At 43.6% G+C, this 115,343-nt stretch carries 102 protein-coding genes and 1 tRNA gene (1 of these 103 running past the window's edge); 56 read left to right on the top strand and 47 right to left on the bottom strand.

Translation table 11 applies throughout. The features are described from left to right. Positions 1 to 2,038 carry the 5' portion of a glycoside hydrolase family 2 protein gene (locus AC1DV1_RS15985; protein WP_477360920.1) on the bottom strand. 638 nt of this gene lie to the left of the window's left edge, so 2,038 of the gene's 2,676 nt are visible here — the first part of the coding sequence; its start codon is at positions 2,036 to 2,038; its stop codon lies off the left edge, out of view. Positions 2,039 to 2,070: 32 nt separating this feature from the next. Beyond that, the gene (locus AC1DV1_RS15980; RefSeq protein ID WP_477360918.1) at positions 2,071 to 3,510 is read right to left on the bottom strand and encodes an alpha-L-fucosidase; all 1,440 of its coding nucleotides are present in this window, start codon (positions 3,508 to 3,510) and stop codon (positions 2,071 to 2,073) included. Between the two features lie 461 nt (positions 3,511 to 3,971). Between AC1DV1_RS15980 and AC1DV1_RS15975 the strand changes: the two genes are divergently transcribed. From AC1DV1_RS15975 to AC1DV1_RS15940, 8 genes are all read left to right on the top strand, one after another. Further along, positions 3,972 to 4,592 (top strand): RNA polymerase sigma-70 factor, encoded by a 621-nt coding sequence (locus tag AC1DV1_RS15975; protein WP_477360916.1) that lies wholly within the window; start codon positions 3,972 to 3,974, stop codon positions 4,590 to 4,592. 92 nt (positions 4,593 to 4,684) lie between these two features. Beyond that, positions 4,685 to 5,779: a FecR family protein gene (locus AC1DV1_RS15970; RefSeq protein ID WP_477360913.1), complete on the top strand. Its 1,095-nt coding sequence runs from the start codon at positions 4,685 to 4,687 to the stop codon at positions 5,777 to 5,779. Positions 5,780 to 6,021: 242 nt separating this feature from the next. Further along, positions 6,022 to 9,339, top strand: a complete 3,318-nt coding sequence (locus AC1DV1_RS15965; protein ID WP_477360911.1) for a SusC/RagA family TonB-linked outer membrane protein — start codon at positions 6,022 to 6,024, stop codon at positions 9,337 to 9,339. Positions 9,340 to 9,344: 5 nt separating this feature from the next. Further along, positions 9,345 to 10,934, top strand: coding sequence for a SusD/RagB family nutrient-binding outer membrane lipoprotein (locus tag AC1DV1_RS15960; RefSeq protein WP_477360909.1), 1,590 nt, complete (start codon positions 9,345 to 9,347; stop codon positions 10,932 to 10,934). A 118-nt stretch (positions 10,935 to 11,052) separates the two neighbouring features. Continuing rightward, positions 11,053 to 14,367: a VCBS repeat-containing protein gene (locus AC1DV1_RS15955; RefSeq protein ID WP_477360907.1), complete on the top strand. Its 3,315-nt coding sequence runs from the start codon at positions 11,053 to 11,055 to the stop codon at positions 14,365 to 14,367. After that, positions 14,367 to 15,710 carry a vanadium-dependent haloperoxidase gene (locus AC1DV1_RS15950; protein ID WP_477360905.1) on the top strand — a complete coding sequence of 448 codons (1,344 nt, stop codon included), beginning with the start codon at positions 14,367 to 14,369 and terminating at the stop codon, positions 15,708 to 15,710. Before AC1DV1_RS15955 ends, AC1DV1_RS15950 begins: the two co-directional genes overlap by 1 nt. Before the next feature lie 45 nt (positions 15,711 to 15,755). After that, entirely contained in the window at positions 15,756 to 17,921 is a 2,166-nt protein-coding gene (locus AC1DV1_RS15945; protein ID WP_477360903.1) for a glycoside hydrolase family 3 N-terminal domain-containing protein, read from the top strand. A 60-nt stretch (positions 17,922 to 17,981) separates the two neighbouring features. Next, a complete protein-coding gene (locus tag AC1DV1_RS15940) occupies positions 17,982 to 18,767 on the top strand; it encodes a mechanosensitive ion channel family protein (protein ID WP_477360901.1) in 786 nt (261 codons plus the stop codon). A gap of 1 nt (position 18,768) precedes the next feature. On the opposite strand, the gene AC1DV1_RS15935 is transcribed toward AC1DV1_RS15940, so the two are convergent. The 10 genes from AC1DV1_RS15935 to AC1DV1_RS15890 all read right to left on the bottom strand — a co-directional run bounded on the left by AC1DV1_RS15935 (position 18,769) and on the right by AC1DV1_RS15890 (position 37,437). Beyond that, complete coding sequence (locus tag AC1DV1_RS15935) at positions 18,769 to 19,131, bottom strand: hypothetical protein (RefSeq protein ID WP_477360899.1); 363 nt, start codon at positions 19,129 to 19,131, stop codon at positions 18,769 to 18,771. 106 nt (positions 19,132 to 19,237) lie between these two features. Then, a complete protein-coding gene (locus AC1DV1_RS15930; RefSeq protein ID WP_477360897.1) occupies positions 19,238 to 22,339 on the bottom strand; it encodes a DUF5107 domain-containing protein in 3,102 nt (1,033 codons plus the stop codon). Positions 22,340 to 22,349: 10 nt separating this feature from the next. Continuing rightward, a complete protein-coding gene (locus AC1DV1_RS15925; RefSeq protein ID WP_477360895.1) occupies positions 22,350 to 25,340 on the bottom strand; it encodes a glycoside hydrolase domain-containing protein in 2,991 nt (996 codons plus the stop codon). Positions 25,341 to 25,818: 478 nt separating this feature from the next. Then, complete coding sequence (locus AC1DV1_RS15920; RefSeq protein ID WP_477360893.1) at positions 25,819 to 26,862, bottom strand: c-type cytochrome; 1,044 nt, start codon at positions 26,860 to 26,862, stop codon at positions 25,819 to 25,821. Then, on the bottom strand, positions 26,862 to 28,298 hold the full coding sequence (locus AC1DV1_RS15915) for an aryl-sulfate sulfotransferase (protein WP_477360891.1): 1,437 nt from the start codon (positions 28,296 to 28,298) through the stop codon (positions 26,862 to 26,864). The genes AC1DV1_RS15920 and AC1DV1_RS15915 overlap by 1 nt, the downstream gene beginning before the upstream one ends. A 72-nt stretch (positions 28,299 to 28,370) precedes the next feature. Continuing rightward, positions 28,371 to 29,888 carry a RagB/SusD family nutrient uptake outer membrane protein gene (locus tag AC1DV1_RS15910; RefSeq protein WP_477360888.1) on the bottom strand — a complete coding sequence of 506 codons (1,518 nt, stop codon included), beginning with the start codon at positions 29,886 to 29,888 and terminating at the stop codon, positions 28,371 to 28,373. Positions 29,889 to 29,933: 45 nt separating this feature from the next. Further along, positions 29,934 to 32,981 (bottom strand): SusC/RagA family TonB-linked outer membrane protein, encoded by a 3,048-nt coding sequence (locus tag AC1DV1_RS15905; protein WP_477360886.1) that lies wholly within the window; start codon positions 32,979 to 32,981, stop codon positions 29,934 to 29,936. Positions 32,982 to 33,389: 408 nt separating this feature from the next. Next, a complete protein-coding gene (locus tag AC1DV1_RS15900) occupies positions 33,390 to 34,742 on the bottom strand; it encodes a Gfo/Idh/MocA family protein (protein WP_477360884.1) in 1,353 nt (450 codons plus the stop codon). A 188-nt stretch (positions 34,743 to 34,930) separates the two neighbouring features. Continuing rightward, positions 34,931 to 36,241, bottom strand: coding sequence for a DUF3472 domain-containing protein (locus tag AC1DV1_RS15895; RefSeq protein ID WP_477360882.1), 1,311 nt, complete (start codon positions 36,239 to 36,241; stop codon positions 34,931 to 34,933). Positions 36,242 to 36,363: 122 nt separating this feature from the next. Continuing rightward, on the bottom strand, positions 36,364 to 37,437 hold the full coding sequence (locus AC1DV1_RS15890; RefSeq protein WP_477360880.1) for an aldose epimerase family protein: 1,074 nt from the start codon (positions 37,435 to 37,437) through the stop codon (positions 36,364 to 36,366). A 199-nt stretch (positions 37,438 to 37,636) separates the two neighbouring features. Here AC1DV1_RS15890 and AC1DV1_RS15885 point away from each other — a divergent pair, with 199 nt between their 5' ends. Continuing rightward, complete coding sequence (locus tag AC1DV1_RS15885) at positions 37,637 to 38,662, top strand: LacI family DNA-binding transcriptional regulator (RefSeq protein ID WP_477360878.1); 1,026 nt, start codon at positions 37,637 to 37,639, stop codon at positions 38,660 to 38,662. A 76-nt stretch (positions 38,663 to 38,738) separates the two neighbouring features. Continuing rightward, positions 38,739 to 39,827 carry a phosphotransferase enzyme family protein gene (locus AC1DV1_RS15880; protein ID WP_477360876.1) on the top strand — a complete coding sequence of 363 codons (1,089 nt, stop codon included), beginning with the start codon at positions 38,739 to 38,741 and terminating at the stop codon, positions 39,825 to 39,827. Between the two features lie 365 nt (positions 39,828 to 40,192). Here the strand turns inward: AC1DV1_RS15880 and AC1DV1_RS15875 are convergent, their stop codons facing one another. The 7 genes from AC1DV1_RS15875 to AC1DV1_RS15845 form a co-directional block, all read right to left on the bottom strand. Then, positions 40,193 to 41,731 carry a beta-N-acetylhexosaminidase gene (locus AC1DV1_RS15875; RefSeq protein WP_477360874.1) on the bottom strand — a complete coding sequence of 513 codons (1,539 nt, stop codon included), beginning with the start codon at positions 41,729 to 41,731 and terminating at the stop codon, positions 40,193 to 40,195. Positions 41,732 to 42,226: 495 nt separating this feature from the next. Beyond that, positions 42,227 to 42,982 (bottom strand): glucosamine-6-phosphate deaminase, encoded by a 756-nt coding sequence (locus AC1DV1_RS15870; protein WP_477360872.1) that lies wholly within the window; start codon positions 42,980 to 42,982, stop codon positions 42,227 to 42,229. A 115-nt stretch (positions 42,983 to 43,097) separates the two neighbouring features. Continuing rightward, entirely contained in the window at positions 43,098 to 45,392 is a 2,295-nt protein-coding gene (locus tag AC1DV1_RS15865) for a GH92 family glycosyl hydrolase (RefSeq protein ID WP_477360870.1), read from the bottom strand. 495 nt (positions 45,393 to 45,887) lie between these two features. Beyond that, complete coding sequence (locus tag AC1DV1_RS15860; RefSeq protein WP_477360868.1) at positions 45,888 to 46,946, bottom strand: proline iminopeptidase-family hydrolase; 1,059 nt, start codon at positions 46,944 to 46,946, stop codon at positions 45,888 to 45,890. Positions 46,947 to 47,379: 433 nt separating this feature from the next. Continuing rightward, on the bottom strand, positions 47,380 to 48,198 hold the full coding sequence (locus AC1DV1_RS15855; RefSeq protein ID WP_477360866.1) for a tyrosine-protein phosphatase: 819 nt from the start codon (positions 48,196 to 48,198) through the stop codon (positions 47,380 to 47,382). A 74-nt stretch (positions 48,199 to 48,272) separates the two neighbouring features. Beyond that, positions 48,273 to 49,850 carry a SusD/RagB family nutrient-binding outer membrane lipoprotein gene (locus AC1DV1_RS15850; RefSeq protein WP_477360864.1) on the bottom strand — a complete coding sequence of 526 codons (1,578 nt, stop codon included), beginning with the start codon at positions 49,848 to 49,850 and terminating at the stop codon, positions 48,273 to 48,275. 24 nt (positions 49,851 to 49,874) lie between these two features. After that, a complete protein-coding gene (locus AC1DV1_RS15845) occupies positions 49,875 to 53,252 on the bottom strand; it encodes a SusC/RagA family TonB-linked outer membrane protein (protein WP_477360862.1) in 3,378 nt (1,125 codons plus the stop codon). Between the two features lie 306 nt (positions 53,253 to 53,558). Between AC1DV1_RS15845 and AC1DV1_RS15840 the strand changes: the two genes are divergently transcribed. The 11 genes from AC1DV1_RS15840 (at position 53,559) to AC1DV1_RS15790 (ending at position 64,107) form a co-directional block, all read left to right on the top strand. Further along, positions 53,559 to 54,041 carry a VOC family protein gene (locus AC1DV1_RS15840; protein ID WP_477360860.1) on the top strand — a complete coding sequence of 161 codons (483 nt, stop codon included), beginning with the start codon at positions 53,559 to 53,561 and terminating at the stop codon, positions 54,039 to 54,041. Between the two features lie 151 nt (positions 54,042 to 54,192). Further along, the gene (locus tag AC1DV1_RS15835; protein WP_477360858.1) at positions 54,193 to 56,076 is read left to right on the top strand and encodes a CocE/NonD family hydrolase; all 1,884 of its coding nucleotides are present in this window, start codon (positions 54,193 to 54,195) and stop codon (positions 56,074 to 56,076) included. Positions 56,077 to 56,334: 258 nt separating this feature from the next. Further along, positions 56,335 to 57,168 (top strand): ABC transporter ATP-binding protein, encoded by an 834-nt coding sequence (locus AC1DV1_RS15830; protein ID WP_477360856.1) that lies wholly within the window; start codon positions 56,335 to 56,337, stop codon positions 57,166 to 57,168. Between the two features lie 8 nt (positions 57,169 to 57,176). Beyond that, positions 57,177 to 58,073: a hypothetical protein gene (locus tag AC1DV1_RS15825; RefSeq protein ID WP_477360854.1), complete on the top strand. Its 897-nt coding sequence runs from the start codon at positions 57,177 to 57,179 to the stop codon at positions 58,071 to 58,073. A gap of 18 nt (positions 58,074 to 58,091) precedes the next feature. Beyond that, a complete protein-coding gene (locus AC1DV1_RS15820; protein ID WP_477360852.1) occupies positions 58,092 to 58,463 on the top strand; it encodes a GntR family transcriptional regulator in 372 nt (123 codons plus the stop codon). A 16-nt stretch (positions 58,464 to 58,479) separates the two neighbouring features. Beyond that, a complete protein-coding gene (locus AC1DV1_RS15815) occupies positions 58,480 to 59,244 on the top strand; it encodes a GIN domain-containing protein (RefSeq protein ID WP_477360850.1) in 765 nt (254 codons plus the stop codon). 27 nt (positions 59,245 to 59,271) lie between these two features. Further along, positions 59,272 to 59,445 carry a hypothetical protein gene (locus tag AC1DV1_RS15810; RefSeq protein WP_477360848.1) on the top strand — a complete coding sequence of 58 codons (174 nt, stop codon included), beginning with the start codon at positions 59,272 to 59,274 and terminating at the stop codon, positions 59,443 to 59,445. Positions 59,446 to 59,534: 89 nt separating this feature from the next. Then, complete coding sequence (locus AC1DV1_RS15805; protein WP_477360846.1) at positions 59,535 to 60,107, top strand: TlpA family protein disulfide reductase; 573 nt, start codon at positions 59,535 to 59,537, stop codon at positions 60,105 to 60,107. Positions 60,108 to 61,105: 998 nt separating this feature from the next. Then, positions 61,106 to 61,609 (top strand): RICIN domain-containing protein, encoded by a 504-nt coding sequence (locus AC1DV1_RS15800; RefSeq protein WP_477360844.1) that lies wholly within the window; start codon positions 61,106 to 61,108, stop codon positions 61,607 to 61,609. Between the two features lie 23 nt (positions 61,610 to 61,632). Continuing rightward, complete coding sequence (locus tag AC1DV1_RS15795) at positions 61,633 to 63,021, top strand: PQQ-dependent sugar dehydrogenase (RefSeq protein ID WP_477360842.1); 1,389 nt, start codon at positions 61,633 to 61,635, stop codon at positions 63,019 to 63,021. A 108-nt stretch (positions 63,022 to 63,129) separates the two neighbouring features. Beyond that, a complete protein-coding gene (locus AC1DV1_RS15790; protein WP_477360840.1) occupies positions 63,130 to 64,107 on the top strand; it encodes a GlxA family transcriptional regulator in 978 nt (325 codons plus the stop codon). Positions 64,108 to 64,170: 63 nt separating this feature from the next. Here the strand turns inward: AC1DV1_RS15790 and AC1DV1_RS15785 are convergent, their stop codons facing one another. Continuing rightward, positions 64,171 to 64,800 carry an HAD family hydrolase gene (locus tag AC1DV1_RS15785; RefSeq protein ID WP_477360838.1) on the bottom strand — a complete coding sequence of 210 codons (630 nt, stop codon included), beginning with the start codon at positions 64,798 to 64,800 and terminating at the stop codon, positions 64,171 to 64,173. A 64-nt stretch (positions 64,801 to 64,864) separates the two neighbouring features. On the opposite strand from AC1DV1_RS15785, the gene AC1DV1_RS15780 reads away from it, so the two are divergent. The 16 genes from AC1DV1_RS15780 to AC1DV1_RS15705 all read left to right on the top strand — a co-directional run bounded on the left by AC1DV1_RS15780 (position 64,865) and on the right by AC1DV1_RS15705 (position 77,503). Next, positions 64,865 to 64,938: transfer RNA gene (locus tag AC1DV1_RS15780), tRNA-Ile, on the top strand. Positions 64,939 to 65,253: 315 nt separating this feature from the next. Next, entirely contained in the window at positions 65,254 to 66,546 is a 1,293-nt protein-coding gene (locus tag AC1DV1_RS15775) for a site-specific integrase (RefSeq protein WP_477360836.1), read from the top strand. Then, on the top strand, positions 66,543 to 67,589 hold the full coding sequence (locus AC1DV1_RS15770; RefSeq protein ID WP_477360834.1) for a PDDEXK nuclease domain-containing protein: 1,047 nt from the start codon (positions 66,543 to 66,545) through the stop codon (positions 67,587 to 67,589). Before AC1DV1_RS15775 ends, AC1DV1_RS15770 begins: the two co-directional genes overlap by 4 nt. Further along, positions 67,586 to 67,975 (top strand): helix-turn-helix domain-containing protein, encoded by a 390-nt coding sequence (locus AC1DV1_RS15765; RefSeq protein WP_477360832.1) that lies wholly within the window; start codon positions 67,586 to 67,588, stop codon positions 67,973 to 67,975. The genes AC1DV1_RS15770 and AC1DV1_RS15765 overlap by 4 nt, the downstream gene beginning before the upstream one ends. A 566-nt stretch (positions 67,976 to 68,541) precedes the next feature. Next, positions 68,542 to 68,928 (top strand): helix-turn-helix domain-containing protein, encoded by a 387-nt coding sequence (locus AC1DV1_RS15760; RefSeq protein WP_477360830.1) that lies wholly within the window; start codon positions 68,542 to 68,544, stop codon positions 68,926 to 68,928. A gap of 10 nt (positions 68,929 to 68,938) precedes the next feature. Then, positions 68,939 to 69,814 (top strand): aldo/keto reductase, encoded by an 876-nt coding sequence (locus AC1DV1_RS15755; RefSeq protein WP_477360828.1) that lies wholly within the window; start codon positions 68,939 to 68,941, stop codon positions 69,812 to 69,814. Positions 69,815 to 70,124: 310 nt separating this feature from the next. After that, positions 70,125 to 70,442, top strand: coding sequence for a helix-turn-helix domain-containing protein (locus AC1DV1_RS15750; protein ID WP_477360826.1), 318 nt, complete (start codon positions 70,125 to 70,127; stop codon positions 70,440 to 70,442). 50 nt (positions 70,443 to 70,492) lie between these two features. Next, on the top strand, positions 70,493 to 70,810 hold the full coding sequence (locus tag AC1DV1_RS15745) for a hypothetical protein (RefSeq protein ID WP_477360824.1): 318 nt from the start codon (positions 70,493 to 70,495) through the stop codon (positions 70,808 to 70,810). 49 nt (positions 70,811 to 70,859) lie between these two features. Then, the gene (locus AC1DV1_RS15740) at positions 70,860 to 71,276 is read left to right on the top strand and encodes an AAA family ATPase (RefSeq protein WP_477360822.1); all 417 of its coding nucleotides are present in this window, start codon (positions 70,860 to 70,862) and stop codon (positions 71,274 to 71,276) included. Next, a complete protein-coding gene (locus AC1DV1_RS15735; protein ID WP_477360820.1) occupies positions 71,240 to 71,539 on the top strand; it encodes a ParA family protein in 300 nt (99 codons plus the stop codon). Before AC1DV1_RS15740 ends, AC1DV1_RS15735 begins: the two co-directional genes overlap by 37 nt. A 171-nt stretch (positions 71,540 to 71,710) precedes the next feature. Further along, complete coding sequence (locus tag AC1DV1_RS15730) at positions 71,711 to 71,989, top strand: hypothetical protein (RefSeq protein ID WP_477360818.1); 279 nt, start codon at positions 71,711 to 71,713, stop codon at positions 71,987 to 71,989. A gap of 146 nt (positions 71,990 to 72,135) precedes the next feature. Next, the gene (locus AC1DV1_RS15725; protein ID WP_477360816.1) at positions 72,136 to 72,546 is read left to right on the top strand and encodes a plasmid mobilization protein; all 411 of its coding nucleotides are present in this window, start codon (positions 72,136 to 72,138) and stop codon (positions 72,544 to 72,546) included. Beyond that, complete coding sequence (locus AC1DV1_RS15720; RefSeq protein ID WP_477360814.1) at positions 72,513 to 73,727, top strand: relaxase/mobilization nuclease domain-containing protein; 1,215 nt, start codon at positions 72,513 to 72,515, stop codon at positions 73,725 to 73,727. The genes AC1DV1_RS15725 and AC1DV1_RS15720 overlap by 34 nt, the downstream gene beginning before the upstream one ends. A gap of 4 nt (positions 73,728 to 73,731) precedes the next feature. After that, entirely contained in the window at positions 73,732 to 75,660 is a 1,929-nt protein-coding gene (gene mobC, locus AC1DV1_RS15715) for a conjugal transfer protein MobC (protein WP_477360812.1), read from the top strand. Positions 75,661 to 75,763: 103 nt separating this feature from the next. Further along, positions 75,764 to 76,570 (top strand): hypothetical protein, encoded by an 807-nt coding sequence (locus AC1DV1_RS15710; protein WP_477360810.1) that lies wholly within the window; start codon positions 75,764 to 75,766, stop codon positions 76,568 to 76,570. 27 nt (positions 76,571 to 76,597) lie between these two features. Beyond that, a complete protein-coding gene (locus tag AC1DV1_RS15705) occupies positions 76,598 to 77,503 on the top strand; it encodes a hypothetical protein (RefSeq protein ID WP_477360808.1) in 906 nt (301 codons plus the stop codon). Positions 77,504 to 77,561: 58 nt separating this feature from the next. Here AC1DV1_RS15705 and AC1DV1_RS15700 read toward each other — a convergent pair whose 3' ends face one another. Further along, positions 77,562 to 77,801, bottom strand: coding sequence for a hypothetical protein (locus tag AC1DV1_RS15700; RefSeq protein ID WP_477360806.1), 240 nt, complete (start codon positions 77,799 to 77,801; stop codon positions 77,562 to 77,564). Beyond that, positions 77,798 to 78,130: a hypothetical protein gene (locus AC1DV1_RS15695; RefSeq protein ID WP_477360804.1), complete on the bottom strand. Its 333-nt coding sequence runs from the start codon at positions 78,128 to 78,130 to the stop codon at positions 77,798 to 77,800. Before AC1DV1_RS15695 ends, AC1DV1_RS15700 begins: the two co-directional genes overlap by 4 nt. Before the next feature lie 102 nt (positions 78,131 to 78,232). Between AC1DV1_RS15695 and AC1DV1_RS15690 the strand changes: the two genes are divergently transcribed. Both AC1DV1_RS15690 and AC1DV1_RS15685 read left to right on the top strand, forming a co-directional pair. Next, positions 78,233 to 78,634, top strand: a complete 402-nt coding sequence (locus AC1DV1_RS15690; protein ID WP_477360802.1) for a hypothetical protein — start codon at positions 78,233 to 78,235, stop codon at positions 78,632 to 78,634. A gap of 4 nt (positions 78,635 to 78,638) precedes the next feature. Continuing rightward, positions 78,639 to 78,863: a hypothetical protein gene (locus AC1DV1_RS15685; protein WP_477360800.1), complete on the top strand. Its 225-nt coding sequence runs from the start codon at positions 78,639 to 78,641 to the stop codon at positions 78,861 to 78,863. On the opposite strand, the gene AC1DV1_RS15680 is transcribed toward AC1DV1_RS15685, so the two are convergent. Together AC1DV1_RS15680 and AC1DV1_RS15675 are read right to left on the bottom strand one after the other, a co-directional pair. Continuing rightward, positions 78,860 to 80,245 carry a hypothetical protein gene (locus tag AC1DV1_RS15680; protein WP_477360798.1) on the bottom strand — a complete coding sequence of 462 codons (1,386 nt, stop codon included), beginning with the start codon at positions 80,243 to 80,245 and terminating at the stop codon, positions 78,860 to 78,862. The two genes, AC1DV1_RS15685 and AC1DV1_RS15680, sit on opposite strands and share 4 nt — an antisense overlap. Before the next feature lie 20 nt (positions 80,246 to 80,265). After that, positions 80,266 to 81,768, bottom strand: coding sequence for a CehA/McbA family metallohydrolase domain-containing protein (locus tag AC1DV1_RS15675; RefSeq protein ID WP_477360796.1), 1,503 nt, complete (start codon positions 81,766 to 81,768; stop codon positions 80,266 to 80,268). A gap of 87 nt (positions 81,769 to 81,855) precedes the next feature. Here AC1DV1_RS15675 and AC1DV1_RS15670 point away from each other — a divergent pair, with 87 nt between their 5' ends. Next, entirely contained in the window at positions 81,856 to 81,999 is a 144-nt protein-coding gene (locus AC1DV1_RS15670; protein WP_477360794.1) for a hypothetical protein, read from the top strand. A 143-nt stretch (positions 82,000 to 82,142) separates the two neighbouring features. On the opposite strand, the gene AC1DV1_RS15665 is transcribed toward AC1DV1_RS15670, so the two are convergent. The 15 genes from AC1DV1_RS15665 to AC1DV1_RS15595 form a co-directional block, all read right to left on the bottom strand. Beyond that, positions 82,143 to 82,901, bottom strand: a complete 759-nt coding sequence (locus AC1DV1_RS15665; protein WP_477360792.1) for a hypothetical protein — start codon at positions 82,899 to 82,901, stop codon at positions 82,143 to 82,145. 15 nt (positions 82,902 to 82,916) lie between these two features. Beyond that, positions 82,917 to 83,942, bottom strand: coding sequence for a conjugative transposon protein TraM (gene traM, locus AC1DV1_RS15660; RefSeq protein ID WP_477360790.1), 1,026 nt, complete (start codon positions 83,940 to 83,942; stop codon positions 82,917 to 82,919). Between the two features lies 1 nt (position 83,943). After that, entirely contained in the window at positions 83,944 to 84,171 is a 228-nt protein-coding gene (locus AC1DV1_RS15655; RefSeq protein ID WP_477360788.1) for a hypothetical protein, read from the bottom strand. Then, the gene (gene traK / locus AC1DV1_RS15650) at positions 84,168 to 84,785 is read right to left on the bottom strand and encodes a conjugative transposon protein TraK (protein WP_477360786.1); all 618 of its coding nucleotides are present in this window, start codon (positions 84,783 to 84,785) and stop codon (positions 84,168 to 84,170) included. The genes AC1DV1_RS15655 and traK overlap by 4 nt, the downstream gene beginning before the upstream one ends. 5 nt (positions 84,786 to 84,790) lie before the next feature. Next, a complete protein-coding gene (gene traJ, locus AC1DV1_RS15645; RefSeq protein WP_477360784.1) occupies positions 84,791 to 85,984 on the bottom strand; it encodes a conjugative transposon protein TraJ in 1,194 nt (397 codons plus the stop codon). Between the two features lie 60 nt (positions 85,985 to 86,044). Then, positions 86,045 to 86,692, bottom strand: a complete 648-nt coding sequence (locus AC1DV1_RS15640; protein ID WP_477360782.1) for a TerB family tellurite resistance protein — start codon at positions 86,690 to 86,692, stop codon at positions 86,045 to 86,047. Continuing rightward, entirely contained in the window at positions 86,679 to 87,362 is a 684-nt protein-coding gene (locus AC1DV1_RS15635; RefSeq protein WP_477360780.1) for a hypothetical protein, read from the bottom strand. The genes AC1DV1_RS15640 and AC1DV1_RS15635 overlap by 14 nt, the downstream gene beginning before the upstream one ends. Next, entirely contained in the window at positions 87,349 to 88,047 is a 699-nt protein-coding gene (locus AC1DV1_RS15630; RefSeq protein ID WP_477360778.1) for a conjugal transfer protein TraI, read from the bottom strand. The genes AC1DV1_RS15635 and AC1DV1_RS15630 overlap by 14 nt, the downstream gene beginning before the upstream one ends. Continuing rightward, complete coding sequence (locus tag AC1DV1_RS15625; RefSeq protein WP_477360776.1) at positions 88,019 to 88,330, bottom strand: hypothetical protein; 312 nt, start codon at positions 88,328 to 88,330, stop codon at positions 88,019 to 88,021. The genes AC1DV1_RS15630 and AC1DV1_RS15625 overlap by 29 nt, the downstream gene beginning before the upstream one ends. Further along, the gene (locus AC1DV1_RS15620) at positions 88,327 to 90,786 is read right to left on the bottom strand and encodes a TraG family conjugative transposon ATPase (RefSeq protein WP_477360774.1); all 2,460 of its coding nucleotides are present in this window, start codon (positions 90,784 to 90,786) and stop codon (positions 88,327 to 88,329) included. Before AC1DV1_RS15620 ends, AC1DV1_RS15625 begins: the two co-directional genes overlap by 4 nt. Continuing rightward, complete coding sequence (locus AC1DV1_RS15615; protein ID WP_477360772.1) at positions 90,773 to 91,081, bottom strand: DUF4133 domain-containing protein; 309 nt, start codon at positions 91,079 to 91,081, stop codon at positions 90,773 to 90,775. Before AC1DV1_RS15615 ends, AC1DV1_RS15620 begins: the two co-directional genes overlap by 14 nt. Beyond that, on the bottom strand, positions 91,078 to 91,371 hold the full coding sequence (locus tag AC1DV1_RS15610; protein ID WP_477360770.1) for a DUF4134 domain-containing protein: 294 nt from the start codon (positions 91,369 to 91,371) through the stop codon (positions 91,078 to 91,080). Before AC1DV1_RS15610 ends, AC1DV1_RS15615 begins: the two co-directional genes overlap by 4 nt. Continuing rightward, positions 91,368 to 91,877, bottom strand: coding sequence for a hypothetical protein (locus AC1DV1_RS15605; protein WP_477360768.1), 510 nt, complete (start codon positions 91,875 to 91,877; stop codon positions 91,368 to 91,370). The genes AC1DV1_RS15610 and AC1DV1_RS15605 overlap by 4 nt, the downstream gene beginning before the upstream one ends. A gap of 230 nt (positions 91,878 to 92,107) precedes the next feature. Further along, a complete protein-coding gene (locus AC1DV1_RS15600) occupies positions 92,108 to 93,040 on the bottom strand; it encodes an RteC domain-containing protein (protein ID WP_477360766.1) in 933 nt (310 codons plus the stop codon). Continuing rightward, on the bottom strand, positions 93,037 to 94,296 hold the full coding sequence (locus AC1DV1_RS15595; protein WP_477360764.1) for an aminotransferase class I/II-fold pyridoxal phosphate-dependent enzyme: 1,260 nt from the start codon (positions 94,294 to 94,296) through the stop codon (positions 93,037 to 93,039). Before AC1DV1_RS15595 ends, AC1DV1_RS15600 begins: the two co-directional genes overlap by 4 nt. Positions 94,297 to 94,514: 218 nt before the next feature. On the opposite strand from AC1DV1_RS15595, the gene AC1DV1_RS15590 reads away from it, so the two are divergent. The 3 genes from AC1DV1_RS15590 (at position 94,515) to AC1DV1_RS15580 (ending at position 96,104) form a co-directional block, all read left to right on the top strand. Beyond that, the gene (locus tag AC1DV1_RS15590) at positions 94,515 to 95,087 is read left to right on the top strand and encodes a Crp/Fnr family transcriptional regulator (protein WP_477360762.1); all 573 of its coding nucleotides are present in this window, start codon (positions 94,515 to 94,517) and stop codon (positions 95,085 to 95,087) included. Positions 95,088 to 95,212: 125 nt separating this feature from the next. After that, positions 95,213 to 95,644, top strand: coding sequence for a MauE/DoxX family redox-associated membrane protein (locus AC1DV1_RS15585; protein ID WP_477360760.1), 432 nt, complete (start codon positions 95,213 to 95,215; stop codon positions 95,642 to 95,644). 136 nt (positions 95,645 to 95,780) lie between these two features. Further along, positions 95,781 to 96,104, top strand: coding sequence for a hypothetical protein (locus AC1DV1_RS15580; protein WP_477360758.1), 324 nt, complete (start codon positions 95,781 to 95,783; stop codon positions 96,102 to 96,104). Positions 96,105 to 96,164: 60 nt separating this feature from the next. Here AC1DV1_RS15580 and AC1DV1_RS15575 read toward each other — a convergent pair whose 3' ends face one another. From AC1DV1_RS15575 to AC1DV1_RS15560, 4 genes are all read right to left on the bottom strand, one after another. Then, positions 96,165 to 97,544, bottom strand: coding sequence for a RagB/SusD family nutrient uptake outer membrane protein (locus tag AC1DV1_RS15575; protein WP_477360756.1), 1,380 nt, complete (start codon positions 97,542 to 97,544; stop codon positions 96,165 to 96,167). A gap of 17 nt (positions 97,545 to 97,561) precedes the next feature. Then, on the bottom strand, positions 97,562 to 100,705 hold the full coding sequence (locus AC1DV1_RS15570) for a SusC/RagA family TonB-linked outer membrane protein (protein WP_477360753.1): 3,144 nt from the start codon (positions 100,703 to 100,705) through the stop codon (positions 97,562 to 97,564). Positions 100,706 to 100,790: 85 nt separating this feature from the next. Continuing rightward, positions 100,791 to 101,348 carry a TlpA family protein disulfide reductase gene (locus AC1DV1_RS15565; RefSeq protein WP_477360751.1) on the bottom strand — a complete coding sequence of 186 codons (558 nt, stop codon included), beginning with the start codon at positions 101,346 to 101,348 and terminating at the stop codon, positions 100,791 to 100,793. Between the two features lie 144 nt (positions 101,349 to 101,492). Further along, positions 101,493 to 101,765, bottom strand: a complete 273-nt coding sequence (locus AC1DV1_RS15560) for a hypothetical protein (protein WP_477360749.1) — start codon at positions 101,763 to 101,765, stop codon at positions 101,493 to 101,495. Between the two features lie 375 nt (positions 101,766 to 102,140). On the opposite strand from AC1DV1_RS15560, the gene AC1DV1_RS15555 reads away from it, so the two are divergent. Further along, positions 102,141 to 102,380: a helix-turn-helix domain-containing protein gene (locus tag AC1DV1_RS15555; RefSeq protein ID WP_121199538.1), complete on the top strand. Its 240-nt coding sequence runs from the start codon at positions 102,141 to 102,143 to the stop codon at positions 102,378 to 102,380. Between the two features lie 48 nt (positions 102,381 to 102,428). Here AC1DV1_RS15555 and AC1DV1_RS15550 read toward each other — a convergent pair whose 3' ends face one another. Further along, positions 102,429 to 103,037 (bottom strand): TetR/AcrR family transcriptional regulator, encoded by a 609-nt coding sequence (locus tag AC1DV1_RS15550; RefSeq protein WP_477360747.1) that lies wholly within the window; start codon positions 103,035 to 103,037, stop codon positions 102,429 to 102,431. A gap of 620 nt (positions 103,038 to 103,657) precedes the next feature. On the opposite strand from AC1DV1_RS15550, the gene AC1DV1_RS15545 reads away from it, so the two are divergent. The 10 genes from AC1DV1_RS15545 (at position 103,658) to AC1DV1_RS15500 (ending at position 111,823) form a co-directional block, all read left to right on the top strand. Further along, positions 103,658 to 104,728: a DUF932 domain-containing protein gene (locus AC1DV1_RS15545; protein WP_477360745.1), complete on the top strand. Its 1,071-nt coding sequence runs from the start codon at positions 103,658 to 103,660 to the stop codon at positions 104,726 to 104,728. A 5-nt stretch (positions 104,729 to 104,733) separates the two neighbouring features. Beyond that, entirely contained in the window at positions 104,734 to 105,108 is a 375-nt protein-coding gene (locus AC1DV1_RS15540) for a hypothetical protein (protein WP_477360743.1), read from the top strand. A gap of 2 nt (positions 105,109 to 105,110) precedes the next feature. Then, entirely contained in the window at positions 105,111 to 105,350 is a 240-nt protein-coding gene (locus tag AC1DV1_RS15535; protein WP_477360741.1) for a hypothetical protein, read from the top strand. A 10-nt stretch (positions 105,351 to 105,360) separates the two neighbouring features. Further along, positions 105,361 to 105,630 carry a hypothetical protein gene (locus AC1DV1_RS15530; protein WP_477360739.1) on the top strand — a complete coding sequence of 90 codons (270 nt, stop codon included), beginning with the start codon at positions 105,361 to 105,363 and terminating at the stop codon, positions 105,628 to 105,630. Positions 105,631 to 105,642: 12 nt separating this feature from the next. After that, the gene (locus AC1DV1_RS15525) at positions 105,643 to 105,885 is read left to right on the top strand and encodes a hypothetical protein (RefSeq protein WP_477360737.1); all 243 of its coding nucleotides are present in this window, start codon (positions 105,643 to 105,645) and stop codon (positions 105,883 to 105,885) included. A gap of 5 nt (positions 105,886 to 105,890) precedes the next feature. Next, positions 105,891 to 106,148 (top strand): hypothetical protein, encoded by a 258-nt coding sequence (locus AC1DV1_RS15520; RefSeq protein WP_477360735.1) that lies wholly within the window; start codon positions 105,891 to 105,893, stop codon positions 106,146 to 106,148. A gap of 97 nt (positions 106,149 to 106,245) precedes the next feature. Continuing rightward, complete coding sequence (locus AC1DV1_RS15515) at positions 106,246 to 106,710, top strand: very short patch repair endonuclease (RefSeq protein WP_477360733.1); 465 nt, start codon at positions 106,246 to 106,248, stop codon at positions 106,708 to 106,710. Between the two features lie 68 nt (positions 106,711 to 106,778). Next, a complete protein-coding gene (locus AC1DV1_RS15510; RefSeq protein ID WP_477360731.1) occupies positions 106,779 to 108,296 on the top strand; it encodes an AAA family ATPase in 1,518 nt (505 codons plus the stop codon). Positions 108,297 to 108,304: 8 nt separating this feature from the next. Continuing rightward, on the top strand, positions 108,305 to 109,741 hold the full coding sequence (locus AC1DV1_RS15505; RefSeq protein WP_477360729.1) for an LlaJI family restriction endonuclease: 1,437 nt from the start codon (positions 108,305 to 108,307) through the stop codon (positions 109,739 to 109,741). A 111-nt stretch (positions 109,742 to 109,852) separates the two neighbouring features. Next, positions 109,853 to 111,823 (top strand): ATP-binding protein, encoded by a 1,971-nt coding sequence (locus tag AC1DV1_RS15500; RefSeq protein WP_477360727.1) that lies wholly within the window; start codon positions 109,853 to 109,855, stop codon positions 111,821 to 111,823. A 70-nt stretch (positions 111,824 to 111,893) separates the two neighbouring features. Here the strand turns inward: AC1DV1_RS15500 and AC1DV1_RS15495 are convergent, their stop codons facing one another. From AC1DV1_RS15495 to AC1DV1_RS15485, 3 genes are read right to left on the bottom strand one after another with little or no spacing between them, the layout of a single operon-like run. After that, entirely contained in the window at positions 111,894 to 113,141 is a 1,248-nt protein-coding gene (locus AC1DV1_RS15495) for a DNA cytosine methyltransferase (protein WP_477360725.1), read from the bottom strand. Then, positions 113,131 to 114,204, bottom strand: a complete 1,074-nt coding sequence (locus tag AC1DV1_RS15490; RefSeq protein WP_477360723.1) for a DNA cytosine methyltransferase — start codon at positions 114,202 to 114,204, stop codon at positions 113,131 to 113,133. Before AC1DV1_RS15490 ends, AC1DV1_RS15495 begins: the two co-directional genes overlap by 11 nt. Beyond that, positions 114,197 to 114,529, bottom strand: coding sequence for a helix-turn-helix domain-containing protein (locus AC1DV1_RS15485; protein WP_477360721.1), 333 nt, complete (start codon positions 114,527 to 114,529; stop codon positions 114,197 to 114,199). The genes AC1DV1_RS15490 and AC1DV1_RS15485 overlap by 8 nt, the downstream gene beginning before the upstream one ends. A 155-nt stretch (positions 114,530 to 114,684) precedes the next feature. Here AC1DV1_RS15485 and AC1DV1_RS15480 point away from each other — a divergent pair, with 155 nt between their 5' ends. Next, the gene (locus AC1DV1_RS15480) at positions 114,685 to 115,119 is read left to right on the top strand and encodes a hypothetical protein (RefSeq protein ID WP_477360719.1); all 435 of its coding nucleotides are present in this window, start codon (positions 114,685 to 114,687) and stop codon (positions 115,117 to 115,119) included. Between the two features lie 2 nt (positions 115,120 to 115,121). Further along, positions 115,122 to 115,343, top strand: a 222-nt coding sequence (locus tag AC1DV1_RS15475) for a hypothetical protein (RefSeq protein WP_477360717.1), incomplete at its 3' end; no start/stop codon positions are given.

Below are 115,343 nucleotides of genomic sequence, written 5' to 3'. Positions count from 1 at the left end.
AGCCATATAAACAGGCATTGGGGTCAAGGTAATAGTCATACATCTGGCCACGCATGGCTGTCCATGGATTTTGGGTTTTCCAGATGATGAAACCTGTATACCAGTCCCACATGTGCGATGTAAAACCTTCGGCAAGGCCGCGATACTGGTCGTAGTTTACCAGTTGGGCTTTCATGGCAAAATCGGCAGCATTTTTGGCTTTACCATATTTATTAATGGCGGTATCATAGCCAATATATTTATGATAATCCCAAACGCTGTCTGTTTTTGTTTTGTGGGTTTCTTCGTCATATACGGGCGGTATCATGTTGGCTGTGGGTATAAAACGCTTCAACGATTCATAATCGCCAACGCCAACCGAGCCAACTTCGGAATTGAAAGGAAATGTTTTAAACTCCCAGAATACCGACAACGGCTGAATTCCGTATGGCCCATCCCCGTTACCACCCAACACATTGTGCGACATGCTATCGGAGTTGGAGTAATCAACAAACCAGCGGGTATTATCCAATTTTGGCAAAATGGTATCGCGCAAAGCAGTAAGGATATCTTCAGGCGGGGTTATCTCGTTCCCCCCACACCAAATGGCCAGTGACGCATAATTACGTACCATTTTTATCTGGTCAATTGCCGAGCGTAAGAACAACCCGTGATCATCAGGGTATTGGCGGCGTGTCCATTGGTCGTCCAGTTTTTGTGGATCCTGCCAGCGGCCATTACAGTCGCCAGATCCCCACAAATCCTGGAAAACCAGCATACCGTATCTATCACAGGCCTCAAAAAACTCAGGACGTTCAATCATGGCGCCACCCCATATCCTGATCAGGTTCAGGTTCATATCGCGATGATAACGCACTTCGGCATCATAACGCATATCCGAAAGGCGCAGCATGGCATCAGATATTACCCAGTTACCTCCTTTGATAAAAATTTTCTGGCCATTAACCATAATCTGGCGGCTGCCGGTATGTTCGTTATATTCACTCGTCAGTTGGCGTACCCCTATATTAAGCTGATGCTGATCTGAAACAGCCTTACCCGCCGCGGTAAACTTTAACTTGAAATTATAAAGATGTTGGTCGCCGTAACCATTAGGCCACCAGAGTTTAGGATTGGTAAGGTTGTAATCGGCAAAACTAACATTGGTAGTAGAGTTTGGTTTCAGGCTAACTGCTTTTGAGATAGTTTTACCATCCAGTTCAAAACTTAACGAGCCATTTACCGCTGCCGGCGTTGGGTTGCTTAATTCGGCCGCTACTTTAATAACAGCGGGTTGTTGCGCCCCTTCCGGAAGCCTTACCCCGGGTACCAGTGTTACAATGTGTTCGTCTGCAATGCGTACCGCTCCTGTTTTTTGGATGGTTACTTTGTCCCATATACCGGTGTTCCTGTCGCGCATGGGCTGTATCCAATCCCAGCCTGCTGTGTACTGTAAACCAACGTTACGCGCAATTGTACCGTCGCCGCCCTGGCCGCCATTTGGGTTGCCAACAACATCTGGCGGGTGCACCAATACAGCCAGGCGGTTATCTCCATTTTTTGCAAGATAAGGCGTTATATTGTAGTTAAACCGCAAAAACATCCCTTTTTGAATTGTTTTGTTCAGCTTATGTCCGTTCAAATAAATATCGCAGCTATAGTTAATTCCCCTAAAATTAAGGTAAACCTGGTTACTGCCCGTTGCCGGTGTTTCTTTAAAATCTTTGGTAAACCAATAGGTGTAATAATCGGCACCGGTTTTATAAATATCGGCTATGTGCTCGTTGTTCATGCCCCAAAATGGGTCGGGCACTTTTTGGTTATTTAATAACGTGGTCAGCACTGTTCCTGGTACCGTAGCGGGCATCCAGGCTGTAGTGTTAAATGCTGCAGTCGATAGTACTGTTCCGCTTTCTTTTACACTGCCGATAGGCGCACACTTCCAGCCGGAATTTAGTTCGTAACTACTTTGGGCGTATATATTAACAAAGGGCAGTATCAGAGCCAGCGTAACAAGCAGTTTTAGCTTTGCCGGCCTGTAAGTTAAAGTTGGGGGCATTTTTTATAGTTTAGTATATGATGTAGTAAACGTTAATATTGAATTTTAAATACCGCTGCTTGTTTTAAACCAGATTGCGTTTGCAACGATGAAGGTATAGTTATATTTACCACGCCTTCGCCCAGGGTGTATTTAACTTTTGCTTTAACACCCAGCAAACTAATTTTTTTCACTTTGTTTTTACCTGTCAGGTGCAAAGCAATTTTTTCAGGCAAAACCACATCATCCTGGTCTTTGGGCGCCAGCACAAAAGCGTATACGCTATTACCTGCTTTGGTATAGTAGGTATTTCCCTCAGAGTACGGCGCTATAGCATCCGAACTATAAATACCATCCCCGTTAATTTTCATCCAGTCGCCAATTTGTTTGAGGCGACTGTAAGCAACCGGATCCCAATCGCCATCAGGGCCGGGGCCAATGTTCATGAGCAGGTTACCGCCGCGTGAAACAATTTTTACCAACAGGGTTACTATTTCATTAGCTGATTTATAATGGTCGCCGGGCACATAACTCCAGGAATTGCCCATGGTAATACAGCTTTCCCAGGGATGATCAAGCGGCGCATCGGGCACCTGTTGTTCAGGCGTGGTATAATTTTCATATTGGCCGGCTACCGTACGATCAACAACGATAAGACCCGGTTGCTTAATCCTGGCTGCTTTGGCTATTTTTGCCATATCAATATCCTGGTCATACGGAATGGTACGTTGCCAGTCAACAGCGGTGTCTATTGTATTTTTGGGCCGTACCCAACCGCCATCCAGCCACAAAATATCAACTTTGCCGTAATCGGTCATCAATTCCTGTATCTGGTTAAAGGTAAAATCCTTAAACTTTTGCCAGCGATCTGGATGTTTGGCCGGATCGTAGTTTACATTTCTGTCCTTGGGCGGAAAATATGGCCACCAATAATATTCGGTATGCCAGTCGGGCTTTGAAAAATAAGCCCCGATCATAAAATTCTCTTTGCTAAAGGCGCTGAAAACTTCCTTGGCCACATTACTGCGCGGGTTACTTGAAAACGGCGTTTTGGTGCTGGTTACTTTATAATCTGTTTGTTTTGTGTCAAACATGCTAAAGCCATCATGGTGTTTAGTAGTAAATACCACATATTTCATCCCGGCATATTTGGCCGCTGCCACCCACTTTTCGGGGTTAAATTTGGTTGGATTAAAAGTAGTTTGTAAATTTTCATAGGCCTTTTTGTATCCGTTATAATCGGCACCGTAAGGCCCGCGACGCTGGGTCCAGCCTTCATCTTCGGGGCAAATACTCCAGCTTTCAACTACCCCCCATTGGCTGTAAGTACCCCAATGCATAAACAGCCCAAACTTAAGGCCCTGCCATTTATGAAGATTTTTTTGCACCAGCGAATCATCAGGTACCACATAATCTTTTGACATATTATGTTGTTGTGACATCGCTTTACCCATGGGTAAAAGGAGTGCTATAATAAAAAGGAGTTTTTTCATTTATATATTTATTTTTTGTTTCTTTATTAAAATAACCAATTAAAACATCTCAAAAGCAAATTCTGATAAAATCCAATAAATACAGGATAAAATTCGGGTATTTTTACCAACTTTTTTTGAGTATTAAATTATAAAAAAGCGCACTTAGTGTAACAAGTACAAGATGAACTAAAAGGCAAAAATGTTAAAAAAGCATCAATACCCTACTATATTTATATACATTTCAATCAAAATAGCCACATAAAATGTCAGTTAAACATTTTAAAACCGCCTAAAATGGCCCTAAAACACACTATTGACAACTTTTACAGCCAATTTGCCTACACACTAAGTAAATTTATTTTGAGTTAAGTTGGTTTACAGTAAAAAAGTTGTTAAAATTAAAATAAATACTTGTTTTTGTTATCAAATTGTTACATTGCATCATTATATTGTTTTGGTGAACACTAACTATTAAACTATTGAAAATTTCTAAAACAGATACTTCGGGGTTATGGCAACGGCTTTGTTTTAATGATGATATTAAAGCATTTGAGTTATTGTTTCATAATTTAAATACCCGACTTATTAAGTTCTGTATTTTTTATATTCGCCAGAAAGAAGCCGCCGAAGACATTGTATCCGATGTATTTATTAAGTGTTGGGAATCCCGTAAAAGCCTTACCGAAGTTACCAACCCCGAAACATATTTGTTTGTGGCCGTTAAAAATCAATCATTCAATTATCTAAAAAAATTCTCCAATATTCACCTTGTACAGATAGAGGCTTCGGACGAAGTTGAGTTTGTAAATACTTTTGATCCCGAAAAAGAATTGGAACGCAAAGAACTCCATTTCTTATTAGATAAAGCTATCGCTTCGCTCCCTCAACAGGCATGTATTATTTTTAAGTTAATTAAAGAGGATGGCATGAAATATAAAGAGGTTGCCGAAATTTTAAACATATCTCCCCGCACTGTACAAACCCAGTTATTTAGAGCAATGAAAAAATTAAGCATCATTCTTGCTGCACATCAACTTGCATCTAAATCATCAGAGAGGGCATCTTCTGACCATGACATCATGGGGCTTTCGTTGTTATAGGAATTCTTTTTAAATTTTTTTTCAAAGCTTGTAGGCAATTTTAAAAAAACTATTGTCCTATCTAAAAACAAGCCCGTTTAAGGCGAGAAAAGATGGTTAACGAACGATTTATTGAACTGCTCACAAAAAAGCTCTCGGATGAGATGAATGCCGCAGAATTGGAGGAATTCAATTTTCTGGTAGCAAACGACGATGCTTGCAGGCAACAAAGCGCTTTCTTTAAAACCTATTGGGTAAAAAACGAAGAACAGTATTCAAATACCGACCTGATGTTTCAGCATATCTTATCTAAAATAGATATACCCGCAACTGAAGATCAACCGGCTAATGAAATTCCTGCTGAAGGCGCTAAAACCCGGCGCATGATTATCTTTTTACGCAGCGTGGCGGCATTGTTAATAATCGGTATTGGCTTATCTGTTACCTATTATTTAAAGAGATACGATAAGACAAGCCTGGACCTGGCCAGCCTTCAGCAGAAAAAAACGCCGAGCCGTGTAAAATCTAAAATTTACTTAAGCGACGGATCTGTTGTAACATTAAATTCTGAAACTACTTTAAAATACCCGCCATCATTTAAAGGCCCTACCCGCGAGGTTTACCTCAATGGCGAAGCTTTTTTTGATGTGGCCAAAGACCATCAGCACCCCTTTATAGTACATGCGGGTAAAATGAGCATCAGGGTTGTGGGCACGGCTTTTAATGTAAAATCTTACAAAAACGATATTGCAAGTGAAACAACACTTATCCGGGGATCGATAGAAGTTACCCTGGCCGACAGGCCTTCAGACAGGATCATCCTTAAACCAAACGAAAAGCTTATTTTAAAGAGCACCACTTTTAAAAGGCATACCATTAACCGCAACTTAGTAGCCCAAACTCCTGATACTGCAAAAACAAGTTACGCGCTTACCAACCTTACTTACTTAAGATCAAATGATACCACCGTGGTTGAAACCTCGTGGGTAAATAACCGACTGATTTTTAAGGACGAAGACTTTGCCGAAATTGCCAATAAAATGGAGCGCTGGTACGGCATCAAGATAAATTTTAAAAATACAGATGTAAAAGACTACCGTTTCACGGGAGTTTTTGAAAAAGAAAACATTTTGCAGGCATTAAAAGCCCTGCAGATTATCGAGCCATTTTCATATAAGTACAAAAATGAAACCATATACATTTATTAACCCAATGCAGCCATTAAATAAGCCTATGACATAAAGAAAGCTTTACATACCACAAAAAAAAACGGGAATTACCAGAGGCAACTCCCGCGAAGATGAAGATCTGTTAGTTAATCATGCAATGCTCTCTCGAACAGAACATTGCCATTTAATCAAGTCACCTTTAATTAAGTAAAAGTATGAAATATTTTAAACACCCCAAGGGTGTAAGAGATAACTATTGGCTATTTAAGTCCATATTAATAATGAAATTGACATTTATTTTAGTAGTAGCCTTTAGTCTGCAATCCATTGCAAATGTCTACTCGCAACAAAAAGTCACCTTTAACATAAAATCGGCAGATTTTAGTAAGGTTATCTCTGCTATTCAAAAGCAGACTAACTACCACTTCGTTTTCAGCGAGCGTAAAATCCCTTCAACCAAAAAGATAACGCTTAATGTACAAAACGAAGAAGTTACGTCGGTTTTGAATAAGCTTTTGGCAAATTCCGACTTTACCTACACCCAACTTGAAAACAACCTGATCGTTATCTCTCAAAAAAATGAGGTTGTAAATGCTGCGGTAGTAAAAGGTAAAGTTGTTGACGAAAACGGCACACCGGCACCAGGCGTTTCGGTAAGGATAAAAGGAACAACTACAGGCACCATAACTGATGCCAATGGTAACTTCTCTATCAGTGCTCCGGATAACGCTGTACTTATCTTCTCGTTTTTAGGTTATGAAAACCAGGAGGTACCTGTTGGCGGCAAAAGCGAATTATCTGTAAAGCTTACCGTATCTGCAAAAAGCCTGAACGAAGTTGTAGTAACAGCTTTGGGTATCAAAAAAGATTCTAAAAAATTAGGTTATTCGGTATCAACTGTTAATGGTGGCGTTTTAGACAAAGCTAAAGAATCAAACGTTGCGTACTCATTAGAAGGTCGCGTGGCTGGTTTAAGTGTTAGCGGTACCAATGGTGGCGCGGGTTCATCTGCACGTATTTTATTACGTGGCGTTACAAGTACAAGTGGCACACAGGGCCCTTTATTTGTAATTAACGGCGTGCCTATGGATAACACCCAAAGAGGTCAATCTGGCGAATGGGGTGGTGCTGATTATGGTGACGGTATATCTAACATCAACCCTGACGATATCGAAAGCATGACAGTATTAAAAGGTCAATCGGCATCTGCACTTTACGGCACACGTGCATCTGGCGGTGTTATTTTAATCACTACTAAATCCGGCAAAAAGAATTCAGGTTTTGGTGTTGAGTACAATACCAACTACCAGGCGGATAAAGTTTATGACAACACTGATTTTCAAACTCAGTACGGACAAGGCGAAGGCGGCATTAAACCTGCCAACGTTGCGAGTGCATTGTCTTCAGGAAACTTAGCATGGGGAGCAAAATTAGATGGTTCCCAGGTAATTCAGTTTGACGGTAAAAGTTATGCTTATTCAAAAACAAGCGATGACTATACTAAGTTTTACAAAACTGGTGGTACTTTCACTAACACGGTATCGTTAACCGGCGGTGGTGAAACAGGCGCTTTCCGTTTGTCATTATCTGATATGAACAACCATGCTATCACCCCTAATAGCGGTTTAAATAGAAAATCATTCAACTTTAACGGATCACAAACCGTAATTAAAAACCTTGATATAAACCTGGTTGCCAATTATGTTATTGATAATGCTAAAAACCGTTCTGGTTTAAGTGATGGCCCGGGTAATCCTAACAACGTGCAATTTTTAGCACCGAATGAGGCCCAGAGCATATTATCGCCAGGTACTGTAGCTGGTGGTGGTGAGCAAAAATGGAATAACGACATTTATGTAACAAACCCCTATTTTGCAGCTTACAATTTTGTAACCAACACAAAAAGAGAGCGTTTAATATCATCCATCTCTGCCAGGTACGCTATTACACCTTGGGCTTATGCACAAGGCCGTGTAGGTTATGATAAAATTAACGATGCTCGTTTAGGTATCACTCCTACCGGTACAGCTTATATAGGCGGTAATGGATCTATTCAAACCCAAACAACTCAAATCACAGAGTTTAACGCGGACGCTTTAATTGGTGCTAAGCATGATATCATTAAAGATTTCTTAAATCTTGATTTGTCTGTAGGTGGTAACATTCGTAAAGCAAACTCTTCAGGCACGTTTATAAACGGCGATAACTTTATTATCCCTTACTTTTACGATCTGTCTAATGTACCCAGCAGAAATAGTGGCAATCAAAACGTTTCTGCATTGCAAGTTAACTCAGCATATTACACAGCTGACTTCGCCATCAAAAACTTCCTGGTGTTAAGCACTACAGGCCGTTATGATGCCTATAGCAGTATATCAAGCGCTGTTGGCCGTGGCATATTTTCGCCCTCGGTTTCAGCCAGCTTTATATTCTCTGATCTTGCACACATTGATGGTCTTGACTTTGGAAAACTACGTGTAGCATATTCACAAACAAGCGCTGGAGCACCAACCTATGGCAACCAGGTTTATTATTCGGTAAACAATGCTGTCAATGGTGTTAATGCAGGTGGCTTTAGCTCACAATTACCAAACCTATTATTGCCTCCAAATACATTGAAGGAGTTGGAGATTGGTACCGAAATGAAGTTTTTCAATGATCGTTTAGGCCTTGACGTTGCTTATTTCCAAAGAAAAACAGAAAAGGAAATTCTTAATAGTTCTATTGACTGGTCAACCGGTTATACAAATGCGTATGTCCCAACAGGTTCTGTTCAAAACAAAGGTATAGAGGTTGAAATACATGGCTCGCCAGTTAAAAGCAGCACATTCACCTGGACCCCTGCATTTAACTTTACATACGTACAAAATAAAGTGTTACATACCGATGTCAATAATTCAAATTTAGGCCTTGGTACTTATCGTCCGTTAAATGCAACAACTGCATTTGTTGTTGGTATGGCTGGGCCTCAGATTATGGCCAACGATTACAAACGCGATGGTAGTGGCAATATCATATTTGATGCTAATGGTAATGCCGAAGCAACGGGCCGTATACCGTTAGGTAGTGTAATACCTAAAATTTATGGTGGTTTTAACAACGATTTCACCTATAAAAACTTCAATTTGGGTTTCCTTATTGACTATCGCTTTGGTAACAAAGTATTATCGGCAACTAATTACTACAGCATCTTCCGCGGTTTAAATAAAATGACCCTTGTTGGTCGTGAAACAGGCGTAGTTGGTGTGGGTGTTACTGAATCCGGTGCAGCAAATACCAAAAACGTACCGGCAGAAGATTATTACCAAAGCTTAGCTCGTAACATTTCGGCGCTTAACGTATTAGATGGTAGCTTTATTAAATTACGTCAGGTAACCTTTGGTTATTCTATTCCTAAAACATCTATTGCTGGCACACCTTTCAATTCTATCACTGTATCATTAGTAGCCCGTAACTTATGGACTATTATGAAACATACAGACAATATCGATCCGGAATCAAACTTTGCTCCTGGTATCAATTATGCAGGTATTGAAGGTACAAGCGTACCCGCAGTTAGAACTTATGGTGTAAACGTGAACTTTAAATTTAAAAAATAACAAAGATGAAAAAACGACTTATATATAGTTGCCTTATTGTAGGTGCCACCTTTGTAGCAGGTTGTACTAAAAACTTTGACAAGATAAATACTGATCCAACTAAAGTAAGCGCGGGTTTAATTAATCCAAACTTTTTTATGGCGCAGGCTCAGATCCAGTTTTCAAATACAGGTTACGATCAATTACTTTTTCAAAGTATGTGGTCTCAGGCGTTAGCTTCAACTTATGATTACTACAGAAACGGCGATAAATATGTTGCCAGTGGTAGTTTCCAGGATTATAAAGCGCGTACATGGAATAATGGCTTTAGTGCCACAACCCTTATCGATGAGATGAAAAGCCTTGTTAAAGGAAACGCTGCTTTATCAAATCTTGACAATTGCGGAACTATTTTACGTGTATTGATGCTTGAGCGAGTTACCGATGCTTACGGCGATATTCCTTTTTCGCAAGAAGGACAGGCTAAAGCTGGCATTTTTACTCCAGTTTTTGATGCCCAAAAAGACATCTACGCTTCAATGCTTGATCAGTTAGATAAAGCATGTGCTGCATTAGACGCATCAAAAGCAGGCCCTACAAGCGATTTATTTTACAGCGGGAATGTTACACAATGGAAAAAATTAGGGTATTCTTTGATGTTACGTGCAGCAATGCGTTTAACCAAGGTAGATGCGGCCACTGCACAAAAATATGCCGAAAAAGCATATGCTGGTGGCACTATGACTGCTGTTGCCGATAACGCAAAAGTAAAGGCCGATTATTCTAATGGTAACGGCAACAGTGACGCAGCAGCGTTATTAGTGCCAGATGATTTCCGTGAAGTAAGATGGGGACAAACTTTGATTTCATACATGCAATCAACGGGCGATCCACGTGTTAGCGCTGTTGCTGAAATATCGGCCGGTACTGGTAAAAAAGCCAATGAAACCACAGTTGCTGGTATTTCTACCGCTGCTTTACAGGTTGGTATGCCAAATGGTTACGATTTAAATGGCGGTACAACGGATATTTCTAAAGCACCTGGTTATCCTGGAGCGACACCTGCGGATCCTACAGTTACCGGCGATGCACCAGCACCAGTAGCAAAATATTCACGTCCAAAATTTGCTGTTTACGATGACCGCAACCGTTATAACTTCTTATTAACTTACGGCGAAACTGAACTGTTATTAGCGGAAGCTGCTTCAAAAGGATGGGCAACCGGTACGGCTGCCACGCATTTTGCAAACGCTTTAACTGCTGATATGCAAACGTTAGGTCAGTTTGGTACTACATCTGTTGATGCTGCTGCTATAACTGCTTATGTTGCTGCACATCCACTGGTAACTGCTACCGCATTGCAACAAATCAACATGGAGTATTATATAGAAACTGCAACTGTTTTCAACTTTAACGAAAACTGGAATAACTGGAAAAGATCAGGCTTTCCTGTTTTAACAAAAGTTACCTATGCAAACCAATTTGCTACAGATATTCCAAGAAGGATCGCTTACCCTGTTACTTTACCTGCAACCAACGGCGCTAACCTTGCCGCCGCGATTAAAAATCTTGCGGGTGGTGATATTTTCACTGCAAGAGTTTACTGGGATAAATAATAGCTAATATTCTTTACTAACAAGGAGACATTATTGTCTCCTTGTTAGTTTTATTACTTTTACCAAAACTATTTTCCAGAACAGCGTGCCCCGATCATGAGTTTTTATTCCATTGCTGATGTACTATTTTAACTTATATCTTTTAAAACGCATATCAGGCAATATTGCTATTATTACCGCAATATTTTGCTTTACTTCCCTTCCCTCCTATGCCCAGCAGCCTTTATTCAAGTTATTGAATAGCAAGGAAACCAATATCAAATTCAGCAATGATATCAACGAGACCGAATCGCTCAATGTGTTATCATACGAGTATTTTTATAATGGCGGTGGCGTAGCAGTTGGCGACATCAACAATGATGGTTTGGCCGACCTGATGTTTACCGGGAATATGAAGCCGAACAAGCTTTACCTGAACATGGGGCACATGAAGTTTAAGGACATAACCGACAGCGCGAGCCCTGATTTGGGCGGAAGACCGGATTCCTGGAAAACCGGTGTTACCATGGCCGATGTTAATGGCGACGGATTACTGGATATTTATGTATGCTACTCGGGCAAAACTGATAATGCAACCAGGAGCAACCAGTTATTTATAAACCAGGGCAATAACAAATTTAAAGAAGAAGCGAAAGAATACGGCTTAGCCGACCCGGGATATAGTACCCAGGCCGTGTTTTTTGACTATGATAATGATGGCGACCTGGATATGTTCCTGCTGAACCACAACATTAAAAAGATTGACAACATGGAACTGGCCCGTTATAAAGATCAAACTGATGATCTGGCCAGCAACAAACTATTCCGCAATGATAACGGGCACTTTACCGATGTATCAAAAGCGGCCGGGATAGTACAAAATCCGCTCACCTTTGGGTTGGGTGTGGCCATAGCCGATATTAACAAGGATGGATGGCAGGATATTTATGTAACCAACGATTACAACGAACCGGATTACATTTACATTAATAACCACAACGGAACTTTTGCCGAAAAATCAAAAGAGATGCTAAGGCACATGTCGCACTTTTCGATGGGTGTTGATATTGCCGATTTTAACAATGACGGCCTGCCCGACATTATGACCCTTGATATGTTGCCCGAGGATAACCACAGGCAAAAATCACTTCAACTGGAAGAAAACTACGAGTCTTTTGCGCTGATGCAAAACCAGGGACTTTACAAACAATATATGCGCAATATGCTGCAGCTAAACAATGGCGATGGCACATTTAGCGAAATAGCCCAACTGGCCGGCGTATCAAACACCGACTGGAGCTGGTGCCCTCTTATTGYCGATTTTGATAATGATGGATATAAAGACATTTTTATCACCAATGGATATCTGAGGGATTACACCAATAAAGACTTTTTACGTTACTGGGGCGATTACAAGATAAAAAAAGCAATGGCTGCCGAACCATTCCGCCTGATGGACCTGGTGATGGCCATGCCTTCAACCGCCGTGCCCGATTATATTTTCAAAAACAATCATGACCTTACCTTCACCAATAAACAGGTAGAATGGGGCATTAACCAGCAAAACATATCAAGCGGCGCTGTATACGCCGACCTGGATAATGATGGCGACCTTGACCTGGTGGTAAACAATATCAACCAGCCGGCATCTATCTACCAAAACAACAGTCGCGAGACAAATAATACATCTTACGTTGCCATTAAATTAAAAGGTACAGGTAAAAACACCAATGCCATAGGCGCAAAAGTAAGCGTGTATAACGGCAAAAATATCCAATACCAGGAGGTTAACCCAAACCGCGGATACCTGTCAAGTGTATCAACCACGCTGAATTTTGGCTTAGGAGAGCTGAAGAAAGTTGATTCTATCCGGGTTACCTGGCCAGATAATTCCACGCAGTTATTAAAGGATGTAAATGCCAATCAGTTGCTCACCGTTAAATATGATCCAAGCGGAAAACTTTCGGGGCAAACTGCCGATGTAAAGAAGACCATATTTAAGCACGCCGAGCCTGTTATTGATTTTAAACCTGAAGAAATTACGCTGAACGATTTTAAACGCCAGTTATTGATGCTGTTCATGTACTCCAAAACAGCGCCGGTAATTACCAAAGCCGATGTAAATGGCGATGGCCTGGAAGATTTATTTGTAAGCGGCGAAAAAGACAGCCCTGGCAAAATATACCTTCAACAGGCAGGCGGCAAGTATTTGGCTAAAGATATAATTAGGGGTGGTACAGATAATATCGGCACAACAGCGGCGGCTGCTTTTTTTGACGCTAATGGCGATGGTAAAGTCGATTTGTACATTGCAAAAGGCGGCTATTCGTTATATGAACCCAACATTGCCGATTTACAGGACGAACTTTATATAAACGAAGGTAATGGCCGGTTTGTGCTATCGCCTACCGCCCTGCCGGTTTTGAATGCCAACAGTAAATCGGTAGTAAAAGCCTGTGATTTTGATGGCGACGGCGATCTTGATCTGTTTATAGGTGGCCGGGTAATACCGGGCCAATATCCTATGGCACCACAAAGCTATTTGCTGGTTAACGATGGCAATGGTAAGTTTACTACCGCCGTTGCACCATTTAATAAAATTGGCATGGTAACAGACGCGGAATGGATAGACCTGAATAACGATGGCCGCAAAGACCTTGTTTTATGCGGCGAATTTATGCCGGTTACCATTTTTATCAACGCTAAAGAAGGCTTTACCGATAAAACCGCTGATTATTTTAATACCCCGCAAAAAGGATTCTGGAATAAAATTGCCTTTGCCGATGTAAACGGTGACGGCAAACCAGATCTGATTGCCGGTAACTTAGGCCTAAACACCCAAATTAAAGCCACAGATAAAGAGCCTGCCGAAATGTATTTTACCGATGTTGACGGCAATGGCTCTATCGATCCGTTTTTTAATTTTTATATCCAGGGTAAAAGCTACCCCTTTGTGAGCCGAGATGAGTTGAACGAGCAGATTTATCCCATGCGCCGCAAGTTCAGCTCGTACAAAATGTATGCGGATGCTACTATTAATGAGGTTTTTAGTGCCGATAACATGGCCAAAGCCGGCAAATTGAGCATTAATAATATGCAGACAACGTTGTACCTCAATATTAATGGCAAATTCACGGCAGCGCCATTACCAACAGAAGCACAGTTTGCCCCTGCAAGCCAGATCCTGACCGGCGATTTTGACCACGATGGACATACCGATATCCTTTTATTAGGTAACCATTCAGACAACCGTTTAAAGATTGGCAGTATTGATGCAAATTATGGCTGCCTGTTAAAAGGTGATGGCAAAGGCGGTTTTACATATGTGAATCAGCCAACATCAGGACTTTCGGTTATGGGCGATGTAAAATCGGCAGTGGAGGTCAGCATCAACAATACATTATATTTACTGATAGGCGTAAGCGACGGGCCGCTTCAATTTTATAAAGAATAATGAATTACTTAAAAAAATCGCTCCTGGTATTTTGCGCGTTGATTGCACAACAATGCTACGCGCAAAAAACCAGTAATAATTACCCCGATTATTTGCAGCCAGACCATGCAGTAAACGCAGTAACCATGGTGATGGTACATGATGTAGTTGGCCCTCCTGTTGCCGCACGTTATTACGCTTACGTGATGCTGGGTGCCTATAATATTGTAGCCGCCAACAATAAAAACATTCCCGAACTGCAAAAATTCATCAAAGATTACAAGGCCAACAGTACCCTGGATACTATCCGCTTAAAATACGACTATAAAATTGCCGCTTTTTACAGCATCCTGGAAACTGCCAAACTGCTGCTGCCATCCGGATTTATGATGACTGATGACCAGGATGCCTTTGTGCAGTTGCTGAAAAAGACAAATACAGATTCAACCATCATTCAAAACTCCATTAAAGTAGCAAAGTTGGCCTCCGCGGCCGCTGTCGCGTTTTCAAAAACAGACCATTACAGCCAGTTGAGTGCACTAAAGAGATATACCCCTATAAAAGACGAAAGTAAATGGTACCCCACCCCGCCGGGATATTTTGAAGCCCTGGAACCCAACTGGAAAACCATCCGCACAATGGTGATAGATTCGGCCAATCAATACAAGCCCGCTCCGTTAATCCCTTTCAGTAAAGATACAACGTCGGCATTTTATAAACAGGTAAAGGCGGTTTACGATGTATCAAAACACCTTTCGACGGAGCAAATTAACATTGCCCTGTTTTGGGATTGTAACCCATTTGCCATCACCACATCAGGCCATATGGCTATTGGCTATAAAAAGATCAGTCCGGGTGGGCATTGGATGCATGTAACTGGCTTGGTAACCCGCCAGGCCGGGCTTGATTTTGACCACTCTATCGAGGTAACAACTTTAGTGGGCGTTACGCTGATGGATGCCTTCATCAGCTGTTGGGAAGAAAAATTCACCAGTAACCGAATCCGCCCCGAAACTTTTATTAACCGGTATATGGATGTTAAATGGCAACCCGTTTTACAAACCCCGCCTTTCCCGGAATACACCAGCGGCCATGCCGTTATCTCCAATGCATCGGCCGAAATGCTAACCTATTTGCTGGGCGATAATTTTGCCTATACCGACAATACCGAAATTCCTTTTGGCAGCGGCCAGCGCGATTTCAAGTCCTTCCGCCAGGCAGCAGCCGAAGCGTCCATGTCGCGTTTTTATGGCGGCATCCACTATATGCAAAGTATAGAAAATGGCAACGCGCAAGGCAAGAAAGTTGGTAGCGCCATCATCACCAAAATAAAAAAAGCTGGTATATTGCCGCTTGTTAAATAAAACTCATCTATCTGCCTTCGAATGAAATATATTACACATATCATCATGAAAAAGAGCGCCGCCTGTTTATCAGGTTGCGCATTAATACTATCGTCGTTATCTGCCATGGCGCAAAATACGCCTGTTTATAAAGATGCTTCGCAATCGATTGATACCAGGATAAAGGATTTGATATCTAAATTAACGTTAGAAGAGAAGGTATCCTTATTGGGCTACAGGAGCAAAGCTGTACCCCGTTTAAACATCCCCGCTTACAACTGGTGGAACGAAGGTTTACACGGCGTAGCACGTGCAGGTGATGCTACCATATTTCCGCAGGCTATTGGTATGGCGGCAACGTTTAATGAAAAACTGGTAGATTCTGTTGCCGATGCAATCTCGACTGAGGCGAGGGCAAAATACAACGTATCTACAGCACTGGGGCGCCGTTTGCAGTATATGGGCCTTACCTTTTGGACACCCAACATCAACATCTTTCGCGATCCAAGATGGGGACGCGGGCAGGAAACCTATGGCGAAGACCCGTTTTTAACAGCGCACATAGGCTCGGCATTTGTACACGGGATGCAGGGAAAAGACAGCCGTTACCTGAAAGCAGCGGCTACTGCCAAACATTTTGCAGCGCATAGCGGCCCCGAAGCTACCCGCGATTCCTTTGATGCTATTGTTGATGAAAAGGACATGCGCGAAACCTACCTGTATGCGTTCCATGCGCTGGTAAACTCCGGGGTAGAATCTGTGATGACAGCTTACAATAGTATTAACGGCGTACCAAACTCCGTTAATAAAAACCTGGTAACCGATATATTAAGGACCGAATGGGGCTTTAAAGGACACGTGGTAACTGATTGCGGCGCGCTTGATGATGTTTTTTTAACCCATAAAACCATCCCAACAGCTGTTGAAACGGCGGCCGCGGGTATAAAGGCAGGCATCGACCTGGATTGCTCATCGGTTTTCCAGGGTGACCTGGTGAAGGCTGTACAACAAAAACTACTTACAGAAAAAGAAGTTGATGTAGCCCTGTCCCGTATCCTGAAAACCCAGTTTAAATTGGGCTTTTTTGACGAAGGTGGCGCCGCGCCTTTTAAAAACTACGGTGCTGATAGTATTCACAACGAGGCTCATATTGCACTTGCCCGTAAGGTTGCCCAACAAAGCATGGTATTGCTAAAAAACGATAATAATGTATTGCCATTTAAACAAGGGCAATATACCAGCTTTATGGTTTTGGGTCCCAATGCAGCCGCTTTAGATGCGATGGTTGGCAGTTACCATGGTGTAAGCAGCAAAGTAGTAAACTTTGTAGAGGGTATTACCGGCAATGTAGACAAAGGAACCCGTGTAGAATATGACCTGGGCTGCGATTACCGGGACACCACCCATTTTGGCGGTATCTGGGGTGCCGGCAATGCCGATGTTACCATCGCCGTAATAGGTTTATCACCTGTATTGGAAGGCGAAGCCGGGGATGCTTTCCTGGCCGAATCTGGCGGCGACAAAAAGACGCTGAGCCTGCCCGCAAGCGAAATAGCCTTTATGAGAGAATTGCGCAAGGGTGTAAAGAAACCTATCATAGCTGTTATAACTGCCGGCAGCGATGTAGACGTGGCCGCTATAGCACCGTATGCCGACGCCATCATATACGCCTGGTATCCTGGTGAGCAGGGCGGTAACGCATTGGCAGATATTATTTTTGGAAAGATAAGCCCGTCGGGGCACCTGCCGCTTACCTTTTATAATTCGGTTAAGGATTTACCCGAGTATACCAGCTATAGCATGAAAGGCCGTACCTACCGTTATTTTGGTGGTGCTGTGCAATATCCATTTGGTTTCGGCTTGAGTTATACTTCGTTTAACTATGAGTCCGCTTCTGCTCCGGCTAAGCAATATGCTGCAAAGGATACCATCAGTGTGACTGTTAAAGTAAAAAACACAGGTAATATGGATGCCGACGAAGTAGTACAGGCTTACATTAAATACCCGGCCATTGACAGGATGCCGGTTAAGGAACTAAAAGGCTTTAAACGGGTAAGTGTTGGCAAAGGAAAAGAGCAATTGGTAACCATAAAAATACCGGTTAAAGAGTTACAGAAATGGGACATCCAAAAGCACGGATGGAAACTATATCCAGGTGATTATAAACTAATTATGGGCAGTAACTCGGCCGACGAAAAGCTGAGTTCCAGCTTTAAGCTTACAGGCAAATAGGCAAAACTGAAACAAACTAGGGCTCCTGAGGTTAAATAGTTATAACAATAGGTTATAATTATGAAGATTGAGAAGCTATATGATCATGTGTACGATTGGATAATTAAATACGGCCCCGGCTTTATTGTTGGTTTGTTGGTATTATTGGTGGGGCTTTGGCTCATTAACCTGTTTGTAAAATGGTCGCACTCGGGGATGCACAGAAAAAATGTCGATCCCTCTGTAAAACCCTTCCTGCTAAGCCTGATTGCAGTTGCGTTAAGAATATTGCTGGTATTGGGTGTAATGCAGATAATAGGCATCCAGATGACCTTGTTTGCAGCCCTTATTGGTGCCTTTGGCGTAGCTGCCGGGCTGGCATTATCGGGCACCTTGCAAAACTTTGCCAGCGGCGTACTCATCTTGCTGCTAAAACCTTTTGTGGTTGGCGATAACATTATTGCCCAGGGCCAGGAAGGTACGGTAATATCGATCCAGATTTTTTACACCGTAATAACTACTTATGATAACCGGACAGTGATAGTGCCTAACAGCAAACTGTCAAACGAGGTGATCATCAATATCAGTCGTGAAGGTACGCGCCGGTTAGACCTGGAATTAAAAATGCCAAACAACATCGATATCAAAGAGGTAAAATCTGTTATAGATGAAGCTATAAACAAAACCGAAAGCATTTTACCAAAGCCCGAGCGGCGGATTGGCGTGGGCACCATAGAGGCCGATGGTTACCGGATTAACGTGAACCTGTGGGTAAATGCACACGGTTTCCAGGATACCAAACTGGCCATACAGGAAACAATTTTGCAAAGCATTAAAGATGCAGGCATCAAAATACCCGGCATGTAAGCTAATTGTCGTTTGTGAGGTTATTTTTACGCTTAAATATCCTTTGAATCAAAACGCGAATCAGTACATTCTCTATCGTGATTTTAAACAAGCGGCTAAGGAGTGATAAAAACAAGTAAAGCAGTGCTACACAGCCGAAACCGGCACAGTTTGAGCCTAAGAAATCGCCAAGAAAAAAGGCAATTGTTAGCGTAACGAAAACAAATGCGACCATGAACACGGTAACCATAGCCACATCTGTGATAATAGCCGATATAATGCTTGTACGCTGTTCAATTGCTTGATATTTAAGCAGCTTATAGCGGGTTTCAAAATATTGCTTTATTTGTTTTACAATAGGTTGATAGGTATCGTTTGTTTCCATAAGCAGGTATAGATTTACTTAAGAAACAGAATACAATAAAAATGGTTTAATAAATTAATTAAAAAGAAACTAATTTATTAAACCAAAAACCAGGTAAAAAAACATTTTAAATCAACTCTTTAAGTATCCGTATCCCGGCATCGCTTATTGTTGTTTGCTGATAGCTTTTGTTTTCAAAAACGGCATTAACCCACTGCAATACTTTATCATCGGGATATTGTTTAATCTCGGTATTCAGCCAGTTGGCAGCAGCGCCCCTATCTTGTAGTTTTTCAATCGCCCGGGCCGTAACCAAATCGTTCGCCGGTAAAAAGTTACTTACCGTATTCTCAATTTTGGGTTTAAAGGCGATAATCTTTTGTAGGGATTTGTTGGCTTCATCAATATCCCCTTTTTTAAGATAGCATTGATAGTTCATCCAATCCTCCAGGCGTTCATCCACGTTTTCGGCATATGGTTTGCCTACGCCAAGGTTTGCAGGCCATTTTTTTGCCTCGTTGATAAAAATTATTGCACCGTTATAATTTTTTAATTTTATTTTTTGGGCCGCCTGCATCAGCTCTGTTTCGCGATATAATTCTCGGCCAATAGTTGCACCTTCAAAAGGCAGAATGTTAATACGGGCTAATAATTTACCACATTGGTTATAGCGCTTATTAAGTAACAATGTTTTAGCATATAAAATTCCGATGATGTAATTATCCTGGTGAGCTTTATAAAAAGGTTCCACGGTAGCCAAAGCATCGGCATATTGATTATGATTTACATAATACTCGCCAAGCAATTTATTATAACGCCAGCCTTTGTCCAGTTTTATCGCCATTTTTAAATCGGCAATATCGCTCGCTCCCAGCTGCATGGCCGCCCGGGCAGCATAAAATGGCGCAAAATCTGGCTGGTTATCGCATTGGGCAAATAGTTTTTTGCTCTCCGCTATCCGGTTACGGTCTTTATACAACAGCGCCAGGAAATACTTAGGTTTCCAGCTGCTGTTTTGCTGCACCGCCCATTGTAATACCTCTTCATCGCTATTGCGGAACGGAAACACAAAGGCTGCGCTTAACGCATTGGCTTTGGTTAGCAGTTCTGTATAGGATTTTGCCTGTTGGTGCGCTAAATAGGCAAGCTTATAACCAACCAAAGCGTTAACCGGCGATAACTGCAAAACCTGCCCACTTTCGTTAACACAGCCGTTTTTATAATAACCATCCGCAAGCTCTAAATAACTTTCAATAGGTTGCTCGTTCCGTATCAGGGAGCCGAAGGCGGTTTTATTTGCTTCCGTTGGATTTAGCAAATACTTTTCAAACGCGGCGAAATGGCTAAGTGGTTCAAAAGTCAATATCGTCTCTAGTGCTTCTGCGGCCTTTTTATTATCCTTTAACTGCCGGTAAGCAATGGCCTGCACCTGTAAGGCTCCTATATCATACCTGTTAAAATCCAGCGCCTTTGAAGCAAATTCCAGGGCCTTTTCGTAATTCTTTTCTTTAAGATACAAACTGCCTAAAGCCGAATAAGCGGCGTTTCTGTATTCTATCGATAGCGACGCAATATCAAAGCCATCTTTGGCGTGAACCAAGTTTCCGAATTGAGCATTGATAACGCCATAATAATAATTGGCCGCTCCATCGTTGGTGTTGATGCTCAAAGCGGTTTTAACATAGGTTAGGGCCTCGGTATAGCGCATGTTATGATACATCAATACAGCGCTTTGCACCAGTGCGGGCAGGTAATATGGATCTTTGGTTAATGCTTCGGTTAGCTTGATTTCCGCATCGGGGTACATTTTTTGATCCATTAATTCTTTACCCTGGGTGTACAGGCCGTAGGCGCTGTCCCAGTCAAAACCGGTTGGCAAATCAAGCGGACGGCTTAAATTATCGGCATCTGGCCTGGCATCGTAAATGAGTTTATTGCCGCCTATGGTTACTATTACATCTTTGGCATCCGCCTTGATAGAATCAGCGAAGATTTGCAGCGGATTGAGGGTTAATTTTTTACTGTAGATAACCTGCCCACCCTGTTTTACTTCGAGCACATCATCTGTTTTTTGTACCGGGTTAAAGTATAATTTGAGCCAGCCATCAGCCGCCTTCACATTTAAAGCCCCGTAGTTGTTAGCTTTTACAAAGCCTTTGGTTTTCATAACCGGGTACCAATACTCCGTCCAGGTATCTGATGCGCCGGGTGCAAAGCTTTTGTGTTTAAATGGTGTAAAAGTACTTTTAGGCGATGTTTGGTTAAACAACCTGCCCGATTGAATTTCGGAATATTGTCCGTCGTTATCAGTCAGCAATTTTTCCCAAATCATGCCCTGGTCTGATAGTCCCCAGATCCAGATCTTTTTACCCGCTTTATCTTCGTGGCCGCCGTAACGTGCCATGCCGAAATCGTCATCGTGCCAATAGGCTCCAAAAAAATCGGTGTACTTGCCAAATACGTGGTATGATTTGTAGCCGCCAAAATTGTTGTTTTCGTAAAACGATATATCCCTCCCGTTTTGTTTATTTATCGGCCAGTCGCTATACTCTCCCTGGTGGCCCAGGTAATTGGTGCCCGGAAAAATATATTGCAGGTTGCCTTTTGTTTTTATCCCGGTGTTCATCCAATGGTAATATGGCTGCTCAATCGGGGTTGAATTATACCAGAACGATTTGGTGGTAAAGTATGCCTTATCTTTAGGCAGGTTAACCTCCATTGTCCAGGTGGTGCCGGTGAGCAGGTCAAGTACACTGATGATGCAGCTTACGCTGCCGTCGGCGTTTTTACGGGTAAGGTAATCAACCGGGGTTACTGAATTTGGGGTATGACCGATGATGCCGTAATTTGGTTCGATACCGCCGCTTGTCCAGGGGCCACGCATGGCAATATCCCTGAATTTGATCACATGGTTTTCATAAACAATAGGCTTACCAGTCGATTTTTCGATAGCCGACCATATCTTTCCCCCTATCTGCGGCATTATGGTAAGCCTGATGTACTGGTTTTCCAGCTCCACTATCTTCCATTCTTTTGATACCGGTTTATCCGTAAATCCATCGTAACGGAAATACGGGTAAACGTTGGTAAAGTTGGGGATTGGGTTAGGATCAGAGAAAGGATAGCTGATAATTGTTTTGTTATACTCCTTTACACTTGCCTCCTGCTGGGCAAAAGCCCTCCCTGTGCCTATGCAAAAGCATAWGGCCATCAACCATTGTTTCTTCATCAGCTTAGCTTTATTTAATGATCAATAACCAGCCTTTTCCCTTTTCAACCGGAATCCTGTCATTCAAACCAAATGTTTTAGCCGGCTGAAAACTTTTGATTTCCGTTGCCGTGATTGTGGCTTTAGCCGGATCGATGCCCAGTTTTTTCCAGTCGATAGTCAATTTAAAATCAGTATCGGCATCTTCCCAACTGGCTATAGATACCATTGCTGCGCCCGCTTTTTTGTAAACGGTTGCCAGTACTTTTGCCTTATCGGTTTTTACCGGGTTATCATCAACCCAGTAACCAATCATTTTGGTGCCCTTCATGCCAAAGCTATCCCAGGCTTTCCATATCGGCCTCGGATCGGCGCCATCGCTCCAGGGCATGCGGTTAGTCATCCCGTACACCATGCCCCGCCATTTATTACCGCCGCCCTGTAACATTTCGCCCATTAAACCAAATGGGATACCGCTCACTTCGGTCAGGAAAAAATCGGGGTCGTTCTTCTCGTAATCAAAATATTCGCCAAACCACAGGCGGTTCAGGTATGGAAAATGCTCCATGTACAGGTTGGCGCTGTTATTAAAACCATCACTTTTGTTGTATTGATTGGCCGAATGAAGATCAATTATACCGGGATGTCCGTCTTTTGTAAGTACGCGCTTAACACGTTTCATGGTTACACGGTCAAAGGCCACATCGTCTAAATAAATACCATCGATGCCTACGTTTTGGGTAAGCCAGTTCATGCCTTCTACATAGTAATTGTGCCAGCGGTTCATGCCGCTGTTAATAATGGCGGCATCTTTAATTTCGGGAACAAACCAGGCGGCAATGTAATCATCGCCAACGTGTTCCTGCAGCCAGCTGAAGCCGCCACCTTTGCCGGGCGAATAAATTTCGTGCCCAAGGCTACGGAGCGCGAAGGTTTCATAAGCATGGTTGGATAGTTCGCGTATGGTGTTGTAAATTTTCACTTTTAACCCAGCCGTATGAGCCGAATCATCGTAAGCCTTCATTTTATGCCAGGCGATAAACGGGTAGTTGATGGTTGGGTTGATAGCCGTAGCATGGTGAATGTTTATTAAGCTTGCACCTGCCGCCTTAATGGTATCAATAGGTTTGTAAGCATGATAAAACCTGGTAGCCCACTGAAAATCGGTGTTAATGGTATGGAAGGGGGTAATAAGCAAGGTAAAGTTGTAGTACAGCTCCTCTCCTTTTTTCAAATTCCGTTCGCCGCTGTAGTTATTTACCAGCACCGCTTTACCATCAAAGGCAATTTTGATACCGCCTTTATTTTCATTGCCCCATGATGATGGCAGGATCAATGGTTTTTGCAGGTAGAAATTGGTATTAAGCGGACGAACATATTTTTCATCGCGCAGCGAATATTGCAAACCACCGTTTACGTTGCCAACCCAGGCGCCATCCTGATTTTTATGGGCCACATCCCATTTCCACTCAAAATTTTCAGGACGATCTCCGCCTTTTTGGCCAAGGCCCATCATGTATTTGGCAAAGTCCATTTTAAGGGGGATATGCATATTTATCTCCTTTAAACTTACATCCTGCAAAGCCTTCACCTTTACTGTATAGGCCATAAAGCCGTCAAACTCCAGCGATGCGGATACATCCATTTGCAGGCTATCATTTGCGCTTACCGCTGTCCACTGTACTGTACCTGCTTCTTTTTTACTGAATTGCACGCCCTGGCTTTTCAGGTTAATTTTTTTGCCGTCGGCGTTTATAAAATGAAAGTGAATGCCTTCGGTGAGCAGGTTGTTTGGCGTGGCGGCGTATTCCGTCATTTCGGGCGTAAAGTAAGTTTGTACCTGTTTAGGGAAACCATCTTTATTTACTTCCACCTTTCTGCCCAGCAGGCTAATGGTATTGCCATCAACTGCTAATGGCGTATACGGTGCAATTACTGTATTCTCCTGTGCCATGGTTGAATTTAACCAACCCAGGCGGGTCATTTTATAAGGCTCATTTACGCCGCCATCTTTTAATATTTTGCTGTTTACTTTTATAGATATCGTAATCACTTTAGCAGCTTTCCCATCAGCCACGATAGTAGCTTTACCTGTATAAATCGACGGTAAAGCCGAAACGGGCACATCAACACCGCACCATAAAGCCTGGATATCACCCTGTGATACATTTACGGTTTTGGTTAGCGGTTTAGCATCATAAGTGGTGCCGCCTGTATTAATACAAAACAACGCCGATGCGGGGATGGTTTTGCCTGCCGGCGAAGTAAGGTTACTGAATGTAACCTTCACATTTTCGATGTTCTGCAAGGCGTAAACACCCAACTGAAAGGCAAAGTTTTCGCCCCGGGCAGCTACACCCGTATATTTGTTTTGCGGCCCAAGTTCTATCCATCGTTGTGGCAAATCTTTGGTCATACGGATGGCGTTTAACCTGTCTTCCGGAAAAACCAGGAAGGCCTCTTTGTTATTTTTGCCGATCAAAGCATCAGTCTCTGCTTTGGTGGCAATAACTTCCATCGGGTAAAAGGTATTGAAAGCATCTATGGATTGAAAAGCCTTAACCGTAGCCCCGGTAACAGCGTCATAAGTGGAGGCCTTTTGCATCCACTCATTCGACGCTGTTTTTTCGGGCTTCAAATAAACTCCCCTTGGATAGTTAGATCGGCCTTCATTTTTGTAGGGCATGTAATAAACATAATAAGTACCCGTTCCCGAAGTTGGTTCAAATGTTATTTTACCTTTTTCCCGGGTGATATCGTTTACGTATACATTGGTTATTTTTTTGTTTGTTTTTGCATCAACCAAAATAATACGCTTATCCTGCGGGTTGGCATCACGTCTTCTCCAGGGAATATCTGCAACCGCTATTGCCGCCGGCGAACCGGTATATGATAATACTACCCGGTGATTTCCTAATGAATCGGGCAGCCAGCATTTCTCGCAATTGGTATAAGGTATTTTTTGTGCCGAAGCCGTAAAACCACCTAACAGAAAAATGATGGCGAAAAGTTGTTTTTTCATGGTTTAAATTTAGTCAGTACTTTTAATATAATATCAGGTAGTCAATCCAATTTATTCATCGCAATTGGGTTAAAACCCGGTGCTTTTAATTTTTTTAATTCCCTCCTACGGGAAGTAAGCGTTTGGTGATGCGCCCAGTGGCAGGGAGGGGTTATGTGAGCGATATTTACCATGCCGATTGAACGCTTGATTTGACCGCTACCTCCTCTTACCCCGATGTTATTAAGTTAAGCAATTGACGGGATGCTCCGGAGGAGCAAACGCTTTGTAACATAAATGAATTAACGTTTTTGCGTGCCAGAGGTACGCCTCCTAACGTTCCGTACCTCTGGCACGGAAGCTCATCTTGATTTTTTTGCTACAAAGCTTTCCCCCCGCTGGGGGAGAAAATCCTTAACTTGATAACTTCGCTCCTTCCCTCATTGAAGGAACCCCACAAATCCCCATCTCTATTTCCTTAAAAACCCCTCGCCCAATATTAAATAACCGGCGTAATACCCTTACCTTCCCAGTAATCAATAATTGGCTTATAGGGCCCGTACTTATGTTGTTGTTCTGAAAAAGGATCTTTAAACGGCCCTTTATCATAATCAATTGCTTTCTCTTCGTGGTTAGGATAATCCTCCTCTTTTGTTGTTTTGGCAGCGGGCCGTTGATGTTTTTTATCATCATTTACATAAGCTGCTATATCCAGTGCTTCGGCGTCTGTTAAAAACGTAGTGCCGGGCGTGGTTTTATCATAAGGCATGTTGGCCTTTAACCATTGCGCCAGTTTAACTACACGGTGCATGCTCGAGCCCGGGCGATATGCCAGCAGCCCCCATACTGGCGGGTATTGGTATGCTACGTTATCAAAAGCCATTTTGCCCTCGCCGTTTTTTGAGTGGCAACGTTCGCAATGCTGCGCGTAAAGCTTCTCGCCATGGTCAGATGATGCCGCTACATCGGGCAGTTCAACCGTCATATTTTTTAGTCCTTTGGTGCGGGCATCAACGTGTGATGAATCGCTCAGAAATTTTAAATAGGCCATTATTGATACCATCTCCCTGCTATCCAGCGGCAAAGGCCTGCCCAGGTTTGGCCGCATTACGCAGTTGTTAATCCGCTCGGCCAGCGATAAAATGCGGCCCTCCCTGGCACGGTACTGCGGATAATCTTTAAACGACCTTACCAAATTAAAAGCATAGGGGCGTGTACCTGCATCCCGGTGGCAATTGGTACAATTCATTTTATTACCGGTATAATGGCCATTAACACCATTAGGGCCAATGTAATACGCGGTGTGCAACATCAACTGCCTGCCATACTTCACCGCATCGCCATATTTGCCATGTGGTATTTTTGCAGTATCAATACTTACCAGGCTATCGGATGCTGTTGTCAAAGAGTCTGTAGTACCTGCTGGCGTACGGCCATTTGAGTTGCAGGACGAAAATAATTGTACGCTATTTGCCAAAACAAAAATGGCAAACAAGGTTACTACATATTGATATTTTTTATTCAATTTAATATACTTAATCATCACCAGGATATACTTAATGGTTTTAAATACGGATCGAGCTGTTTGTATTTGATAAAGCCGGCGCGATAAGTTGGTACCGATGTTTCCATAGTCCACTGCAAAACGCCTTTGTTGTTGGTTAATACAATGATGTGCCTTTTTGAGCAGCACACCAACGTGGTGGTATCATTTACCAGGTATGCACTGCCCATCCTGCCGTTAAAAATTTGTTTAGGTAGCTGGAAGTGCGTATCAATCTTCGAGGTTTTATTTTTTTCGTCAATCTTCATCGCAAACACGCCCGACTGGTGTTTTTCTACCCCGTTGTCAAAAAACATCAGTTCGCCTTTGGCATTGATGTGGGCAGCGTGTGCCTGGGTAAAATTACATTCGGCAGGCATGGCAATATCGCCGCCTCTGCCAAATTTATAAATCACTTTGCCTGTTTTGGCGTCAATCTTCCATATCTGGCCGTTGTTGTAAAACGACATGAGGTAATTGCCGTCTATGTCGTAATTCAGGCTGTTGGCGTGCATCCAGTCTTTTTTGGTTTTCAGCAGTTTTTTATCTTTCAGCGGATCGAGCACATCAAACACGCTCCATTTATAAAGCTGTTTGCCTTTGGTATCCATCACCATAATACCATCGCCATTAACGGTATCTTTTTTGGCACCGCCAATGCCGGTTAAATCCATAATCTTTTGATCCACAAAAAGGGTGACTATCTGCCCTTTATCATTTTTCAAAATCTCGTGGTGTATGGTTTGCTTAAAATCGCCCTGGCCCTTTTTAAGGTATAGTAAGGTATCGCCCAGCAGGTTAATTTCCAATATCTCGCTGCCGTAGCTGGTAGGCTCGTCATTACGGCCTAAAATAGAAAGTAACGTATTATCTTTTGTAAAATTAATCACCTTAAAGCCAACCCTATCTATCATGTGGTACCACCTGATGTTTCCCCACGAATCAACCAAATAGRCTATGCCGGGTGCGTAGCGTTTATTGATGAGCATCAGGCCATCATTAAACTCAGCAGGCAGTGTTGTTTTTTCGGCGGTTTTTGCTTTAAACTGATCCTTTAGAAAAAGCGGTAACTGGTGCGATTTAAAATCGTAAGTTTTACTCACTTTTTCGACCCCATTTTGCAGGGTTACGATGTTATAAAAGTATTTGGTATCGGGGGCGATATTGGTAAGTACAAACGAATGTTTAGTATTAGCTTTTGATACCGGAGTATAAAACCCGATACTTTTAGGCACATCGGCCCAGTATTTTACGCGTATACCGGCAGCTTTTGAAGTTGTTACATCAACCTGGATCTTTAACTCGTTGTTATTATGCAAGCCAACATTTACCTGCTCAATAATTTGCCCGTTACCGCACCCGGTAAAAACGGCAGTACCTATCAGCATGGCCATCATTAGCCAACATCCTGCAAAAAACCTGTCTTTTATACTCATCGTACTAAATAAATGAAGAATATACGGCTTTTTTAAACCGTATATTCTTTTAAGCTGATAATACCCGGGCTTTTATTGCTGCCTGCCCGAGTTGTTCAAATTAGGGTTAATAGTAACCTGGTTAAGCGGATACGGGAAATACTGATCGCGCGGTAATTGCACAGTTTGTGTTTGACCGGTACGTTTCAGGTATGCATTTACAACCACATCATATTTGCCAAAGCGCATTAAATCGGCCCTGCGTTTGCCTTCATAATAAAGCTCCCAGCCACGTTCCTGCAAAAGGGCGTCGCGGAAGGTAGCCTGGGTAAGTGAGGCCGCAACCAATTGCTTGGCGTGCGAACGCGCTTTAACCTGGTTTACCAGGCCAACGGCCTCAGTTGTAGGCCCGCCTAATTCGTTCAATGCCTCTGCCCTGCTTAATAACACATCGGCGTAGCGTAAAATATCAACACTGTGGCCATCATAATAGGTATTTGCGCCATTCGGGTCGGCATATTTCATGGTAGCAACATCCGGCATGTATAAAACGCCCGCGGGAGGTGTAGCACCCAAAGTTGGCGGTTCTTTGTGGGTTAATCCATCAACGCCTTCGTATTGTGTAAAGAACATTTTCTTACGGTCGTCTTCATCGCCATAGCTGTTATAAAAATCCCAGGTTACGGCGTAGTACTGCCACCTGTCGGTAAGTACCGGGTGGTTAAGCGGGCCAAAGTGGTTTAATAATTCGGTACCGTTAACATTGGCATCGCTCAACACCGAAAATATGTTTTCTGAACACCATTTGTTATCTTCCTTAAACAAACCCGAATAGCTGGGATACAACTGGTATATGTTTAAATCCATTACCTGTTTGGCCACGTCAGCAGCTTTTTGCCATTGTTTTTCGCGCAGGTATAGCTTGGCCAATAATGTCATGGCGGCACCTTTGGTAGCACGGCCAACATCATTGGTTGAGTAATATTTATTGCCGGCATAATTTGCAGGCAACGTGCTTATGGCAGCCTGCAAATCTGCTATCAGCAGCGCATCAATAGTGGCAACAGGCGTAACCGGTGGCTGGCTGGTATATTTAGGATTGGCAACATCTTTCTCGGTAACCAAAACCACAGGCCCCCAGGCATCGGTAAGGTCAAGGTAAGCAACCGCCCGTAAAAACTTAATCTCGGACAGAAACTGGCTTTTAGCATCGTCACTGATGGTAGTCATTGCCGAAAGATTGTAGATGGCGTTGTTGGCATCGGCAACAAGTTTATAAATCTGTTTCCAATCTTCGGCTAACAAACCGTTTGCCGAGTTCCATTGAACAAGCGAAAGCTGACCAGGGTCGCCGCTGTAGCTACAGTGGCCAACATCGGTTGTTAAATCCGTCAGGGCAAAGTGCCTTACTGTCCAATAGTCAAAGTTATCGCCAACAGCCGGGCCTTTTAAACGTGCGTAAACAGCGTTTACAGCCGCTACCGCATCAGATTGGGTGCGGAACGCATTGGTACTGGTTAAGCTGCTATATACCTTAGGGTCGAGGTTTTTATTGCAGGAGAACTGCAAACAAACCGCCACTATGATTAGGGAAATACTATATTTTTTCATTTGCTTTAATTTTATGTTGATCCGTTGAGGGATGATTTATAATGATTAATGAACAGACACTTTAATACCAAAAGCAAAAGTTCGGAAAGCCGGGAATGAGTTAAAATCCAAACCGCCGGATGTGTTGCCGGTATGAACGTTCACCTCAGGGTCGGTTCCTTTGTAGCCGGTTACGGTAACAAGGTTCTGGGCTTCGGCATACAGCCTTATTCCCTGCACAATTTTGATATGCTGAAATAACGATGACGGGAAGCTATAGCCTAATGAAACTGATTTCAAACGTGCGTAAGAAGCATTTTCAACAAAACGGGAGTTTACATAACCGCCATAAGTGCTCAGGAAATAACCTTCGCGGGGGATATCTGTATTTTCGTTTTTACCGGCAACAAACCTGTTCAACGCATCGGTGCTTGTGGTTGATTCCAGTACCAGCCTGTTCATGTTAAACAATTTATAACCAAATGCACCCTGGATAAAAATGTTCAGGTCGAAACCTTTGTAATGAAAATCGTTACCAAAACCCATGCTGTAGTGAGGGTTTGAGTTACCCAGGTATTTTTGATCGGCCGGGGTTATTACGCCATCGCCGTTTACATCTACATATTTAGGATCGCCTGCTTTTGAATTTGGCTGCGGCGAGTAGGTTTCGCCGGTTTTAAGTACACCTGCATAAACATAGCCATATAGCATGCCTAACTCCTGCCCTACTTCCAGCCTCGAAAATTCCCGGCCGGATACTGTACCGCTTGGGTTAGCTGTATTGCTGCTGATGGTTTTGATACCGCCCAGATCTAAAGCTTTTTGTTTATTGTAAGAGATGTTAAAACTGCTATTCCATGAAAAGCCATTAGACCGGATGTTGTTGGTATTGATACCAAGTTCGATCCCCCTGTTTTCTATCGCGCCACCGTTTACCAGTTGGGTATTAAAGCCCCACCATTGACCAATTGGAAGATTGATTAACAGGTCTGAAGTTTTTTTACGATAAACATCGATAGTGGCGTTAATGCGGCCATCGGCAAAGCCCATATCCAAACCGGCATCTAACTGTGCCGTACTTTCCCATTTTAAGTTAGGGTTTGATAAGCTGGAAGGCTCGATACCTACCTGTAAAGGACCGCCGGGACTAAGCACCGTGCTGTAGTTACCAAATGTGCTCAGGTATTGATAATTGTTGATCCTGTCGTTACCGGTAACACCGTAGCTAACCCGTAGTTTCAAGCTCGAGAATGTATTTATATTTTTGATAAAATCCTCATCTTCAAGCTTGTATGCCAAGGCACCTGAAGGGAAGATACCATGCCTGAAGTTGCTGCCAAATTTTGATGAAGCATCGTCCCTTAAGGTAAACGTAGCCAGGATCTTATCTTTATAAGCATAGTTTAGCCTGCCGTAATAATCGGTTAGCGAGGATTCTGATTTGCCGCTGCTATAACCGTTAACTGTTGAACCTGCACTTAAATTATAGTACAGGAACACGTCAGTAGGGAAACCCTTTGCACCTGCCCCTAATGATTCGGAAACATCCCTTTGATTGGAATTACCTACCAATAAGGTAAATGCATGATCTTTTAAATTGTATTTATAGGTCAAATAGTTTTCAACCAACCACCTGAAAGCAGTCGACATTTGCTCGGCAGCTATACCGCCATTTGCTTTACCTGCTACCAATGTTCTTGGCGTATACTGGCCTGCCGTAACCTGGCTATACTCGCTGCCTGCGCCCAGGTGGTAGGTTAAGCCTTTAAATAAAATATAATCTAAGGAAACGTTACCGTTTATCAGTTTGCTGCCGCTTTTGTTGGTCGGCTCCAAAAGCGATGCAAGGGCGTTATTTTTACCCTGGTATACATAATAACTGCCATCGGCATTGTAAACCGGGATATTGGGTTGAGCAGTTAACAGGCCAAACAATGGCGCGGTAATGTCTCCTGAGTATGATTGCAGGGTTGAATTTGAGCTTGCGCCGTAAAAATTGGCGCCTAATTTCAGGTTTTCATTCAGGGTTTTCTCGGCACCTATCCTCGCGGTATACCGTTCAAGACTGGTACCTTTTAATACGCCCAGTTGTTTCAGGTAATTACCAGATACATAAATTTTTGAATCCTTATCGGCACTGCTAATGCTTAAGTTGCGGTTTTGTACTGTTGCATTCTGGGTTGCAGCTTTTAACCAGTTGGTATTGGYCAGCGGAAAGTTTGAAGGGAATATAGCTGGCTTGCCATCTTCAATAGCCGTAGCATTTTGAATATCGGTGTACTGCTGTCCGTTTAATAGTGACGGATGGTAAGTTAAATATTGCTGACCGTTTGAAACATCGGCATCAACGGCTACTCTACCAATTTTTCCTTTTTTGGTAGTGATCAAAACAACCCCGTTACCACCGCGCGAGCCGTAGATAGCCGTTGCCGATGCATCCTTCAGGATTTGGATATCATCAATATCATTTGGATTAATCTGGTTACCATTATCGGTAATAAAACCATCAACTACATATAATGGCGAGTTGCTGGTATTAATAGAGTTACCGCCACGTATGGTAATAGATATGGTACCACCCGGTGCAAAGCTTGATTGTTGTACCTGCACACCGGCTGCCTTACCCTGTATGGCCTGGCCCAGGTTTGAAGTTGTACCCCCTAAGTTAAGGTCATCGGCTTTTACCGAGCTTACAGAACCCGTAAGGTCGCTTTTTTTAACCGAGCCGTAACCTACAACTACAACCTCGTTAAGTTTGTTAAGGTCTTCCTGCAGGGTTACATTTATTGTTCCGCTTGCGGCAACTTCCTGTGTTTTGTATCCTATATAGGATATGATTAAAACATTGGAGCTGCCTTTAAGTGTAATTTTAAACTTTCCGCTTAGGTCTGTCGATGTGGTGTTTTTAACGCCCTTTTCGCTAATTGTTGCGCCTATGATAGGTCCGTCTTTATCTTTTACGCTACCTGTAATAACAGTTTGTGCGCTGGCCAGTATGGGCAGCAATACAAACAGGTAACAGCATATCATTTTAACAAGGGCACCATAAAGCTTCTTTTTTAAAAGATTGCTTTGTGTGAAGCCCGGATCAGGATGTGTGTAAATTTTAATCATACATTTTGGTGTTAGTATTAATTAATTGTTGTTGGTTTTGAATAGTTTCTGTTCGTTTTTCAATATTGGAAATTAGGTATACAGCCTTGAAAAAGCCTGTTTTAACACAGCGCAAACGTTTGTTTAACACAAACTTTAACTACGCAAACGTTTGATAAATAGCAAATTGCAGCTACGCAACAAAGCAAAACACACAGATTTGCAATGTTTTAAGCGGTTTTTACCGGACGATTTTGATGGATTCTGCCGAAAACTTCCTGTTTTGGACGAGTGGCGGATTTTTTTGATTTTGAGGAGATTAACGTATCGGGGCCGGCCGTCAACTTTTGGTTCCGGCCGGGCAAAAAAAATGTCATTGCCTGGATAAGCAATGACATTATATTATTGGAGAAGAGACTTAAAAACTACTTAAAAACCGCTGTCGTCCAGCGCGAAACTGTTTTTCCTGTCTTTCCATTTGCCTTTTGTAAAATCCGGAAAGGCCACACTTGCATTACCTTCTTTAAGTGATTTGGTTGATAATGGCGTAATAACGCTCATGGTAACCGAATCATAAACGTCAATAGGTGTTTGGCGTTTGTTTTTTACCGATTCGATAAAGGCGTTAAACACAAACCAGTCCATACCGCCGTGACCGGCACCCTGGGCAAGTTTTTCGTACTTTTTCCATAGCGGGTGGTCGTATTTATCAAACCATTGCTGTGCCGGCTCCCATGAATCATCTTCTTTTGATTTATGGTCAATGTAAACGCTTTTGTTTACATCCATCCACAGCCCCTTGGTACCCTGCACGCGGAAACCTAAAGAATATGGGCGCGGCAAATGGGTATCGTGGCTTAACAACACGGTTTCGCCATTGGCGCAATTGATCATAGTGGTGGTTACGTCGCCATTTTTATAGTTGATTTTAGCATTGGGGTGGCCGGGCGATAATTCTTCGATATAAGCACCCAAACCGCGTGCTTTCGAGCTAAAAGATACCAGGTTGGTAAACCGGTTACCCGCGTTGATGTTAGCATAATGCATACAAGGGCCTGCACCATGGGTTGGGTAAATGTCGCCATCTACATCAATATTAAACTGGGTACGCCATTGTGCTTCGCTTAAGGCTTTAGCACCATATTCCACGCCGGTGTTACCGTAGCTGCCTTTACCATCGTTAAACAGTACCGGCCTTAAATTGTGCTGGTAACCGCCTTCCAGATGGATGATCTCGCCAAAAAGGTTCTGGCGTGCCATATTAAGTGCAGCCATTACATCCCGGCGGTAACAAACATTCTCCAGCGTCATATAGGGCATTCCTGTCTTTTCGGAGGTGTGCACAATGTCCCAATGTTCGTCTACCGTTAAGCCCGCGATAACCTCGCAGCCTACATACTTGCCGGCCTTCATGGCATCAATAGCTTGCGGATGGTGAAACTGCCATGGGGTGGCTATGATCACCGCATCAATATCCTTACGGTCTAAAAGTTTTTTGTAGGCATCCGGTCCACCTGTGTATTCCGTCACCGGGGCATGACCCTTTTTGGCTATGTATTCGCGGCAAATTTTCAGCGAATGCTCCTGGGTATCACAAATGGCTACTACTTCTACATCATCGCGCAGCAAACCTTCGGCAATATGGCTCATGCCCCGGGCTCCAACACCAATGTAGCCAAGCCTTACTTTGGCTTGTGCAGATGCAAACAAACTACCAGTCGGCAATATGCTAAAGCCGGCTGCGGCAATAGCGCCGGTTTTTATAAACTCTCTTCTTTCCATTTTATAAGATATATCAGTTTTATTTAACAGGTAATATGAGTTAAGAATCAAGAGCAAAGAATAAGAAATAAGATAAGTGCAAGGCCTGAGCATAAAAAATATTACGTAACGAACTGTTCCTTCCTTGAAATTGATTCGTCAATCGGCTTGCTTTTTGTCTTGATTCTTGATTCTAATCTCTTGATTCTCTATTTAACAGGTAAATTATTAATGTCAATAACAGGCTTTGCACTTACGGCAGCCCTGGTGAATGGTGTGCTTAATTTTATAAAGCCATCAAAAAAGCCGCCGTTTTGCAGGTAAAATTTATCTCCTTCAACGCCGCCTGCATAATCTTTCCGGTAGTTGGCTTTGGCGGTTGCATCGCCCGTGTACACAGCCCCGGTAAGTTGTTGCCAGGTATTGTCACTATCGCCTATCCATTGATTGGTAAACAGGGCTTTGCGGGTTTTATCGCCATTTTCGGGCTCAAAATTCTCAACAAACGAGTAAAGGCTGGTGAGGTAAGTAGCTTTTTGCGGCCGGTTAAAGCTGGCCACCAGGAACCATTTGCCGGCGGCAACATCTTCAAAATAAGCAGTAAACGTTGTTGAATTTTTAGCAGCATCAGGTTCGGCCTTTAACAAAAAGCCGTAGGCTTTCCCGGCTTCCCAGGGGTAGTGCATATAACTTTGCCTGCCCGATCCTTCGTTACCAAATTCGCCAATGTGCACGCCTGCGCCGCCTTTTACTAATTTAATGCGCATGCTGTCGGGTATACTCTTGGGGTCTTCGGTATTAAACGGGCTCCATACAGAAAACAACACCCGGCGTTCGGTGGCTGAGTTTACCTGCATGCCAAAATATCCCTGGCCAAAGCCATCTGCCATAAAATATGATCCGATAACGTCCCGCCCTTTGGGAACAATTATCTGGTTGTAAAACCATTTCACTTTTGTTTTTTTATCATCGGGAACCGTAAACCTCAGGTGCACCGACGGCCCCCTCCTGCCGAAGTGGAACGAACTGCCTTGTTTTACATAAGCTATATCGGCATCGGGCTGTTTGGTTTGGATGATGAGGTCGCTTATATCAGCATAAACTGCGCCTGTTTTACTCATGCCCTTCAGTTCAATTTTAACATGACCGGCATGCTTTAAATGGATAGTCCCCATCTCAATGGTATCAAAAGCCCGGTTGCTTACCTTTTTAAATATATAATTTTCGCCTGCTTTTATCCCAATCTTACTTTCGCCCTGTGGCACCCGCAGCCTTAAGGATACTTTAATATCCTGTGCAACCGAAACCCTGAAATAGACATTCGGTGTTGATTTAGGATTTTTCCAATTCAGCAGGCCCTCATCCGTAATGGTATCGGGCGCGTTTACCCAGGCATTGCCACCTAAGGGAATCACCTGCATTAACGGTGTCGCTTGTGAACTTGTACCCTGTGCCAGCGAAATGGTAGCTGTAAAAACACTTAGTAAAAAAGAAAGGCAGCAGAAGGTTGTTTTTTTCATATTTGGTTATCAATAGAATACCACCGGGTATCCTTTTATAAATGTACCGGCATTTAGGCCTTTGGTAAAAAATAAGATCCTGTATCTCCACGCAAACGTTTGAAACTGGCCATTTTTATCATTTAAATGGCATCAGTTGTAAATTCAAAAATAGTTTTACTGCTGAAAGTTTCCCCGGGCCTTAATACCGTTGTCGGGAAATGCGTATGATTTGGCGCATCGGGGTAGTGCTGGGTTTCCAGGCAAAAACCACTCCGGCGCATATACTTTGCCCCGTTTTTACCGGGAGAATTATCATCAATAAAATTACCGGTATACAAATGGACCGATGGTTCGGTTGTATAAACATGAAGCACTCTGCCGCTTTGCGGTTCGGTTACAGTGGCAGCCATAACCAATTCGGCCGATGCTTGTTGTTTAATTACAAAGGTATTGTCGTAGCCCTGCCCCTGTTTCAGTTCCTCATGGTCGGCATCAATCCTTTTGCCTATGGCTGTGGGCTGTGTAAAATCAAACGGGGTATTTTCAACAGCTGCCAAATGGCCTACAGGCACGTGCATTTTGTTTACCGGCAAATAGTTTTTTAAAGGCATCATTAACTCGTGATTTAAAATTGATGATCCCGCCAACCCCGAGAGGTTAAAATAAGCATGCTGGGTAAGGTTAAGCAATGTAGTCTTATTTGTTTTGGCATCAAAAGCCACCTCCAATTGATTTTTATTGTTCAAAGTATAAGTAACTGCCGTGGTCAGTTCGCCCGGGAACCCTTCTTCCCCATCAGGGCTGATATACCTGAGCACTACGCCAATTTTGTCTTTTTGAACAAAATGATTTGCTCCCCATACTTTTTTATTAAAGCCAACCGCACCGCCATGATGATGAAAGCCGCCCGGCTTAACAGTAAGCTGGTGTTGCATGCCATCCAGCGTAACCAGGCCCCCTGCTATGCGGTTTGCAAAACGGCCTACTATAGCGCCGGTGTAATAGGGATCGTTCACGTATCCTTCTACATCATCATAGCCTAAAACAACATCGGCCATAGCTCCATCCCGGTCGGCCGTTATTATGGCCTGGATAGCTGCACCGTAATTGGTAACGGATACCTGCATGCCGTTTTTATTGCGCAATTTATAAAGCGTAATATCCTGACCATTGGCTGTACCCCAGTTTTTTACTGTTATCGTATTACCGCTCATATTTTAGGCTGATAAAAATTTTAAATTAGCAAATTGTAATAAACTTTTCTTGCTGTGATGAAATTAGTTATTAAGCACCTGAAAATACGTTACCGGGCCCCGAAAACAATACACAAACGTTTGCAATAGCCGCCAAACGGGCAATAATTTGATAATAATCTGCTAACTTTAATTTTATTTCAAGTACAGCAAAAGGATAATGCAATCAAAGCCAACTACTATAAAAGAGATAGCCCAGCTGCTGGGTATCTCGGTATCTACAGTTTCAAGGGCCTTGCATGACCATCCCAGTATCGGCCTGAGCACAAGGGCAAAAGTTAAAAAGCTGGCAGTCGAACTGAACTACGAACCCAATCAGACCGCCATTTTTTTACAGAAGGGAAAAACCCACACCATTGGTGTTATTTTGCCCGAACTTTCTGAAGCTTTTTTTTCATCGGCCATTAGCGCCATTGAAGATACCGCTTATAAAAAGAATTATACGGTATTGCTTGCACAATCACATGATGATGAGCAGAAAGAAAAGGAACTGGTAGAGAAAATGAAAAATCACCGTGTAGATGGGCTGCTGGTATCGGTAGGCAAAAACACTTCATCTTTTCAGCATTTTGAAAACCTTAAAAAGTATAACATTCCTGTAGTTTATTTTGACAGGATACCCAATATTGCCAACATCCACTACGTGGCCTGTAATATGGAAATTGGCACTATCGAGGCTGTTAGCTTCCTTTTAAAAAAAGGGCACCGTGCCATAGGTATGATCAACGGCCCCCAGACTATGGTGGCCACCGGCGAGCGGAAAGAAGGCTATATAAAAGCCATGACCAAAAACCGCCTAAAATTTGATCCCTCGCTTATTGTATCCTGTGATTTAACGGAGGAAGGCACAAAAAAAGCTTTCGACGAGTTGCTGGCCAATAAAAGGAAACCCACAGCCGTAGTTACGTTTAACGATTATGTAGCCTTATTTGCCATTAAACACGCACAAAAGCTGAACATCAGGATAAATAAAGACCTTGAATTTGTAAGCTACGCCAATTTACCGTTAATCAATTATATGGAAAACATCCCGGCGGCATCTGTTGAGCAGTTCCCATACCTGCAGGGGCAAAAAGCTGCTGATATCCTGATGGATTTGCTGCATCACCAGGATAAGGGTAGTAATGAGCAAAGTGCTTATTACAAAATCATTATAGAATCGCAACTGATCGAGAATAAAAAATAAATAAAAAACGGTCAAACGTTTGCGTGGCAGTTTCATCAACTGTTTAAGTATGTTTGATGTGTTAACCGGATATAATATGTTTGATGATATACTGATAAGCTTTGGATTAAACGCTGCCGACTATGAAGTGCAGCCTTTTGGTTCGGGTTTAATAAACCATACTTATAAGCTTAAAGGCCATAGCGATGCCTATATCCTGCAGCAAATTAATACTTCGGTTTTTAAAAATCCCGGTTTTATAGCCAACAACCTGGAGTTGGTACGAACGTACCTGGGCAAACATAACCCCGGTTATCTTTTTGTTGCACCGTTAAAAACCATTGATGATCACTTTATGGTAAAATCATCTGAGGGGAAATTTTACAGGCTATTTCCATTTATCGATGGATCGCATACGGTTAACTTTTTGCAGGACAAGCAGGAAGCCTTTGAGGCAGCCGTTCAATTTGGCCGGTTTACGCGCCTGTTGAATGATTTTGATATCGGCCAGCTGCAATACACGCTATCAGATTTTCATAATCTTAAGCTCCGGTTCGACCAGTTTAAAGCAGCATCTAAAAATGCGTTGCCTGTTAAGTTGGCAGAAGCCGCAACCGAGATAAAGGAAGTTTACAATCAATACCAAATATTGCAAACTTACAACCAGCTGATATCTAATAACGAGATCCCCTTACGCGCCATTCATCACGATACCAAAATTAACAATGTATTGTTTGACAGCCAAAACCACGCGCTTTGTTTGGTAGACCTGGATACCGTTATGCCTGGCTACTATTTAAGCGATGTGGGCGATATGATGCGTACATACCTATCCCCCGCCAACGAAGAAGAGACTAACATGGATAAAATCCATATCCGCGAGGATTTTTTCCGCGCCATATACAAAGGTTATATGAGCGAAATGGGCAATATCCTGACGGAAGCTGAAAAACAGCTATTCGTTTTTTCGGGAAAACTAATGATTTACATGCAGGCCCTGCGCTTTTTAACCGACTTTTTAAACAACGATAGCTACTATGGCGCACAGTATCCGGGCCATAATTTAGTACGGGCAAAAAACCAGTTCAAATTACTTACCGAATACACTAAAGCCGAGCCATCATTTAAACTGCTGATATCAAGTGTTAACCGGGAGTTTTTAACGGCAGAAAAGCAAAGCAATTAATATTTCAGCTGAAAGCTGAAACCATGTTTAACCACGAGGTGAAACCTCGCGGTAGCAATAATTTAGTTGATGGAATGATATTTTATGATGTGAAGTATCTCAAAAAAAATAAATATACCAACGAATACGGATAATGCGTAAATACCAAATCCCCATATTTTTTGAGCATTCGTTTTACCTATAAACTTCTTTTTGTTGATTAGATAGATAATAAACGCACATATTAAAACAAATACTAAAATCATGATATGAAAGGTTTAGAATAAAAAACAGTTGTAAAGTGGTTTAAATATATCAATAAGTTGGATTTTAATCTTCCAATCTCATTATATTTCCAGGTGAAGCCTCGCGGTAGCTTTGTTAAATTATTTATCGCCTGCCAGCCTATCAAATAACCCTATCACTTTCATATTACGCAGTTCGTTTTCCTCCCGGATGGCCGATGGGTTCAGGAAATCTTTATTCAATTGTTCAAACCTTTCATCCAGGCTTTTTGAGGTAGCCAACAGTTGCTTTAACGCAGCAATTATTGCGGGCTTTTGTGCATTATTAAACGACGCCTCGTTCACCTGCTTTTCAATAGCCTGGTAAGTGAGGTAATACACCCTGATATCGGCCATTAATTTAAAATGCTCAAATTCCTGCTGGTTTTTTGTTGGCTTTAGGGCGTACAGCTTTTGGCGGGCCGTAGTGCAACTATCCAGCAATTGTTTAACCGATAATGGTATGGGCGATTTTACCTCGCCCTGTTGTATTTCATAAGGTGTTGTTTTAAGTGCTTCCCAAAATGATATGGCCCCGGCCTTATCAAACCCGAACTGCTTTTGGCCGTAACTGTATACAAAGTTGGTGATATTTAAAGGCTGGTTACTTTTAACGGCTTCGAAATAGGCAGCTATAGACATATTGAATCCCGACAGTGGGTACACGTGCCTGATGGCATACAGCTCGGTCATATCCGCTTCTGATTCATACACTGCCGAATATTGGCCGGATGTTGACCACGACGTCATGATCATCCCTTTATAGCCCAGCTTGCTTGCAGCCGGGATAAAATTGCCGATATTTTTCAGGTGTTTTTCCCACAGGGTGAGGTTATAATTATCCGGGCTCGAGCGGATTGCCGGCGATCCCCAGATTTCGAAACCACTTTCCATCAGCTTTTGGTGATTGCCGAAATAACTCATATCCCAGCCATAGTTCCAATCTACAAAAACGGTTTCTTTGGGCAATGATTTAATGGCATCGGGATATTTCAGCGCGATATCGGCCCAAAGCACAGGGCGTTTGCCCAGTTTTATCACGATTTCGCACAGCATTTTAATGTAATCGGTATATAGTTTGGATTTACCTTCCTTTTCGGCTTTGGCCTTACATTTGGCATCGTGCCCCAGCAGGTAGGTTTCATCGCCGCCGATGTGGATATATTTAGAGGTATGCGTGGCGGCAAGTTCGGTATATAAATCGGTAAACAGGGCTTTATCCCCATCCGTTTCCAACGGGCACACCTGCGATACATCCTTTTGATCCTCGCGCAGATTTTTATAACGCTGGTGCCGTAAAATGTATTCCACATGGCCAAAACTTTGTTGCAGTGGTATCACATCAATACCCAAGCTGTCGCAGTAGCGGATAAAGTTTTTAATTTCCTGCTTGCTGTACGCGTAGCGGTTGGGTATCAGCGGGTGTTTCTCGAAAGGATAGGTACCCTCCCACTCCATCACCAGCGTGTTCACCCCGTTTTGGCTTAGTTTTAATGCAAAAGCTTTAAGCGCCGGCATGGTCATTACCTGGATGCGCAGATCGAGATGGAAACCGCGCACCGCAAAAGGCGACTTTGCCTGCTGCGCTGTAACGGCGTTTAAACTAAATATCAGTAATAGAGCGGGTATTAATTTTTTCATAGAATGCCTTTTAAAGGGGAACTTAATTTTATTTGTGGTATCACCTCTACATAGCTGTTCCAAAGTTTCTTATTCCCTCCTTGGGATGCGGTCGGAATGAGCGCAAAGGCAGGGAGGGGTTTGTGTGAGCTACGAGTTGCAAAGCAGCTTGAATGCCTGATTTAAGCCCCTACCTCCCCTTCCACAATGTCATTAAGTTAAAGATTTTCTCCCCCAGCGGGGGGAAAGCTTTGTAGTAAAAACATCAAAGATGAGCTTCCCGTGCCAGAGGTACGGAACGTTAGGTGGTGTACCTCTGGCACGCAAAAACTTTAATTCATTTATTCTACAAAGCTTTTGCTCCTCTGGAGCATCCTGTCAATTGCTTAACTTAATGACCTCCCCCCTTTTCCCAAGGGAAGGTACCGCACACACCCTGCGCTTTTCTATTTCTTCCTAACACCTATGATATCAAACCTACCACATCTATCTTCAAATCCAATTCCCTATTAGTTCCTAAATATATACACCACTTTTATCATCAACAAATAATATAGCATCCGGGTGCCTTCGCAATATTGTTGAAGGGTATTTTTCTGATACTGCTGCATTCAACGTATGCTTAACAGCATCTGCCTTTTTTTCGCCCGGCACAATGGCAAACGCAAATGGAGTGTTTATCAATGCGGGGATGGTGAGCGTTAAGGCATGTGTAGGCACATCTTCTATCCTGGCAAAACAGCCGTCATTTACCTGCTGCACGCGGCAGGCATTATCCAGATCGACAATTTTAACCAACAGGGGATCATTAAAATCGGCCACATGCGGGTCGTTGAAAGCAAGGTGCGTGTTTTCGCCGATGCCCAGGCAAACAATATCCGGCGGGAACTGGTTTAGCAAGTCTGCGTAACGCAGGCGCTCCTGCTCCGCATCGGCGGCGTTGCCATTAAGATAATGTACCGCCTTAAAGGGCGCTTTGCCAAACAAGCGTGCTTTTAAAAAATTGCCAAAACCTTGTGGTGCGTCCGCATCCAGGTTAAGGTACTCATCCATATGAAAAGCCCTGATCCTTGTCCAATCTATATCCCTTTTCAGCAATTCATCCAAAAATTCATTTTGCGACGGGGCCGCCGCAAAAATGATATTGACGAACTGCTTTGCTTTTAGCAATTGGTTGATTTTTTCCGTGACGGCGTTTGCCGCCGCTATGCCCATGAGGTGCCGGCTACCCGATACTTCAACTTTCAATTGATCTATTATAAATTCTTTCATCAACTGTGAATTATTTAAATTTTATTTCGATATGCTGCGCCGGGCCACCGGTAAGGAAAAAATCTGCACATCTGAAATCCGCACATCTGAAATCCGCATATCTGAAATCTGCATATCAATCTTTTTGCGGCACACTTGTCATTTTAAATTCCAATGTGCCGCCGTGGCTTATCTGCTCGTGCGATATCATGTGGTTTTTTATGGGCTGGCCATCAAATGTAACTGCCTTCACATATTTGTTTTGTGCCGATAGGTCGGTGGCTTTAATAACCAGCTTATTGCCATTTTGCAGGCTTAGGGCAATATACGGGAATTGAGGCGCACCGATGCTGTACATACCCGATGCCGGGGTTACCGGGTAAAAACCCATGGTGCTAAAAATATACCATGCCGATGTTTGGCCGCAATCGTCGTTACCGTTGATGCCTACCGGGGCGTTGCGGTAATTTTGCCAGCCCACGTTTTGCCTTACCAGTTCCTGGGTTTTCCAGGGCATACCGCAATAGTTAAACAGGTATATGTAGTGGTGCCCGGGCTCATTATCGGCCCTGTAGTGGCCATCGGTAAAGTTGTGGGATAGTTTATCGGCAAATGCCTTTTCGCCGCCCATAAGGGCTATCATGCCCGGTACGTCCTGCATGGCGCCAAAGGTATAAGTCCACTTGGTGCCTTCGGTAAACCCGCTATCCGGCTTGGCCGACCATTGTCCGTTGGCGTTGCGCGGCGCCATAAAGCCTGTAGCACTGTTATATACATTTTTATAATTCTGGCTCCAGGCCATCAGCTGCTTGTAATCATCATCCTTACCCAGGGCTTTGGCCACCTGGGCCACACAATAGTCGTCAATACCATACTCAATAGTACGCGAAACCGATTCACGGGTTTTATCAACAGGAACATAACCCAGTTTATGATAGTTGGTAAGGCCGCCGCGGGCTTCATAGCTTGTCCAAAGGTCGCGGTCGCCCCATTTTTTTTGTGTATCACCGTCGGGAGCCGTAAAAGCATCTTTATGCATGGCTTCATAAGCCAGTTTGGTACTATACCCACGAAAACCTTTTACATAGGCATCGGCCACCACCGCATCGGCATGGGTGCTTATCATAATATTGGTATAGGTTGGGTTTGGCCACATGGGCATCCAGCCGCCCTCCTGGTACATTTGTAATAACGATTTCACCATACCATTTACCCGTTCGGGCTGGGTCAGCGTTAACAAAGGGTGCAAAGCGCGGAAGGTATCCCAAAGCGAATAATCGTTATAAGAAACACCGCTATGTACCTTATCGTCAAACRCACTGTAATACCGGCCATACTCCGAAAATTGCCTTGGGAACAACAGGGTATGGTAAAGGGCGGTATAAAATATGGTTTTCTGGCCCGCGGTAATCCCGTTTACCTGTATCTCTTTTAATTGCTGCTGCCAGTTGTCGCGGGTTGCTTTTACAACTTTGTCGAAATCCCAATCAGGAATTTCATTTTTCAGATTGTGGCGGGCCTGGTCAATGCTGATAAATGAGGTAGCTACTGCTACTTTTACCTGCGTATTGGCAAGAGTTTTAAAAGAAATAAAAGCGCCCATGCGGGTGCCGGATTGTTCCTTACTTCCCTTTTTAATGTTGCTGTTATCCCAGGTACCGTATTTTCGGATCTGTTTATCAAACCTGATAATAAAATAGCCCTTGAAGTTTTTAAGCTCCGGCCCTATCTGGGCTGATTGCCTGTCGGGATTGTAGCCTGTAATTTCATTATTGATAGTATCAACATGAACGTAGCCTTTTAATTTTTTAAGTCTTGGTGCATAATCGTTTGCCCAATCCTTTAGTTGCGGGTTAAGGTTTATACCCTGGATAATGAGGTGCGCTTTATCCGCAGCCGGAAAAGTAAACCGGAACATGCCGCAGGTATTTGCTCCCGCTATCTCCGATTTGATAAACGTTTTATTATCAGCCTTTAACTTAACCGAATAGTAGTATGGCTTTGCTATCTCGTCTTTATGATCGTAGCTTAGTTTTCGTTCGTTTGGTAATACACGCAGGTTACCAACCTGGGGCATAATAGATACATAGCCGTAATCGCCCATCCAAACGGTTGGCTGGTGGGTGGCCAACAGGCCGATAACCGTTTTATCCTCGTATTGATAACACATGCGGCCCATTTTGCTTTCGCCGGTTTGGGCAACAAAGTTTGTCATGGCAAAGGGCACATTTACGCAGGGCATGGTACCACCGCCATCAAGGCCTTTGGCAAAACCGGTAATGGCGGTACCTATCAGTGGGTTAACAAAGTCTACTTCGTCTTTTTGAGTTTTTGTATTGTTTTGCTGGGCATTAATTGTTCCGGCGAGCAGTAAGCCGGCGGCCAGTAAACAGGCGCTTTTTTTAAATTTCGGGTACGATGCAAAAATCATTTTTCAATAAGTTGTTTAGATGTATTTATAACTCGGCGACAGCAAATCTCTTATTTTAAAATCATTCCGGTTAAAAGTGGCAAACTTTTTTTTGTTCAATGATAAATTGCATGTTTAAACATTTTAATCATTTTACCGGTCGGTTTAATTTTGCCACCTCAACCAAAAGATCGGAGTGCTTACCGCCCTGGCAATTTTAAAGCTTACGATTGCCAATTTTTTCGGATGCTTTTTTGATTTTTTTTGAAAAAAAATCTCCATTTTATTTTTGTGTTAAAAAATGTAGTATTTGTATCAATAAGTAGCACATTTATTGCAAAAAAGTTTGAATTAATTACCTCTTTTTACCTGTTTTGTGCATCAATAAAAGGCGATTTTGCAATATAAAAGGAAGCCTGTAAATTTGTATTGTTTGCCAACAAAAAAACAGTTTACCAAAGCAAAACGCCCCGGCATATGAAGGCCCAGGGCGTTGTATTTTGAATTTGAAGGTGGTTACAGTTTTATCTTCTTTTCTCCTGCATCCACTCCTTTTATAAATTTAATAAGGCCTGTCATGTAGGTTTGCTGGTCATCATACATGCTCATATGGCTGCCGTTGGGGCAATACAAATAACTGCCGTTTTGCACCAACTGAGATACTTTTTCCATGTGTTTCGGGTCCATGGTATCGTATTGACCGGCGATGCTTAGCGTTGGTACAGCTATTTTGGGCAAGTCGGCCATCCTGTCCCATTTAACCAGCTTACCGGCAACACCAAATTCGCTTGGTCCCTGCATGGTTACATATAGTGATTCGTTCAGCTTACCCATTGCCCTGTTAAGAGGTTCGGGCCATTGGTCAAGCGGGATGCGGCAAATGTGCTTAGCGTAAAAATTTGGCAACAATAATTGCATGTATTCCGGATTCTTAAAATCGCCTTTGGCCTCAATAGTCCGGATTTTTGCCAGCACTTTGGGGTCAAATTGCTTTGCTAATACATCATTGGCGTATTTACCATAATCGGGCACGCTCATCATCATATTTGAAATGATAAGGCCTTTTAAATTACGCTGGTATTTTTGCGCGTACTCCATAGCCAGGATACCGCCCCACGAGTGGCCAAGCAGGTAAAAATTACTGCTATCCAGCTTTAAGGCCTGGCGCACCTGCTCAACCTCTTCAACATAACGGGGCAGGCTCCACATGGATGTATCTTTAGGATTATCAGAATTGCCGCAGCCCAGTTGATCATAATAAACCAGTTCGATGCCTTCGGCCGGCAAAAAACTTTCCATACACTCAAAGTATTCGTGTGTGGCACCTGGACCGCCGTTAAGCAGCAGCAATTTAATTTTAGGATTGTTGCCCAGTTTTTTTGTCCAGACGTGGAACTTGCCCTTGAGTGTATTGATGGTTACTACCTGAACGCCACCTGTTTTAACACCACCTGTGGTATCGCTAAAATAGCTACTTAAAGTAACATCGCCCGGCTGGGAAATTGGAGGTTGCTTACAGGCGGTTAGCCATGCTGCAGCAGCAACAATAAGTACTGCAAAATATCTTTTCATCATAAAGTTTATGTTGTATAATGATATAAAGCTAACCAATAAAATTCAAGCCAACAAAAAGCCACTGTTGCAGCCAATGTAAATAGTTAACAGAATAAGCTTATAGCGTCGCGAAAATATAAGCATCAAACGGCACCTTGTTTCTATTGCTGATCCTGTTCAAATGATCGGGGTACCGAGGGGCTTCATATTGGTCAACAACAGGCACAAATATTGGGATGCCCTAAATTAGCTACCATTTTAGTGTTAACCATGATAAAATATAAAATACTGATTATCAAATTATTATAAATATTGTTTCTGAAATATGTTAAGTTATGTTAACCCAATTACATGCATTTGCCCTGCAGTTGCAGCGACAGTTTTTCAGTATTGAAGCAATTGATACCCATCTGAAGCTTTCAGCATTATGCTTTGGGCTTTCAGCATTTCAGTACTATTCTAAAAATTTCTTTTTTAGCTTTTTAATATCGTCGTTGGTTAATCCAATTTGGGTTTTAAGGTAGTTATCAACCGAGCCATATTGCTTTTTAATTTGGCTGAATGTTGCATCAAGATATTCGGGGTTGGCGGCCATTACGTTTTTGGCTACAGTTTCGTCAATGTTCATGGCTTTTACCATCATCTTTTCCATTTTGACGTTCTCGGCGGTGCGGTAATAGTTAGTGGCCTTATAATCATCCATAATAGTTTCATAAGGAACGCCTAAGCTGTACAAAATTAATGCTGCGCCAATACCTGTACGGTCTTTACCGGCCGTGCAATGAAAAACAAGGCTTTTATCTGCCGGCAGGTTTAACAGTTTACCAAACATTGGTTTATACCTATCGGCCAATGGCGTTATGTTGCTGTAATAATTTATCAGGATAGAATCGCCGTTGCCTTTCACATTTTTAAAGCTATTCATCATGTTACCAACATTTTCGCTTCCGGCAGGGCACAAGATATAGTCGGTATTTGGATTCATACGATCAGGCGCCTGTTTTGACTCCTGCGTACCACGCAAGTCAACATCATAGGCTATGTTTCTTTTGTTTAACTCTGCCAGGTCCTGGTCGGTAAGCTTACTCATATCTGCGCTGCGGTAAACTTTACCCCATTTTATATGGTGGCCATCTTTGGTTGTATAGCCACCCAAATCGCGAAAGTTTACAGCCCCCTGTAATTCAACTTTGCGTTTGGCACTATCGGCAACCTGTGCGTTAACGCCTGTAGCAATACAAGCAGCTACTAATAATAATTGTAGTTTTTTCATATCGGTTTTAATGTAAAAAACAGGGTGCTTATTGCTAAGCCCCTGCTTTTTAAAGTGTATTGTTTAGGTTGATTTTATTTTGTTAACCATGTGTCTTTAAATACATCATCGGTGCCACCAAACTGGCTGCTTATTGCTTTTTGGTAATTGGYACCGTTAGCATTAATCTCATCTAATGGATATAACCAACGGCGCGGTAACTTACCGCCTGCAGTGCCAATACCAGTGCCACCTTCGCTAAATTGCGCAGGTAAGCCGGTACGACGGTGGTTAAGAAATGCTTCCCAGCCAGAGTTCATGAACAAGGCCACATATTTTTGTTGTAAAATTTGAGCAAGGGCTGCAGCTGGCGAGGCTACATTGTAGCTCACATTGGCCAGGAATGTGGCGTTATCTGTGGTAACCGTGCCAAGACTTTTACCCGCTGCATCTGATATAGTTACTGTTGAGTTTGTGGCAACATTTAAACCGAAGTTGCTGAACGAGGCAGCAATACCTTTATCGTACCAGGTTTTAGCATCGGCGGTGGTAAGTGTTGGAACCCAGCCCCTATTGATACCTTCGGCAATGTTGAAGCTCATTTCAGGATAACCAATAAAAATAAAAGGCTCGGCTTTACTGCCTGTAGCATCACCCAGGTAACGTTGAGCGTTAAAAAACGAATATTTACCGGTAGGGCCTTCATTTTGTAGTGTCGCCAAAGCTGTACCAGGATCGGCGCCGATATAGTTTGCGAAATTACCAACATCAGTAGTTTTCACCGGAGTAGCCATTAAATAAGTACGGGGGTCTTGTGTAGATGTTGTAATATCCAGCACCGGTTTACCCACATTCATAAAGTTATTATACGAGTTGCTACCTGAAGCGAAAATAGGATATGGCGTTGCAGTTGTATATTTGTAAACAACGTTATCACTATTGCTTGTCATTATAGGATAGGTAGCTGCGTTACCCAATATAGCGGCAAACTGCGATTTTATGTTTAAATCGGCATTATCGTCGGCTCTTTTGCTTAAGCTTATCAATACTCTTAAACGGTAAGTATTGATAACTTTTTGCCATTGCAGGTTGGTTAAGGCAAAAATATCGCCACCATCCAAAACAGTTCCCGGTGAACCCAAAGCAGCTAAAATAGCATTAGCATCGTCCAACAGTTTCAATGAGTTTTTATAAACATCGTGTTGTGTATCAAAAGCGGGGGTAACATAATTTGCAATATCGCCTGCCTGGGTCATCGGAATATCACCTACCCTTTGTGCTAACCAAACTGCAGAGTACGCGCGGAAGAATTTTGATATTGCAAAATACTTGTTGGTTGTATTTCCAAACTGAGTTTTTGCCTGGAACTCCAATTGTACAGCATACTTCAATATCTCGTAACTATGAGCGCTGTATGACCAGCTATCTTCATTAGTGCCCCAATATTTGGCATAGTTAGATACCTGGAACTGGTTGTTTTTGTAAACATCCCCGCCAAATGGCATCTCATCTGATCTAACCAGTATAGCGGTAAGGTGGTTAACTATTAGTGAAACCGGGATCGCCGAGTTCGCGTTAACCGCGTTGGGATTCAGGTTAAGGTTTCCCTTCTGGCAGCTCGTGATTGACATCGTCAACACAACGGCTGCTGTTATTATTTTAAAAGCTTTCATCTTTATAAATATGTTTTATAAAATTTAGAATGTTACGTTTAGGTTAAACCCGTACCTGCGTGCAGTTGTACTTTGTAATGCGCCATTTGACTGGGCACCACCGGTAGTACCGGTAGTCGAGTCGAAACCAGAAGCATATTGGTCGATGTCGAAATCTTTACGTTTTGCAAAGTATAAGAGGTTTCTGCCTACCAATGATATTGATACCGCTTTAATAGCCCTGTTTTGCAGATATTTAGATGGAATATTATAACCAAGGGTAACCTCACGTAATTTGGCGAATGACCTGCTGATCATGAATGATTCGTCGATAGATTTAACGTTACCGTTCAAATACCCCTGAACAGTTATTGGAGTTGTGTTAGGTGCAAAAGTAAGGTCGCCTATGTTGGATATAACACCATTTTGGAATTTAGGCGTACCGCTTACAATTTTAACACCGGCTCCGCTTTCATTACCTAATAATGAAGGAGTTGGCGCTTGTGTACCGGTTTTAGTTGATTGCCACTCCGCTAAACGTGCGGCACCAATTACACCGTTAACGGTAGATAGATCGGTACCACCCTGCCTTGCGGCATAATAGTTATAATCGTAAATAACCCCGCCTATACGGCCGTCAACCTGGAAGCTGAAGCTAAAGTTTTTGTACGAGAACCTGTTGTTGATACCAAAGGTAAAATCAGGATTTAAATGGCCCAATGAACCATATAACTGGCTGTTTGATCCTGATGCCTTTAATAAAGCGCCACTTGCATCATAAACAATATTACCGGTACCATCTCTTAAAAATTTGGTTCCATAAACTTCATCCACCCTATCGCCAACGGCAAAGCTGTGATTAGGTACAAGCGCTATGCTTGAGTTAGTTCCGTAACCAATTGATGTAAGCGTTTCTTTGAATGTAGAGTAATTTACGTTAACATCCCATGAAAATCCGTCCTTGTTACGGAAAGGCGAACCTGTTAGCGCTATTTCGAAACCAGCCCTTTTGGTGGTAACCGCGTTTTCGTTTTGGGCATTATAACCAGTTGCCGGATCAACCGGGAACGGGTAAATTTGCGGGCCATTCTGTGTATCAAAATAAGTTACATCCAAACCTAAGCGATTGTTCAGGAACTTGATATCCATACCACCTTCATAAGATACCCTTTTTAAAGAATGCAAATCTGGATTGGCTTTTGTATTAGCGTATGCCACCGAAGCRCTGTTATTATACAATGTTGTATAAGAGGCAGCATCCTGATTTGAATAGGTTGGCCCGTCATATGAGCTATACAGTTCAGTTCCATAACCAAGCAATGTGTTGGTAGTTGCACCGGTGCCTAAAACTTGCTTATAAGCTGTACCAATGGTCGACATTGTTAATCCACTTTTAAGTACCGCCTCAGAAGCACGGAATTTTAAGAAGCTGATGGCTTCTGGCAAGTCAACATAATCAGAAACCGCTGTAGATAATGAAACTGATGGATAAAAGAAGGTGTCATGACCTGAAGCGAAGGTCGATAATTTATCAACGCGGCCTGTTGTATTGATATTAAGATACTTATCGTAAGCAATATCAAACGAGTAGTAACCGCTATACACCTGCATTTTTGAATTCCAGTTATAGGTAAGCGCAGGTTGTAACGAGTTTGACAAACCGTATACGTTTGGAATAGCCAAAGCACGAGTAGTGCCATAGAAGGAATCATAGGTAAATGAGCGTGAGTTGGCGCCTAATAAACCTGTAAATATGAATTTGCCAAAGGTTTTGTTATAATTCAATTGCAAATCGGTGTTGTTTTCAAACAACTTACGGTCGTCTTCGCGGTAATCGCCATACCAGCCAAATTTATACCATGAGGTATAGGCATTTAAGTTTGCTGACGAAGGTACCTGCTCGGTTCTCTGCTGGTTCCAGGTAGATACCTGTGAGCGCAAGCTCAGGTTAAGATCTTTAGAAATTTTATAGTTTAAACGTAAATAAGCATAAATATCTGTCTTGTCATGACCACGCAGCCATTTTTCGGCCATAAACCAAGGATTGTTCAAACGGCCATATTCCTGTGCATATTGTACCAGGTTAGGCACCCCCATTGGGCCTTTATAAATATCTTTCAGATCGCGTACGTCATAATCTGCCGAGCCATATACCTTAAACATATAAATGTAACTGTTAGGGCCGTAACTCACGTCAGGAATATTTGGCGTATATTGTTTGTTAAAGTTCATGCTTCCGTCAATACTCAGCTTTGATGTAATGTTATAGCTGGAGTTAAGGCTGAAGTTATCGGAGTTTAACTTTGTATTAGGGAACATACCCTTTTGATATAAGTGGGTATATGACAACCTGATATTGTAATTAGAACCGCTTGCTGCAACAGCAACGTTGTTGGTAGATATAATACCGGTTTGTCTGAAATTTGCGAAGTTGTCTTTACCACGGGCAATCCATGGCGTTGGCGTACGTACGCCGGTAACCGTATTGTAAGGGCTATCGTACTGACGTAATAACTGGCCTTCAAAACGTGGCCCGTATTCACCTAAACGGTTTCCGTTATCGTACAAAGCATCTGCAGCAGGTACATAAACGTTACTGTTATCTTTAGCCTGGTACTCATAATGGTAAGCATTACCGCGACCGTATTCGGTTTGTGCCTGGGGGGCAGCTATAAGGCCACCTTCAAACAACGTACTGCTGTTTACGTTAACCTCCCAGCCTTTTTTATCGTTTGTTCCTTTTTTAGTGGTGATGATAATTGCACCGTTTATACCTCTTGAACCATATAACGCGGCCGCATTGGGACCTTTTAATATAGTATACGTATCAATATCATCAGGGCTGATGTTCCAGGTATCAGAGTTAATAGGGCTGCCGTCAACCACAAAAAGTAAATCCTTGCTACCACGTAAAACAATTTCGGGCCTCCCCAATAATTCGGCGTTGGTACCTACCGTTAAACCAGCAACTTTACCTGCTAAAGAGTTGATGGGGTTAGGTTCGCGGGCTTTAACCAAATCAGGGCCTTTAACTTCCTGAACAGAGTAGCCAATTTTCCTTACTTCCTTTTTAATACCGTAGGCAGTTACTACTACTTCGGTTAGTGCCTTTGAATCGGTTTTCATTGTTACCGAAAGATTGGGGTCGGTACCAATTTCAACCTCCTGCGGTGCGTAACCAAGGAATTTAAACGTTAACACCTGGCCTTTTGAGGCGCCAATGGTAAAACGGCCTTCGCGGCCTGTAACCGTACCCGTTGAGGTTCCTTTAATCTGAACAGCCACCCCCGGAAAAGGTTGATTATTTTCATCCAAAACAATACCCCTAATTGTTGTATTCTGGGCGTACAGGTTACCACACATAAATACCGAGGTAATTATAATAAGTAACCATCGAGAAACCTTAAGTAAATTTTTTTCCATCGCAAGTTAATTTTTCTTGCAAAACTATTACCGCAGTGTTAAGCCCGAATTGTTGGCATAACATGAAAGAATTAAGAAATCATGAAGAAAATGATTTATACACGCTAAATATGTCCAATATGTTAAATTACGTTAAAATAATAACCCAAAAGAAAATATATATTATTGATTAATAAGATTATCCATTTTGATATTTTAAATACATGCCGTAAATGCCCCACTAAAATGTCTTGATCGCCCCGCATTAATAAGGCCTGTTAACAGCTACATTTGATCATTCAAAACCAATTCAACAACCCAACTATTATGGAAATCAGACAAAAGATCACCCCGTTTTTATGGTTCGACAATAATGCCGAAGAAGCCATCAATTTTTATATTGCTGTATTTGAAGGATCAGCCATAGGCGACCTTGCCCGGTACGGTGATGCAGGCCCGGGCAAAACAGGGAGACTAATGACAGGTACATTCAGTTTAGCAGGGCAGCAGTTTATGGCACTTAATGGTGGCCCAATGTTTAAATTCAACGAGGCTATATCGTTGTTTGTTGACTGTAAAGACCAGGAAGAAGTAGATTACTTTTGGGAAAAACTATCCGAAGGAGGCCAAAAATCGCGCTGTGGATGGCTGAAAGATAAATTTGGCCTGTCGTGGCAGATAGTACCCGACACCCTGACCAGGGTTTTATATGGAGCAGACCGTGAAGGCTCGGCAAGGGCGATGCAAGCCATGATGAAAATGGATAAGCTTATTGTTAAGGATTTGCAGGATGCTTACGATGGCAAATAATAGCGCCTCGAAATAATAACCGGTCAATTTGCAAACAGATCGGCCGGTTTAACTGTGCATAATTTTCGGGCGCATTGTAACAATTAAGTTGGTAAACAGCCTAAACCTGGCTTTATTTATTAAATTGCAGTTTAAATTAACTGACTGACTTATGAAACAACTGCTACTCTGCTTAGGGCTTGCTTTATGCTGTTCGCTCGCGGGCGCACAAACAGCCCCGCCATCTGACGATGCGACCTACATCAAGGACAACTACACCAAGATGGAAAAGTACATTACTATGCGCGACGGTAAAAAACTTTTCACTTCCATTTATCTACCTAAAGATCAATCAAAAAAGTACCCCATCATGATGACGCGTACACCGTATACCGTTGCCCCTTATGGCGAAAACGAATACAGGCGCACGCTTGGTCAAAATATGTTGTTTGCCAAGGCAGGGTATATTTTTGTTTACCAGGATGTGCGTGGCCGGTGGATGAGTGAAGGCGATTACGTAGATGTACGCCCTATATTAGATAAGAAAAAGAGCAAAACCGATATTGACGAAAGCACCGATACTTATGATACCATTGACTGGCTGGTAAAAAACCTGCCCAACAACAATGGCCGCGTTGGTATCGAAGGCATCTCCTACCCTGGCTTTTACTCCAGTGCCTCGTTGCCAAACGCACATCCTGCGCTGAAGGCTGTATCGCCACAGGCCCCCGTTACCGATTGGTTTATAGGCGACGATTTTCACCACAACGGTGCGTTTATGATGATGGATGCGTTTAACTTTTATACTGGTTTTGGCATCCCCCGTCCCAAGCCTATTACGCCAAAAGAATTTAAAAGCAATATTAAACCAGTATTTAAGGATAACTACAAATTTTACCTGGAAATGGGTGCTTTGCCCAATTTCAAAAAGAAATACATGGGCGATTCTATCAAATTCTGGAACGATTTAATGTCGCACCCTAATTATGATGAGTTTTGGAAAGCAATGAACATCCGCCCGCACTTAGTTAACATTAAACCAGCTACCATGACTGTCGGAGGTTTTTTTGACGCCGAAGATTGCTTTGGTGCCTTGCATGTGTATGATGCACTGGAAAAACAAAACCCGCAAAGTCATAAAAACATGCTGGTTATGGGCCCATGGTTCCACGGCGGATGGGAAAGCAAAGATGCTACGCTTTTTGCCGATCAGAATTTCGGGTCAAATACGGCCGAGTGGTTCCGCGAAAACATCGAGCTTCCGTTTTTCAATTACTATTTGAAAGATGAAGGCAAAATGGAATTACCCGAGGCCAGCATATTCATAACCGGCAGCAACCAATGGAAAAAGTTTGAAACATGGCCGCCAAAAAACACCACCGAAAAAACGCTTTATTTTCAGCCTGATGGAAAACTATCGTTCACTGCCCCATCGGCAGCTGATAGTTTTGACGAATATGTAAGTGATCCGAATGCACCCGTACCTTACCAGGACGGCATTCAAAAAGGCCGTACCCGCGAATATATGCTGGACGACCAACGTTTTGCCGGCCGCAGGCCTGATGTTAAGGTTTACCAAACAGATACCCTTACAGAAGACATGACCCTGACAGGCCCTGTAATAGCCGATCTGTTTGCATCAACAACCGGTACCGATGCTGACTATGTAGTAAAGCTGATTGATGTTTTCCCCGATGATTACCCAAATGCAAACCCCAACCCTAAAAATGTAACCCTTGCCGGTTACCAGATGCTTATCCGTGGCGAAGTGTTCAGGGGCCGTTTCCGTAATTCATTTGAAAAACCGGAAGCATTTGTTCCTGGTAAAGTTACCGAAGTAAAATATGCGCTGCCCGATGTTGGCCACACCTTCAGGAAAGGTCATCGCATTATGATCCAGGTACAAAACTCCTGGTTCCCGCTGGTTGACCGCAATCCCCAAAAGTTTGTAGATATATACCAGGCCACCGATGCCGATTTCCAGAAAGCAACCCACCGTATTTACCACGATGCGCAAAACAAATCGTCGGTAAAGGTTACCGTATTGGAAAATTAACAATTTAAAATTTAACAACCAGGAAAAGGGTTAGCGAGGCAAATCGTTAACCCTTTTTTATTGAGCAAAAGTTTTAACCAATACAGCTTAGCTGTCTTTATCTCACCCCCTATCTATAGCAATTGCTGTCCTCCTTTTCTTCCTGTCTTGATACTAAGTGCTTGATACTAAAATAAATTTCATTTAAAATTTGGAGTTTTAACGAATCTGTATTATTATTGCAGTGTACTAATATAGTAGTACACTAAATTAAACTGCATGATTAGCATTAACCACCTAAACTTTGGGTACCAAAAAAATCAATTGGTACTTAACAACCTTAACCTACGCATAAAGCCGGGACATATTTATGGGCTGCTTGGGCGCAACGGCGCAGGCAAATCCAGCTTGCTGCATAATATTTGCGGGCTTTTGTTTCCGCTAAGCGGCTCCTGCGATGTGGCCGGTCAAAACCCGGCACAGCGGTCGCCTGAGTTTTTGCAGCAGGTTTACCTCCTACCTGAGGAAATTTATCTACCCAATGTATCTATCAAAAAGTACCTCAGTATTTATGCTCCCTTCTACCCTGCGTTTGACCATGATATGTTTTACCGCTTTTTAACTGAGTTTGAAATTCCGCAGGAAAACAAACTACATCGCATGAGCTATGGGCAGAAAAAGAAAGTGTTAATAAGCTTCGCGCTGGCCACCCAGGCAAAGGTATTGCTGATGGACGAGCCAACTAATGGCCTGGATATTCCATCCAAAAAGCAATTTCGCAAAATTATTGCCGGCGTAATTAAGGATGATCAGCTCATCATCATCAGTACCCACCAGGTAAAAGACCTGGATAGCCTGATTGACTATGTAATGATACTGGAAGACCAGCAAATTATCCTCAACCAGCCTGTAGAAAATATAACCGATAAACTTGCCTTTAAGCAGGTAATGAGTCTTGACGACGTTGCCAGCCCCATTTACAGCGAGGGTGCCTTAAAAGGCTACGCCGTGGTAGCCATTAACCATAAAAAAGAAAACTCAAGGTTGGATATGGAGATGTTTTTTAACGCTGTACTTACCGAAAAACAACAGGTGCTTTCACAATTTAACTAAAAAAACACATGCAAGTTTCTATACACAGAATTTGGTTGCTGGTACGCAAGCAATGGGCCGAAAATCAGCAACTGTACATATTGGGTATGCTGGCTATGGCAGGGATCATTGCCGGCCTTACCATATACAATATATCATCGTTTGAAGGCTTTGACAAGCGCTCTCAGAAAAACCTGTTTTTTTTAAGTATGATAGTAGCCGGAAGCATTTTTGCCACCACTATTTTAAGTCAGTTTAATACTAGACATGCCGGCATCCAGGCTTTAATGCTCCCCGCATCGGCGTTTGAAAAATTTGTTGTGGCCGCAATATATAGCATCATTGTTTTCCCGGTTTGTTTTGTTGCCATAATATACCCTTTAATAGCCATTGGCCATTATATTGACCGGGAACTGGTTGGCAGTAACAACTTACTGTACACCGCGAATTGGGATCAGGAAGAATTGATATTTCTTTTCATATTCCTGATACTTCAAAGTGTGGCACTATTTTGCTCGGTGTTGTTTAAGCGCTACGTATTTATAAAATCGGCGATATTGGTAATTGTTGTATTTTTTGGGGTGATAATTTTAAATCCTTTGGTAGCCAGGCGGATAGTAACTGTAGATACCGGAAAACCTGTTATTGCCAACATCAGCGAAACCTATTACGATGTAAACCACAATATTGTAGGGCATAAAGAAGTAAAAGAATCCACCTGGACACGAATTCGCTCTGCAATGCCCTATTCCGAAATGGAGATTAACAACTGGTTTGTGAAGAAAAAGCACAACAGTGTTAATTATATATCATACAACATGGAAGTACGTAATAAATACAACGCAGTATTTTACGCCCTGCTTGTGATAAGCATACCTTTTTTATGGTTAATAACCTGGTTTAGGCTTAAAGAAAAAGAATTGTAACCCTCAAAGGTAAAAACCATGGATTTTAACAATACACAAGCCATATACCTACAAATAGCAGATTATGTGTGCGACAAAATACAGCTAAAGGTGTGGCAGGAGGATGAAAAAATACCTTCAGTACGTGAGCTTGCCGTTATGCTGGAGGTTAACCCCAATACAGTAATGCGATCATATGAGCACCTGCAAACCCAGGAAATAATTTACACCAAACGTGGCATGGGCTATTTTGTACAGGCCAACGCCGCAAAAAACATCCTGAAAACAAGGCGAGACCAGTTTATGGACGAAGAATTGCCCCTCTTGTTTAAAAAAATGCAGATGCTTGGCATCCCTGGAAACGATTTGCAAAGCAGGTACCAGGAGTTTATGAATAAACCTAACAGCTAAACCTTAATATGAATTTATGAAAACCAGCACAAAATTAATCATCATACTTTTTACCTGTATCCCGGTATCATTACTGGCCTACAATCTGCTCCTTAAAGCCCAGTATAACAAGGGCAACTTTAACCGCGACCTTTATCCACAGGATAACAGCGTATTTGTTACCAAGCCTGTTTCGCCAGCGTTTAAACATATTGTGATAGATGGATCATTGAAGATGAAAGAAACAGGCGGGTTTGAACAGTGGATGGCCCGGATCTGGATAGGTAAAAACAACAAAGCAACACAGCCCGGCGGCAACGCGGTGACGGTGAACAGCGAATTAAAGGAAAACCTTGAAACATTAGTAAAAAACGACACGCTGTTTATCGCCTTCCGGGTAAGAGACAAATTTGATAACAACGCCAGGAACTGGAATGATGAGGGTGATATCGTAAAGATTTTTGCAGACGATATTCAATCTGTCGACATTAAATTCGCTTTCGTAACTATAGCCGGCAACCTAAACAATGCCGATTCTTTAAAACTGCATGTTGCTGATGGCAGTCATTATGATGTAAACAACCTGTCGGTTAAAAAATTGGATGTGGTGGCGGCCGACAGCTCATATGTAAGCATTACAAAAAGCAATCGTATTAACATGCTTAACTACTCGCTACTGGGCAAAAGCAGCCTTAAAGTTGATGAAAAGCCCGCCGGACAGTTCCATCCCGGTCGGCTTGATAGTACGGCTAAAATTCAACTTACTGGCAGGGCAACTTATATGCAAAGCCAGCTGCATTGAATTTTGAACGTTATAATCGCCTAAGTCATGATCAGATCAGTAAACTTTTGGATTGGGGCTATCTTACTGGCATTCGTGCCCTTGTTATTAATCGATATCGGAACGCATTACCTTGCCTGGCAAACAGAAGTGAGAGAACAGGTTATTTACGCAGCGCAGGACGTTTACAGTTTTAGCAAGCAGGATAAAGCGGCAATTTAGATAAAGCATTTGAGCGTAACCAGGCTTTAACATTCCTTATCGCATTTAAAGCTTCTTTTTGCCTGTTGTTCCTAATTGCTGGTATTTATATGCTCAGCAAGTTCTTAAAGACCAATAAAACAGGCTTTCTTAAATCATTAGTGCACATAGTTAGCCTGGCAATTGTGTTTTTGGGTTTAAAGCTTTGGGGAGTGATGGCATTGAATACACCACAGGATGTCAAATTTATTAATATTAACAAAGGCAACGTCTCGTTTAAAAAATTGATAGCCGATAATTTTAAAGGCAAAGTGGTGTATGTTGATTTTTGGGGCACAACCTGCGGCCCCTGCCTGGCCGAGTTTGAAAACTTTACCCACCCCTTAAAATTGAGATACAAAACAAACGCCAACATAGCTTACCTGTATATATCACGGGGTAACCGGTATTTGTGGAAACAACAGATAGAAAAATATAAAATAGACGGCAGCCATATTTTCCTTAACGATAAAGCGTATGACAACTTATATCACAACTCGCTTGGCAACGATACAGCAATGGTTTATATGCCCCGTTACCTTATTACCAATAAAGCGGGCAGCGTAGTTATCAACGCTGCCAAAAGCCCGAGTGATAAACAACAGTTGTACGGGCAATTGGATATGTATTTAAATCAACAATAACAACCTACCCATATAAAACAAAAAAGATGGGTAGCCTAATGCTATCCATCTTCTGTTTACAACTAAATGTAATGCTTAATTATTTCGCAACTTTTTTAGCTGGGATCAAAGGAACGATGATAACTGCTAAAAACAGGGCAACTTCTAATACGATTAACATGATTTTAATTTTTTAATGATTATTAAATTATTGATGGGGTTTGATACCTAATTATTTCGCAACTTTTTTAGCTGGAATTAACGGTAATACAATAACTGCTAAAAATGCTGCAACTTCTAATACGATTAACATAGTTTTAATTTTTTAAGTGATTTATATATTATTAATAGCTCCAGGAAGCATATTGTTAATCGCATAAATCCCTAATTTATATGGGCTTAAGTGATAAACATTTTCGGTTTCCTGAACAGTAATCGACTAAAAACATGCCATAAAAACTCCCGGGGTTTTGAGCGTTAAAAAGCAAAAAAATAAAATTGCCGTATTTTAAAATTCATAAAACTTGAAGGGCTATTTCGAAAAATAAAAAGATGGTTTAAGGAGCAATAAAAAAATAAACTCTTGTTTTTCAGAAGTAAAATTTCCGATCACCAGAAATCAATAAAATTATGTCATAAAAACCTGACATAACTAAAAATCGATGTGTTTCAGCTAAAAAAAAAGAAAAATATGCTCCAAAAAGGGCTTTGACCGAAAAAATGCTACCTCATTTGTTGTTTCAATAAAAAAACAATGCTATTAACTGTCTGTTTTCATCCCCTTAGCCTTTTGATATTTTTTTTGCCAATTTGTCACACAGCATGACACAACCCGAGTGTACTGACAAAAAATCCTGAAAAATCTACCAAAAACCTGCCAAACAAAGCAACAAGATCCCAAATCGAGGTTAAATTTCTTAATCACAGGTATGCCAAACTGTTTTTATCCAGGTGTGCCAATAATCAAACAATTTGGTTAAATTGAGGGTTGATTTAATAGTTTAACCATTTACCTAAACATGAAGAAAACACTACTGCTTTTGAGCCTTCAGCTTTCGCTCTCATTTTTTGCTTCGGCCCAGGATATTAAAGGCAACTATGCCATCAAAAACGTACAAACTGGTATGCTATTACGGGTGAAGGATGCCGGATCAAAAAATGGCACACCGTTGGTTGCCTACTATCCCGAGAATTGGAAATGCATGACCTGGAATTTTAAAAATACCGGCGAAAATAGCTACCAGCTACAAAACTTACTCACTAACAAAACTTTTCAACCGGTTACAAAGGCAGATATCAATGTAGCATTTGAAGAGCAACCCCTGGTTGATGCTTCGCCTAACCAGCAATATGAATTTATTGGCGTAAAAAAAGATACTTATCTTATTAAATTGAAAGGTACTGATTTATACCTAACGCCGGCCGATATTAAGGGTAAAGTAAACTCGGCCATTATCCTGGCATCAAAAAGAAATACCCCCGAACAGTTATGGACAATATATGAACAGTCTCCCACGATGTAGTCACTTTTATTAACCTTGATAAAATGAAAAAAGGATTGCTGATTATCTGTATTGCTTGCTTTACATTAAGCGCATTTATATACAATGAAGGGCAATTACCTCAGGTAAGCCCTCCCGCAGGTTATAAAGTGGATACACTGGCAACGAACCTTGTGGTGCCCTGGCAAATTGTTTTTTTGCCAGATAATAGTATGCTGTTTACCGAGCGCCCCGGCTGTGTGCGCATTTATCGCAATGGTAAATTATTGGCAAAACCGGCTTTTATTATCCCCGGTATACCCTTAAGGAATAAATCGGGGTTATTGGGTATGTGTATCCATCCCGATTTTACCAGCAACCGTTATATTTATATCGCTAACGATTATCTTGAGGAGAATAAGATGCGTTTAGCCATCACCCGCTATATTTTCAAAAACGACACCCTTACTAATCCTTTTAACATATTAAAGGGAATCCCGGCCAATCAAAATCATACAGGCTGTCGCCTTGTATTCGGACCTGATAAAAAACTATGGATAACCACCGGAGATGCCGACCAACCAGCCTTAGCACAGGATTTAAAGGCCTACAACGGCAAAATTTTGCGGGTTAACGATGATGGCAGCATCCCATCCGACAATCCTTTTTATAACAACGATACTGCCCGTAAAGAAATTTGGACCTACGGACACCGCAATACCCAGGGCCTAGCCTTTGAACCAGGAACCGGCGCACTGTTCAACTCAGAGCATGGGCCTACCGGAGGGGATGAAATTAACATCATAAAAAAGGGCGAAAATTACGGATGGCCTGTAATACACCACCGCGATACTAAAATTGGCATGAATACCCCGTTAGCCGAGTACACACCATCAATCGGCCCTGGCGAGGCTATGTTTTATTCGGGCAAAGCATTTCCGCAATTGCAAGGTTACCTGCTGGTTGCTTGTTTAAGAGGTGAGCAAATTTTAAAAATACAACTTGACCATGATAAAATTACCGCGCAGGAAGTATTGCTGAAACAACAGTATGGCCGTGTCCGGTCGTTAGTGACAGGGCCCGATGGTTACATCTACTTCTCCACTTCCCAAATCGACCCGGCAGAAGGCAGTCCGCGCCCCAATTATGATATGATATTGCGGCTAAGGCCATCAGGCAGCAGCGATAAACCGTTGTTATCCCAAAAGCTTATTGAAAATAAGCCCATCCTGAAATCAACACAAAAACAAACCGCGGGGATAATGTTTCATCAACTATGTGCCAGTTGCCATGGCGATAATTTACAGGGAACCAATAAAACACAAAACCTGCTTGCCGGCAAATTTAAATATGGATCAACTAAAGCATCCATTATCAAAAATATAACAAATGGCATTACAGACCAGGGCATGCCTGCATGGAACGGCGCTATAAGTAAGGGTGATATCAACTAGATTGCGAATTACATATATAAAAAAACCAGGATGAGTATAAAACATAAATAATATGATGGTTTTAAACAAAGTATTGTTTGCATTAACGCTTTATTATATTTTTGAGATATGAAGCATATATCTATCCTGGTACCCAAAGGCGCTATATTAGGCAGCCTTGAAGGTTCGCGCCAGTTATTTACCCAGGTGAACCAGTTTTTTTTATCAATGGGAAAAGACCCTGTTTTTAAAGTTGAGCTTGTTGGCCTGCAAAAAGAAACGCCAATCAGTGGTGGTTGTTTTACTGTAAATTCGCATCTTTTGATCTCGGATGTTAAAAAAACAGACCTGATCATCATCCCTGCACTTGATGGCGAGATAACGAGCGCTATCGAAAAAAATAAAGAATTTATCCCCTGGATAACTGATCAATATAAAAACGGCGCCGAAATTGCCAGTTTATGTATGGGAGCGTTCCTGTTGGCGTCAACCGGCTTGCTGAAAGGTAAAAGCTGTGCTACCCATTGGATGGCTGCCAACCAGTTCCGTACCATGTTCCCCGATGTAAACCTGGTTACCGAGAAAATTATTACCGACGAGCAGGGCATTTATTCAAGCGGCGGCGCATTCTCATACCTTAACCTGATTTTATACCTGATTGAAAAGTTTGCCGGCCGGGATATGGCCATTTTAAGTTCAAAGGTATTTGCTATCGAAATGGAGCGTACCAACCAATCGTCATTTATTATTTTCCAGGGACAAAAAGACCATTCGGATGACCCGATAAAAAAAGCACAGGAATTTATCGAGAAAAATTACTCAGAAAAAATAAGCGTCGAACAACTGGCATCTATGTTTGCCTTAGGTAGGCGCAACCTGGAACGCCGGTTTAAAAAAGCCACCTCCAACACCGTTGCCGAATATATTCAACGTGTAAAAATAGAAGCAGCTAAAGTGAGTCTTGAAACATCCCGCGATAATGTAAACGAGGTAATGTATAACGTTGGCTACACCGATAATAAAGCCTTCCGTAATACATTTAAACGTATTACCGGGCTGTCTCCAATGGATTACAGGAATAAATATCAGCGCGAATATTTGAACTGATTAATTGCCCCTTTATGCGTTGTTGTGAAGTATCCAAATGTTGCTGCCCCATTTAAATCCCGGTTATAAACCCGATCGTTTAAAAAACTGCTGAATAGTATCGGGCTTAGTCATTAAAAGTGTCTGGATCCCCAGCTTTTGGGCACCCTCCAAATGCTGCGGACTATCATCTATAAAAAGCGTCTCGGCTGGGTTTAGGCTATTTTCATCCAATACCATCTTGAATATCCTGGCTTCGGGCTTACGTTTGCCGGTGAGATGCGAGTAATACGCTTTTTCGAAAAGGTGATCGTTGCCATCAAACCCAAAATCATCTTTCAAGTATTCCATAATGTGATCATAATGGATAGCGTTGATGTTACTCAATAAAAATGTGCGGTATTTTTTTTTCAAATCGAGCAATAATTCGTGGTTTCCGGGCTCAATTCCGAGCAACATACTGTTCCACGCGTCGTTTATTTGGCTATCTGTGAGGCCATGATTGCCCGATTTTTGCCTGATATAGTCCCTAAACTCCCCGGCAGACACCTCTCCCCTATCAAATTTATCAAAAATTTCGTCCTGTTGTTTATGACCAAAAAACTCAGATGCATTACTGATACCCAACTGGTTCCAGCCTTGCTGAGCCAGCCTGAAATCGATATTAAAGATGACATTACCGTAGTCGAAGATGATATTTTTGATATTTTGCATAAAGGGTTTTGTAAATTGACTGCAAATATGTAAAATTGCACCCGTTAAATAAACACAAATAACCGCGCCTATAGCTCAGTCGGTTAGAGTAGAAGACTCATAATCTTTTGGTCCCTGGTTCGAGCCCAGGTGGGCGCACAAAATGGCATTTCTGCCAGTGTAAAAACCCTCTAAGTCGTTGATTTAGAGGGTTTTTTATTTTATTCGAATCCTTTTCAGTCCTTACGAATGCACATGGTAGAACACCAATCCGGCGACCTGAAATTAGTTTTTAGATTTAGGTCGCTCAAACGTGTTAATGGACTGTAGTACAGTATTTTAAGTGAGTTAAAAAAGATCCGAAAGGACTCAGAAATACTGCAATTCTAAATTCCTGCGGCGACCTGCGAGCGACCTGAAAAAGACGATTTCAGGGTGTAATTAATCATTTTATTCATTTAAAACTGTTAAAAGATGAAAACATCGCAGTCATTTGGTGTGCATTTTACCATCAAAAAAGAGAAAGCAAAGGACGGGGTTACGAATGTTTACGTCGCCGTCGTTATCAACAAGGAAAAGGCACTTTTCGCCTTAAAGCATTATGTAAAGGTCGATAGTTGGGACAAAGGACGCGGCGGTCTGAAGCTCAAAGTTCCCGAAGCGAAAGAGACCAATGCCTACCTGGAACAGGTCAAATTCACGATCACTACTTATTACCAGCAATTACAGATCGCAGGCAAGGAAGTTACCCCGCAATTACTCAAATCCATGTTCCTCGGTGAACAAACAGAGGAAACGTATTCCCTCAGCAAACTGATGGATTATCACAATGAGACCGCCTCTGCGGCTCTGACCTGGAGTACGCTGAAACATTATGCAGTAACCCGCCGGTATTTAGAAAAGTTCCTGAAAGAAAAGCGGAACACAACGGACGTTAAGATCCATGAGATCGACTATAAGTTCATCATAGATTTTGAGACCTATCTCAGGAACCATAAACCCAAGGACCATCAGAAGCCATTAAACAACAACGGCGTGATGAAACACCTGATCCGCCTGCGTAAAATGACGACACTGGCACTGAAACTGACCTGGATATCCCGTGATCCTTTCAAGAACTACAAGTTCCGCTATAAAAAGGTTGAAACCGCTTTTCTGACAAATGCAGAACTAACGGCGATTAATGATCATGAGTTTGGTGCGGATAGTCTTAACATGATCAAGGACTTCTTCTTCTTTTCCTGCTATACAGGCCTTTCATTCGTTGACCTGATGAATCTTAAAGAGAACAATGTGGTAACCGGCGAAGATGGTGACAAATGGTTAAAGCTGTTCCGTCAAAAAAGTAACGAACCTACGAACATACCTATACTCGGGCCAGCCCGGTCGATCATGGATAAATACAAGGATAATCCCCGCTCAATCGCAGGTGGAACGGTATTTCCGACCATGAGTAACCAAAAAGTGAATAGCTATCTTAAAGAGATCGCTAAGATGGTCGGTGTAAAAAAGACATTGACCTTTGGCGTTGCCAGGCACACTTTCGCTACGACGATCACGCTTTCCAATAATGTTCCTATAGAAACGGTCAGCAAAATGATGGGACATACCAAGATCGCGACCACTCAGATATATGCCCGCGTGTTGTTGAAAAAGATCAGCGAAGACATGAATGTGCTTAGGGAAAAACTCGAACCGGAAGCACCTAAACGCAAAGCAGGCCGTAAAGGACGCATAGGAACTACACTTAAACGTGTAAGCAAATGAGGTCCGCTGAAGTAAATCCACTTTTCATGTCAGTCAAGGCACTGATCGAAGAGTCTCGCAGCCAAGTTGTCCGCAATGTGAATACGGTGATGATCCACACCTATTTCCATATTGGCAAGATGATCGTTCATGAACAGCAAAACGGTAATGAACGTGCAGAGTATGCGGAGGAAATTGTCGCAGCTTTGAGCAGATCCCTTAGCGCCGAATACGGTAAAGGTTACTCCAAACGCAACCTGGATTATTTCAAACAATTCTATTTGTTATACCGCGACCGAATTGTGCAATCACCGATTGCACAATCTGAATCCGGCGAAATTCCGAAATCACTGATTTCGTTTTCTGAGCATTTCAAAGTAAGCTGGACACAATACATACAGCTTATGCGCATCAACGATGTTAGCGAGCGGGAATTTTATGAAAAAGAGGCAGTCTCCAATAATTGGTCGGTCCGCGAACTACAGCGTCAGTATAATTCGTCTTTCTATGAGCGACTTGCATTGAGCAGTGATAAAAAAGGCATGCAGGAAGAGGCCCGGAAAGGACAATTGACAGAGACGCCGGTCAATACTTTAAAAAGCCCGTTCGTACTGGAATTCCTGGATTTGAAGGAAGACAGCGGCTATTCCGAGAACGAACTGGAAACAGCCATCATCAACAAACTCGAACATTTTATGCTGGAGTTAGGCAAAGGGTTTTTGTTTGAAGGCCGTCAACGGCGGATAAGTTTAGACGGCGATCACTTTTGGGTCGATCTTGTATTCTACAACCGAATATTAAAATGCTTTGTACTTATCGACCTGAAGATTGGCAGATTAACGCATCAGGATATCGGGCAAATGCAGATGTATGTGAACTATTACGACCGTAAAGTTAAAACTAACGACGAACGGCCGACCCTGGGCATCATACTTTGCAGAGCGGACAACAGATCAGTTGTGGAATTTACCTTACCGCTCGACAATGAACAGATATTCAGTAAAGAATACAAATTATATCTGCCAAGTAAAGAGGAACTTAAAAAACAAATAGATCTGCTATGAAAACAGTTTTGAAATACAAAGTCATCAGGGACAGAAGACAATATAATTCGTATTGCGACACGCTTCAAAGGTTGTTAGCTTCCGGAACCGTTCCGGCTATTCAGGACGAGATCGATCTGCTCACACTGCTGATCGAAAGCTATGATAAGCAACAGCAAGTTCCCGGCGACCATGACCCGATCACGTTGCTACGGTCATTTATGGACGACCATCAGTTAGCGCCGGATCAACTGGCAGCGATACTCAATATTAGCGATGGGCATGTGTCAGCTATTCTTAATCATGAAAGGAGTTTGTCCAAAGTGTTGGCACGAAAGCTTGCAAAGCATTTTAAGGTCCGGCCGGAAGCTTTTAACTCTTCTTACTCACTAAATAAAGATCAATAATATGAAAACCCAACAAGCAATAGATGAGTCCGGTGCCCTGATCCTTCATGCCCGTTTAGCCCAGGATAAATTCGGTATTGCCAGATCTATATACCAAAGGCAGAAAATGACATTGGAAATGTTTCCGCCCCTGTCCTGCGGACCATAGTCGAAAAAGATCCGGGAGGCCAGTTTTATATCGGATTTGAAGTTTAATTCTCCCAGTATCACAAATTGTGTCTCCTTAAATAACAATGAGGTTGCAAGTTGCGACCTCATTGTTATCGAAGAATCGCTGAAATAAGATGACAAAAATTTTCTTTACTCCGACACTATTATGAATACGTTCGTGCCTGGTTAGGAGAGTAAAGTCCCGCAAGTCAGCAGGGCTTTTTATTTGCCCTCAGAAAGTGACTAAAAGATAGTGACACAATCAATTGTAAGGTAATTAAAATAAAAGGTATATACTTAACCTCTAACTTGCTTTAATAAAGACGTCGAACATTGGTTTAACCGTAAAACTACTCGATACTTCACCATTTTTTATTGGTCCTCTTTAATAATTTTGTAGCAGAATAAAAAAACGAATGATGGGTAAGCTTCCTGATGTTTATATTTCCCGTAAGGCCGAGATCGTGGCACAGTTCAAAGATGTTCTGGAGAACCATATGAATGATTTTATGGCCGGCCGCGTCAATAAGATGTATGAACTTAAGGAAATTGCTGATATTATCTGCCTGCATCCCGGCCACTTGAGCAAGGTGATCAAACTGGAAACCGGCCATCACGCCTGTCACTTCTATGAGCAACGGATACTACAAGAAGCCAAAAGGTTATTGATCGATACAGCTTTACCCATCAAAATTATTGCCCACACCTTGGACTACGACGTTTCCAATTTTACCAAGTTCTTTAAAAGGTTCTCGGGTATGACACCATCACAATTCAGGAAAACATTAGAGAACACGATTTAGATTTAAAAAAATGAGAAACAAAAAAGTTATTATCGGAGCGGGAACAGAAAGCCCTCTAACCGCCTGTAAACCAGGTTACGGAACTATGCGTTTAACGGGTGAAGACTTTTATGGAGAACCACGTGATCGTGACGGGTCTATTGCACTCTTGAGGAAAGCTGTGGAATTGGGTGTTAACTTTTTCGATACCGCAGATTTTTACGGGCCGAATGTAACCAACAGGTTACTGGCAGAAGCCTTATATCCTTATCCTGCTGACGTCATTATTGCCACTAAGGTTGGTGCAAGAAGAGGATCTGACAAAAGCTGGCTGCCCTATGGCAAGCCTGATGAATTGAGAATCAGTATAGAAAATAACCTTAGAGAATTAAAACTGGAACAACTTGCTTTGGTGCATTATGGTAAAGCAGGGACCAGTGGAGACGAGTATGAAGAGGGCTTGGGAACCATGATGGCCCTGCAAAAAGAAGGAAAGATTCTGCATTTAGGGATTAGCAACGCATCAGTTGATCAATTTAACAGCGCGATTAAAATGGGTAAAATTGCCAGCGTAGAGAATATGTATAGCTATACGCAACGTACTACTGATCCAAACAGTCCTTATGGGTTTCAGGGAGGTGAAGTACTGCCTTTGTGCGAAGAAAATCAAATTCCTTTTATTCCTTTCTTTTCATTACAAACGTCATTGCCAACAGCGCAAAACAAAATGAAACAATTAGCGGATACCAAAGGTGTTACTGTTGCTCAACTCAACATCGCCTGGCTGCTTCATAAATCTGCGTGGATATTACCAATTCCCGGTACTACCTCTATTCAACATCTGGAAGAAAATATAAATGCAGCTGATATTGAGCTATCGGAAGATGAACTAGATTTTTTAGGTTAATTCTCAAAGCTTAATGTATGCTGTAATTGATAGTCTGCATAAGCTCTTAAGTTAACATTTGGCTATCTTATAAAAACCCCGGGCATTAAAGCTGGGTTTTTTTATTGAACGTATTTGATCCATAAGACCATTTGGAATTCTGTTCATAATCGGTGAACTTAACGCTTACAATGAACTTCCATCGTTCATTTATAGTCTTTTTTAATCCTTTCGGATGTTTATAGCCTGAAAAAGACCACCATGTATTCCAAGGTTGTCAAATAAACAACCATTTCCTTTCAAATTTTGCAGTTCAATAAATTTTAAAGTTATGGACAAAGCAAATGAACAAAGAAAGACCATGGGCGTGGTTGCCAATAGGAACCAGATACTCACCCTTGGTGACCTCGTAGAATTTAAAGAAGATATGCTTCAGGAGGTCAAACGCATTATGAAAGAATGCGTTAGCGGCTCGCCCGGCAAAAAGTGGCTTAAATCTGCTGAAGTGAAAAAACTGCTCGGCATCTCTCATGGCTTCCTGCAATCACTTCGCGACAGCGGCGTGCTGCCTTTTACCAAAATAGGCGGCTCGATCTATTATGATTATGAGGACATCACTTTTATGATGTCTGCCAACAAAAGTGCCTGACGTTTAACCGGCCGGGCCTGCTCCAGTGTCCGGCCATAATCTAACCATCTATGTTATTCCCAGCTATAAAACGTAAAGCAAAACGCATACCTGCCGGTTGCAGGACAAAACCTAAACCGGAACCGATCCGTCAAAGAGGTTTCGGCACCGAAATGCCGCCGCAAAAGATTTTGGTCGAGATCTATTTTGATCAAAAAGAACTGTTCGCGCAGGCAGATGCATTTTTCGATCACTACGAAAACGCGCAGTGGCGCAGCCCCAAAGGTACACCTTACCGGAATTGGAAATTACTGGCCGGAGAATGGATTTTTAATTATCACCAAGAAAAGAAATTGGAAAAACGGCAGCGCGAGAACGCGCTGCTATAAGGCTAGAAAACTAACAATCTATCATTATATATCAATAGCAAAAATCATTATGGGAAAGATCATCACCATTGCCCACCAAAAAGGTGGCGTAGGTAAAAGCACTTTAGCAATCAACCTGGCCTTATGTTTTCAGGACCAGTTATCGGTGGCACTTGTAGATACCGATCTTCAGGGCAGCCTTTATCATATCCGCGAAGATTTCCCGGATATAGCGATCATCGGCGCGGATAAATTGGAAGATATCCAAAAGCTGTCATATGACCTCATTATCGTTGATACGCCTCCTTATCTTTCTAACCGCTTACCGCAATTGTTCCGCTATTCAGATTTTATTCTCGTACCGACCAAGGCCGGTTTTTTCGATGTGATGGCCATCTTTCAACTGGCAAAGGGGGCCTTTTTGAGTGGGCCAAAAGGGGTCATTTTGGTGTGTTTTATCCAGCCATCCGCTCTACCCTGGAACTGATCAGGGAAGCCCAGCAGCAATCTCCCCACGTCAAAGCGGGTATCGTTTTCAATATGGTAAAACCGAGATCTGGGATTACCCGCGAGGTCGCCGAACTGCTGCAAAGCATGGGTTTGCCATTGCTTAAAACAAGAGTTTATGACCGGGTAAGTATCGCTCGCTCGTCAATGACCGGAGGTATCTTAAACGGCACGGACAAGCGCGCCAAAGAAGAGATCATGGCCTTGACAGAAGAAGTAGTTGAATGTATCAGCGGCGACTAGCATGATAGCTTTTTATTTCTATAGGAAGCTAGCATTATCGCATCCTACCATAATAGCATGATAACAATAATTGATAGTGATGTGGGTTGATAGCAAACTAGCATCAGTTGATAGCAATGTAGCATGATAGCAGGTTCATATGAAATTGATAGTTAACTATCTTAATAGCGAATGGAAAATTACAAGAACAAACTAGGTAACCTGGCCGACAAACTTAAAAAGGAACAGCCAAGGACGCCCATTCAGGAAGTGATGCCGGTGAAGGTTGAAGCAGCCCCAAAGGAGCCTGAGGTACAATTCAACAACCGGATACCCAAGGGGCTTTTGAAGCGGCTCAAGACATTTGGACTGGAGTATGAGGAATCCCTTAAAGATATCAATATACAGGCCCTTGAACTTTATCTATGCCACAAGTCGAAGCAGGAAGAAACAACTAAAAATGCCGATTAAAACACTGATAACAGGATAAGACCGCCCGCTTCGCAGCAGTCAGCAAGATGTACAATTGTGTCACAATTGAATCTTGCCCCGGCCTCCGCTGTCGGCCACGGTCCAGGCAAAAATCCTCCGAAGTCAGATTTTTAAAAAATAACAATATGAGTGTACAGGAAGATAACAGGTCAAGGTGGTACAATATCCGGTTGAAACCTGACGAGTACCGATTGCTGAACGGCAGGTTCCAAAAGACCCAATTCAGAAAGTTGAGCGAGTATATGCGCAGCCTGCTTTTAGATAAGCCCATAACGGTCACCTATCGCGATAAAGCAATGGATGATGTGCTGGAAGAAATGATCCTGCTCAGGCAGGAACTCAACGCTATCGGCAACAATCTTAACCAGGCCATGCGGAGCATCAATAGCGCTCACGGAAATGCGGATACCAGGCTTTGGATGAATTTGATGAGCGTGGTCAATAGCAAACTGGAACCGGCAATCTTTCAGATCAAAGAACGGATGAATCAATACGCGGATATATGGTCGCAAAAATTAAGAGCGGCAAAAGCCTGATCGGCGCGCTCAACTATAATGAGAACAAAGTGAGACAGCAAAAAGCTACATTGATCGAGGCAGCCAAATACTTTAAAGACAAAGAAGATCTGTCTTTTAATGACAAGCTTTTCAGGTTAACCGACCTCGCGGGGATGAACCAGCGCTCAAAAACCAATACGGTACATATCTCATTGAATTTTCCGAACGGTGAAAATTTGGCGGATGAAACCTTGCGGGAGATCGTTAAAGATTATCTGCATGGTGTCGGTTTTGCAACGCAGCCCTATTTAGTTTACCGGCACGAAGATGCAGGTCATCCGCACATCCATATCGTCACTACCAATATTAAACGGGATGGTGAGCGGATCAGCCTGCATTATCTGGGACAAAACGAATCGGAAAAAACACGCAAGGCTATCGAAATCAAATATGGTCTGACCAGAGCCGAAGATCAAGCTAAACAAAAACCCAACCTCAAAGCGGATATAGCGGCAGCGGAGTATGGCAAAGCTGAAACCAAGCGCACGATCACCAATATCCTGGGCTTTACGCTGAGGGCCTACAAATTCACGAGTATTCCCGAACTCAACGCGGTTCTACAACAATACAATATTCAAGCCGACCGGGGTTCCAAAGACTCCCGGATGTATGCGCGTGAAGGATTGGTTTACTGGATACTCGACCGGCAAGGTAGCAAGGTCGGTGTACCAATCAAGGCGAGCACGATCTATGGTAAACCGACACTGAAAACACTGGAAGAAAAGTTCAGGCTTAATGAGCAATTGCGTAAGCCTTTCAAAGCAGGCCTTATTAAAATATTGGACGAGGTATTGGCAAAGCCTCAAACCAAAAGCAACTTTCAAAAAGCGCTAAGAGCAAAAGGCATCCAGTGTATTTTACGCCAAAACGAAGAAGGCCGCATTTATGGCGTAACATTTATCGACCAGAAAAATAAGGCGGTTTTTAACGGCAGTGATTTAGGTAAAACCTACAGTGCTAATCAACTCAGCGGGCAGTTACTTCCCGACCCATTAATCAAATCCAACGGCCAAAATCAAAGCACTTTCGGCCTGGATACATTCAATCAGGCATCAATCAGCGGTGACGAAATGCTTGATGTTTTATTCGCTGCCGAGCGTGAAGACCTGGCCGCCCTAAATAAATTCAAACGCAAAAAACGTAAAGGACTTAATCTCTAACATTATGCAAACCGGAGAAAACGAACAGGCATTGCGCAAGATCATTGATTTTACCAGGCTACTCAGCATCGCCATATTAATCATTCATTTTTATCTATCCTGTTATTCAGCATTTCAGGAACTGAAATTAACGCATAAGATTGTCGACCATATCCTGGTGCCGCTATCCAAAATGGCCGTATTCAAAACAGCTTTTATCGCCAAAGCCAGCGCGTTGTTATTGCTCATGGTATCGCTGGTCGGCAGCAAGGGCAAGCGCGATGAAAAGATCAGGCCGAAAACTATTGTTACTTATTGCTTTACTGGTTTACTATTGTATTTCATCAGCAGTTTGTTTTTAGCGCTACCCTATAGCTTGATAATCATAATGGTGCTTTATATAGCGACTACAGCCTTTGGTTATTTATTATTTATGACTGGTGGCGGCCTGCTCTTCCGGATGCTCAAACTCAAATTGGGCGGCGATATCTTCAATAAGGAAAATGAAACCTTTCCGCAGGAGGAACGGCTGCTAGAAAATGAGTACTCCATCAATTTGCCGACTAAGTACCAACTGAAAGGCAAGGAAAGGGACAGTTGGATTAACATTATAAATCCGTTCAGAGGTACTTTAGTTGGTGGCAGCCCTGGTGCCGGTAAATCTTATTTTGTGATCCGCCATATTATCACGCAGCATATTAGAAAAGGCTTTAGTATGCTGATCTATGATTTTAAATACGATGACCTTTCCCGCATCGCTTACAATACACTCAGAGAACATGGGGGTCGCTCGTTTTATGTCATCAACTTTGAGAAGATCATGCACCGCAGCAATCCGCTGGAACCCGATACGATGCTGGATATTACCGACGCAATGGAATCGGCCCGGACAATCATGATGGGTTTGAACCGGGAATGGATAAAAAAACAAGGTGATTTCTTTGTCGAATCGCCAATCAATTTCGTAACCGCGTTGATTTGGTTCTTGAAAAAGTATGATGGTGGCAGATACTGTACGCTGCCTCATGTTATCGAGCTATCATTAGTGGACTATAAAGACCTGTTTGCGGTGCTTAGCAGCGAACCGGAGATCGAGGTACTGATCAATCCTTTTATATCAGCCTGGAAAAACGAAGCTTTTGAACAATTGGAAGGTCAGATCGCCAGCGCTAAGATCAGCTTGGCACGCCTCTCTTCGCCGCAGCTTTATTACGTATTAAGCGGTAATGATTTCTCGCTTGATATCAATAACCCGAATGAACCGAAAGTAGTTTGCTTGGCGAATAACCCGCAAAAATCACAAGTTTACGGAGCCGTGTTATCTTTGTATATCAATCGTATCAATAAACTGGTTAACCGGAAGAATCAGCAGAAATGCAGCCTGATATTTGATGAATTTCCCACTATTTATTTCAACGGTATTGATAACCTGATCGCTACCGCCCGCTCTAATAAAGTCGCGGTCACTTTAGCTGTTCAGGATTATAGCCAGCTTAAAAAGGACTATGGACGGGAACAGGCTGAGGTAATTATGAACATAGTCGGCAATATTGTTTGTGGCCAGGTAACAGGTGATACTGCCAAACAACTTTCTGAACGCTTCGGCAAGATAAACCAACAAAAGGAAAGTATATCTATTAATAGTAGCGATACTTCTATTAGCCGGTCTACGCAATTAGATTATGCGATACCCGCCTCTAAAATTGCCGGCCTTTCGTCTGGTGAATTTGTCGGTATGGTTGCCGATGACCCTATCAATAAGATTGAGCTAAAAACCTTTCATTGTCAAATACAGAATGACCACGAAGCCATTTCCGAAGAAGAAAAAGGTTATCAAGAAATTCCGGGGGCAAGGCAAATAAGCCCTTCAACAATCATCCTGGCTTATCAGCGGATTAAAATAGAAATAACTCAGCTTATTGAAAATATGACTCAGGTTAATGACGATCTTTAAAGAGTTTATCATTTTTTTTAGGCTTGCGAGTAAACTATGAGGACGGGCCGATACAGTAGTAATTATTATAACTATCTTCACGCCAGCATCAATTACATTACTCATGCCTGAACTTGCACTTTCGGAAATCTTAGCAGCTTTAGGGGGCACATCTGCCATATCTATAGCCATATCAACTTATCTAAGCAAACTTGCATCAGACCGCCTAAATATCAAATGGAAGGCTAAAGCTGATCAGGACCTTGAACAATTTAAAGCGGATATGGCTAAGAATCAAGCCTTAATAACTAACATCTATACACAATACACCAATGGCTATCACCACGGCCAGGAAAGGAGGCTAAAAGGTATTGAAGTATTGTGGAATAACTTAAGGACTATGGTAGACTTTGTTGATACCCTTGCCTCATCAATTTATAATATTTTAACTAAAGAAGAAATTGAGAATTATTGGTCTCGTGAGTCTAATAATGCTCATTACCAATCGGAAAAGTTAAGGTATTCGGATTTAAAAATAGAAAATCTTGCGAATGGATTTTTTCCTTATGCTGCACCCGTTGAACAGGAACGGCCCTTTTTAGGAGAAAAGATATATCAGCATTATACCTATTACAAGGTTTTTTTAGGCAGGCTTAGCTACCTGATTATAAATGGTGCTGAGAAAAGAAAATTTATTCACTGGCACGACGACGTGGCCATCGTCGACATACTAAAAAGTGCGCTCACTTCGACGGAATTTAATTACGTTATTAGTTCGGAATTACGCAGTTATGAGTTGACAAAAAATATTATGGAGATCAAATTGATTGGGGCGATAAATGAGGTCATTTCTGGCCATGCGGCTACGGAGAGTGCACTGGATTTGGTTAAAAAATATGATGCTGCCAGGCAATCAATGCCTATATCTTAGCCCTTAAAATATCAATAAATTTGTTTTATGACATTATGTATTGCCTTCAGGCATTTCAACAGAGGTGATTATGACCAGAATTTTATTTTATCAGATAGCCGCCTCACGGTGGTAAGACGGACACAGCCTGACAGTACTGTTTCTTCTGAGCAAATTACCGAAAATGTAGAACGAGCATTTCCTTTATTACCTGAGAATGTCGAGATTGTTCATCAAAACGATTCAGGAATCAAAATACATGTGATCCACTATGAGAAAAAGTCTGGGCGCCGTGATATTACGATAACCGTTGCGGGTGCCGTCGCTCTGGGGATACTTAGCGCCATTCACTTGGAAGCAACCCTTAATGGGCTATATGGTAAGTATAGCTATGAACAGGTCTTAGACATCATCGAAGATCATTTGAACCGTTTTTGGCAGACAGCCTATGATCAGGACATCGAATATCTTATCATGTTAGCAGATGATGATGGTAAAACACATTTATGGAAAAAAGTCGGTGGCCGCGGAGGTATTAAGCCGCTCTCCGAAGTCATGGACGAAAATGGAATGCTACTTGGAGTTATAGGCGATCAGGCGGAGCTAGTAAGGCAACAGATATTTGGCGACGTGAATAAATTAACTTTGTTAAATCATGATCTGATATTAGAAGAAGCACTGGACATCGCCAGTGTCCGAGCTCTGYGCGCTGCCATTGAGAATAAGGATAATCCATTGGTAGGCGGCGGTATTCAAGCTGCTGTCATGAAGGGTACAGAAGGTTATTATATGACGGCCTCCTACAATGGGCGGTATTTTTTCCGGGGTGTTGAATTTGGCCCCACTCTACGCCAGGACAACGCTCCGCTTAAGCATCCGACCTGGCCTTATGACCTGGCTTATTACGATCCCGCAGTTTCTATCGAGACAGCTGCCGAGACTTATCATAAATGAACGGTTCCTTGAATTAAGAAAAAGGCCCGCCATATCTTACTTTCTAAATTAAAGGATATCAGGAAGAGCTTAACTTAGCGAGTTTTTCCGCCACCGCTTGCAGCAACCTGATATTGACTTTACCGGGATTTGTTTCGTTCATTGCCCGGTAGCCACCTTCTTCGTCCGGTTCAAAAGTAAAAGTAATATCTTCAATCAAAACGGCAATACGGTGTGTATACCCCCAGCGCTCGAAACAGGCTTTAAATTCATGTTCGGTTCCCTGGTAAATGACCGGTATGACAAAAGGCTCGTTCATGCTGTTAAGATAGCCGTTCCATATAACCTGGCGGCTTCCTGTGGGAATAAAGCTGAATCTTGCGGCACTTCTTTTACATAAAGTTCCGTTTCCAGTAAGGTTGTAAAAAAGAAATCTACCGCATTTTTTAATGTGGGTAATTCAACTTGGGTACTTTGAAATAAATATACCCTCTCCGGAATAAAACCGCCTTTGATCTTGTAAAGAGTAGCCAGGCAATAATATCTACGCTCCGTCATCACTACCTCTTTTATATCATTCACAAATACCCGCAAATCGGAATCCGCAATTATTGTCTTGTTATTTTCTGTTAAAACATGGTAAGCCATCGTTCCACAAATTATATTTACAAACTACGCTAAAAATATTAGTATTTTTGAATATGTTCATAATTTTGTGCCATGTACTATGCCGGGAAATTTTACGAACTGTTGCTGAAAGATTTAACAGATTGGGTCTGGAACAACAAAAAGCTTCTGCGTAAGATCACACCCCACAACCTGAAGTATTTGTTTGAGTTTCATCCCAACCGCGGCCTGTCTATTGACCTGCGGCGCTTTGAAACTGAATACTACCTGGAAGTATTTTATCCTCCTGAAATTAAGAAAGCATACATCGATGAGTTTGTTCGTAAGGTATGCGTAGTTATTGCTCAAAATTTAAAGCGGGCCGGACGGTCGGATCTGACTTTAACCATTACCGTACGGCACATGGTTTCAGAGCAAAGCCACTGGAAAACCTTTTTTATCGATGAAAACTTTAACGGTGAAACCTTGCGGCCGCTGACAAAAAAAGAGGAAGATTGGTATTACCGATTCAACGATATATCTTAGCCTTATGACCCTTAATGATTTTAATGCGCTGAATAAGGATGAAAGTGCCGCTATAGCGATGCAGGGGAAGTTCATTGATATACGTTATGAGGACAATTTTAAAATAGCGTTATACAGTCATCCTGAATTCTATGCTGAGGTATTTTACGACGGAAAAAAAAACCAGATAGTCCGCTGCCGTGCGTTCACCTCAGCTGTGCCGCTGGCTGCTTATATTCATTTAACTTAAAATAGTGAATTGACGGGAATGCTAAACTTAACACCCCATAATCGCGTATCGTTCACATTGATGTTTCGGTAATCGATATAATTAAAAAACGGTTCGATATTGATGTTGCTTTTGCCCGTCTTATCTTTTAACCCCAGGATAAATCCGACAGATGGTGAAGATATATAGCCGGTATTCTGTCCGGCGATATTGGAGATTGCGAACTTATTACTATAGCTGGCATCCAGGCCCAGGCCGATTTTTTTTAAACTATAAAGGATTATGAACTGGCCTCCAAGATCCGGCAAGATTTTGGTTCTGATCTCATCGTTATCCAATTGATAGACCGCTTTTTTACTAGTCTCTAAATAAGCCTGGTCCGAGAGTTTATTTAAGCCGTAGTAAGTCGCAGGGGTATATATGCCTGAAAAGGTATTCTTCATGCCAAGCTGCGCATTCAAATTCCAATAAAAACTCCATTTTGAGGCAAAACCCCAGAAATTGTTGATCGACAAACTTACTGAAGGTGTATAGGTGGCCTTTGATAAGGGCGCATCGATGGTTGCAGGAAGGGCTTTTACGATATAATCGGCATTATCGAAAGACAGCGCATTAGCGGTAACTTTCAACCACCAAAAGGACTTTTTTTTCCATTCAGATTTGACCATCGCTTGCTCGTAAAATGCAATACTATCTAAGTAAGCCCCTTTCAAACCGTCCTCATCAGCATATTCAGAATGGTTAATAGCATAGCGTCGATTATTGACCTCATAGCGTTTTTTGAGCTCATTATACTTGAAAGCTGCATCGAACCCATTAGTAAATTGTTGCGCCAAGTCACTGTACAACTGAACATAGGGTGCTTTGTGGTTTTCTTCCGTTTCGGCGTCGGCAACTTCATAACCGTAACGAACGCCAAAAATACCTGTCCAGGAAAAGGCGACCGTAACTTTCCGCCATTCTTTCAGATCCAGGATCGATTTGTTGTTTAGCGTAGCACCCACATCGAAAGATAAAATATTTTTAAAATTTCGCTTTTGCAATACGGAGCTACTCGGCACCCAGGCGTATGGGCTAAAAGTGAGTTTATAGGTGTTTGGGTCAATACTTAAAGCTGCATATTGTCCTACTGTAGMCGAATTATCTGTACCGGTGAGCTTCGCAAAGTCACCTTTGATCAAAGTGCGGAACGTATATTTGGACACGAGGTTATATTTTTTACCGTCTTTTTGCTGCTCGACCAAACTACCCAGGTTTTCCGTATTGATGCCCTGCAATATTGTGTTAACGCGGCCTGATGTTAAAGACGTTTTCTGATAATCGTAATAGTAATCGTCTTTAGTTTGTGCAAAGACGGTTTGAATGCTACATATAGCCAGGATGGTCATTAGATATTTATACATAATGATAAGGGGTTAATGATTTAAGGTTCTTGTTCGACGTTCGTTTCCATGACGCAGGCGTGCAGGGCGCGTCCGGCGGGCGGTGTATCACCGGAGCGGATATTTTCCGCTTTGATCAAGCCGATGGAGCGGCAGCCCCTTTTGTGATAGACCTGTGATGATGATGATGAGGTCCAGTAAAATGCAGCCGGCGGAATACTGGGGACCGCCTGGGCAACAAATGCTTCCGCAATTACAGGATTATTTAAATTCACCCAGACTGGCGCAGTCCAGGCGCGGTCTTGTTTGGTGCCGGAATTTTGTATGATCTTGATATAATAAAAAGATGGTTCAATAGTCGCGAAAATACCGGTCAGGGTAATATCCCCTGCATTGGAATCGGTTTTGGTCAACAGTACGCCATCGGAGGCTTTCCAGGGAGTGGCGGTCGTGCTTAGTTCCGGGTGTATGGTTCCCCCGTAAATTTGAACATCATATTTAGCATTCGGTTCATCAGCGTCGCTGATGCTGACGTTGAATTGCAATTCGCTTTCCGGCGCAGCGTTGATGGCGGAGCCCATGGTCGCATTATTGATCTTTAAGATTACTTTCAGGTTTTTGTCTTCGGTGGCGAAGGTGCGGTTGTTACGGAAAGCATTCAGGATGTCGCTTTCTTTAAGAGATTCGCTAAGCACGCCGGTCCGGGCATCGGTAATACCCCCCCAGGTTTTGTAATGGTTATCCTGCCCGGCTGTTGGTGATACCCGTAAACCTTGCTTAAGGTAAAAGAAATATTCATCTTCCAGCGGACGATAGGGTTTGGAAACGGCCGATAAAGCCGGTCCCGTCAGCACCTCGATGAGGTGGGTATATTTGGAATGTGCGATCACCCAGTCTTTAAAATCAGGCCCCAGGTCGTTCGCGTCGATACCGTAATCATTGAACATGTTTTTTTTAACGCCATTATCCGCGCCTTTATAAAATAAGTCTTTTTGGACATCAGGGTGATTCAACTGAACGACAGGGCTTCCATATTGCTGGAGGAGCTCAAAAAACGCCTTGAAGTTACCGTTAGGCACCCTAATCACTTCGGGTAACCCGAATACATTAGCATGGTTGCTACTCGAAATAGTTGAAAACTCCTGGCCGTAAAGTGCCAGGAAAGTTGGCGTGGTCGCTTCCTTCGCAGCTTTGATCAGCGGTTTGATACTGATGGTTTCCGTATGTTCCTGCCCGTCTTCTTTCCATTTTCGGGTAACAGTGACATTGTTGTCTCCGTTATAAAGTTCAGGTTTGGTAGCGATCAAAATACCGTCTTTGCGCTCTTCCGCATCGTTTTCAGCAGCGGCATGATTATGTTCCGTCAGCGCAAAGAAATCTAAACCTTTGGTTTTAGCCATACTGTAAGCTTCTTCCGGCGTACCCGAGCCGTCTGAGATTAGCGTATGGCCGTGCAACAGACCATAGTAGACTTTAAGATTGGTTTGTGCCTGTGCCGTCAAAGCCCCAAGCATCAGGCAGGTGAAAAGCAGTTTTAATTTCATGACAGGTTGGTTAACGTCTTAAATTTAAGCGTTTTATATTAAAAAGCAAACTATCTTAATTGATTATTTTGGCTTTAAATTATTGTTATGGGTAAAAACGAAACTTATTATGAAATGCYGCTTCGGGAAGAACTCAACTGCCTATTAGAGGTCATACAATCAGAAGCGCAAATAGCTATAGCGAAAAAAGACCTGGCGGATGTGCGCGAGGAATTACTGGTTTACCAGTAAAAAAGGATGGTATCGCATTCCTTTTTGGATATGATTGCAATTAAAAAATAAAAGTCCCCAACACTTGCTGCCGGGGACTTTAAACCTAAACCTTATCACAATTGACGGAAAGAGTCCGTCATTAGATGACGGCAATTTACGCTTTATGGTTTCATTTTAGGGCCTTTTCGCTGCTTTTTTTCCGGCGCATCCTCCGGTCCCTGCGCTTGCTTTTGATCTTTCTTATTTTCATTTCTGAGTTCCGGCTTTTTGTAATGTTCCAGTTGCTGGGCTTCGCCTTTGTAATTCGTGAGGTTGACCCGGTGTTCGGCAGGATTGGCTTCTAAATACAATTTAACTTCTTTGCCATCCTTTATAGCCGTAACCTGGTGTCGGTTGCCTTTCTCTAATGATTTGATCAGTTTTTCCCTGGCCCCTTCTTCGTTGATACCGACGATATCCAGCTTATCGATGGCGCGTTCCGGCTTGTAGTTCCAGCCGTCAGTAAACGGCCTGAGTTTATAATTACCATTATCCGTTCGGTTTTCCTTGTCAATAATGATCCAGGCATTATACTTTTCGCCTTCAAGATTTTCGAGTTGTTTGTGGACCGCCCGGCCTTCCATTAAATTATAGGCTTCTTTTGCGGTAATTCCGCTGCCTTTATTGATATAAAAGGTTTGCTGCATCTCTTTGTCTTTTAAAGACGCGTCGTATTTATTAAAGAAATACATTTCGTTATTGTCTCCGCCTTTGTAATGCAGCGTGTAACCGACGCCTTGTTTGTTATACTCCTGCTCGGTGCTCAGGGTGAATTCCTTTTTACCCGACTTGATGTTCTTTTCCAGTTCTTCATTGAGTTTCTCGCCAAACCCCAGGTTCAGCAGTTGCTTTTGCAGGTAGCTTAAATTCTCTGTGTTCATAATACTTGTTTTTAATTAACGGTTGATTTTTAACAGGACGGGGTATTCGTCCTTTAATTTGACTTTAATCTTTTTTACCTTTTTACTGAACAGGCTTTTAGCGGCATTCACTCCACCTGCCGCCGCCTGTGCGCCGATGCTTTGGTCCATGGTCAGGAACTGCATACTTTGGATCGCATTATCGGCACCATTGCCCGCCGCGCCGCCGAGTTCGGCTTCCGGCGCGGGTATGCCCGGCATACCGTCCAGGCTGAATACGGTTAAATTGACCGGGATGATCTGCTTATCCAGGCGTATGTTCTGAATGGTCAGCAGCAACCGCTGGTTGGTGACCTGGCACACGCCAAAGATTTCCTGTCCTTTGGATAATAATTGATTTTTAAGGGTGACACTATCGGTTAGTTTCAATTTAACAGCGCCGCCATCCATTACTTTTTGTTTACCGTCTATGATAGCAGGTATGGCGCGGAACGGTTTAGCCGGTTCTGTTGCTTCAGCCTTGGGCTGTACGGATGCGGGATTTTGGATCGCCTGGATCTTATCCAGCATTTTGTTTAATTGCTGCATCTCCGGATCGGGCGCATTATTGCCGCTATTCATATTACGCATCATTTTTTTTAGCTGCCTGACCTGCTGCGGCTCCGGCTCATCATAACCGGTCGGCTGTTGTCGCATTTCCTGCGGCTGGCTGAGTTGCTTGTTCAATTGGGCCAGTTTTGCCTGTATCTTCTGCGCCTGGTCATCCGGTGTCGCTATGGAATCATTTTGTTTCGGGGCTGCCTGATCCAGGCCCATGGACTTTAGAAAGGCCGGACTGACGCCGTTCTGTGTCGAATCATGCTGTGCGGCACGGTACACAGCCATTTTATCGGTTTGATCTTTGTCCCTGAATTGCGCTTCGGGCAGGTCGGTATCCAGGCCTTTGTTATTCACAATCATCTGCCTGCCGCCTTTGCCGCCGCCTAAGGCCCAGAAGGCCATCGTCAGAAAGGGTATCACCAGTAATGGCAATACCAGTAGAAATTTTCGTTGCTTTTCCATATCAGTGTTTTTTTAGGGTTAATGAGTCTTTAAAAGTTGGCCCGGATGGCCGGCCGATATGCTGCGGTACCGGGATCGGTTTAATTTGCGCATCGAAATGACTGTAGTAGATGCTCAGCGCCAGCAGGCACAGGAATACCAGGCAAAATCCGAAATACAATAGTATTTGCGTCCATTCACCGCGGCTGTTGAACCAGTCATTGAGCCGGTAGCTATAGCGGCGTATCATTGGTTATTGATGGTGGTATCCCGGTTAGCGATAGTTTCCCACTTTTCGATCAGGAAGCCGTGCGGGTTATTGTCCGAACGGCTGACATTGCGTAGCTGACCCTGCGTAACCAGTAGCTTATTGATTGTCGAAGTAGATCTGATCAGTTTCTCGGTGGCGAAACACTTGAAGGTATACGGATAACTGTTCATATTCAGCTGGATGCTGTCTACCGTGATCTGCTGGCTGATATTTCCGGAGATCAGGTTATTGTAATAGCTCTTCTCTTTAAGTCCGTTATACTGGTTGCGCGCGCTTTCATCGGCCAGGTACAAGGCCTTGCTGATGTTACCTTCGATCACCTTTTCGTCGGGGTCCAGCGTAAAAAAGTAATGGTGGAACATTTTAATGTGGTCGCGTGCTTCGACGGGTATATTATCTTTCCGGTCAGCCGCGATGGCTTCCAGAGCCTTACCGTTGGCCAGCACGTAGATATGCGCCGAAGCTTTCTGGTAGGCGGTAAAAGCAAAATAAATGGCCGCAACCGATATCAGGGCGCTGCTCAGTATCACCAGCGCGACAATGCGTTTATTCTGCTGGAAAGCGGTTTCGATATTTCTGAGGTGTGTGAACATGATGCTTATTTTTTAGGGTTACCATTGATTTTTTCTGCCTGTACATCATTGGCACCGGCCGAGCGGTAGCCGTCTGCGATATAGCCGGGCATATTGACGATATTTTTAGCGCCTTCGGCCATCCTGGAACCGGTAGCGTAGGAAGCAGATTTTACCGGGTTCAGGCTGATCGCTGTCAGGTTGGTGACTTTATTTAACAGGCCATTACCGCCGCCGGGATTGATGATATAACCGGAAACGGCAGGGACCGTAAAATAGCCGACTATGCCGATCATTAAAAAAATGAGATAGGCTGTATCGGTGGAACTGAAGAAGGTATCGCCCGCGCTCTGTACTTGCTGGATATCTAGCTTTAGCATATTTTCCTGTACTTTCCCGATGATGCTGCCGAAAATATTGGCGACAGGCAGCCACAGGAACACGTTGAGGTATTTAGCCAGCCAGGTCGTCAGCGTATGCTGGAAGCCGTCAAAGACCGAAATACCAAATACCAATGGGCCGAGTATTGCCAATACAACCAGGTAAAATGTCCGGATGGTGTTGATGCAAAGTGCGGCAGCTTCATACACCACCTGCAAAACTTCAGACATCCATTGCTTGACGCTGTTCCTGAATTTGTAGCTGGCTTTATCCATGGCGAATTTGACATCGTTGCCAAGGCTTGAAAGGAATTTGTCATTTTTTCCTTCAGTGTCATCAGGATGGGTGTATTTATACCATTTGTCGCGGTCCCCTTCACCGGTTTCACCAACATATATCTGCCAGGTATTTGTTTGTTCAATAGCCGCCTGTTTCTGGGCCAGCAGTTTGGCGATAGCGGCATCCGAATTCTTGACCATACCGCCGGTTGCGGTTACAACCGGGTTCATGACACCGTTGATCACCGCGATTACCGTCGGAAACAACAGGATCGCCATGCCCAAAGCGAACGGCCGCATCAAAGGATAGAAATCTACAGGTTCGGCATTGGCCAAATGCCGCCATACACGCGCGGCGATATACCAGAGCGCACCGAATCCCGCGATACCACGGGCTACACCGATCAGTTGGCTGCACATGGGGAGCATTTCGGAATAGACATTATCCAATACGCCTTGCAGGCCATGAATATCATCCGCCAGCCCATCGGCCCTGGAAAATAAGGGAATGAAGATCCCCGTCAGCACCAGTGAGGCGCTTAATAATTGCTTCTTTTTCATCACGATTGATTTTAGTTTTTTCGCGCTGTTAATGTTTGTTCAAAGGCGCTCAAGAGCGTTTCACGGAGTTATGCCATAGAGCCGCTTGAGCGTTTGTGTTTCATTCAGGTCCCTGCTTCGCTGTAAACTCAGCATCACGGCTTGCCGGTTGAAAAAACGCAGTAATTGTAACTGGTCGGAACTGCTGTTATAAATGCGGTCAATGGCCCGCAGGCGGTCATCATCGGACATCCGTAACTGACCGGCAGTCGTCACGCTGGCCAGGTCGTCGATATTGGCATCACTTTGCTTCACCAACTGACTGAACACATTATTAATATAACTGAGTTCACTGTTATTGAATGTTCCGCTTTGCCGGAACAAACTGGCATAGCGCTTATACTCGCTGAGAATATCATTTTGCTGGCTCATGATCTGGCCGACCCTGGGGTTATTGCGGACGGCAGGGTTAATCGCCATTAAGCCGGTCAGGTAAATGTTGTGCAGGTCAAAATTACCTTTCGATAAATTGGAAATGGTACCGTAACCCTGCTGGTAGATCTGGTAACCCTTTTTCATATCGGACAGGATCGCTTTGAATTGGGTCAGCTTTTCGATGTTTAACAACAATTGCTGCAATTCATCGCTTTGAGCATGGGCCCTGATGCTGAAAATTAGCATCAAAACCAATACAGCGCCATAACGCTTGATTTTGTTAATCCTTTTCATACAAACGGTTTAAAGTGGTCACTTCATTTTTACGCTGTTGCTTTTGCAGCGCATAAACTTTAACCTGGCTGCCAAAGGCAGCTGCAAAACGGTAATTATCCTGCATGGCATCATGAAGGCTGGCGATCTGCCGGATGCGTTCTTCGTCGCTCATTTCGGTTTTTTGATCCGTTAGTACCGTTTGCAGGTCGTTTAAGCGGGCATCGCAGTCGTTTAATAAAGCGGCACAAACTTGATTGAGGTAGTTGATTTCGGTAACGGTAAGGCCCTGCTGACTTTTGATGGCTGACGTTTGCTTTAAAATATCCTGTTGCCAGCGCAAGATGTCCTTTACCTGTGGGTTAGTACTGACCGGGACGCTAACGTTTTTCAGGTGGGTGTAATAGCTGCTGTGTAAACCATATTCATTGCCGATATAGCCGCCAATGGAACCCAGGCCGCCTTTAGCGATACCGTAGCCTTTTTGCAGATAGCCGCTGTACATCTGCAAGGCAGCGATCTGCTGGAGCAAATATTTTTTTTGCGTTTTCTTTTGGCTGAACCACTCCGCAAAAGTTTGGGCCCGGGCGCAATGGCTCATAGCCACTGTTACCAAAGTAAATACGATTAATGCCTTCGCGTTCCGGCGAAGGCCGGTTGCTTGTTTCAAAAGCTGTTCAACGGATGCCATAATAGTTTTTGATAGTTTGCACTTCATTCAGATCCTTGCTGCGGTGGAGGCTGAGGATCATATTCTGGTTATTGTATTGTTTCAGGTCGCTGTAGTTTTCGTCCAGCCGGTCACCGGCCTCGTTAATAGCCTCCAGCCGCTGCTGGTCGGTCATCTGGGTTTTTCCGGGATTGACGACCAGCATGATCTGGTCGAGGTTCTTAGCGGAGGCGTCCAAAATGCCTAAGTAAACCCGCTGCATTTCATTGATCTCTTCGATCCGGAAATGTTTATCCGATTGGAAAAGTCTCCAGGCCTGTTGATATTCGCCAACCAGGGCTACCTGTTTCAACGTAAGGTCTTTGATACGCCGGTAATAGGCAATAGTGGATTTGACCTTCCATAGTTCCTGGTAGTATTCATCATACAGGGAACGCTGTTTTTCGGACCAGTTCGAGATTTCGTTCAACCTGAACCTGGACAGTTCGTTCTCCAATGTTTTTTGGGCGTTTTGCAGCCAGATGGTCTGGTTCTGCATACGCTGGACTTTCAGGTCGACGGCCTTGATCACTTTTTTGACGACGAGTTTAACCGCCTCAACAACCGGGATCTGTGCACGGACTCCATTTGCCAGGCCGATTAATACGATGATAGCTATGACTTTTATTGCTTTCATATCAATCAATTTTTTTATATTGAGTATCACCGATCAATAATCCGTTTCCCTCAAAAACAATGACGGCGGAACCCCATTCATTCAAGCGCCACTGATTTACACTCCACTTTTTTGGTTTTAATTTTCCGTTCAGGATTCTTCTGTAGCCGACTCTGTTGGTGACTACGTTGTCCTTTATTATTATCGTGTCTTCGGCCACCGAATACTCACCTTTTAAATTGGCGACATAAGTTCCATTTTGATTTTTGGGTCCACAGGCTACAAACAACGTAGCTGCAAATGATGCAATGCATCCGATCAGTAGTTTTTTCATGCGGCGTTATTTTTAGTTTGTTCTTCTTCCCGGACAATAACCGCGATGGCTTTGCGGATATCGCCGTATTTCTTTTTGTAAGCTTTAACTCTGGCTTTTTCAGCGGATTCCGTGGTATAGGTCCAGTATTCTTCGCRGCTCACCTCGGTGCGGTAAACCCTTGACAACTGCCCGTTCAGACTGATGAATACTTCCTTGTATTTATAGCGTTCATCATTGGCCCGGTTCATACTCATAATGAGTGCGGTTTCCTTATCGGTGATACCCAGGAGTTGCTGAATTTTCGGAAAGTCGTTCTGGTACTTGCGCTGATCCAGCAATATCTTGCAATCACTGTTATTGATAATGGCTTGTTTGACCACAGGCGAACTGATGATATCTTCAATATCCTGGGTAACAACCAGTGCTTCGCCGAAATACTTCCTCACCGTTTTGAATAAATACTTAATGTATTCGGCCATGCCTTCACGCGCGATGGCTTTCCATGCTTCTTCGATCAATATCATTTTACGCGTTTCCTTGGATAGCTTGCGCATTTTAGACACGAAGGTTTCCATAATGATGAGCGTGACCACTGGAAATAGTATCGGGTGGTCTTTGATATTATCCAGTTCAAATACGATAAAGCGGCGGTGCAGCAGATCTAAGTTTTCTGTTGCGTTCAACAGGTAATCATATTCACCGCCCCTATAATATGGCCGTAATACGAACAATAAATTATCGATGTCGAAATGTTCATCTTTTACTTTACTAGCCTTCATGGTTGCGTAAAATGGCCCCTGTAAAAACTCGTAAAAAGAATTGAAGCAGGCGAACTCCGGGTCTGATTGGTAATAGTGAAAAAGCGCGTCTGATATGGCGATATACTCCGACCGTTGCACGCCTTCATCTTCCTTTTTCCAGAGCGCGAGGATCATAGCCTTAATACTTTCCCGTTTTTCAGTATCCAGCGTGTCGCCTTCACCTACATAGAAAGGATTGAAACTGATGGGGCTGTCCTCACTGTAGGTGAAGTAATAGCCGTCCACAAATTCGCAAAGGCCTTCATAACTATGGCCGACATCGACCAGCACGATGTGCGCGTCCTGCTCATAATAGCTACGCAGCAGATGATTGGTGAAAAAGGATTTCCCGCTGCCGGACGGTCCTAAAATGAACTTGTTACGATTGGTCGTGATGCCGTTTTTCATCGGCTCATCACTCAGGTCGACATGCAGCGGGTTGCCGCTCAACCGATCGCCGAGGCGAATTCCGCAGGGTGAAAGACTGCTCCGGTAGTTGGTTTCCAGGTTAAAAAAACAGGCCGCCTGTTCGGCGAAAGTGTCAAACGTATCATTCATCGGGAAGTTCCCGCTGTTGCCGGGCAATCCAGCCCACCAGATCTGCGGAGCGCCGTCCGTTTCCTGTTTGGGCTGGGCGTCCAGTTGGGCCAGCGCCGAACTGACTTTGTTTTTGACATCTTTCAGTTGCGCCTTATCGTCCGTCCAGGCCAGGATGTTGAAATGTGCCTTAACCGGAAGCCGTTGCTGGCTGATCGCTTCGTTCAAAAACTCCTGGGTGGCATCACGGCCTATTGCGTTTTCGCGGGAGTAGGCCGAGAGCGATTGCAGGCGCAGCTTCTTGGCTTCCAGTTTCTTTAAAGTTTTGGCACTGTCTTCAATAAATAAATATTGGTTGTAAATATGGTTGCAGTTCAGCAAGGCACCCAGCGGGCTGGCAAAGCCGGTACTGAACTTGGTTTTGTCTGTACTGTACTGGTCATAGGTAATTCGCGGCCCGCATAAGGCCGGCAGGTTTTCGGCTTCCGCCAGCGTATATAACTGGCAGCGGTTATCGCCGATCCGCAATTCGTCCCGGAGGTGAATGTCCTTCAGTTCCGGTTCATCATCCGGGCTGAGGAGGAAACAATATTGTTCTAAAATGCCTGGTGTGACCAGTGTACCGGCCAGTTCATTATCATTCAAACGGCGTAAGGCCACCAGTCCGCTGTCCTCCATCACCCGTTTGAACTGGCCCGCGCTATCCAGGAAATCACGGAATAGTTCCGCGTCGGTACTTTGGGCCGGGGTCAGGCGTTTGCGCAGCAAACTACTGACGGAACTATTAACGGGTTTGTAGTTCTCCGGTCTTTTGGTCAGCACGATCAGGCAATGGTGTGCGAGATATGGGCGTTCGTTAAAAAAACGTTCGCTGGCATGGCTCAGAAAGGTCTTGTCCCCAAATTGTGCCTGGTAAACTGACGCGACAAACCAGTCCTGTTTATGGAAAATACTATTTTTGGGCAGCAACTTAATGGCTTTTACCCAGGTTTGGTGAAAGGCCATGTATTCATCATTGGATAAAGTAAACAGTTCGGGCAGCCGGACTTCGTACGCAACGCTTAATTCGCCTTGCATGGATAACAAGATGTCGTGTTCGACCTTGTAGATCGGAAATATTTGCTCAGCGTTTTTCATAAAACAACCTCCTTGTTTTGAATTTTAAATAAGCAGGCAAATATTTCCGGGCATTTTTTTTCATGAGCCCGTATTCGCCGTACTTGTGACTTAGGTTGAATACCTGGTAAAAGAGCAGGCCACCCAATCCCGCTATGACGATCATGCATACATAGACGGAAGCTCCGCAGAGGTACATGATCGCGAACAGGATCAGCAGTATGACCAGGCCTGCGCCTAAATAGCCGATGTACTGTCCCCGCAACCCCTTAAATTCGATGGGGCGGTTGATGCCTTTGTTGATCGGATAGCTCATATGCCAAAGAATGATTTGATGACCGTAGCGACAACAACGAGGAAGATCATGCTGCCAAACCAGCTAGAGGCGACTTTGCCGGTGTCGCCCTCGCCGTCATTCCATTTTTTATAAACTTTGATGGCACCGACCAGGCCCACAATAGCGCCTATGGCATACATTAAATTGGTACCCGTGGCGAAGTAGCTTTTGACCTGGTTGGTGGCTTCATTGATGCCGGCATTCCCATCCTGGGCCATCGTTGCCGTTGCGATCAAGAGCAGGGAGATAATTGCTGTTATCTTTTTCATGATGCAAATGTTAGAGGCCATTCACTGGCCTGGATTTGAAAAGGAAGTTTATGGGTTGCGAAAGTCTTTAGGTGGGTAATGACTGCAGGCAGGCTGATCTCGTCTGCAAAGACTTCGTATTTATCCAGTAATAGCTTAAATAGGGAAAGGAATTCCGTTTTGTTATCATTGTCTCCGTAAGCCTCAACGAGTACCATGGCTTCGGCCAGCAGGTCATCGCCCGGTCCTTTGGGCAGCGTTTGGTCGCTGATATCGTCGGGCTCAGAAGCCGCGAAATGCAGCTCTTCAGCCGGGTAAAGGCCGGTATCGGTTTCGGGTTTTGCCGCACCCATGACAACGGTCAGTTGATTGGCCACCGGAGGCACCGTGCCTTGAGCTGCCGGCTTGATCTTTAACCAGGCGGCCAGTTCTGTACGGTAGTAACGCAAGCCGATATAGGCATACCAGGCTACGATAAGGATGAGTATGGCAGTAAGATATTGCTGCCAGGATATCGCGTTTAACATAGTCTTTTGTTTTAAACCTGACAGCACCATGCCGCCGGGCGAAACAAAAGTGGGTACCTATCTGTGGTTTGTTTCACCACCTGTGAACGGGTGGTATCTTAATCCCTGATCCGCGTACCCGCATGGACGGGTATAGACTAAAAAACATAACCGGTCAAGGCAGTCTGAATTTAAAATGAAAATTTAAGAGCCGTGTCCTCATGCCGGATGGTTCGCGGTCGTTGCTTTCCTTATTTAAAGGAATTGGCCGTCACCAAATGGATAGATGGCTGCAAGTATTGGGCGGCAGCAAAAAGTGCAGTCATTGCAGCGAGGAGTATCAAAGCCAGCTTATCGTTGATGAAATTCTCGAAGCTGTTTTTGAGCCGGTTCAGAAAGATGAACATATCTTTCTTCCGTCGGCTGATATCCAGAAGCTTATGATAAGTCTCATGCAGTTCAGTCTGGAATACAAATTCAAAAATAGAGACCAGTTCACTGATGTCGATATTGCCGTGGTTAACCGCCCCCGACGACTTCAGCGAATAAAGTAATTCTACCGCGTCCGTCTGGCTGGCCGTCCAGTTCGGATGTTTAAACGGGAACACTTTATGCCCGTTTAGCGGCAGCAGGCCCTCGTTGCCGACCTTCGCCAGTTCAAGGATCAAGTAATCCCGGAACTTTTCATGTGCTATGATCTTGGATAATTTATAGTCATGAGAAGTGCTGTATTGTTCGTCTTCTTCAAAATCCTCCAATTCCATCAGTACATCGAAGCTACCGCGGGTATAGTAAATGGCATCCATGTGCGTGCTGCGGGAACGGTAGTACTGGTAAAATGCCTTGTTGTTATCAAAGAAGCGCTGGAGATCCGATAAGTGGAAATTAATATAGGCACGTATGGCCTCCTCCCCGCAGGGAGGCAGCTGCATCAAAAAGTTATAAATATTGATGAAATAAATGTATTTGCTGTAAAACAGCGGTTTTAATTCCTTAAAGAAATAGATCTCCTCCGCCGAGTCCGCAAAAGCATAGCTGGAGATATAGCGCTTGAGTTTGGTCATGGCTTTTTTGCAGATCAGGATGGAAACCCGGTATTGCTCAGTTAGGGTCGATTCATTCAGGATAGCCTCTGACAATTGGCTTTCCATGGCGGCATAATACCTTTCAGCTGTTGTTTTCATGATTTTCCGGTTAAATGTAGTTGATGGTCAATGACGGCAAAGGCATTCAGTACTTTGTCCAGGTGTTCGCGTGTATGGGTGGCCATCACGTTCATCCGGATACGCGCGTTCTTTTTGGAAACGGCCGGATACATGATGGGGTTGGTATATATGCCTGAACGCAGCAGTAACCTGCCTGCTTCCAGTGTTTTGGGGATATCGCCGATCTTGACGGGGATGACCGCTGAACAGGTTGTGCCTACATCGAATCCCAGGCTGACCAGCCCGCTTTTCAGGTAATCAATGTTTCGCCATAACTGTTCACGCCAGGCAGGTTCTTCGTCGATCAGTTCGATGGCTTTGACAATGCCCATGATCGCAGGCGTGGCTGTCGTGGAAAACAGGTGCTGCTTTGACTGGAATTTAAGGTAATTCACCAGCTCGCGCCCGGCGATCACATAGCCGCCAATATTGCCGAGTGCCTTGCTGAATGTTCCGGTGATGATATCCACCTGTTCAAATAGACCATACAACTCGATCACGCCCCGCCCGGTATCACCGACAACGCCGATGCCGTGGGCATCATCCACCACCAGGTAAGCACCGTAATGATGGGTCAATGCTGCGATCCGGTCCAGGTAAGCGATGTCTCCGTCCTGGCTGTATACCCCGTCAACAACCACGAATTTCGTGCGGTACGCATCTTTGGCCTTGGAAAGGATCTGTTCCAGGTGATCCAGGTTATTATGCAGGAACTGTTTGGTATTGGTGGTGATGCAGCCTTCATAAACGCTGGCGTGAACAGCCATATCTATAATGGCTAAGTCTTCCTGGTGCATCAGGCATTGCAAGGTCGCGCTGTTGGCGGTATACCCCGTGGTGTATAAAATGGCATCCGTTTTTTTATAGAATTTGGCAATCTGTTGTTCCAGCAGTTCGTGGTAACTGAAATGGCCGCCGATTGCCGGTGAAGCCCCCGAACCTGTGCCGAAGCGGCTGATCCCCTCGATCACTGCTTCTTTAATCTTAGGGTGCTGGCTGAATCCGAGATAGTCGTTGGAAACCAGGCACACGGCTTTAGTTGGAATGCTTTCTCCGGGTAAAAGAAGTTCCATCTCCGGGCCGACCGGGCTGACCGATTCGATCCTGTAATTGAGGTGGCCGTTCTGTTTTAAAAAATCCAGGTATTGCTGGAATTCCCCGGCGGTTTGAAAAGCATCCAGCCCTGGTATGTTTTCAAAATCCTTAAAGCTCGCTTTGGTAAAATCTATTTTCATATCGGTAAATGTTTAACTATCATGAAAATAGGTGTCCGAATCAGCACAATCGGTTACATGGAAATATTTATTTACAATAATTTAACAATAAGTAAATATTGACCGTCATGTAACCGCTTTGCCGGAATCAGGCAATTAGTTTTGGACAGGCCGGGGCATTCCGGTCAGGATCGCTTGTCCGTTAGGACGAGCCTTATATGGAATTGATTACTACACCTATGTCCGTTGAGCAATTATTACATGATTTAGCCGGATGGACCGATCTGTCCGGCGTTTTTAAGGAAGCCTTGTTATCCGGCCTGCATCTCGAGCGTTACAAACAGCACCAGGTCATTGTCGGCGAAGGCCAGATCGAGAACCGGCTTTGGTACCTGAGTATCGGATTCGCCCGCTGTTATTTCTACGATAGTGACGGCAATGAGCAGACGATCAGGTTCTGGGCTCCGGGTGAGATTATCTTTTCCTACGAGGGTTACCTGAAAGCTCCTGCAGATGTCTATATCGAAATACTGGAAAACGCAGAGTTACTCTCCCTGACCTATAAGAAACTGGATATTCTGTCAACGAGTTATCCTGAAACGAAAGTGCTCATACGGTCCTATATGTTAAAACAATTGCGAAAGGATTTCCGGCGCACGGTACTCAATGCCATGAATTCAGAAGACCGTTACCGCGCGTTACGAAAGGAAAACCCGCTGGTATTCAAATATGCGCCATTAAGAATGATCGCCTCCTACCTCGAAATGAGCAGGGAAAGCCTAAGCCGCCTCATTTCCAGGGATCATCTGTAGCGGTTTGATCACACCCGGTTGTGAGAATCGAAAGCATCAGGCGTGATTTTTTAGGTGTCAACACGTGACGGATGGGCTTTACCCGGCCAGCGGCGGGATCTAAATTTGATTGCGATCCCATACCTATGAAAACAACTGCCTTTACCGATGCCATTATATTTCTGCTGATCCTGCTCTTTGCCTACACCGCTTTCAGCAAACTGATGGATTTTACGGAGTTCAGCGGGCAAATGTACCGGCAACAACTCCCTGCCTGGGCAGCCGGGACGCTAATCTATACCTTGCCTGCCATAGAATTACTCACAGTTGCTTTGCTTTGTCATCCCGGGTACCGCAATGCGGGTTTATTTTTATCCGCTATCCTGATGACGGTGTTTACGGTTTATATCGGTTTGGCGTTGGCCGGTGCTTTTCCGCAAAAGCCTTGTTCCTGCGGCGGCGTGTTCAGGCACATGGGATGGAAAAGACACTTTTTATTCAATCTCTTTTTTTTGCTGTTGACGTTTACCGGATTATATCTCACGGACAGGGAAAGGAGGATACGGCAAAAAAGCTAAGCTTTGATTGCGGATCCCATGACCGGGTGTCATGGATCACGCACAGGATCAGCCGAAAACCTGGCAGAGAGTAGGCTATAATTGTCCGAATTTCATTTAAAGTTTTCCGCGCTTTTTGATATAAAGGTGCTACATCATGAAAAAACAGTTTTTAGGCCTGGCGGCCATTGTTATCGCTGTAAGTGCGAGTGCATTTACCACTACCCACAAATACAGCACTTATTTTTACCGTTATACTTCGAGTTCCCACGCGCAGACCGATATTCAGAATATCAATAATTATGTGCGTCAGGACCTGACCTGCGGTGACGGGGCCAATGTCTGCGGGGTCTACCTTGCGACCAACAAACCAACCGGACAACAACCGGTGACCAGTGAATTCAATTCAGAACAATCCGCGCTGTGGGCTTCACAGCAAAATGGCAGCCCGAGCGATGCCAATATTGACATGAAAGAATAATTCCTTCGCTCAATGTATGAAAAGCAGCGGGTTCAGCCTATTGAACCCGCTGTTTTATTTTCAGGGGTTTTGTACGACTCCGCTGATATTAACCGCGTTCCTGTCCAGCTGAAAGGTATAGCGTAAACCGCCCGGTTGCAGTGTATACTTCGTCCCACTGATATTGCGGTAAAGGGTTTGCGCGGTGCCTGCTTCCTTATTTAACCGCCGCAGGTCCGTCCAGCGCAGCGTCCGGTACAACAATTCCTTTCGCCTTTCCTTCAAGATCAAAGTCTGCAGTTGTCCGGGATCGCTCGTCGTGACCGGTACGTATGTTCCCGTTTTATAGCGGGTGGTTAACAGCGCATTCAGATCATTCAGGGCAGCCTGGGTATTGCCGTTCCTCGCAGCCGCTTCTGCCCGGATCAGCAGAACTTCGTCTGTGGCGCAGCCCGTAAATAGCGAGGCGTTACTTAACCCGGTATAATTTCCTTTAAAAGCTTTACTGCCATTGGTATTGGACTTAAAAAAGACCGTCTTTCGCAGGTCATTGGTCGCATAGGACCCGAATAGCGTCGTATCAATGCGGGCCCTGGCAGAGGACAAGGCCGCGGGCGGCGATGTCCGTGCATCATAGATCACCTCATCATTAAACTGTTTGAAAGGTATCGTGGAACTGGCACTGACCGTATTGTAATTGATCAGCGTATGATACAGCTGCAAGCAGGAATCCGCGTAAAGCCCGGCCTGCTCATATTTGCGCATGGACAGGTAAACACGGGCCAGCACCGCGTAAGCCGCGGGTTTGGTCGGCCGGTATTTCAGCACGGGTGTGGCGGGCAGCAAGGGAACGGCAGCTTTAAGATCGCTAATGACCGAGGTATAGGTAGCTGCAACAGTCGAGCGTACCGGCAGGTCCGCGACATCGGATTTTAAGCGCAAGGGTATGCCCAGGTCGGTACCGGCTGTCTGCTCATCATAGGGCACCGCGAATAATTGCGCCAGTGCGTAATGATAAGCGCCTCTTAAGAACAGGGCGCTTCCCCTTATTTCGTTCACTTTTGCCGGATCAATGCCCGGCAGGCTGTTCAGAGTTTCTAGCATGATGTTCGCATAGAAAATGCTGTTGTATGGTGCGGTATAGTCCCCGCCGATGTCGTCGAATTTTTGCCACAGGTAAAAGTTTCGCTGGCGCTCGACCATGCTGGTATAATCCGCGTCCGTCAGGTAAAAATTATCGGCACTCACCTCCGAAGCCGAAGGATAATGCGTGTTCAGTGCCGAATAGTTATCCAGCATGCCTTCAAGGTCTTCAATGGTGGATGGCGTTGTTATTTTCTGGTCGGGCTTCGCTTCCAGGTATTTCTTACAGGCCGTGGTACCCATAGCCATCAAAAGCAGTACCGGGATTAAGTGGCAATGCGTTTTCGTTGTTTTATATAGCAGCATTAAGATTTTCATATCAAGTCATTTAGCGTTTAAAGATTAACTTTGAGACCAGCGGAAAAAGTGACCGGCGGTTTAACCCCATACAGAATATCCGGGTCAATGCCTGATTTATTGGCTTTCCAGATCAGCAGGTTCAACTGACTGGCGTACAGATAAAATTGAACTGACTTCAAGCCAAATAGGGGATGTTGAGGCACCCAGTCATATCCCAGGTAAATATCATTCAGCTTGACATTATCGGCCCGTTCAACATTGATATCCGCATAGTGATAAAAATTATCCCGCAGGGCGTTAGCCGGATAGGCCATCGACGGAACGTTGGTTGATTTCTCGTCGCCGGGCTTCATCCAGCGCTGATCGTATTCCGAGTATCCGGTACCATAGGTAAACAAGGTGGTATAATTGAGCGATGGCCGCCGGAAGTAGTAATCCAACTTATAAGTGATATTGACCGCCAATGAAAAATGATGCCAGTCCACGGTATTCCGGAATGTTCCAAACACTGGCGGCAGCGCCGAACCGCTTACAACCTGTTGCTGTACAGGATTTTTGGCGATGGCCTGGTAGTCCTTACTTACCTGACCATTCACATAACCCATCGGATCACCGGTTTGGGGATCAAGTCCCGCCCACTTGTAGCTTACGATTTCGTAAGGATTATAACCGACCACGGGAAAGATATAATTACCGTCACTCACTAAACCATCCGCAGAGGGCGGATTGAGATTTTTTGAAACTTTATACGATACATAATTTACCAAAAGCGTAGACCTCCATTTAATTTCCCGGTTCACATTCAGGGTGTTCAGCACCACATCAAAGCCTTTAGAATCAATAGCTGCCGAGTTTTGCAAAGCGCCGGTCATGCCGACGGTAGGGTCAAGTATCACATTGTTGATCAGATCAGTGGCATTCTTTTTATAAAGATCGACCGAACCGGTTAAGCGGCTGTTGGCCGAACCGAAGTCAAACCCTGCATTCCAGGTCTTGACCTGTTCCCAGCGCAGGTATGGATTGGGCGGTGACAGGATATCCACTGATGGCAGGTTGATGGGTGAACGTGAAGGATCGTTGTATTGGATCTTGGTGAGTGCCGAAGCTGTCAGGGAAAGATTGCCGCTAACGCCGTAGGTTAAACGCATACTCAGCTGCGGTAACCAGCCGACCTTATAGAATTGCTCCTGGTCGATCCGCCAGAGCAAACCGGCAGACCAGAGCGGCACCCATTTCTGATTGGTATTAACGCCGAAGATATTCGAGGCATCCCGCCTGGCACTTCCTGACAGGGTATATTTCCGGTTGTAAGTATAAGCCGCATTAGCATACACGGAAACAAACCTGTTTGTTAAATTATCAATACTGCTGCCATCGGGAATATAACTATTCCCGTAAATGCCGTCAAATGTGGGATAAGGATTGCTGTAATCCACACCAACTGTTGTCGCTGTATTGGCATCGTAGCCATATAGGGTGCTTGTGCTGATATGGCTCCTGATTTCCCTGATTTCGGCACCTGCGATGGCAGACAGTTCATGTTTGTCTCCCCAGTTATTATTTACATTGAGCTGCCCGCGTAAAGACTGCGCCCTGTTCACCACATCCCGCGTTTTCAGAATCCCGTTTTTAGGCACGATATAATCTACACCTGTAGCGGTGAGCTGGCTGAACCTGTTGATCAGATCACGGGTGGAAAAAAGGGCGAGGCTATTGTTGTTGGTCGTATTGTTCCAGGACTGCTGATATTGGTATTTGAGGTCTGCACTTAGCCAGGGCAGCACTTTGTACGATGTACCGGCATTCAACAAAATATCATTCGCCGTGGTGGTATTGTCATTATTGGCTAACTCCTGCAAGGGACGGTATTTCCAGTCCAGTAGCTTGCCATGACCTGCCGTGTCCGTGTACTGTCCCCGGTAAAATATATCCACAGCAGCCGGGGTGCCATCGGAATTGACCAGCCTGGCATAAGGTGAAATGTTACCCGTAAAGCTATAATTGCCATAACCTCCGGGGCTGTTGGCCGTGGCATCGGTATGCGTGAAAATGACATCTGTTTGCAGTTGCCATTTTTTTGTCAGGTCAATAACGTTATTGGAACGCACGGTAATCCGCTGGTTGCCGTTACCTTGCAGGTTACTCAGGTTTTTATCATAACCTGCCGATAAGAGATACCTGATGTTATTACCGGAGCCGGTGAGATTCAGCGCGTATTGCTGAACAGTTGCCGGTCGGTATAAGTACCTGGTCATATCATTCCGCACATCCTGTCCTGCAAGCTGATTGATCCGGGCATCTGCCTGGCCCTGTGAAAGCGTGCCCTGTTTTTGTTGTTGCAGAATTTCGACGACCTGCGATATTGGCGGGTGGGTAGGGTCATTAAATAAGTTATCGTAGTTGCCCTGCGCGAACAGGTATTTTTCCAGCCCAATAAAACTGCCTACTGATAACTGGTTCGCAGAAAACAGGTTTGGTTTGGCAGATAAGGTAATGTTCGAGTTGATGGTGACTTTTAAGGGCTGGTTCAGCTTCGCTTTTTTGGTATTAATGACGATTACCCCATTACCGGCCCGCGCTCCCCATATGGACGAAGCAGCGGCATCTTTCAGCACGGTTACACTTTCTATATCGTTGGGATTGATGTTGTTGATATCACCGGCATAAGGGAAATTATCCAGTACGATAAGCGGTGAAGCCGCGTCGTAATTCAATGTACTGAGCCCGCGGATCTGTATGGTACTTTGATTAGGATCACGTTTATCAATCAGCAGGCCGCTGGTCAATCCATCCAGACGGCTGACAATATCGCTGCCGACCCGCTGATTTAATAATTGATTATCCAGTTTGTAAAATGAGCCGGTCGCTCTTTCTTTCGGGATATCCTGGTAACCTGTACTGACCACCACTTCGTTCAATTCGCTCACCATCGGTTCCATTTGGATACGGAGCGGTAAATTAGTGGCGGAGCTAACGGGTAAGCGTAAAGTTTTATAACCAATATAGGTGATCCGCAGGGTATCATTCGAACTTCGGATCGCAATGCTGAAATGGCCGCTGGTATCCGATGCCGACGAAGTACGGCTGATCGAAAAAGTGAGGGTTACCCTGGCAAGGGGCTGGCCTGTGGCAGAGCTGACTTGTCCACGGATCATTTTTACCTGAGAAAAAGCGCTCATTGTAAAAACAAGCAGGAAAAGCCATAAGAATGGGTAATATTTTAATTTCATGTATCAATCATCATAGTGTGAAAAATATAGTGTGTTAGCGTACCCTGTCAATCTTAACAGGGAGATCAATCCGTCCGGAGGTGACCAGGCGAGACACGTTAACATCCGTGACCTCCTTTTTACCTGTAATCGCGACCACTACGCCTTGCTGGTTGATCCAGACGTAATGCGGCAAGGCCGTGAAGCGGAAGTAATTGCTGCAAGCGGTATCCTGAACTGCTACCGGCAGATGTGGCGTATATGCGATCCTTTTGAACAGGGCATTGATCTTGTCCAGATCATCACCTGTCTTTTTACAATTGATCAAAAAGACCTGTAATTTGCCGTTAAATTGTTTTTGCAGGGAATTCATGTGCGGCAGGCCGTTAATACAGTTACTGCACCAGGTAGCCCAGAAATCCAGCAGGATGACTTTACCTTTAAAATCAGCTAATTTGGCGGTGGTAGATTTGTAATGTATCAGGTTGCTGAGCGTGACGTCTGGCAAAGTATCCCCGATGGCAAGCGGTTTAACTGGTTGGAGATGCTGCGCATTGACCCGAAAATTCAGGCATAGCAAAGCCAGTACGATGTAAATCGTTATTTTTTTCATGAGCGTTTAGTTAGTGGATGAATGAGAAGAGCGGGAAAAATACATACTGGCAACCCGGTCAATTTTTAACTATTAACCGGAACCGGGTTGCCATTACCCCTGGGTCATTCGGGCGGGCAAATGACCAACAGCCAGATACTTGATTTACTTGTCTTCATGATCGGTTTTGATTTGATTTTCAGACATGATTTGCAGTACCTCAGCACGATGATAGATCTCACTGATGAAGTTGGGAAGGCCGGGGAAGCCGTTTTGTTGCAGGGCGTTCAGATCCATTCCTTTTTCCAGCAGGCTGTTGGTGAACCATTCGTTTAATTCCTTTTGAAACTGTTCATAGGGTACACGACGAAACCGTTCCATGATACCGGTGAGGGTACTGAAATCGGGAGATTCTGGGTTTGATTTTTCTGCTTCCATTTGATTGAAATATTTAAAATGGAGCCCTGGAGGGTGATCTACAAAATAGGCGTGGACACCCTACCCATCGCTTGTGAGGCCCTGAGAAGCCCTGGAACGAATAAGCGGGCGCCACGCCTATAGCGTGGGCGCCTTCCGCTTTATCGCCTTGTTCCATTTGAAATTTCTCAGGTTTCACAAGCAAGACTCAAAGCGCGAACGCCAAATATTTTATGCAGTTCGCAAAATTAAGAAATAGTAAAAATTATCTATACATCACTGAAATTAAACTATAAAAATAGAGAATATATCTACAAATATAGACTATTTACACTGATATGCAAATAATTTATCTACAAACAGGATAGTAGGTTATTTTTAAATAAAAAAAACGAATTGCAAAAAGAAACACTTACAGCCTTAGGACTATTTTTAGCAAAAAAATCGGTTAATAAGGCTGACGTAGCTAGAAAGACGGGGTTGAGCCCTTTTCGATTAAGTCAATTATCAATTAATCCTAAGACTTATCTAAGAGTGGAAGAGCTTTATCTTATTGCATTAGCTATAGAAGTGTCTCCATCTGATTTGTTGGAAGCCGTGTGTAAAGACGTAATTCTTCCAAATTCTAAATCCTGAAAGCAAAGTCTTTTATTGTAATGATACCGATAGATGTCATTTTAGGGCCTAACTTTTTTCATATGCCCATTCAACGATCTGCTCAATAGATTTTAATATTTCGTTTTGCCCGTCAGAAGATTTAACATCTATGTCACAAAACGTACCTCCGTTAGACCATGTATGCAGGATGGTGTAATAAATGCCGCCAACCAGCAAAGCAGATACCGCACGAAAATTTACTTTTTTATTTTTGAAATGTTCGTCAGTCATCTCCAGTAGTTTTTGACCATTACTTTCCCGGGCATTATGAATGCTGGTCATTAACCGGCTTTGCCCCGAAAGTTCCCAGTGGATCAACCTTTGCATTTCATGTTCCGAAAGAAAAAAGGTAAACTGATTTTGCAGCAATTGGGTAACCAGCGGTTGGGAACCAAGGGATTGACTATTGCCGATCAGATCATTCAGACTGTTTGAGAAGGTCATCCAATAATCTTTTTCAACCACATATGCTTCGATCAGGTATTCTAACGTCCTGAAATAGCGATAGATCAGGCTCTTATTTACGCCAGCTTTTCTCGCGATATTATTAACCCGCAGTGCGCTGTACCCTTCATTTTTTAATATTTCACCTACGGCATTGATCAGGCGCCTTTTGGTCTCCTCTTTATTTTTCATAGCAGGATGATTTATAATGAAGAAAAAAAATCTGCACCAAAATTTGTACCAATTATTCTTAAAAGGAGTATTAGTGGCTTGTGAAATTGTAATTAATGTTGTTTACAGGGTAGATTCAACCGCATGGAATAAATATAAGTTTCTATCCGCGTAGCAACTGCAATTTCATCTTAGGCCGTTGCCTGCGGGCCGGGCCAACCGCTGTATCTGCCGGGCAGGATGCCGCTTTTGTCCCTAACGGGAAACACTAATTTTCACGCGTGTTCAAACCTGTGTTCCGCAGTGCCGCAACATCGCCGTTCTGTAGTCCTTACGGTTCTGCTCCTGCAAACAACCGGTAACAGATTGTTTTTGACAATGCATTTTCCAAAAGAAGGAGAAAAAGGAAAACAAGTTGGGCACTGCTGACTGACGATTGCCTGCAGTATCAAAAAGACTACGGCATAAACGGCTGCCTCCCCAAAGGGTCCCCTCCAATTATTCCGTTTCCTTTTTGTGCCGTTACGTGCCCGCTGATTTGCTTTCTTTTTCTCCTTTTTCTTTTGGAAAAAACACTCAGGGGAAGCCGGCGAAAGGGAAAAGCACAACGAACAGATTTAATCATTAAAAATTTAGAAATCATGGCACACAATCTTAATTACAGCGAACAGACAGGAAAATACAGTTTTTTCAGTGTAAAGGAAAAAGCGTGGCACGGACTGGGGCAGATCGTCGAAGATTACCCCACAAGCGCTGACGCTATCCGCTACGCGGGTTTGGATTATACAGTGGAAAAACGTCCGCTGTTTACCAATACACTGGCAAATGAGTTAACAGATCCGGATAACGGACTGCTTCCGAAAACGGATGTCCCCGGCTTCTTTGCGACTGTACGTAACGACAACAATGCGGTTTTGGGAGTCGTTGGCAAAGACTATGAAGTGGTACAGAATGCGGATGCATTCGGGTTCTTTGATGCCATTGTCGGCGGCGGCAGCGGTATAAAGTATGAGACCGCCGGAGCACTGGGCAAAGGAGAGCGGATATTCATTACTGCCAAACTTCCTGATTATATAAAAGTCGGCAAACAGGATTTAATAGAGCAGTACCTGTTCCTGACCACTTCACATGACGGTTTCGGCAGTATTACCGCCGCTTTCACGCCAACCCGTATCGTTTGCAACAATACGTTAAACGCCGCCATGCGTAATCATTCCAGTGGTATTAAGATAAGGCATACGGCTTCGGCAAACGACCGGTTAAAACAGGCGCATACGTTAATGGGTATATCGCACGTCATGGCTCAGGAATTAGAGGAACTGTTTAATCACTGGACAAAGGTGCGCATTACCGATGCACAGGTGAAAAAACTGATACAGATCGCTATGGCACCAAACCGGGAAGTAATTGGTAATCTCAAACTGGGATTAACGGATAAACTTTCAGCCACTTATACCAATATTGTGGACAATGCCTATGCCTACGCAATGGGTAACCCAACCCAGCAAACGGAAACCACCGCAGGTACTTTATTCGGTGCGTATAATGCAGTTACCGGCTATTATCAGAATGTCCGCAGTTTCAAAGACGGCGATGCCAAATTCAAATCCATCATGGACGGAACTGCCCGGCAAAGGGCACAGGTTGCTTTTGATCTGTGCGCAGGCTTTGTATGTGAGGGAGCAGATGCGTTGAATTTTAATAAAAATTAACAGCTATGCAGCCATTAAAAATGCTTACCAATGTGCAGAAAGCAAGGCTTCTGCACAGTTTGCTGACCGGTGAAATACCCGGTTTTATTGCACATCTCAAAATAATGAGCGATACGGTGGTCAGCACCCGCGAAGAAATCACCTCGGTCTGGAAAGATCAGCTTTTCGGACCGGAATTCTGGATCGAACTGGCCGCGGGTGTGCAGCACAAACTGAACCGTTACCAAATAGAACTGACCCGCAGCAGCACTGTTTTCGCCGATCAGCTCTTTGACGGCTATACCGCAATTTTTACGGTACATGCGCTGACAGTCTACGTTGCTGAAGAACGGTACAGCGATCCGAAGTTTAAACCGGCCGTCGAACTTTTATTTGGATAATCATGAGTACCGCTGATTTGAAAATGTATTGCTGCGGATTCCTGCTTGCAGCGGCCGGACTAGCCATCCGGCTGCTTGTAAACCGGCGGAAGTTCGGGCGCAGGGGACCTGCCGGACTGCAGCGTTTTTCATCCTATGGCCGCGCGCTGATCACCCTGTTTGCCGAAAATATGCTGAACCTTGCTGGCCTGCTGCTGATTCTTGCCGGAGCCTGCCTGATAATAATCGTTTACTTTATTTAAATTTGTAAAAATGAACACATCCCTTAACCCAACCCGGCCGGGTCAGATCTGCAAGATCGTTTCCGCTGTCCCTGACAGTGAGCCGGAGGAAGTATACATTGTCGCCGAAGATCCGGCCGGCTTCGAAGACGCCGACGAAATTCTGGTGGTTGCACTGGGCGAGCTGCAGCGGAATATCAAATCGCCGGAGAATGCCGCCCGTGAATCTGTCCGGAAAGATGAACTGATCGTAGTTGGTGAAGATCTGGAAAGCTGGGTAGCTTCCTGGAATAACCGTTAAAACCTGACTGCCGTGAGTTTCTGGACAAAAACAAATTATCCCTACAGCAAAATTGCTGAAATCCCGGAGGATCAACTGCTGCTGCTTGTTAATGCGATGCGGCGGGAGGATATTATTGAATGGCTGATGTGGAATGATTCAAACGGTGTTTACAGTGATGAACAGTCGCTCAAAGAGTTTGGTAGTGTCATGTCAAGGGATGAGGGAATCGAAATACTGCTCCGGCAGGCAGAGGAAAACCGTGTTTTAAAATAATGCTTATGATGACCGGAATAAAAAACCTGGAAGATGTCTCGGCTTTTATGGAGCTGCTTGTGAAGGAAGGCGTAAACGCGCATCCTGACGAAGACTTCCGTAACTATGTCAGTATGGAGACCGGTGAGGAAACGTATTCCGCTGCGGACGCGGACGACCGCAACAAGCTCATGGCACACTGTTTTAAGGTTTGCGAAGCAACCGGTACTGATATCTACAGTTTTTATGCAGGAGATTTTCCTGAAAGCGACCGGGATGGATAAATTTATACCGCTGCCTTCAGCCGTACAGCCGCAAGATCCGCCCTGCTGATTGCGGACGGATTTTTGCAGTATACCATTTAAACAAAATCCGGCAGCAATGGCAGATGTGCATTCCAGAGAAGTCAGAAGTTATAATATGTCCCGTATCCGGAGCAAGGATACCAAACCTGAAATGCTGGTCAGGAAATTCCTTCATGCTGCCGGTTTCCGTTACTTGCTCCATGACAAACGGCTTCCCGGAAAACCGGATATCGTGCTGCCGAAATACAAGACAGTGATATTTATTCACGGCTGCTTCTGGCACGRCCATCAGGGCTGCCGGTATTACGTGATTCCCAAAACCCGTACAGAATGGTGGCTCAGTAAAATAAACGGCAATATTCTCAAAGACTGCCGGGCAGCTGAAGAACTGAAAGCTTCCGGTTGGAAAGTGATAGAAATCTGGGAATGCAGTCTGAAAAAGGCGGTACAGACTGAAACACTCGGCGAACTTAAAAGGACACTGAATCCCGCAGAAAAGCTTCAGGGAGGCCGTCTGCCGGAACACCTGAATTTTCTTTAATCACCGCTTATTCTTATCTTCATTCAAAATTGGTGTAAATTCGCCTGACATGATAATAACCGGTCACAATGATCTATCTTAAAATATTTACTGGCCAGGATCTTCGCCCGCCCGGCGCAGGTGGAAGCAATACCCTGATTTCTTCAAAAATTATGGCAACCGGATTTTTTCCGTCGCCACAGCGCCCGCCAGGTTACAACCTGAAATTTTATCACACGAGCGGTTCTACTGATCTCGAATATGGTTTTTCCGGCAATTCAGGTGATGAGGTAAGAATTAAAAGTTTTTCAACCGTTATGATGGCTGAAGGTGCAGGCGTGGGAGACCTCGGGGTTTTTAAACAGCATACAGGGGAAGCGAATGCTTTTGATGTCACCTTTGTAAAGCAGACAGATCCTCAGTTTGCTTTCCTCAAAAGTCTCATGAAAGATAATCATCAGGCAGAAGAAGTCATAACGGAACCTGAGGAGGATGATATCGTAAATTCAGCGATCACGAATCCGCATAACTGGCTTATTTACGGGGCACCGGGGACCGGTAAAAGTAATATGATCAAGGCAGAATCTGCTGTGTTCGGAGCGAACAGCTTCAGGGTTACATTTTATCCGGATTACAGTTATGCAAAATTCGTGGGCAGTTACAAGCCAGCGACTTATTATAAAAATAACGGCAGCAGTGTGAGTTATCATAATGGAAGAAGCAGCAGTACACCCGCCGGAGGCATTGTTAACGAGCCGGTTATCGATTACAGATTTGTGCCCGGCCCGTTTTTAAGCATGCTCGTGAAGGCCTGGAAAGGCCTCAGTAACGGAGAGAATTGCCTGTTGGTGATCGAGGAGCTGAACAGAGCTGCTGCTGCGGCCGTTTTCGGCGAAATTTTTCAGCTGCTGGACAGGAAAAAAGGACGTAGCGAGTACAGGGTCAGACTCTCTGATGAAGCGATGAGCTGGATTCACGAAGAATTGTTGGATGCTGCTTTTGACGATATCAGAAATGATATAATGGATAAAGGTATATATATTCCCCGGAACTTTTATCTCTGGGCGACAATGAATAGTGCGGACCAGGGTGTATTTCCGCTCGATGCTGCCTTTAAAAGAAGGTGGCAGGTGAAGTACCTGCCGCTGGACGCCAATGAAGATAAGCTTGACGGTCTGACACTCATCTTTGCCGGTACTGAATATTCCTGGAATTATCTCAGAAAATCCATTAACAGCTGGCTGACCATCCGCGCAGGTGTTGCCGAAGACCGTTTAATTGCGCCGTTTTTTGTCTCGCCGGAAGAGCTGACCAACAGGGATAACGCACCGGAGGTCTTTAAAAACAAACTGCTGCTTTACCTGAAAGATGATGTGCTGCGTCATAAAAAAGGATTTTTCAATGCGGATAACCAGACCATATCAGCAATCAGCACGCATTTTAAAGCTGATCCAAATCCGGCGAAAAGTTGGGATTTCTTCTCGGTACTGACACAGGAGGAAGAAGGAGCTGCCGCTCATATCAGGAAAACTTATGATGATTTTGCGGCAGTTAACCACCCGCCTGTAACCGAGGAAGATGCACAGTCGGACACCGAAAACCGATAACAGGCCGGATGAAAACTGATCCTGAAAATATCACACTTTATGAATTCGCCGAGGAGGAGTTTCCCGGGCAGATCAAAGCTGCTCTGGGTGAACTTTATCCGCTTTTTGAGCAGCGGAGTCTCGTCAGGAGGAATATAAATACTGGCAGCCTGTCCCTTGATTACAGCGGTTTTGCTGCGTCGGGGACCAGACTGGTAACGGTTCTTCCCAAATACCTGCGCAAACAGATCAGCAGCATCACCGATCCGGCCGCAAAAAATAAAAGGATTGAGACAGAATCCGGCAAACTCTACCGGCTGCTGAAACGGAATGAGTACGGACTGGCCGGCAGAAAAAATATTGAAATAGCTGCTGCTGATTTTATAAGTGAAAACTCTGCCGGCTATACCAACGAACTGGCAATCGCTGATTTTATACTCTCCGATTACCAGGACAACGGCTTATGGTCTTATACCGAAAAGAAAGTGCTGATCAATGCCGGCGGTGAGACGGACTGGGACCTCACCATCGATAATACAGACGCTGTGGTATCAGGCGGGCGGCCTTATTATTTTGACACATACAGCACGGCCGACGAACTGATCAGTGACAGCCTAATCACACAAATTCATAAATATGCTGTAAACTACTGTAACCGGCGCTACGGATTCATATTGGATCTGGAGCTTGCCGCACTGCCTGATGCAGCAGAAGATATTGATGACCTAGGCGATGCTTTCGCACTTCTGTATGCACTGGACAAGCAGCTCCGCATTACCTACAGGGAGCGGGAAATCCTGCTGCTGAAAGCGCTGACAGAACTGGTTGAGATCGGATTTTCACGTTCAGACGAGGCAATCTCACTTTACGGCCGCCGGGACTTTGAACAGGTATGGGAGGCCGCGCTGCAATATTGCTTCGGCCATAACGGTGATCTTCGCCGGACGCTGTTTCCGCTGCCTGAATGGTTTGATGAATTAACAGGCAGATTCCTGGCGGTCAATATTAATGACACTCTTAAACCGGATGTGCTGCGCAGAATAAGGCGGAACGGGCGTGAACTGCTGCTGGTACTTGACGCTAAATATTACCTGCTTAATTTCAATAATAAAAACTCTTTCCCTCCGGTAGGGGATGTTATCAAACAGTATTTTTATGAGGCTGCCGTAACCAGAAACGGTTTGGGCTATAATTCAGCAGACATTGTTAACGCATTTATATTTCCTTCTCAAACCAGTCTGCCTGCCGGATGGTTTGAAACCGGCGGTCATGCTGCGCTTGATAATGAGTTATTCAGTATGATCACAGCTGCCGGGCAGATCAAAAAACCGCTCATGAGTTTTAACGTGGACCCTGAAGTTATTTTTGAAAGATACACCAGGTTTAAACCGCTGAATAATGATGAGTTGAACAGCTTTATTACGGAGTGGGAAAATTATCTGAATCGTCCAGTCAGAGTAAAATGACCTTTCCTAGTAAAGATTATATGGGAATACCTTCGTAACGCGTCTGTTTTCGGTATTCTACTAATTTGTAACCTATAACAGCATAACAACATTAGATTAATCAACATAAATATGACTGAAATATTCTGGGATCCCTTAGAAAATAAAAAATACGACGATCAGGACTTAATATCAGCTGCAAAAAAAAGGCAGATTAAAAACATTTTAAAGTCATACGTCAGTGCTTATGATTCTTTCTCGGAACTCATTCAGAATGCCATGGATGCTGTTGATATCAGAGCTACCAGTCTGAATGAGTCCGGTTATCAGAAAGAAATCAAAATAGTGATCAATCTGGAAAAAAATGAATTTACGATTTCCGATAATGGTATAGGGTTTAAAGAGGCTGAATTTAAAATATTTTTGGCACCGGACAGATCTTTTAAAAATGAAACAGAAACCAGGGGGCATAAAGGAGTCGGATCAACATATATTGCGTTCGGATTTAATTATCTGTTACTGGGGACTAAAAGTCCCGAATTCAGCACGCTGGCTGAAATCATAAACGGGCGAAACTGGGTCGAAGACTCAAAAGGAATTGTAACAAAACCTGTTGTTAAAACTATTCAAACTGCTAGCGATTCCTATGATAATTTAGACAGAGGGGCAACATTTACCATCAAATACGGCGGAGATTATACCCGCCCTAAAAGTTTGTCATATTTCGGTGCTGAGACTGCCGACCAGTGGCTTCATATACTTTTGGTAAAAACACCTTTGGGGAATGTTGATTTTTTTAACCTTAACTCACAAAAGACCTTTTTTAGTTTAAAAGTCATAGATAGTAAAGGTTTGGAAACGGAAATAAGTAATCATAAAGCAGATTACGCTTATCCGCACAACTTAATCCACGCTTCAGCGAATCTAAAAGATATTTTAACATTTCAGCAAAAGTTAATAGCTGAAGGGAAGCCAGTCGTGCTTCCTTCAAAATTCAGCCGGTTAAATGGTATTTACGAGTACTTTTCGAAAGATGATTTAAAACAATTTAAATCCAAACGGCTATCTGATGAAATGAAGAATCTTATTGATCAGTACCAAATCACCGCTTATGGCTATTTTTGTTATTCAACGGATGTTTGGGATGAGCTGAATGACAATGTCATAAAATTGAGAAAGGGCACCAGGCTGCTCAGAGGGGGATTGCAGCTTGCTAATAATTATATGATTCAGGGTGATCTGATCGCGATACCGTTAACATCAAATATTGGTTATCAGAATCAGACCCACGTTGTTGTTCATTTTAGAAACGCAGATCCTGATTTGGGCAGAAAAGGCTTTCAGCCGGAACTCAAAGAGCTCGGCGAAATTTTAGGAGTGGCTATAGTTAACAAATTCAAAACATGGAGACAGTTATTAAAAGTTGACACAGGTGCAAAACCTAACATTGCCAGCAGCGATGATGTTTTCAACTGGATAACTGAACAGGCAGATTATGAGAGGTCTCACCCGCTGGTAATCACTAATAAAAACTTTTTCGCTCCGGTAAATGAGATTTCAATCACATCGATACCGCAATCCGAGCAGGATGTTATTGTTTTGTTTAATCAGCTTTTGGCTGGTGGTGTGATAAGAGGATTAAAACTGTTAGCAACAGATCAGAAACGGCAGTATGACGGGGTTTTTAAATACTTTGTCAGAGAGCCCATCAGTAATCATATCTATGACGAAATATTAAATCCGCTTGGCGTGAGCGAAATGGAACACCGGAGTGACTACAGTTCAAGGCCATATATTTTAGAGTATAAGTTCAGCGTAGACGGACTTCTCCGGGAATTTGAGAACGGCGAAAAGTTAGAACATGAGATAAACTTGGTGATTGCCTGGGAAACGGGTGAAATATGGAAGAAAACGCATCAGGTTACTTCCTTATTAGATGTCGAAAATTTGCACAACAGAGAATTTCATGGATTAACTCACATTTTTCATACAGGAAAACATAAGTTATACGCAATAATACTTTCAGAGTTGGTCGACTATCTTAATGACTTCGACAACTCTCAAAAACAACAAAAATTAAAATATGACGGCGAGGATATTTGAGAATTCCTGCCTAAACACCCGGTTTATTAAGTTAAAGATTCTAAAAGCGAATATTAAGACATATTGCTATTTACACTGCCAGATTTTCTATAAGTTCCGGCTTAACATTTTTGCCTGCGCTCTCAAATAATGAAAAAGCGGTTTCTGCTATAGCCCGCGCAAACAACGGAGGGACAGCGTTTCCTATCATTTTATACTGATCGCCCTGCGAGCCGAGAAACTCAAAATCGTCATCAAAAGACTGTATCCTAGCCGCTTCGCGTACCGTAATTGAACGCGCCTGCCTGGAGTCAGGGTGGATATGTCTTAAACCATCCTTATAAAGATGGGCCGGTATAGTGTTCCCCGGCTTATCTTTTCTGATAACATGATATTTGTGAAAGTTTGATTTTTTTCCTGTTGCTTCCTCGTAAAGACTAATCAGCGCTGCCGTACTGCTGTAGCGGTAGGTGCCGTTCTCGATATCTTCAGCCAGTGTTTTAAAAACCTGTATGTCTCTGGCACTGTGTACCCGCGGCACATGATTGGGCGGAAGCGGCACACCGTTAATATACACAGCGTGCGACCTGCCTTTTTCTTTTTCTTTCAGCGGAAAAATGGAAGGAAGGTTTTCAAACGCAGCCCCGGCGTGAGCAGGTTCACTGCTTTCACGTTCCCGCATTATCCGGTAAAAATCCGCGATTTCTAACGCGCTGTCTGCGCCGGTTTTAACGCCATATATAATTACCCTTTTGCGTTTTTGCGGTACATCATAATAAGAAGTGTCGAAGACAGCTTTACTGCGGAGGTCAGGTGTAATATCATACCCGATTGACTGAAATGACTCTCTGATGCGGTTTGTAATAGGGATCCCGCCGGGTGCGGCTGACAGTATACCTTCCACATTTTCAAATACAAAAGAATGGGGTTGAAAATGGCTGACCATCTTTACGTAAGATTCGAACAGAAAATTCCGGTAATCATCCTTCATGCCGTTTTTGTCCTGCACCCGCCCGGCAATGGAATAGGCCTGGCAGGGAGGTCCGCCGACAATCATGTTTACTGCTGCTTTGCCAGCCAGGCTGATCAAACCCTCACTGGCGCCGAACAAAGGGTCGTCAAAGCCATTCAGCAGCTCTTCCGTACGCTGTATATCAAAATGGAGCACTTTCTTTTCTGCTGATTTATAACCCCATTTTACTGCCAGGCGGTTACGCAAAGTCTTCACCATAGGCTGTTCCCAGTCCACAGCAGCCAGGGTTTTGTATTTTCCGGTTTGCAGAAAACCATCAGTCAGACCGCCGCAGCCGGCAAACAAATCGATTACGTTAATTTTCATCGGTCAGATATTTTTTTAACTGTTCAGCGAGTACTTTACCCAGCAGCGGCGGCACTGCATTGCCAACCTGCCGGTTTTGCTGTGTTTTATTACCCAGAAAGACGAAACTGTCAGGAAAGGACTGCAATCTCGCGTTTTCGCGTACGGTAGGAACACGGTTCCATTTATAATGAAAATGGTTGCGGTGGCCGGTATCAATCGTTTTGGACGGCTTTTGGCTGTGATACCGGGTCCAGGCTTCATTGAATTTCCTGGAATCTCCCACTCCGGGAGGCAGGTCCTTATGATTACCGCCCTCGGGTACCAGAGAAATTACGCTGATCACATGATCAGTATGTGTAGTGCCGACGTGATTGGTAATGACCTTATTCCCATTACGCATAATTTTCTGGTAATCACTAGCCGGTTTTTTGTCATAGGTCATTTTTTCATCCCCAAGTCCGGTTTCCAGATCGGGAAGATCGCCAATTGCGGCCTCGCAACCTACGTAAGTGGAAGGAATATGAGTCGGATCCGGGAATTCAAATGTCCCCAGGTCTTTTCTCAGCGCCACGAAGAAAACTCGTTTGCGTATCTGAGGCACCCCGTAATCGGGAGCAAACACAAGTTTGGGGTTGCACGTATAACCCATTTCCTCGCACAGCCTGATCACCTCAGTTTTGGCTTTACCGCCGTACATAACCAGGAAGCCAGGAACGTTTTCGATAATGATGGCTTTTGGTTTAAGCCTTGCTGCAAGTTTGAATACTGAATTAAACAGCGTATTCCGGGTGTCATTTTCATTTCTCGGACCGGTAAGCGAAAAGCCCTGACAGGGAGGTCCGCCGATAATTACGTCCACTTTCCGGTCATTTACAGCTTCAGCTATCTCGTCTATTGCGCTGTCCTCGTGCAGGTCAAGATTAAGGGTTTTGGAATCATTATGGTTATGGGCAAATGTTTTCAGCGCGATATCGGTATTATCCACGCCGAGCAGTACGTCAAAGCCTGCCTGCTGGAAGCCGTATGAGAAGCCGCCGCAGCCGGAAAAGAGATCAATAGCCGTTAGTTTATTATTAGTCATGTTCAAAATCAAGTAATCCCTGTCTTGTAAATTTTAGTTTCAGATATTCAATGTTGGTCCTGGCCGCTTCCAGTATCTCGCTGCAGTTTTCTTCGCGGAAAATGATTTTCGCAACCTGCTCGCCGTAGAAATTCGCTAGCAGCTCCTTCTCATCCAGAGAAAAAAATTCAGCCGCTTTGATAACAGTTTCTTTTGCAGGCAGGCGTTCGCCGCGTTCAATCTTGCTGAGCACCGAGGTATCCAGATCGAGAAAGGCCGCCACTTTCCGCAGCGGCAGATCATTTTTGATACGGAGCTCTTTCAGGGTTTCACCAAATAATTTCATTTGGAATAAACATTTTGGACAATAATAGACATTTGCCAGCAATTTTAGTAATATGTTGATAAATTCCCGGATGTTAATTTTATATTTGTTCGGCATGCTGCATAACCCGTTATCTTTGGATAACTGCAATTGTTGCCAGCCGCAAAATATTTAACATGGCCAAGCTAACCTTATTAACGACAAAAGGAACAGTCCATCAGACCGGCGGTCTGAACTGGGGATCGAATCCGAATAACCATACTACCCCGCTGGATGCGTATATTCCTTTACATATTGCTTCCGTGAGAAGGTATCCTCCGGTATTTGCGCCAAAAACACCAGTGCAGGTCCGGCACACACTCACCTGGGATGATGGTACAATAATGCAGGTGCTGTTTGAGGGCTCGCAGACAGATACACAGAACGGACTTGTATATCCCAAACAGATCGCTTCGACACCCAGCAAAAATACACTCGGAAGATATTTAAGAATGAGAATGGGATTGGGTGCTGCTCACCGTATTACCCTGCAGGACCTGCACACCTATGGCCGTACTGACATTGAACTTACGGCAACCGGTCCCAATCAGTTCACAGCAGATTTTCGCTAACAATGTCAAGATATTATCTGAAAAAACTGGGCAGGCAGGAACTGGGCGTGAAACCGGACGGAGGTATTGCGCGCGGCCGTTATATCTATGTTTCGAAAGCCTGTGAGTTATTTTTCCCGCACCTTTCCAGGACAGTAACGAACGACAATGTGCTGATTCCGCTTATACCACCGTTTTCAGACGACAAAATTTATTCTGCTTACGTTTACCATAATGATAAATAC

The sequence above is a fragment of the Mucilaginibacter sp. P4_D1 genome (assembly GCF_056401935.1).
This window is presented reverse-complemented; position numbering and strand designations above follow the sequence as displayed.

Excerpts from the sequence above, each read along its gene's own strand:
- AC1DV1_RS15980 (WP_477360918.1), bottom strand. The coding sequence starts at position 3,510 with ATGAAAAAACTCCTTTTTATTATAGCACTCCTTTTACCCATGGGTAAA.
- AC1DV1_RS15970 (WP_477360913.1), top strand. The coding sequence starts at position 4,685 with ATGGTTAACGAACGATTTATTGAACTGCTCACAAAAAAGCTCTCGGAT.
- AC1DV1_RS15965 (WP_477360911.1), top strand. The coding sequence starts at position 6,022 with ATGAAATTGACATTTATTTTAGTAGTAGCCTTTAGTCTGCAATCCATT.
- AC1DV1_RS15960 (WP_477360909.1), top strand. The coding sequence starts at position 9,345 with ATGAAAAAACGACTTATATATAGTTGCCTTATTGTAGGTGCCACCTTT.
- AC1DV1_RS15950 (WP_477360905.1), top strand. The coding sequence starts at position 14,367 with ATGAATTACTTAAAAAAATCGCTCCTGGTATTTTGCGCGTTGATTGCA.
- AC1DV1_RS15945 (WP_477360903.1), top strand. The coding sequence starts at position 15,756 with ATGAAAAAGAGCGCCGCCTGTTTATCAGGTTGCGCATTAATACTATCG.
- AC1DV1_RS15940 (WP_477360901.1), top strand. The coding sequence starts at position 17,982 with ATGAAGATTGAGAAGCTATATGATCATGTGTACGATTGGATAATTAAA.
- AC1DV1_RS15935 (WP_477360899.1), bottom strand. The coding sequence starts at position 19,131 with ATGGAAACAAACGATACCTATCAACCTATTGTAAAACAAATAAAGCAA.
- AC1DV1_RS15925 (WP_477360895.1), bottom strand. The coding sequence starts at position 25,340 with ATGAAAAAACAACTTTTCGCCATCATTTTTCTGTTAGGTGGTTTTACG.
- AC1DV1_RS15920 (WP_477360893.1), bottom strand. The coding sequence starts at position 26,862 with ATGATTAAGTATATTAAATTGAATAAAAAATATCAATATGTAGTAACC.
- AC1DV1_RS15910 (WP_477360888.1), bottom strand. The coding sequence starts at position 29,888 with ATGAAAAAATATAGTATTTCCCTAATCATAGTGGCGGTTTGTTTGCAG.
- AC1DV1_RS15900 (WP_477360884.1), bottom strand. The coding sequence starts at position 34,742 with ATGGAAAGAAGAGAGTTTATAAAAACCGGCGCTATTGCCGCAGCCGGC.
- AC1DV1_RS15895 (WP_477360882.1), bottom strand. The coding sequence starts at position 36,241 with ATGAAAAAAACAACCTTCTGCTGCCTTTCTTTTTTACTAAGTGTTTTT.
- AC1DV1_RS15890 (WP_477360880.1), bottom strand. The coding sequence starts at position 37,437 with ATGAGCGGTAATACGATAACAGTAAAAAACTGGGGTACAGCCAATGGT.
- AC1DV1_RS15885 (WP_477360878.1), top strand. The coding sequence starts at position 37,637 with ATGCAATCAAAGCCAACTACTATAAAAGAGATAGCCCAGCTGCTGGGT.
- AC1DV1_RS15880 (WP_477360876.1), top strand. The coding sequence starts at position 38,739 with ATGTTTGATGATATACTGATAAGCTTTGGATTAAACGCTGCCGACTAT.
- AC1DV1_RS15875 (WP_477360874.1), bottom strand. The coding sequence starts at position 41,731 with ATGAAAAAATTAATACCCGCTCTATTACTGATATTTAGTTTAAACGCC.
- AC1DV1_RS15870 (WP_477360872.1), bottom strand. The coding sequence starts at position 42,982 with ATGAAAGAATTTATAATAGATCAATTGAAAGTTGAAGTATCGGGTAGC.
- AC1DV1_RS15860 (WP_477360868.1), bottom strand. The coding sequence starts at position 46,946 with ATGATGAAAAGATATTTTGCAGTACTTATTGTTGCTGCTGCAGCATGG.
- AC1DV1_RS15855 (WP_477360866.1), bottom strand. The coding sequence starts at position 48,198 with ATGAAAAAACTACAATTATTATTAGTAGCTGCTTGTATTGCTACAGGC.
- AC1DV1_RS15840 (WP_477360860.1), top strand. The coding sequence starts at position 53,559 with ATGGAAATCAGACAAAAGATCACCCCGTTTTTATGGTTCGACAATAAT.
- AC1DV1_RS15835 (WP_477360858.1), top strand. The coding sequence starts at position 54,193 with ATGAAACAACTGCTACTCTGCTTAGGGCTTGCTTTATGCTGTTCGCTC.
- AC1DV1_RS15830 (WP_477360856.1), top strand. The coding sequence starts at position 56,335 with ATGATTAGCATTAACCACCTAAACTTTGGGTACCAAAAAAATCAATTG.
- AC1DV1_RS15825 (WP_477360854.1), top strand. The coding sequence starts at position 57,177 with ATGCAAGTTTCTATACACAGAATTTGGTTGCTGGTACGCAAGCAATGG.
- AC1DV1_RS15820 (WP_477360852.1), top strand. The coding sequence starts at position 58,092 with ATGGATTTTAACAATACACAAGCCATATACCTACAAATAGCAGATTAT.
- AC1DV1_RS15815 (WP_477360850.1), top strand. The coding sequence starts at position 58,480 with ATGAAAACCAGCACAAAATTAATCATCATACTTTTTACCTGTATCCCG.
- AC1DV1_RS15810 (WP_477360848.1), top strand. The coding sequence starts at position 59,272 with ATGATCAGATCAGTAAACTTTTGGATTGGGGCTATCTTACTGGCATTC.
- AC1DV1_RS15805 (WP_477360846.1), top strand. The coding sequence starts at position 59,535 with ATGCTCAGCAAGTTCTTAAAGACCAATAAAACAGGCTTTCTTAAATCA.
- AC1DV1_RS15800 (WP_477360844.1), top strand. The coding sequence starts at position 61,106 with ATGAAGAAAACACTACTGCTTTTGAGCCTTCAGCTTTCGCTCTCATTT.
- AC1DV1_RS15795 (WP_477360842.1), top strand. The coding sequence starts at position 61,633 with ATGAAAAAAGGATTGCTGATTATCTGTATTGCTTGCTTTACATTAAGC.
- AC1DV1_RS15790 (WP_477360840.1), top strand. The coding sequence starts at position 63,130 with ATGAAGCATATATCTATCCTGGTACCCAAAGGCGCTATATTAGGCAGC.
- AC1DV1_RS15785 (WP_477360838.1), bottom strand. The coding sequence starts at position 64,800 with ATGCAAAATATCAAAAATATCATCTTCGACTACGGTAATGTCATCTTT.
- AC1DV1_RS15775 (WP_477360836.1), top strand. The coding sequence starts at position 65,254 with ATGAAAACATCGCAGTCATTTGGTGTGCATTTTACCATCAAAAAAGAG.
- AC1DV1_RS15770 (WP_477360834.1), top strand. The coding sequence starts at position 66,543 with ATGAGGTCCGCTGAAGTAAATCCACTTTTCATGTCAGTCAAGGCACTG.
- AC1DV1_RS15765 (WP_477360832.1), top strand. The coding sequence starts at position 67,586 with ATGAAAACAGTTTTGAAATACAAAGTCATCAGGGACAGAAGACAATAT.
- AC1DV1_RS15760 (WP_477360830.1), top strand. The coding sequence starts at position 68,542 with ATGATGGGTAAGCTTCCTGATGTTTATATTTCCCGTAAGGCCGAGATC.
- AC1DV1_RS15755 (WP_477360828.1), top strand. The coding sequence starts at position 68,939 with ATGAGAAACAAAAAAGTTATTATCGGAGCGGGAACAGAAAGCCCTCTA.
- AC1DV1_RS15750 (WP_477360826.1), top strand. The coding sequence starts at position 70,125 with ATGGACAAAGCAAATGAACAAAGAAAGACCATGGGCGTGGTTGCCAAT.
- AC1DV1_RS15745 (WP_477360824.1), top strand. The coding sequence starts at position 70,493 with ATGTTATTCCCAGCTATAAAACGTAAAGCAAAACGCATACCTGCCGGT.
- AC1DV1_RS15740 (WP_477360822.1), top strand. The coding sequence starts at position 70,860 with ATGGGAAAGATCATCACCATTGCCCACCAAAAAGGTGGCGTAGGTAAA.
- AC1DV1_RS15730 (WP_477360818.1), top strand. The coding sequence starts at position 71,711 with ATGGAAAATTACAAGAACAAACTAGGTAACCTGGCCGACAAACTTAAA.
- AC1DV1_RS15725 (WP_477360816.1), top strand. The coding sequence starts at position 72,136 with ATGAGTGTACAGGAAGATAACAGGTCAAGGTGGTACAATATCCGGTTG.
- AC1DV1_RS15720 (WP_477360814.1), top strand. The coding sequence starts at position 72,513 with ATGGTCGCAAAAATTAAGAGCGGCAAAAGCCTGATCGGCGCGCTCAAC.
- mobC (WP_477360812.1), top strand. The coding sequence starts at position 73,732 with ATGCAAACCGGAGAAAACGAACAGGCATTGCGCAAGATCATTGATTTT.
- AC1DV1_RS15710 (WP_477360810.1), top strand. The coding sequence starts at position 75,764 with ATGCCTGAACTTGCACTTTCGGAAATCTTAGCAGCTTTAGGGGGCACA.
- AC1DV1_RS15700 (WP_477360806.1), bottom strand. The coding sequence starts at position 77,801 with ATGAACGAGCCTTTTGTCATACCGGTCATTTACCAGGGAACCGAACAT.
- AC1DV1_RS15695 (WP_477360804.1), bottom strand. The coding sequence starts at position 78,130 with ATGGCTTACCATGTTTTAACAGAAAATAACAAGACAATAATTGCGGAT.
- AC1DV1_RS15685 (WP_477360800.1), top strand. The coding sequence starts at position 78,639 with ATGACCCTTAATGATTTTAATGCGCTGAATAAGGATGAAAGTGCCGCT.
- AC1DV1_RS15675 (WP_477360796.1), bottom strand. The coding sequence starts at position 81,768 with ATGAAATTAAAACTGCTTTTCACCTGCCTGATGCTTGGGGCTTTGACG.
- AC1DV1_RS15665 (WP_477360792.1), bottom strand. The coding sequence starts at position 82,901 with ATGAACACAGAGAATTTAAGCTACCTGCAAAAGCAACTGCTGAACCTG.
- traM (WP_477360790.1), bottom strand. The coding sequence starts at position 83,942 with ATGGAAAAGCAACGAAAATTTCTACTGGTATTGCCATTACTGGTGATA.
- AC1DV1_RS15655 (WP_477360788.1), bottom strand. The coding sequence starts at position 84,171 with ATGATACGCCGCTATAGCTACCGGCTCAATGACTGGTTCAACAGCCGC.
- traK (WP_477360786.1), bottom strand. The coding sequence starts at position 84,785 with ATGTTCACACACCTCAGAAATATCGAAACCGCTTTCCAGCAGAATAAA.
- traJ (WP_477360784.1), bottom strand. The coding sequence starts at position 85,984 with ATGAAAAAGAAGCAATTATTAAGCGCCTCACTGGTGCTGACGGGGATC.
- AC1DV1_RS15640 (WP_477360782.1), bottom strand. The coding sequence starts at position 86,692 with ATGAAAAGGATTAACAAAATCAAGCGTTATGGCGCTGTATTGGTTTTG.
- AC1DV1_RS15635 (WP_477360780.1), bottom strand. The coding sequence starts at position 87,362 with ATGGCATCCGTTGAACAGCTTTTGAAACAAGCAACCGGCCTTCGCCGG.
- AC1DV1_RS15625 (WP_477360776.1), bottom strand. The coding sequence starts at position 88,330 with ATGAAAAAACTACTGATCGGATGCATTGCATCATTTGCAGCTACGTTG.
- AC1DV1_RS15615 (WP_477360772.1), bottom strand. The coding sequence starts at position 91,081 with ATGAGCTATCCGATCAACAAAGGCATCAACCGCCCCATCGAATTTAAG.
- AC1DV1_RS15610 (WP_477360770.1), bottom strand. The coding sequence starts at position 91,371 with ATGAAAAAGATAACAGCAATTATCTCCCTGCTCTTGATCGCAACGGCA.
- AC1DV1_RS15605 (WP_477360768.1), bottom strand. The coding sequence starts at position 91,877 with ATGTTAAACGCGATATCCTGGCAGCAATATCTTACTGCCATACTCATC.
- AC1DV1_RS15600 (WP_477360766.1), bottom strand. The coding sequence starts at position 93,040 with ATGAAAACAACAGCTGAAAGGTATTATGCCGCCATGGAAAGCCAATTG.
- AC1DV1_RS15595 (WP_477360764.1), bottom strand. The coding sequence starts at position 94,296 with ATGAAAATAGATTTTACCAAAGCGAGCTTTAAGGATTTTGAAAACATA.
- AC1DV1_RS15590 (WP_477360762.1), top strand. The coding sequence starts at position 94,515 with ATGTCCGTTGAGCAATTATTACATGATTTAGCCGGATGGACCGATCTG.
- AC1DV1_RS15585 (WP_477360760.1), top strand. The coding sequence starts at position 95,213 with ATGAAAACAACTGCCTTTACCGATGCCATTATATTTCTGCTGATCCTG.
- AC1DV1_RS15580 (WP_477360758.1), top strand. The coding sequence starts at position 95,781 with ATGAAAAAACAGTTTTTAGGCCTGGCGGCCATTGTTATCGCTGTAAGT.
- AC1DV1_RS15575 (WP_477360756.1), bottom strand. The coding sequence starts at position 97,544 with ATGAAAATCTTAATGCTGCTATATAAAACAACGAAAACGCATTGCCAC.
- AC1DV1_RS15570 (WP_477360753.1), bottom strand. The coding sequence starts at position 100,705 with ATGAGCGCTTTTTCTCAGGTAAAAATGATCCGTGGACAAGTCAGCTCT.
- AC1DV1_RS15565 (WP_477360751.1), bottom strand. The coding sequence starts at position 101,348 with ATGAAAAAAATAACGATTTACATCGTACTGGCTTTGCTATGCCTGAAT.
- AC1DV1_RS15560 (WP_477360749.1), bottom strand. The coding sequence starts at position 101,765 with ATGGAAGCAGAAAAATCAAACCCAGAATCTCCCGATTTCAGTACCCTC.
- AC1DV1_RS15550 (WP_477360747.1), bottom strand. The coding sequence starts at position 103,037 with ATGAAAAATAAAGAGGAGACCAAAAGGCGCCTGATCAATGCCGTAGGT.
- AC1DV1_RS15545 (WP_477360745.1), top strand. The coding sequence starts at position 103,658 with ATGGCACACAATCTTAATTACAGCGAACAGACAGGAAAATACAGTTTT.
- AC1DV1_RS15540 (WP_477360743.1), top strand. The coding sequence starts at position 104,734 with ATGCAGCCATTAAAAATGCTTACCAATGTGCAGAAAGCAAGGCTTCTG.
- AC1DV1_RS15535 (WP_477360741.1), top strand. The coding sequence starts at position 105,111 with ATGAGTACCGCTGATTTGAAAATGTATTGCTGCGGATTCCTGCTTGCA.
- AC1DV1_RS15530 (WP_477360739.1), top strand. The coding sequence starts at position 105,361 with ATGAACACATCCCTTAACCCAACCCGGCCGGGTCAGATCTGCAAGATC.
- AC1DV1_RS15520 (WP_477360735.1), top strand. The coding sequence starts at position 105,891 with ATGATGACCGGAATAAAAAACCTGGAAGATGTCTCGGCTTTTATGGAG.
- AC1DV1_RS15510 (WP_477360731.1), top strand. The coding sequence starts at position 106,779 with ATGATCTATCTTAAAATATTTACTGGCCAGGATCTTCGCCCGCCCGGC.
- AC1DV1_RS15505 (WP_477360729.1), top strand. The coding sequence starts at position 108,305 with ATGAAAACTGATCCTGAAAATATCACACTTTATGAATTCGCCGAGGAG.
- AC1DV1_RS15500 (WP_477360727.1), top strand. The coding sequence starts at position 109,853 with ATGACTGAAATATTCTGGGATCCCTTAGAAAATAAAAAATACGACGAT.
- AC1DV1_RS15495 (WP_477360725.1), bottom strand. The coding sequence starts at position 113,141 with ATGAAAATTAACGTAATCGATTTGTTTGCCGGCTGCGGCGGTCTGACT.
- AC1DV1_RS15490 (WP_477360723.1), bottom strand. The coding sequence starts at position 114,204 with ATGACTAATAATAAACTAACGGCTATTGATCTCTTTTCCGGCTGCGGC.
- AC1DV1_RS15485 (WP_477360721.1), bottom strand. The coding sequence starts at position 114,529 with ATGAAATTATTTGGTGAAACCCTGAAAGAGCTCCGTATCAAAAATGAT.
- AC1DV1_RS15480 (WP_477360719.1), top strand. The coding sequence starts at position 114,685 with ATGGCCAAGCTAACCTTATTAACGACAAAAGGAACAGTCCATCAGACC.